We start from the raw sequence: 115,343 nt of genomic DNA, 5'->3' as shown, positions 1-115,343 counted from the left end.
CCGGTACGTTATATTTCTAACCACAGTACCGGAAAAATGGGCTTTGCTTTGGCTGCTGCCTGTTATGCAGCCGGTGCCAAAGTCACTCTGATTGCTGGTCCTGTGAGTCTGGATACGCCAAATGGGGTACGCCGTATTAATGTCTCATCTGCGGTTAAAATGCTTGAGATCAGCATGCAAATGCTGGATGAAGGTTGCGATATCTTTATTGCGACAGCAGCGGTTGCGGACTACCGAGTGGCCGAAGTTGCCGAACATAAAATTAAAAAAACCGGTGATGAACTAAATATCTCGTTAATTAAAAACCCGGATATTGTCGCGACCATTGCTCAGCAACAAAAGCGTCCATTTATGGTGGGATTCGCAGCTGAAACCCGCAATGTCGAAGAATATGCAGCCGGTAAGCTAGTGGCGAAAAAACTCGACATGATTGCCTGTAATGATGTATCACGGCCTGATATTGGTTTTGCCTCTGATGAAAATGCCATGATGGTGTTTTTTGCCGAGCAGTATCAGATGCAGAAACGTGAGTTGGAAAAAGCCTCAAAACAGGAAATTGCACAGCAGCTAGTGGAAGCGATTCATGATGCCTTGCATCATGAAATAGAGCCGGTCTAAAAAACTGAAGTTATTGATTAAAATGCAACGAATCCGTTGCATTTTTTATGGAATTTACACTATGTTTAATGCTATCTAGGCAAATCTTTAAAACAATTAAACAGCAATAATAATCACAGTTTTAAAATGGAACTTCAAAGGACATCTACATGATTAAAAAAACCTTCACCTCAGTAATGCTTGCATTCGCTTTGTCATTCAGCAGCTTAAGTTTTGCCGGCAAGCTTGAACAGAATATGGATACACTTGCAAAAAACTTTAAAATGTTTAACAAAGCAGAGAATCAAAGTGATGCGCTAAAAGCGCTAGATCATATGAAAGCTGCAGCTTTAGATGCAAAACAAATGAAGTTAAAAAACAATGATGTAAAAGCGCCGACCTCAGATGCTTTATATGATCAATTGCTGACAGAGATTGATAAAACCCGGTTGTTGGTTCAAGCGGGTCAATTAGAGCAAGCCAAAGCAGAAGGTAAAAAAATTGCTGCGGTTAAAGATCGGGGGCATGCTGTTTATAATCAGCACTAATTTTACGGACCTTCACCGTTCAAAGACATGAATGGTGAAAATTTAGATTAAGCCCGCAGTTTTTCACTAATTGTCATAGCAAGCTGTGTCAGATGTCTTTCTTAGTCAGCAGAATATAAAGACAGCGGAAAAATCAAATTCAAAAAAATGCCAGTCCACTTCAAGTGGGCTGGCATTGCTGATCATGATTGAACATGTTAATTAGCTTGAAGCTAAAGAGTCCTGATGTTCTCTCACATATTCTTCAGTACGCTGCATCGCTTCCTGAATATTAATTAAAGCTGTTTCTACATCTTTCAGGGTCTTGGCATTACCGCCACTTAAAGCCTGACGCCATTTTCGCGCACCCGGCAGGTTTTGGAATAAACCTAGAATGTGACGGGTGATAATGGAAAGCGGTGCACCTTCTTGCATACGTTTAGCAATATACGGCATCATCTGCGCCATAATATCGAAACGGTCAGGGGCTTCAAGGTTCCACACTTGTCCCAGTTCAGCCAAAAGATAAGGGTTGTGATAGGCTTCACGACCAATCATCACGCCATCAACATGTTTTAAATGTGCTTGGGTTTCTGCCAGGGTTTTGACACCGCCGTTAATTTCAATCAGCAGGTTTGGACGTTCCTGTTTTAAACGGTAAACGTCTGCATAACGTAAAGGTGGAACATCGCGGTTTTCTTTAGGCGATAAGCCTTGCAGCAGGGCAATACGTGCATGCACAATAAAGTTGTCACAGCCGGTTTTAGACACAGTATCGACAAAATGCAGCATTTCTTCATAGGACTGCATGTCATCAATCCCAATCCGGTGTTTTACGGTAACAGGAATATCCACGGCATTACGCATTTCAGCAATACAGTCCGCGACCAAGTCCGGTTCTGCCATTAAACATGCGCCAATTTTATTGTTTTGTACGCGGTCACTTGGGCAGCCGACATTCAGGTTGACTTCATCGTAGCCCCAGTCTTGCGCCATTTTAGTACAGGTTGCCAGGTCTTTCGGATTCGAGCCACCAAGTTGCAACACAATCGGGTGTTCTTCGTTGTTGTAGTCCAAATGACGCGCCGCATCGCCAAATAGAATGGCACCAGTGGTTACCATTTCAGTGTACATAATAATATTTGGATTAAAAAGGCGGGCAAAAAAACGGTAGTCACGGGTGGTCCAATCCATCATCGGCGCGACCGAAATGCGAGGCTGTAAAGATCGGAGAGCAGTCATGGCATGAACCTGTAACGAAGAAAAAACCGAAGCGCGGATTATACGTGCTTTCTGATCAAAGCAACAACACTGGATCGGGAGCTAAAAATAATCAACATTTTAGGCTATTGATTGTTCGATAAAAAATGACTGTATAAGCAATTCTTTATATTGTAAATATTATAAAATTGAGTATGTTTAATGAGAAGAATAATAAAGTATGAGAATCTAAAATGATGCTTTTGGAAGAAATCTTTAAAAGTAAAAAAGCCGAGCATTCTGATTACTTCAATCTCAGAATTCATCGTGGCTTAAGTTGGTTCAAAAAATCTGTCGAACTCGATAGTGATCTTGACCTTAAATTTATAAGCCTCTGGATCGCGTTCAATGCCATTTATGCGCAGGATGTCACCATTACCCAGGACAAGCAATCATTACGACATTTTTTGTATCTCATTTGCCAAAAAGATCAGGAATCTAAAATTTATAATATTCTTTGGGATAAGTTTAGTCAGCCGATTCGGCTGCTATTAGAGAATCCTTATGGGTATCAAGGATTTTGGGATTTTCAAAATCAAAAAATTAGTCAAGTCACCTGGAAAGAAGATTTTGAGCAGGAAAAGAAGAAGGTGCATAGAGCATTACAAGAAAAAGCTTCGGTCGATATTTTATTCGTAATTTTTAATCGTCTGTACACCTTGCGCAATCAAATGATCCATGGCGGAGTGACTTATAATAGTTCTGTGAACCGTAAACAACTTCAAGATGCCTGTAATATTTTGGCGGCATTTTTACCGGTATTTATATTGGTCTTGCTGGAAAATGCCCAAACCTTAGATTTAGGCAAACCGTTTTATCCTATGGTGCAAGTTTCTTGATGGAAAGTCTAATTCACAATGAAGTCAAACCGCTTCTTCAGTTAGAGGCTTTTTAGTTAGAGCACCTGTGTTCTAGCGTGATAATGCATATCAAGTAAAGCAAACAGGGCGGAACCGATTACCAAACCCAGTCCTGCGATACAGGTCATGCTCCATCCACCATGATGCCATGTATAAACACCGAGCGCAGAACCACAGGCACCGCCAATAAAATACAAAGTCATATAAAGGGAATTGACCCGGGATTTAGCATCCGGGCGTAAGCGGAAAATCACATTCTGATTACAGCTATGCGTGATTGCCAAGCCCAAATTAATCAGCCCGTAGCCTAGAATATAACTGAGTAAAGATACCGCACCAAAATAAAGAAATAGCCAGCTACCGATCAGAATAGAACAGCCGATCCAGCTCAGCGTTTTGATATGACCACGGTCTGCCCATTTACCAATTATCTGCGTAGAAAGCGCGCCAAACACCCCGACCAGCGTGACCAGACCGACCATGACATCAGAAAGCTGAAAGGGTTTTTGGGTGAGCAGCAGGGCAATGGTAGAGAACAGCATACTCATAGCGGCAAAAGCACAGGCTCCTGTAAGCGAGCGCAACACCAAGCGTGGTTCCTGTTTTAATAATATCGCCATGGATTTAAAAATCGCCGCATAGCTTATTTTCAAACGCGGCAGACTCGGTAATTTACCTTTTAAATAGAAACTTAAGCCCAGCATGGCAATGCCACTGACGACATAGATCATTTTCCAGTGAAACAGGTCGGACAATAATCCTGCAATACTGGTCGAGAGCAGAATACCGACCAGCAAACCACTCATCAGGAAGCCGACTACTTCTCCGGTTTTTTCCGGCTTCACCGCCATGGTGGCCAAGGGAATCAGGATTTGGGCAGCCACAGAAAAAAGTCCCGCAATAATGGTTCCAATCCAGAGCATTGGCAGATTCACAGCACTGGCACAAATAAATAAGCCTACGGCTGCACCCAGCATAAGAAAGGGAATAAGTTTGCTTTTATTGAGCATGTCGCCCAAAGGTACAATAAACAGTAAACCCAATGCATAGGAAATCTGGGCAAAGGTGACAGTCAGTGCCACTTGAGATTCAGGAACCTGATAATACTGCTGGATGGAGGAAATCAAAGGCTGGCAGTAATAGTTTGCCCCCGCACATAAACCACAAGCAATAGCCATCAACCATAGCAAAGATTTATCTTGGCTAATGTCGAGAGAAGTGTTCATAAAAATCCTTTGCTTAATGTTTTACCGACGGTTCGCGGTTGCTCCTTTTCAGTGAGCCGAACCAGTATAGCAAGACCTGAGACAGGAATTAGCAGACAAAAAGGTAAAGACGGATATTTGCCTGGCTATTCATTTACTGAATTCAAAATTGTTATTTTGGGGAGAGACTATAAATATCTCCCTAGAAATTCTTAAAATTGCCCTATTCACAGTATTTTGATGAAGAGGTTTAATGGGCGAGTTTCTTTTTCGATAAGGTAATCATCATTACACCGACAATATTCAAGGCACAGCCGAACCACTGAATCGCATTCATTTTTTCACCCAAGAAAAGAGTTGCCAAAATAATGGTCAGAATAGGACCAATAGATGCAATCATGGCAGATTGTGAAGCACCTAAGCGCTCAATACTCTGCATCAATAATACAGTAGGTAAAACCGTGACCATAAAGCCTAGCCCAACGCCATACCAAATTACGGCACTGGGTAACTGCGTGAGGAGGCCAATTGGATTAGGAATGGCAATTACATAATGGGTGAGGGTGCCAATACAGGCAATGCTCAGTGCAAGGCCGGTAAAGTTCCATGAACCGAATTTCTGAATCAGGCGCGGTGTTAATAATAAATAGCTTGCGAATGCCACAGCACTGGCAAACACTAAACTTGCACCTAGCCAGAAATTGCTTTGATGCGGAACATTACTTTGTTCTTGTAGCATCACGATGACTGTCCCACCATAGCTGAGCAAAATCGCAAAAAGACTTTTAAAGCTTAAGCGTTGTTTATAGATGATGCTTGAAGCCAGAACCGTCATCGTGGGATATAAAAATAAAATAATCCGTTCCAGTGAGGCACTGATATACATCAGCCCGACAAAATCCAGCCAGCTAGCAAGGTAATAACCGATCAAGCCTGCAAGGATCAATAAACCCCAGTCTTTACTGCTCAGGTTTTTACTCTGATGTCGACTTAACCAGCAAATCAGAAGGAAGAAAGGCAGTGCACTGGCCATTCTGAGAGCCATGAGAACCGTACCATCGACCAGCGGGGAGAGTGCATAGGTCTGTTTAATAAAAATAGCTTTGGTGCTAAATAAAAAAGCAGCACAAACAGCGAACAAGGAACCTAATTGTGTTCTTGTTAGACTTAGTTTCATTTTACCTACTTGGGAAGTGCTTTAAGTATGAAAGAGAAAGTGTAGAACCGTGAATTATAAAGTTTTTGCTAAGCAAGGTGAAATGCAAAAATATGATGGCTAAGATTCTAATTTGGAATGAATCCTTTTTTATTGGGTTTAATTTATTTCAACAAAGGAGCGATAAAATAAAAGCTGAACTTAGTTCCATGAATCTCTTTTTCAACGATCAGATGAATAGGTTAAATGTACCGTAGAAAAATCATAAAATGCTAAAGTTGATGATTTTAATCAGTAAAAATAGCAATATAGGGATGAATATTTGTTGCTTGCCCCAAAATAGTGCACAAAATAGTCATTTATGTAAAAATACGATTAAATCATCATCAAGCGAAATGGTGCGCAAAAAAAATTCAACTATTTTTTTGATCTTATTAGACTTATGGCAAGTAAGACTAGATTGATAAAAATAACAATTGAAATTGAAAACAATAGAGATGAGATACGATTTAGTTTGCAGCTTATTTTTAGAAATGATCTTTTAAAAACAGGCAGATTTTCTGCTCAATCAGTCTGTATATCATGTCACTTTAGCCAACCTTATTAAAAGTAGCGCTGAAATAGGCTGTTTTATCCCAAAATAAGAGCATCTTTAAGGTAGCGTTTTATTTATCATAAAAGCTTAAATTGTCAGAATCATCAATGCATATTTTTTAAGCAAGCCTAAAAAATCATAATCCGCATTTAAATATAAGAATTAAGAAAGTATTGCAATGGCAATTCGGTGGATAAAAGAAATTTTTAATCAAGGCGGAACCAAGAAATGCGATATCGTATAATTATTTTTATGAATTACCAGTTCAAAATATGGGTATTTATTAAATAAATATTGGGTGGTAATTTAAAAAAGTTCAATTAGAATCCAAAAATTCAACAAAAATGCATCTAGGGGGAAACATTGCTAACTGCAATGTTTACTTAAGAAAAATTAGCTTGAGGAAGGCTCATGCAGATCGGAATCCCAACCGAAACTGTTATCGGTGAAAGTCGTGTGGCTGCAACACCAGAAACAGTAAAGAAGTTGATCAGTGCTGGTCATACAGTGGTCATTGAACGTAGAGCGGGTGTTAAAGCCGCTTATATTGACAGTGCATATGAACAAGTCGGTGCCAAAATTACGGATAATGCTTATACCGGCAGTCAAATTATTTTGAAAGTTCGTGCTCCTAAAGGTAACGAAATTCAAAAACTTGCTCCAAATACCGCAGTTATTGCGATGTTTGACCCATACCGCAATACTGAACTTGACCAATTTGCATCGGCGCAGGTGTCTGCATTTGCATTAGAGCTTTTACCTCGTACGCTTTCCCGCGCACAAAACATGGATGTATTGTCTTCGCAAGCCAACCTGGCCGGTTATAAATCGGTACTTTTGGCGGCTGCTGAATACCAGCGCATGTTCCCAATGTTGATGACTGCTGCAGGTACGGTTAAACCTGCCCGTGTAGTCATCATGGGGGTAGGTGTTGCCGGTCTACAAGCAATTGCAACTGCAAAGCGCTTAGGTGCTGTGGTTGAAGCAACAGATTTACGTCCAACAGCTCGCGATCAGGTGGAGTCTTTAGGCGGTAAATGGTTAGACGTGCCAATGTCTGACGAAGAAAAGCAGAAAGCTGCGGATGCGGCTAAAAATGGTTATGGCTGGATGCCGGGTGAGAAATACATCAAAGACCAAGCCGCAATTGTCGACAAAGCCGTTTCTAATGCGGATATCGTGATTACCACTGCACTGTTACCAGGCCGTGATGCACCGCGTTTAATCAAATCTGAAACGGTTGCCAAAATGAAACCGGGTTCAATCATTCTGGATATGGCAGTGGAATCGGGCGGTAACGTTGAAGGTTCTAAGTGCGGTGAAAATGTCGTAACCGATAATGGCGTGACCATTTTGGGTATTCCAAATATCCCGGCAACAGTTGCGACTGAAGCTTCAGCACTTTATGCACGCAATGTCTTTAATTTCCTGGAAACTCTTTTTGATCAAGACAAAAACTTTGTCATTAATCCAGAAGAAGAAATTCAAAAAGCGCTACTCGTCGCTCATGGCGGCCAAGTGCTGTTAAAGCGTGGTTAAGGAGATAGATCATGGTTGAAACGATTACAATTTTCGTCCTTGCCATCTTCGTAGGTTACTACGTAGTTTGGGGCGTGACACCCGCTTTACACACGCCACTTATGGCTGTCACCAATGCACTGTCTTCCATTATTGTGGTCGGTGCGATGATCCAGACTGTGGGTTTGCCGGTGATCGGCGTAGACGCAAACGTGGCTTTCCAGAGCGTGAACATTGTCAGCATTTTGGGTGCGATCGCTGTGTTCTTGGCAAGTATCAATATTTTCGGTGGCTTTGCCGTGACTGCACGTATGCTTGAGATGTTTAAGCCGAAGCAAAAGAAAAAAGAGGGTTCATAAATGGAATTTATTCGAGACTATGCGGATTGGTTCTACTTGGTAGGCGCCGTTCTTTTTATCTTAACACTTCGTGGTTTGTCTGGCCCGAAAACGGCTATTCAGGGTAACCGTTACGGCATGATCGCGATGGCGATTGCTGTAATCACGACATTCTTTGTTGCCGAGCATCCGGTGGTCTGGATGATTATCGGTGCAATGGTACTGGGTGGTGTAGTGGGTATTGCACGTGCACGTACTGTCCCGATGACACAGATGCCTGAAACTGTTGCGCTGATGCACTCCTTGGTTGGTTTGGCTGCAGTTTTAATTGCGATTGCTGCCATTCTGCATAATAACCAGCTGACAGCATTGTTTGCTCAAAATCAGACTGCTTTAGAGGCAGCTGGTGTTCAGCATGTACACATGAGCAAAGTTCATTTATTTGAATTGTTTGTGGGTTGCTTTGTGGGCGCGATTACCTTTACAGCCTCTGTATTTGCCTATGGTAAATTGGCTGCGAAAAAATGGGCAAAAACCATTTCAGGTGCATGGGTTAAACCGGTACAAGCGCTTATTTTCCTAGCGATGTTAGCGTCTGGCTTTGTGTTCTTCTCAACAGGCAACATGCAGGCGTTCTGGGCGATGACTGCTCTGGCGCTGGTGTTCGGTTGGGTATGGATTGCCCCGGTCGGTGGCGGTGATATGCCAGTTGTGGTATCGCTGTTGAACTCATTCTCGGGTTGGGCGGCAGCAGGTATTGGTTTCACTTTAGAGAACAATATGCTGATCGTTGCAGGTTCGCTTGTCGGTTCATCTGGTGCGATTCTGTCTTACATTATGTGTAAAGCGATGAACCGTTCGATCATCAACGTTTTGTTTGGTGGTGCAATGGGCGGTACAGCAGTTGCAGCAGTAGACAATGGTGAAAAAGTTCAGCGTAATCACCGTTCAGGTTCAGCAGATGATGCCGGCTTCTTGATGTCGAATGCCGACAGCGTTGTGATTGTACCAGGGTATGGTATGGCGCAAGGTCGTGCACAGAATGCTGTGAAAGAACTGTGTGAAATCCTGAAAGAACAAGGCGTAAAAGTCCGTTTTGCGATTCACCCGGTAGCGGGTCGTATGCCGGGTCATATGAACGTCCTTCTTGCAGAAGCTGATGTTGCCTATGATGACATCTTGGAAATGGACGAAATCAACACTGATTTCCCTGCAACGGATGTGGTTCTGGTAATTGGAGCAAATGACGTGGTTAATCCTGCAGCAAAAGATGATCCAACTTCACCAATTTACGGTATGCCAATTTTGGAAGCGCATAAGGCGCGTACCATTATGGTGATCAAGCGTTCTATGGCAACGGGTTATGCAGGTCTGGACAATGACTTGTTCTATAACGAGAAGACCATGATGATTTTCGGTGATGCCAAGAAAGTGGTAGAAGACATGACCAAAGCAATTAATGGTGGCGGTCACTAAATAGATGCTTAAAAAGTCTCTCTTTCATAAAGAGGGATTGAGCGAGATTAAAACCACCTTTGGGTGGTTTTTTATTTTTTAAATGGAGAATTTTTAAAGCTATAAAGTAAATGAGAATAATGAGAGACTTCTTTAGGAATCGGTTAATTTTTCATCTTATTTGGTGCGCTATTACAGAAAGACATAGCTAAAATGCGTCATAAGATGGCAGTTAATTCTCTATTGTTATTTCTGATTTAAATATAAAGGTTTAATTGGCTTCTTAACAAGAAACTCATACAGCTTTAAGAGATGCATGTTTCTGAATATTTAAAAATAAAAAATATATCCCTTAAATTTGGCATTTCTTTTGCTATTTCATGAATAGGTTTTAGGGGGATTGTTCATGAAAATAATAAAGTATCTTGTGTGGCTATTATCGGTATTTTCATTGCCTGTATTTGCCAGTGAATCTGCGACAAACACGGCCAATCTTCAAGAAATACGTTTGTCACTCGACAGTGTGTGGGTAGTGATGGGCGGAATCTTGGTCTTCTTTATGCAGGCCGGTTTTGCAATGGTGGAAAGTGGCTCTGTACGCAGTAAAAATACCGTCAATGTACTCATGAAAAATTATATGGACGCTTGTTTTGGCGGATTGGTGTTCTGGTTATTGGGATTTGGTTTGATGTTTGGGATCAATGCTTCAGGCTGGATCGGAACCAGTCATTTTGCACCCAATGTCATGGATGATTGGCATTGGAATTTATTGTTCTTCCAAATGATGTTTGCTGCCACAGCGACGACCATTGCCAGTGGGGCCATGGCTGAACGTATTCACTTTGTGGCGTATGTGGTCAGTGCAGCGGTAGTCAGCGGATTGATTTACCCGGTGTTTGGCAGCTGGGCATGGGGCAGTATCTTTGAGGGTTCGGGCTGGTTGAAAGCTTTGGGCTTTATCGACTTTGCCGGTTCAACCGTGGTGCATTCAATCGGTGGATGGGTAGCATTGGCAGGCATCATTGTATTGGGTCCTCGCTTGGGACGTTTTGGACGTCATGGACAAATTCACCATCTGGCAGGACATAATCTACCTTTGGTTGCCTTAGGTGGTTTTATTCTATGGCTGGCATGGTTTGGTTTTAATGCCGCATCCACAGTCAATGCCAGTGTGAGTATAGGGCGAATTGCCTTGAATACCCATTTGGCGGCCTGTGCCGGAGCAGTCGCTTATATGCTGTATGCTTTAATTGGGGGCAAAGCGATCCTGATGAAGACAACTATCAATGCATCCTTGGGTGGTTTGGTAGGAATTACCGCAGGCTGTGCAACTATGTCTCCCGTCTTTGCAGTCGTGACTGGTGCAGTTGCAGGTTTGCTGGTGAGTACCTTGCCGACCTTAATGGAAAAATTAAAACTTGATGATGTGGTCGATGCAGTTACTGTACATGGTTTTTGTGGGGCATGGGGAACAGTCGCTGCAGGCTTGTTTTTTGAAGCCGATATGTTTAATTCACATATTATTTTAATTCAGGCTTTAGGGGTGATGGTCGCATTTGCCTGGGGCTTTGGAATTGCATTAGTTGTATTTAAATTACTGGATAAACTATTGGGCGGCTTACGCGTCAGCACGCAACATGAGCAACGTGGTCTGGATTATACCGAACATGCAGAATTATCTTATCCCGAATTTCAGCGTGATGTGACTTTTGAAACAGATGATATTACCAAACGCCACTAAGGAGTTTAGCCATGCCGAATGAATTACTCAGTGTGATGCAAAAGAAACAAGCGATTGAACGTGGCTTAAGTCCTTATATGCAAGGTGCGGTACTGGAACGTGTATTACATTATTGGGAACAAGAATATGGGGATAAACCTTCTTTTGTACTTAATCGCTTCTTGAGTGAAATTTGTGATACCGAGGAATTGCGCTTTTATCGCAAGGATATGCTGAAGCAGGTTTTGTGTGAAATGTCGGCTGTTGAAAAGCACGTTTTATTAGAGTTAAAACCCAAAGCAGAATCGGTAAACTTGATTTCAACTCATCTTTCGGATGCTTTCTTTGACTTAATTAACAGTGTGATGATGACCGTTATAGAAACTGATCTTAATGATTTTAATGAGGAAGTTAAAAAACGACTACAATTGATAGGTTTAGCCATAATGACTTCTACAAAAATTAATGAAACTGCTTTTGTAGAATTTTTATCGCTGACCAGTTATGCCGAGGTCATTACTACAATCTATGAATGTTATTGCGAGTTTTATGGACCAGTGAAAGCAGATCAGGTCTATGCACGTGTGAAAGTGAACATCAAGGCAAAATATCCTGATGTAGATTTACATCAATTGTTATAAATAGGGTTGATCTTAAAAGTGTAAAGATTCAGTTTTATATAGGAGCTGGGGCTAAAATAGGACATCTAAAATGAAAAAAGCGACCTTATGGTCGCTTTTTCTTGCTTTAAGCAGATTCTGGAGTAGCACGCCATAAGCTTTCAAGGTCGTAAAATTTACGCGCTGTTGGAAGCATCACGTGGACAACCACAAAACCGAGATCGATTAAGATCCATTCCGCATCACGTTCACCTTCAACGCCGATCGGGCGGAAACCCGCTTTACGTGCTTCTTCAGCAACGTTATCTGCGAGGGCTTTAATGTGACGGGATGATGTACCGCTAGCAATGACCATATAGTCTGCTACATTGCTAATAGCGCCAACATTAAGTTCAATAATATCTTTTGCTTTTACATCTAATAGGGCTTCATGTACAACTTTCAAGCAAGCTTGTACATCTTTAGCTTGAGAATTCATTGCGAGATCGAGAGAATTAGAAGCGCTGGGCGATGGTTCTAAATTCATAAAGGGTTTTATTTCCGGACAATAACTCATCGTGTAATATAGCGGTTTTAGTGCCGAATTTCAAATCCGTTCATGATTTAACTTTGCGGATGTTTTACAAAATATTTATCTTTCCATGCAAAAGAATGCTGTGAGTGTACCTGAGGTCGATATTCCGCAGCGGTGTAGCCCATATAGCTGCTTTGATTAAGCCATTGAAAAATTTCTGCGAAATTAATTTGAGCAGTATCGGGTTCGTGACGTCCCGGACAGTCTGCAAATTGAATATGACCAATATCGTGAATATTTTCTTTTAATGCTTCAAATACATCTTCACCCATCATTGCCATGTGATAACAGTCATATTGCATTTTTAGGGCAGGATTTTGTACGGCTTCAAGCATTTCTTGCGCTTGAGCGATGTTCTGAACTAGAAAGCGTGGCATATCTGTGCCATTAATCATTTCAAATACCGGCTGAATCTGATATTCGCCTAGCATAGAGCAGGCAAGTTTCAAATTTTTTGCCAAAGTATTTAAGCAAGGCAGTAGATCTGCATCGAGTGGTTGCTTGCCCGCTAAAATGTTTACACTCGGGACATTCAGTGCTGTGGCATATTGAATTGCTTGTTCTAAACCGCGATGAAACTCAAGTTCCATACCCGGAACACCGGCAAGACCATTGCCACCTTGCATTAAATCACCGGCAGGCACATTGATCAGGCAAAGGCTTAAGTCATGAAGGGTCAGCTGGGTTTGAATTTGTTCAATGCTGAGTTCATAAGGAAACTGAATTTCCACATGCTGAAAACCCTGTGCGTGAGCCAGAGCAAAGCGCTCAATCAAAGGCACTTCAGTAAAAATCATCGATAAATTTACTGCTAGCTTAATCATGCCTTGCTCCTACGCGTTAGAAAATAAGTTGCTTCAAGATTCAACCAGTTGAATCACTGTAGCAAGATCTGCTTCAGCATAACCTTTAGTTTGATGGGTTTTCAATTGTGATAGTGCCTGTTTTGCAACAGGAATATTTAAACTGAATTGTTCAGCAAGCTGCACAGCATTATTTAAGTCCTTGGATAAGGTTTGAACTTTCCATTGCACCGGCTCAAAAGTATGCGTCGCCATACGTGGAGTTAAAATCTGAAAAGGCTTCGAGTCGGCAAAACCACCGGCAAGTGCAGGGGCAAGTAAAGTGGTATCGACACCGGCTTTCGCCGCTAAAGCTACCGCTTCAGCAATTAAGGTGCTGTTGGCTGCAACAATCAGTTGATTACAAATTTTGGTAGCTTGCCCGGTTCCAGTTTCGCCCATACGGGTGACACGCTGGGAAAGTACATTATAAATCAGCGATAAGTTCTGGATAGTTTGTAGGTCACCTCCGGCAAAAATAACCAAGGTTCCCTGTTCAGCACCCGCGGTCCCACCCGAGACAGGGGAATCAATCCACTGGACTTGGCGAATTTGGGCCTGCTTCGCCAAAGTCTTGGTTTGATCCACAGACAAACTTGAGAAGTCTACAATCACTTGTCCAGCAGATAACAGGTTCTGAATCTGATCATAGACGGCTTGCACTGCTACATCATCGGCTAAGCAGGTCAAAATAACAGGATATTGTCTGATGTCTTGCAGTTCTAAGGCGGTGGCGCCCATATCAATCAGCACATCACAGGCGGATGCTGTGCGGTTCCAGACAGCGACTTCAAAACCGGCTTGAATCAGTCGGGTGGCCATACGGCTGCCCATCAGTCCCATGCCCAAGAATGCAATTTTTGTATTACGATCAAAACTCATATGTTTTTCTCTGCAAAATCCTGTTATTTGAATATTTTACTTATATTGGCGCGGTAAAAACTGAACTTCAGGGTTTTTGTCTTTTTTACGGGCCAATTTACTGTTTTTACCCAGCAGTAATTTCAATTGCCAGATTTTCTCTAGGCGTAGAGATTTTTTCGGTGCATGTTCCATGGCATCGAGTACGCGTTTGGCTGCAGTCAATGCATCAGGAGAACGTTGCAACATTTCTTCTGCAAGGGCCTGGGCTTTGCTGATTGGCGATTCATCCAAATGCGTTACCAGACCAATTTCCTTGGCATAATTTGCATCGAAAATACGTCCAGTCAAAGTCAACTCTTTGGCTAGGTCAACATTAATAATGCCTTTAATGGATCGGGTCAGTCCCATGTCTGGCACCAGTCCCCAACGGCTTTCCATAATCGACATTTTGGTATTTGGATGGGCAATCCGGATATCCGCAGCCAGTGCCAATTGCATCCCGGCACCGAGGCAATAACCCTCAAGTGCTGCAATGACTGGAACAGGCAGTTCCTGCCAAATTAGAAAAGCTTTCTGGAATAGACTTTGCCCCGGTTTGATCAGTTCCCAAGCCGCATAAGCGGTATTTTTAGGGGCGTTCAAATCGGCAAGGTCAATCCCGGCACTAAATACATGAGCTTCACCGGTTAAAATGACACAGCGAATTGAGCGATCTTTTTTAATTTGATTGGCAGCAGTTACCAGTTCACGTAACAAAGCAAAGCTCATGGCATTGCGTTTTTCTGGACGGTTTAAAGAAACAGTTGCGATACCATTATTTTTTTCGATGCGAAGTAACGCCATGGGTATAGACCTGATTTTTTCGGTTGTTTTGAGCATACCACGGGCATTTCTCTGATACATGTCACGATACATGACACAAGAGTCACATCTACAGATAGACATGACTTTTGAAATGCCGCCCAGCCTGCGTTAAGTATTTTGTTTGTTCAAAATTTGCTGCGATGCTTGTTCGACTTGCTGAATGACCGACTGTAATTCATCAAAGCGTTTTAAGGTTTCCTGAATAAAAGTTTCATCAGCTTTACGGCGTTCTTTACGTAACGAGGAAACAAATTGCTCAAATTTTCCGGTTGCTTCTTGCAGATCAGGTGCACCGACATAACGGGTGGCTCCATATAACCGATGCAGCACGTGTTCAAGTTGCGGGAAGTCTTCCATTTCAATCAACTGCTGCATTTCACTCAGTTCTGTAGGGAAGCTGTCGACCAGCATTTGAAGTAAATCGACTGCCAGATCTTCTTTATTGGCTGCCAGCTGTAAGCTTTGTTGCCAATCTAAAATGTTTGGATCAAGGGCTTCAATCAGGATAGCTTTATCGACAGTTTTGGGCTTTTTAAAATTTTCTGAAGTCAATTGGGTCAAAATTTGAATGATCTGATCCATTTGAATCGGTTTGGTGACGTAATCATCCATTCCTACCTGCAACAATTTGTGTTTCTCATCGGCTAGGGCATGTGCTGTCAGGGCAATAATTGGTAGACGTTTATGGTTTTCTAAAGTCGATTCCAGCGAACGGATGGCACGCGTTGTATCTATTCCGGACATTACGGGCATCTGGATATCCATAAATATGACATCAAATGCAGGCAGATTTTTTTCTATTCGATCCTGAATGATTTCCAGTGCTTCCTGGCCGCTTAAGGCCTTGGTGGTCTTGACGTTGAGCTCACCCAATAGGGCTTCTAAAACAATCAGGTTCGGCAAGTGATCATCAACAGCGAGGACATGCAGACCTTGACCATTAAATTCTTCATGCACCTCCTGATCGAAAATCGGTTGATTGCTTAACAGCTGGATTAAGGCACTACGGCTTAAAGGCTGATACAGCGGCCGCGCGCGATATTCATTCAGCATGTTCGGATCCAGCGACATCTGATAACCGTACACCGCAATATTGCCGTGGTAACGATTACGAATTTCTTTCAACAAGGCTTCGCCATCACCACTATGATCGACAATCAGCCAGGTATTTTCATCACTTTCCGAGAACTGATTGAGCTGGCTGAACAGATCCAGAATCGAGCTGGTTTCAACATGATGCACCTCATAATTTTCCAGATAATGACGCAGAATATTGGCAGTCGCGGGATGGGCCAAATAAGACACCACCTGCATGTTCTTAAAGTGCGGATGAACAATGTCAATGTCGTCATTTACAGCAAACATGGCGCTAAACCAGAATGTGGAACCTTTTTCAGTCGGTGCACGTTCCTGGTTGTCCTCAAAGCCAATTTGACCTTGCATTAAATGCACCAGCTGTTTGGAAATGGCCAAACCGAGCCCCGTGCCGCCAAATTGACGGGTCACCGAAGCATCACCTTGCGAGAAGGATTCAAACAGTTTTTTACGGTCAGTACCACTGAGGCCAATCCCGCTGTCCTGCACGCTAAAGTGCAACAGGCATTGTCCAATATCGTCGTGCTCCATACGGGCACGGACAATGATTTCACCGTCCGGGGTAAATTTAATCGCGTTGGAAATTAGGTTGGTGAGAATCTGTTTAAAGCGTAATGCATCGCCAATCACTTGCGTTGGAATATTATCGGCATAATAAAAAGCCATATCGATATGCTTTTGAGCCGCGAGTGGGGACAACATATCCATCACATCAAAAATGGCTTCTTCCAGATCAAAAGGCGCGGTTTCCAGTTCCAGCTTACCGGCATCAATTTTCGAGAAATCTAGTACGTCATTAATCAGGGCCAGAAGATGGGCAGATGATTTACGAATGGTTTGCAGATACAGGTTTTGTTCATTGCTCAAGTTGCCTTGACGCAGCAATAAATGAATAAAGCCATCAATACTGTTTAATGGAGTGCGCAATTCATGACTGATATTGGCCAGGAATACCGATTTGGACTGGTTAGCTGAAATCGCCTGGTCACGGGCCTGACGATAAGTAATGTTCTGAACTTCTAAGGTATCTAAGGTACGGCGTAAATCATCTTCCGTTTGTTCGGTATGTTCTTTAAGTTCTAAAAAGCTAAAGTGCAGCCGTTTGACCACATTGGCAATATCGCGCTGCAACAGACGCAATTCACCGGTACTGTTAATCACCATGTGTTGATCAAGGGTATCGGCATTTAGACGTTGCAATTGCATGCGAATTTCGTACATCGGTGCAATCCAGCGACGCGAATAGAAATTCAGACACAATAAAAGTAGTAATAAAGTCAATAAGCCTGTCGCAATCAGCACCACCATGACCCGATAACGCGCAATTTCAAGAGGTTGGTTGTCCAGTTCAATAACCAACCGTGCAGGCGCTTGAGTATGCTCATTAATTTTTAGTGAATAAATATTATTATCATGGTGCAGAATAGGGCCGACGAAAGAGGCTTTAGAGTTAATCTTCGGCCAAGGCTCCTGATCCTGAAAACCGATGCTTAAGCGGTTTCTGCCTTTATTATCAATAATAGCTGCGCGAATTAAATATTTTTCATTTAGCATGACCTGCATGGCATTACGTGCTTGATCATACTGCCATGGATAATTACTTAATAAGTCGATTGCTGCTTCGGAGGTGAGCTGATAACGGGTCATAATAGCAATTGCCATTTGGCGTTGCTGTGCACGCGATGCATTGGAGGTCTCAGACAAAACCAGCACAGCCCCGACACATGCCAAAATCATAATCGGCACAAAAATCAGTGCAATGAGTTGTCCATAAGCATGATTTAAGTGTAGACGTTTAAATAACTTTTTATTGATATTTGACATGGTTAAAGCAGTTTATTTTCTATGCACGGAATATTAGCACGCTTTATTTAAAACTGACTGTGCTTTAATCACTTTCAATAAAAAGCCTGTTAAATGGGTGCAGCGCGGAGCATTTTTTCATACAATAGACTCACCTCGATATAGGTGCAAATAATGAGTAATACCACCCCTGATTTTCAAGCAGACGAATTTTTGTTAGACCACTACGTAGGAAAAACCCCTCTGGTGCGTTTGCAACGTCTAGCAAGTCACACTCAAGCAACAGTATTGGCTAAACTTGAAGGAAATAATCCTGCAGGTTCGGTAAAAGACCGTCCAGCGTATAACATGATTATGCAAGCTGAAAAACGTGGTCAAATTAAACCGGGTGATACACTGATTGAGGCGACAAGCGGAAATACAGGTATTGCCTTGGCTATGGTTGCTGCAATGCGTGGCTATAAAATGAAACTCATTATGCCAACAGGTTCAAGTCAGGAACGCAAAGATGCGATGCGTGCTTATGGCGCTGAACTGATTGAATCTTCAAGCATGGAAGAGGCGCGTGATATGGCGCTGCAAATGGAAAAAGATGGTAGGGGATTGGTATTGAACCAGTTTGGTAACCCGGACAATGTCGAAGCACATTACCTCACCACCGGTCCAGAAATCTGGCAACAGACAGGCGGTAAAATTACCCATTTCGTCAGTTCCATGGGAACCACCGGGACGATTATGGGGATTTCCAAATATCTAAAAGAACAAAATCAGGATATTCAAATTGTCGGTTTACAACCTTCTGAAGGTTCAAATATTGCAGGTATTCGTCGTTGGCCACAAGAATATCTTCCCACCATTTTTGATCCGAAACGCGTTGACCGGATTATGGATATTCCGCAAATTGAAGCGGAAAAAATGGCACGGCAATTGGCGCGCAAAGAAGGCATCAGTGCCGGAACTTCATCAGGTGGTGCAGTTTGGGCCTCAATCAAGCTGGCTGAAGAAAATCCGGGCGCGGTGATTGTATGTATCATCTGTGACCGTGGTGACCGTTATCTTTCTACAGGTTTATTCTCTGTAAAAGATCCTGAATAAATCTCAATTTTTGTGAGTTAAGATGCGCTTACCTGTTTTAATTTTCGATATAGAAACCTTGACCGATTTAAAATCGGGAGCGCATTTGTATGGTCTGGATTTGCCAGAAGCAGATCTGGAACAGGCGTTGATTAAATTGCGGCGCCAAGAGTCGGGCATGGATTTTCAGCGTTTGGCCTTGCATGAGATTGTCTGTATTTCTGGTCTATGGATTGATGCGCAAGGTGGCATCAAAATGTTCTCGTTTAGTCGAGAGCAGCATACTGAAGCAGAAATTTTAAAGAAATTCCTCTCGATTTTTGACAAGCGTCATCCCACCTTAGTTAGTTGGAATGGCTCACAATTTGATTTGCCGGTGATCCTGTTTCGGGCCATGTATCATGGCTTGTCTGCGCCTGCTTTATTCGATCAGGGCGAAATTAATCAGCAAAAGCGCTATAATAACTACCAGAATCGTTATCATCATCGTCATGTCGATTTGATGGATGTGATTGCGATGTTCAATGGTCGTCAATTTCAAAAGTTAGATGATGTGGCACATTTACTGGGGTATCCAGGAAAGCGTGGTGATGGCGCCTATCATGTACCTGAATATGTACGACAGCAAGAATGGCAAAAGCTCACCAGTTATTGCGAAGGTGACGTGCTGAATACCTGGCTGATTTATCTGCGCTGGTCCTTGTTAAAAGGTCAGCTTTCGCTCAATGATTATCGTGAGGCAGTTCAGCGCACCATCGAATTTTTATCGACTCAACCGCAACATGCAGATTTTTTAGCAGTATGGCGTGAAACCTCACAGCGTACTGAATTTACAGCTGCAGACTTTTTATCTCCCACACTCTAGGTATTCATGAAACATAGAACCAAGCCACGTCCAGCTCAACATCCGATTTACACTTTTCAGGTTGAGTCACTTTCACACGAAGGACGGGGGATAGCGCACTATGGAACACATCCGGATCACCCAAGTGACAAACAGGGTAAAAAGGTATTTATCAGCTACGCTTTACCTGGTGAAACTGTTAAAGCACAAATTACCAATGTGGTAAAACGTTTAGAAGAAGCGGACAGCATTGAGCTGTTAAGCGCACCTGCTGCCATACGTATTGAACCGAAATGTCCCCACTTTACCGTGTGTGGCGGTTGCAATATGCAGCACATTCAGCAAGATGAACAAATTCGCTTAAAACAGGATGTTTTAAAGTCACATTTAGAACATTTTGCCGGAATCCAGCCTGAACAATGGTTAGAGCCATTACGTTCACAACGTGAAGACTACCGTCGTAAAGCCCGGATTGGAGTACGTTATATTCCAAGTAAAGACAAACTGGTGGTGGGGTTCCGTGAGCGTCAAAGTAATAAACTGATTTCGATTGACCGCTGTCTGGTGCTGGATCGTGAATTTGGCTCTATTCGTGACTTAAGAAAGTTACTCGAAAGTCTAACAGCCAAAGCAGCCATTGGTCATATAGAATTGGCCATGGGTGATGAAGATATTGCACTGGTGGTTCGTCATACTGAAAAATTATCAACAGATGATGTCAACCAATTAAAACAGTTTACGTTAAACAAGCAGTGGCAATTGTATTTACAACCCGCCAGTTCAGACAGTTTACAGCGTGTGGATGATCCGAACGCGGCGATGCGTTTGCATTATGCACTGGATGAATTTGATGTGAAATTTGATTTCAATCCGCTCGATTTTACTCAGGTGAATTCAACCATTAATCCGCAAATGGTGAAGCTGGCATGTGATTTGCTTCAATTGCAGCAAGGTGAGCGTGTTCTAGACTTATTTTGTGGTCTAGGTAATTTCTCATTACCGCTGGCTCGTTGTGTCGGTGAAACAGGTCAAGTCATAGCTGTCGAAGGAAGTGAAGAAATGGTTCAACGTGGTGCAGAAAATGCCAAAAATAATGCGATCAGTCACGTACATTTTCATTCACAAGATTTAACAAAAGATTTTTCACATCATTCTTGGGCAAAACAGGGATTTGATGCATTATTGATAGACCCTCCGCGTTCTGGTGCAGAGGAAATAATGCATTATGTACCTAAATTTGATGCAAAAAGAATCGTTTATGTGTCATGTAATCCTGCAACCTTGGCACGTGATGCCGGTGTGTTGGTGAAACATGGCTATCGATTAAAAAAGGCGGGGGTGATGGATATGTTTACTCATACGGGACATGTCGAATCTATTGCCTTATTCGAAAAAGATAAAGAAATAAACGATTTAGAATATGATAAGTAAAGAGGTAGGAGAAGGGTATGGTCACAGTACGTGAACAACTTCCTGGACGTCTCAATGAGCTGTCCGAGGAAGCGACTGTAGAGCATGCCGAACAAGCTCGACATGATTTGGCTGAATGGCTAGATCGGGTTCGTGGCATATTAGATGATGCAGCGCTTAAACAACTCGAAGAAGTTGCTCATCTAACTTTACATAAAGAGTTGCAAACCACTGTTAATCATCGCTCCAATACCTTTTATACCGGTATTGAGATGGCGGATATTTTGGCGCATTTACATGTGGATGAAGACACTTTGTCCGCCGCAATGCTGTACCGAAGTGTGCGTGAAGGTGTCATGACGCTTGAAGAAGTTCGGGAACATTTTGGCGAGCAAGTGCATAGTCTGGTCCAAGGGACCTTGGCGATGGGTAAGCTTTCTGAACTGATTGAAAAGAACAAACGTCTAGAAGACCATTTTAATAACAATCAAAGAGAGCATTTAAGCGGCATTTATAAAATGCTGATTTCTGTGACCGAAGATGTTCGGGTGGTATTGATCAAACTCGCAGAGCGTACCTATGCTTTGCGAGAACTGACTCAAGCATCACGTGAACGTCAAGAGCGTGTTGCGCGAGAAATTCTGACCATTTACTCACCTTTGGCGCATCGTTTAGGGATTGCCCAACTTAAATGGGAACTTGAAGATTTAGCGTTTCGTTATTTGGCCCCAGAGCGCTATAAAGAAATTGCAACCTTACTGAATGAAAAACGTTTAGAGCGTGAGCAATATATTCAGTTTGTCATTGATAAACTGAAAAATGAACTGGCAAGCTATGATATCGAAGCAGATATTACCGGAAGGGTGAAACACATTTATTCGATTTATCGAAAAATGAAAAGTAAAAACCTGAGTTTCGATCAGCTTTATGATATTCGAGCGGTTCGGGTATTGGTCAAAAACGTACCTGAGTGCTATCACTCCTTGGGGATTGTGCATCAAATCTGGCGTCATATTCCGCACCAGTTTGATGATTACATTACCAATCCAAAAGCCAATGGCTATCGTTCATTACACACTGCAGTCATTGCAGAGAACAAGTCACTTGAAGTGCAAATCCGTACCAAAGATATGCATAACGAGGCAGAGCTTGGGGTTTGTTCGCACTTCAATTATAAAGAAGGTGCAAAAAATACCGACCACTCTTTTAACCATCGCTTACATTCCTTGCGTGCAGTACTTGAGCATTATCAAGAACGTAATGATGCCAGCGCACATAAATCAGATGATGATTCCGAAAGTTTCGAACAAGTTCAAGATTTCGAAGGTTTTGAAAAGATTTATGTATTTAGCCGTGATGGGGACATTAAAGAGTTACCGCGCGGTTCAACCGTTTTAGACTTCGCCTATCATGTTCACACCGAGGTGGGGAACAAGTGTTATGCAGCGCGGGTAAACCAGCGCTATGTACCTTTAACCTATACCTTGAAAACTGGTGAACAGGTTGAAATCTTAACCAAAAAAGATCGTGATCCGAATCGTGACTGGTTGGTAAACTCGCTGGGTTATATCAAGACGTCCCGGGCGCGAGATAAATTGCGGCATTGGTTTAGACAGCAAGATCGCAGTAAAAACCTGGAAGTTGGCCGTGAAATTCTGAATAAAGAACTTGTACGTTTAGCGATTCACCCAAAAAGTATTGATTTAAGTGATTATTGCAATCACTTTAATGTCAAGCTGGGTGAAGATATTCTGATTGGTTTGGTCAATGGCGATATTAGTCTGCATGCCTTGATCAATCAGGTCAACCGCCATATGCACATCGGTCAAGATGAACCTGAATTGGTACTCAAGCCGACATTGAATCCACGTGCCAGTCATACTTTGTCTGCACATGGCATTTTAATTGACGGTTTGGACAACGTAGAACTGCATATTGCACAATGCTGCCAACCCGTACATGGGGAATCAATTGGTGGATATATCACGTTGAACCGTGGGGTAAGCATTCATAAAGTTGCATGCTCTGATTATATCCGGATGATTTCTCAAGAACCTGAACGTGCGGTTGAAGCCGATTGGGAAATGCAACCGACCCGGGGTCAAAGCGTACAGATTGTAGTGGAGGCCTACGACCGTCGTGGTCTGCTAAAAGACTTAACTCAAGTGATTTTTTCGGATCAAATTAATATTCGTCAGGTGAATACCATTTCAGAAACAGATGGTATTGCCAATATGAAGTTGTTAATTGAAGTGAAAGGTCTGGCACAGTTATCACGTTTGTTGGCACGTTTAGAACAACAACCGGGAATTATTAGCGCACGACGTTTGGTACAGGGTAATTAAACCCAACATTTAAGCTTTTAGTGAAAAACCAGCAACTTTTGTCGCTGGTTTTTTTATGCACGCCATAATGACTGTACAAGTTAGATCTAAAACATATAATTAAATCAATGTAATAGGCTTATATTGTTGAAAGTATACAGGATATTTTTTGTGTAATTTTTATGACAAATGCTATAATCCCGCGAATAAAATAGCCTCGAGCTAAACTACATTCTAGGGTATGGAAAATTTCGGCAATGATTCAAATAAATGTATCCCCCCTATATATGAGTCGTGCCGACGAAACCGTTCCCGCCTTAGCACAGATTCCTGCCATGCAGCGTAGACGCTTATCCGGAATTGCAAAATTGGCTTTAAATAGCGCGATTCAATCGTTGAATGCAGAATCGGTGGACTATATTGTCTGGGCATCGCAATATGGTGATGAACATAAAACTTTGAAAATTCTGGCCGATGTGCTGCAAGATCAAACGCCATCTCCAACGCAGTTTTCAACTTCGGTGCATAATGCGATTGCCGGCTTGTATTCGATTTTATGTCAGGATGCCACGCCGTCGACCAGTCTGGCGGCATCTTGGAGCGAAGCCCTGATTGAAGCCTATGCCTGGTTAAAAACCACCGGTTACCCCAATGCACGAGTACTGGTGGTGTATTATGATGAAGCTTTACCGGCGATTTATAAAGAATTTCAGCCCTTTAATGGCTTTGCCATGTCGGCAGTGATTAGTTTAGAGGCGCCAAACCTACAACTGGATATCAAAGCCTTAACATATCATCGGCATAAATATCTGGATGCGCAAAATTTTTATGATTTTTGGCAGCAATCTGAACAGAGTCTTGAGCATTCTCAAACTCAGGCATGGCAAAAATGTTAAAAGCAGATCAAATTAAGCAAAAAGCCAATTATTTATGGCGTATTGGCGCAACCGGTTTTAGTTTCGCCAGTTTTGGAATTGGTGGTGTGGCGATTGGTGGAGTTGTTGCACCGTTGGTCAATCTGTCGACCCAGAATCCGAGCTTGCGTCAGCAACGTACGCAAAAAGTGATTAAACATAGTTTCAAGGGCTTTACCGAAATGATGGTAAAACTTGGAATTATGACCTATGACATTGAAGGGCTGAAAAAATTACAGCACAGTAAGCAGGAACTGGTGATTGCCAACCATCCAACTTTGGTGGATGTCGTGGTGCTGATTGGTTTAATGGAACAGGCCAATTGTGTGGTGAAACATACACTATGGTCCAATCCGTTTACCAAAGGTCCGGTGCAAAATGCCGGCTATATTTTAAATGCCGGTTCTGAACAGTTTATTCATGACTGTGTGGAAAAATTACAGCAGGATCAGTCAGCTTCGTTACTGATTTTTCCGGAAGGGACACGTACCGCAAAAGGTGAACTGTTAAATGAGTTTCAGCGCGGTGCGGCGAACATTGCGATTCGTGCCAATGTGCCGATTCGTCCGGTGCTGATTACCTGTACACCTTCAACTTTAACCAAAAATGAAAAATGGTATCACGTTCCTTCACAGCCGTTTCATATTCATGTGAAGGTTCTGGATGCCATTCAAGTCGATGATCTACTCGATGATGTAACGGTGAATCCGAAAAATGTACGTCATCTGAATCATCAATTACACCAAATTTTTAACCAAGAGTTATCTAAAAAATGAGCAATCTTGCTGATGAATTAAAGCAAATGATTATTGATGTTGTGGCCCTTGAGGACATCAGCATAGAAGATATTGAAACTGAATCACCTTTATTTGGTGATGGCTTAGGTCTAGATTCCATTGATGCCTTGGAACTTGGTTTGGCGCTGAAAAAACGTTACAACATTCACTTGAATGCCGAATCAGCAGAAACCAAGCAACATTTTAAATCAATTCAAAGCCTGGTGGCTTTGGTTGAAGCACAGCAAAAGGCGTAAGAGGTTGTAATGTTAACTCAGGAACAAGTACTTGAAAAATTAAGAGAATGGATGGAAGATCTGTTCGAAATTACACCTGAAGATGTTCAGCTGGATGCGAATTTGGCGAATGATTTGGATGTAGACAGTATTGATGCGATTGATCTAGTGGTCAAAATTAAAGAATTGACCGGCAAACAGGTCAATCCAGAAGATTTTAAAAATGTTCGCACGGTTCAAGACGTGGTGACTGTTATTCAGAATATGTCTGCTGCATGAAATTGATCTTGAAAGGGATAGTGGCAGTCGGACTGATTCTCTATCCCTTTTTAGTGGGCTATAGTTTAGCGCATGGTCAATATATCTGGGTCAGCAGTCTGCTGATTATCCTAGGATTATTGCGTCTGTTCAGCAAGGGCAATGCCTTACTGTGGCCTTTAACCGGATTTGCGATTTTATGTGGCAGCTTAAGCCTGATTTTAAAAGACCATGCCTGGCTGAAATTGTATCCAGTGTTTATGAGTGTCGGGGCGTGTATGATTTTTGCCTCGACTTTAGTTAAACCGCCTTCCATGATTGAGCGTTTTGCCCGTCTGGCAGAACCGGACTTACCTGAAACCGGGGTGATCTGGACCCGTAAAGTCACCATCGTCTGGTGCATTTTTTTTGTGCTGAATGCCCTTGTTGCCTTGGCGACCGTCCTGTTTGCTCCAATGCAGATTTGGGTGCTGTATAACGGTTTTATTTCCTATCTACTGATGGGGTTATTATTACTGGGCGAATTTATCTTGCGTAAGCGACAGCAGCGCTTAAACCAAATTCAGGAATAAAAACGGATTGTTATGTTGTGTCATTTTCAGAGTCATCTTCATTCACTGAAAGCGCTGTGTATTCAGCCTGATTTAAACCAAATCCGTTTTCAGGATTTCTGGCAGGACGTGATCCAACAAAGTCATGCAATTGAGTCACTTTCACAGCAAAGTTGGGCTTTGTGGGAACCTGACAGTTATCAGTTCCTAGTGCTGCTGTTTGCTGCACTGTTGGCCAAAAAACAGGTACTTTTGCCCCCCAATCGGGTCAGTGATTTAGAGAAAGAACTCGCGGAACAGAACATTTATTTCTTGCAACGTCAGTCAGTATCATTAGCACAAAATCAAAATATTGAACTGAATCTGGATGATGCCTTTTTGCATCAAGCGAAAATCTATTTTTATACTTCCGGCTCTACCGGTCAGCCGAAGAAAATCCCGCGTACCTTGCGTCAATTACTTAATGAAGTGCAGGGACTGGATGCCAGTTTTCATTTGCCTGAGCAGTCGATTGCGATTGCTACCGTCAGTCATCAGCATATTTATGGCTTGCTGTTTAAGTTGTTATGGCCACTGGCAAGCGGTCGCTGTTTTTATCAGACCCAGCTGGCTTTTCCTGAAGATGTCGCGGACATCCAAAAAAAATTAACCGCCTTAAAGCTTCAGAATTATGTGATTTCCAGTCCGGCCTTATTAAAACGCTGGACTCTGGATGTCTTGTTGCAAGATTGTCTGACGGTTTATTCCTCAGGTGGAAAATTAGAGTCGGGAATACGTCCTTATGTGAGCCGGCCGATTACCGAAGTGTTTGGCAGCTCCGAAACTGGCGGGATTGCACATCGACAGCAGGATGATGCTTTATGGACACCGTTTGCCAATGTCGATATTCAGGCCGGCGAGCAACAGGAACTGCAAGTTAGAAGCAATCATGCTTTTAGTAAAGACTGGATTTTCACTGGCGATAAAGTTGAAGTGATTGATGCGGTAAATCCCAAAAGTCCATTTCATTTGTTGGGACGACTAGACCGTATTGTAAAACTGGAAGAAAAACGCTTAAGTCTGGATGCCATTGAACAGAAAATTGTCGAGCTAGATGAGATTGTCCAGTGCCATGTGTTGATTCTGGAACGGGAACATCGTCAGATTTTAGTCTGTGTGGCGATTTTATCTGAGCAGGCCAGACAACAGCTGCAAAGCAGCAACAAAGCACAATGTGTAGCCGCAATTAAAGTGCAGTTAAATTCAAAGCTGGAAAGCATTGCCATTCCAAGACAATGGCGATTTTTGACACAATTACCGCAAAATGCCCAATCTAAGCTGAATAAACAATACATGAAATCCTTATTTCAGCCTATGTTATTGCCTATTGTGTTGGAGCAACAGAATGAACCAGATCAGGTGCTCTATCGCCTCGAGTTTTCTCCAGAACTGGAATGCTTTAAAGGGCACTTTCCAGATTATCCAATTTTTCCGGGTGTAGGACAGATTGGATTTATTCAACATTTTGCCCGTCAGACTTGGGCAGAGCTTGAATGGTGCAACGGTTTTGAACAGCTCAAATTTCAGGATTTAATTCAACCTTATATGGTGCTGCAACTGAAATTGTCGAGAAAACTGCATAAAGTCAGTTTTGTATTAAGTCATGCAGAGCAGACCTTGGCCTCTGGACGCTTGTTATTTCATACACAAAACGATCCGATTTAAAGGTAAATGTAGATGCAGCAATGTTTTGTCATTCCGGTTTATAACCATCCTCATCATATTGAAGCTTTGGTAATCCATTTGGATCAGTTTCAGATGCCTATTATTCTGGTGAATGATGGCAGTGATGCCGCGTGTACAGCACTTTTACATGAGATTGCAGCACAACACTCATTGGTAGAATTGGTTGAACATAGTCATAATCAGGGTAAAGGGCAGGCTGTGATTACAGGGTTGCGCCATGCACATACTCTGGGTTTTAGTCATGCCTTACAGCTCGATTCTGACGGTCAGCATGACTGGCAGGATGTGGCAAAATTCCTGCAAATCTCTCAGCAACATCCGGATGCAATGGTCATCGGTCAGCCTATATTTGATGAATCGGTTCCGAAAAAACGCCTTTATGGCCGTTATGCTACCCATATCTGGGTATGGATTAATAGCCTGTCTTTTGAGATTAAGGACAGCATGTGCGGCTTCCGGGTTTATCCGCTGGCTAGTACCATTCAGGTGCTGGATTCTGCAAAATTTCAGCCGCGTATGGGTTTTGACAGTGAAATTTTGGTGCGTTTAAAATGGGCAGAGGTGCCTTTTATCAACGTGCCGACCAAAGTGGTTTACCCCGAAGATGGCATTTCGCATTTCAAGGTATGGCGTGACAATATTGGTATAAGTCAGGCACATTTGCACTTGTTTGGCGGCATGCTGCTGCGTCTGCCTAAATTGCTGTCAAAGAAAGTAAAAGGTTGATGGCGTGACTGAGCTGAAGCAAATCCAGTGGAATGAGATTAAAGAACGTGGCGGCATGACCTCTTTGAGTCTGATGCTGGTGTTTTACCGTCTGGGTGGCCGTTGGTTATGCCGGGTATTGATGTATTTTATTATTTTGTGGTACTGGCTGTTTGCGACTGTCGCACGTCAGGCTTCGCTGCAATATTTGACTCGGTTACACCATTTTGCAGGCAGTCATTCGCCGTTTCTGCATACGCCCAGTCTGGCGCAGAGCTATCAGCATTTCATGCAGTTTGGTGAATGTATTCTGGATAAAATTGAGGGCTGGCTGGGTAAAATCCCCGAGCAGCAACTGGTTTTACATGGACATGAACATTTCCGCGAGCATTATCAAAAAGGCGCGGTAATTGTGGTGTCGCATTTCGGCAATATTGAATTGCTGCGTGCCATTAAGTCGGAACATCCACAAAAAATTAATGTCTTGGTCTATCAAAAGCATGCCACCAAATTTAATCAGTTTCTAAAAAAACTGAATGATCATGCCGATGTCAATCTGGTTTCGGTGGATGAGCTGGGTATTGAAACCGCAATGATCCTACAAGAAAAACTCGATCAGGGGGAGTGGGTCATTGTCGCGGCAGATCGTGTGCCGGTGCAGTCAGATCGGGTACAGCCGATTTCATTTTTAGGTGAAGAAGCCAACTGGCCGCAAGGCGCGTGGATTCTCGCCAGTTTGCTAAAAGTTCCGGTACTGGCGGTGTTTTGTTATCGTGTGGCCGACAGCTTTGAAGTGCATATTCACTCGATTGCCGAGCAACTAAATTTCCCGCGAAACCACCGTCAGCAAGCAATACAAAGTATCACCCGACAATATGTGGCATTACTTGAGCAGCACTGTATTCGTGCGCCATATCAATGGTTTAATTTTTATAATTTCTGGAACAAACAATAATGCAAGTGTTAGTTGTTGGGGGAATGCCACTTTCAATTGAAGATGTGGTGGCGGTTGCACGTCAGGAAAAATCAGTGGCTTTGCCTACATCTGCTGAATGGCGTGAGTTAATTCAGCGCGGTGCCGATTTTCTGGATCAGCTGTTGCAGGATGAAGGCGTGATTTATGGTGTGACCACCGGTTATGGCGATTCATGTCTGGTCGAGATTCCTGCGCATCAGGTCAATGAACTGCCTTTGCATTTATCTCGTTTTCATGGCTGTGGGTTAGGTCAGAATCTGGATTTAATCACGGCACGTGCAGTGGTGGTAACCCGTCTGTGTTCATTAGCTCGTGGTTATTCAGGTGTTTCGCATGCGCTGCTAGAACGTCTGGTCTGGATGCTGAATGAAAATGTGATTCCGGTAATTCCATCGGAAGGCTCAGTCGGGGCCAGTGGTGATTTAACGCCATTGTCCTATATCGCGGGGGCTTTGGTCGGTGAGCGTGATGTTTACTTTCAAGGTCAGATTGTTCCGATCAGTCGCGTTTATGCTGAAAAAAATATGCAGGCTTTGGTGCTACGTCCTAAAGAAGGTCTGGCACTGATGAATGGTACTGCGGTGATGACCGCAATTGCCTGCCTCAACTATAAAAAAGCGGAACAGATCAGTTTGGCCAGTACTTGTATTACCGCGCTGAATGTTTTGGCTTTGGAAGGTAATCCAAGTCATTTCGATGAAGTACTATTTGCACAAAAACCACATCCGGGTCAGCAAAATATTGCCGCACAACTGCGTGACTGGCTGAATAGTGAGGTGCAAACCGAACATCAGAGTTCACGTTTGCAAGACCGTTATTCACTACGCTGTGCGCCGCATATTATTGGCGTGTTTGAAGATTCCAAACCCTGGTTACGCCAGTTTATTGAAAATGAACTGAATTCTAGTAATGACAATCCGCTGATTGATCCGGTGAATTTACGCGTATTGCATGGTGGACATTTCTATGGCGGGCATATTGCTCAAGCCATGGATAGCCTGAAAATCATGATTGCCAATATTGCCGATTTAATGGATCGTCAATTTGCGCAACTGGTGGACTATAAAATGAATAACGGTTTGCCGCGTAATTTGACCGGAGCGACCGCAGAACGTTTACCACTGAATCATGGTTTTAAGGCCGTACAGATTGGCGTGTCGGCATGGACGGCAGAGGCATTGAAACAGACGCTTTCGGCTTCAATTTTCTCGCGCTCGACCGAATGCCATAATCAGGACAAAGTGAGTATGGGCACCATTGCTGCGCGTGATGCCAGTCGGGTGATTGTGCTGACTGAACAGGTGATTGCCGCATTGTGCTGTGCCAGTGTACAAGCCATATATTTGAAAGCTTTGGATAGCCAATTGTCCGAAGTGCTCGGCACATTTAAGGCTTGGGTATTACAAACTTTTGATTACGTGATAGAAGACCGACCATTACAGCATGAATTGCAACAGCTGGTGGATCGTCTGGAAAATTTAGAATTATTAAGCACTGAACTTATTCGCTAAACCTGATAGGAAACAGACTATGCATGCCGATGTAATCATTGAAGTGCCATTTCATGATGTGGATACCATGGACGTGGTTTGGCATGGACATTATTTAAAATATTTTGAAATTGCACGCTGCAAATTGCTGGACCAGTTTGATTATAACTATAAGCAGATGCGTGATTCCGGCTATGCATGGCCTGTGATTGAAAGTCATGTGCGTTATGCGCATGGCATCCTGTTTCAACAGAAAATTCGGGTGCGTGCGATTTTAAAAGAATGGGAAAATCGTCTGAAAATTGAATATCAGATTTTTGATGCCCAAAGTGGTAAAAGACTGACCAAAGGCTATACCACTCAAGTGGCGGTATATATTGAAAACCGTGAAATGTGTTTCCAGTCACCACAAATTTTATTGCAGCGTTTAAACGCTTGGTCTGAGTTTAAACCGGAGTAAAGCAGATGACATTGATCAATCTACAACGTGCAGTATGGCTATTTTTAGCGAGTTTGCTGTGTCTCACATTCATGTTGCCGCAAGCGGTGCATGCGCAAAATCCGCAGCTCAGACAAATCTTTGGACAGCTTTCCGCGACTCCTACCGTGCGTGCCAATTTTGAACAGCAAAAAAAATTGGCTTCAATGAATAAAACCTTTGTTTCCAAAGGCACGGTACTATTTTCCAAATCAGAAGGGGTGATCTGGAAAATTCACACCCCAGTCAAAGCCGACCTGATTGTGACCCCGCGTAAACTGGTGCAAAAAACCCAGCGCACCTATAGTCAGATTGAAATTGATAAATCACCTTATGGTTCGGTTGCGACCATGTTCTTGCAGCTGATGTCGGGTAATGAAACGGCTTTAGCCAAGAACTTCAATATTGTTTCGGCAAGTTATACTCCGTCGCAGTGGAATGTGACTTTAACCCCGAAAAGCAGTTTATTTAAAAAATTATTTGTCCGTGTCGATGCACAAGGGCAGCGTTATGTCGATCGTATTGTGCTGCAGGAAAAAGGCAACAACAGCACCACCATTCGCTTTAGCCAGCAAACCACTCAACCCCAAAATTTAACGGCTGAGGAAAATGCACTTTTCCAACTGGCAAAATAAATTTACGGCGCTGTGGCTGATTGTGCTCAGCGTGATCGCGATTGCGCTGGGTACAGCTTGGCTGAAAAAAGATATTCACATTCAAACCAATATCTTTGCACTATTGCCGGAAGCCCATCATGATCCGCAGCTGGAACGGGCGCAGCAATATGTCAGTCAGCAGCTGAATGACAAAGTATTTGTGGTACTGAATACCAAAGACGATGCAGCTCTAACAAAAGCTACCCGCACCTTTAAACAAAGCGTGGCGACAACGGATTTATGGCAACCGCTACATGCACAGCTGGATAGTGAAAAGTTTGCTCAGGTGTTATATCGGCATCGGGCTGGTTTAGTCACACTGGCTGATCAAAAGCTGCTTGAACAACAAGATTATACCTCCCTGACTGAACAGGGCCTATTGCAAATTATGAGTCCGGGCATACCAGTCACAGCAGAACTATTACAACAAGATCCACTGCTGTTATTTCCACGCTATGCCATGGGCTTATCCAGTTTGCAGAGCAATTCGGATATTACTTTGGAAGATGGCTTTGCCACCCTCCGGGATGAGCAGGGCATTTCACGACTTGTGGTGCTGGAACTCAAAAACAGCCCTTACAATATTGATTATCAGCAAAAAACATCCGCATGGATTGAGCAGTTAAATTTAAAACTAAAACCGATACAGGTTGAACCGCATTGGAGTGGTACTTTGCTGTTTGCCCAATTCGGTACCACCTCGGCGGAAAAAGAAATTTCGACTATTGGGGTAGGTTCTACCATCGGGATTTTCCTTTTGGTACTGTTTGGCTTCCGTTCGGTCCGTCCAATGCTGACTGAAATGATTGCCGTAGGAACTGGGTGTCTGGTGGCATTTACCATTACCCATTGGGTGTTTGGTGAAATTCACCTGATGACTTTGGTGTTTGGTGCCAGCCTAGTCGGGGTCTGCGTCGATTTTTCTTTTTACTTTATGGCGATGCAATCGCAGCATCGACAGATCAACGGTTTTGCGGTACTCAAACCGTTGTTACCCAGTCTGTTTATGGGCTTGATGACCACCTTGGTCGCGTATATCTTCTTGAGCTTTACCCCATTTCCGGGCTTTAAACAGATTGCTGTTTTCTCGATGGTCGGTCTGACTGCGGCATGGGTCACCAGTGTTTTATTGCTGCCACGCTTGCCACCTTTAAATGCGGAACCTGCAATTCGAACCCTCAGTTTTATTGGCAAAGCACGTGCGGTCATCCAGAGCAAAAAAGGTCTGCGTTACGGCTTAATTGCAGTGATTGCTGTAGTCACCGGCAGCAGCTTAATGTGGCTGCAAAGCAATGACGATATCCGTAACTTGCAAAGTATGGATCAAAAACTGAAGCAGGAAGATCAGTACGTCCGTGAACGTTTTATGCAGCAACAAAGCAGCGAATATTTTGTGGTGCATGGCAAAACGACCGCAGAGCTTGAACAAAATGAACAGCAATTGCTGCAAAAACTGCAACTGTTGCAAAGTGAAAAGGCCCTGGATACTTTTCAGGCTTTAGGTCAATGGTTGCCATCACTTGCACAGCAACAGCACAATATCCAATTATTGCAGGGTATTCCAGCCAGTGCTTTAAAGGATTATGCCGCGGCGATGCAACTGAATCCGGCAGAGGTCTTGGCTTGGCAAAAACAACTTGTCCAGCAGCCATTACTCAGTCCTGTTGAAATGAAGCAGCATCCTTTGGCATTTTTACAAATGAGTCCTACCGAGCGACTGGTGCTGCTGCAAAATGTGCACGATGTGAAGGCTTTAGAGCAACTAAGTGGCCCACAAGTACAATTATTGAGTCCAGTCGATCAGATGTCTGAACTGTTTCAACAGCATCGTATCCAGGCACAGTGGTTACTGGTGTCCGCCTTAATCACCTTGGCGATCAGCTTGGGTGTGATTTATGGCATCAAGTCGATTTTACCTTTGGTATTGCCGGTGAGTCTGGCGTTGATGACTACCTTTGCGATTCAGGCCTGGCTGGGTGTAGAAATTAATTTATTCAGCATTATGGGCACCTTCCTGATTATCGGGATTGGGGTGGACTATGCCATTTTCTACCGCCACGGACATGATCATCCGCAAGTAGTAGGCATGGCGCTATTCCTTTGTATGATGTCAACTTTATTGGGTTTCGGGTTATTATCCTTTAGCCAGACTTATGCCATTCACTGCTTTGGTTTGACGGTATTACTTGGGGTGATTTTTTCATTTATTTACGCAACCTTGTTTACATCTTCCGATGCCAAACATGTGGTGCTTCAACAATATCAGCCAAAGAGCTGAGAAACTATAAGGTACAGTGCAATGAGCACCATGCAACACACAGATGTATTGATTATCGGCGCGGGACCATCGGGCAGTTCGGCAGCAGCATTGCTGCGCCAGAAGGGCTATCAGGTGACCCTGATTGAAAAACAGTATTTCCCGCGATTTTCAATTGGTGAATCATTGTTACCGCAATGCATGGTTTTTCTGGAAGAAGCCGGGCTACTGGATACGGTACGTGAGCATGTAGGCGAGTTTGCATTTCAGTTTAAAAACGGCGCGGCATTTTTAAGGGGCAAGCAGCGCAGTTTTTATGACTTTACCCAAAAATTTACGGATGGTCCGGGCACGACCTGGCAAGTACGCCGTGCCAACTTTGACCATTTACTGGCACAGCAGGCGGAAAAATACGGCGCAGAAATCCGCTTTGGTCATGAAGTGATTGATGTTGATGTTGCGTCAGAACATCCGGTACTAACTGTAAAAGACCAGCAGGAAAATGTGTATCAGATTCAGGCGAAGTTTTTACTCGATGCCAGTGGTTTTGGCCGGATCTTGCCGAAGTTCTTAGATTTGGAAAGTCCATCCAATTTTCCGGTACGTCGTGCCGTGTTTACCCATATTGAAGATGGCATTTTGGATGATCCCGATTTTGATCGCGAAAAAATCCTGATTACGGTACATGCCAAAGATCATCGCGCCTGGTACTGGTTGATTCCATTTGCCGATGGCCGTTCATCTTTTGGTGTGGTGGCAGAGCAGAACTTCTTTGAACACTATGGCTTTGATGGCAGCGCTGATTATGATGTCGAGGCCTTGTTGAAACGTATTCTGGCAGATGACGAAAGCCTGTCACAGGTATTACGCAATGCCAAGTTTGACACGCCAGTACGCACCTTGGTGGGCTATTCTGCCAATGTAAAACATCTGGCTGAGCGTAACTATGCCTTGCTGGGCAATGCTGGTGAATTCCTTGATCCGGTGTTTTCTTCAGGCGTCACCATTGCGCTGAAATCTTCAAGCCTGGCGATTCCTCTGGTAGATCAGGTGCTGCAAGGCCAGCCAGTGAACTGGATGGAACAATATGAAAAACCGCTGCGTGAAGGGATTCAAGTGTTCCGTGCCTATGTGGAATCCTGGTATAGCGGTGAATTTCAGGATGTGGTGTTCTCGACTCAGCAAGATGAAAAAATTCGTCGGATGGTTTCCTCCTTGCTTGCCGGTTATGCATGGGATACCACCAATCCGATTCATAAAAATGCCAAAAAGCGTTTAAGTACTTTGGCGGAATATTGCCGTGATCCGCAGCAAACTGAAACCCTCAGTAATGGTGTCTAATATGCAGCTAAAATGGTCAGGAATGTTCATGAGTGTAGTGCTGCTGTGTAGTGGCTGCCAATCCATGCTACCCAAAGCACAAGGTTTAAGCACTACAACTTGGGCTGCACAAAATTACCAGCGTCAGGATCAGTTAGAAATCCAGTGGAAAGAGCAGAGTTTTAGCTTTTTGCTGTATCAGCAGCAGAAAGGACAAAAGCTGGAGATGCTGGCGTTGACCCTGACCGGACAGCAACTGTTTAAGCTCAGTTTTGATGGTCAGAAGGTGCATATCGAACAGCGCATCGAGCAAATGAAACTGTTGCCATTTGAATTTGTGGTGCGCGATATTCTCTATGCAACTTATCCGAATTTTGCCCGCTTACAGCAACAGAATGTCCGGATTGAAACTTCAGCTCAGGTCCAAAAAGTACTCATCAACCAGCAGCATGTACTGAATATTCAGCAGCAGGATGATGTGATTGAGCTGAATAATGTGCAGGTGCCGTATCAAATGGTGATTAGTCGCATCAACGATGGCTTAGCAAATACAGATGTGGACAGCACTGAATAAGAGGCATGATCATGGGTGATAAAATCACGACACAGCATCCTGCAGTGGGTATCCAGTTGAGTGTGGGTTTATCTGCACTCGGCAATACAGCTGAACAGATCAAACAGGCACTGACCACACCGCAAAATACCTTGAGTTTGGTTTCAGGATTTCTGCCTGAAAAACAGGTCTGGGTAGGCGCTTATCAGCAGCCTTTAATCAAAACTGTTCCAGATTTTTTACAGGATGTAGATTCACGCAATCTACGTTTTGCCTTGACGGCTTTAAAGTCAATTGAAGCGGATGTGAAAGCATATACAGCACAGTTTGAGCGCAAACGTCTGGCAATTATTTTGGGCACATCGACCTCAGGTATTGCCGATAATGAAAAGCTGCTGAAACAATATTTTGTCAATCAGGCAGATGTAGACGTTCAGCATTACAAACAGGAAATGGACAGTCTGGCCAAAGCCTTACAACTGTATTTGGGCTGGGAAGGGCCGGCTTATACTATTTCCACCGCCTGTTCTTCTAGCGCCAAAGCTATGGCAGCAGGACAGCGTTTGATTAATGCCGGTTTAGCCGATGCAGTGCTGGTCGGGGGGGTCGATACCTTGTGTCAGCTGACCTTAAATGGTTTTGATAGTCTAGAAAGCCTGTCCAGTGGTCTTTGTCAGCCCTGTGGTGCCCAGCGTGATGGCATCAATATTGGTGAAGCGGCAGGCCTGTTTTTGTTGTCCAAAGAAACTGCACCGGTAATGCTGATGTCAGCCGGTGAGTCGATGGATGCCTGGCATATTTCCGCACCGCATCCGGAAGGCAAAGGCGCTGCTGAAGCTATGCAAAAAGCTTTGAATATGGCTGGGATTACCGCAAACGATATTGGTTACCTCAATATGCACGGCACCGCGACCCCGCAAAATGATGCTATGGAAATTAAAGCGGTTCAGACGGTATTCCAGCAATATGATGTGCCAGTTAGCAGTACCAAACATAAGACCGGACATTGTCTGGGTGCAGCCGGCGCCATTGAAGCGGTGATTTGTCAGCAGGTGTTAGCTGATCAATCATGGTTGCCTTTGCATCACTCCGGCAATATCGATCCAGAGCTAGATGAAGCCAATTATGTGCTGAGTGCAGCACTGCAACAGCCCATCCAGTATGTGATGAGTAATTCATTTGCTTTTGGCGGCAGCAATATTGGTTTGATTTTTGGAACAAAACTGAAATGATGGATGCAGTACAGTTTATCCCGCATGAAAAGCCGATGGTGTTTGTAGATCATCTCATCGAAGCGAATGAACATTTTGCCATCGCAAAACTGGTGATTCGCCCTGAACTGATGTTTTGTGAAGCTGAGGGCCTACCGACCTGGACCAGTATTGAACTGATGGCGCAGACGATCAGTGCCTATGCCGGACATAAAGGAAAAGTGTCAGGCTTGCCACCGAAAATCGGTTTTTTACTGGGTACCCGCAAAATGCAGTTGCCCGTGCCTTATTTTTTTTTAGGGGAAACCGTGCGGATTAAAGCGGAACAAAGCTATTTGCATGAGGGGTTGGGGCAGTTTCAATGTGAAATTGAATACCGAGAACATCGTTTTAGTGCCATGTTGAGTGTATTTGAGCCGCCAGAAATGAAAGAAACTAGCAGGAAGTCAAAGTGAGTAGAAGAATTTTAGTAACCGGCTCAAGCCGTGGGATTGGTAAAGCGATTGCCTTGCAATTGGCGCAGTCGGGTTTTGATGTCACGGTGCATGCGCGTTCAAGACAGCAACAAGCCGAACAGGTAGTACAAGAAATTCAGGCCTTGGGACAATCCAGCAATGCGCTTTTATTTGACGTAAATGACCGTGAAAACGTCATGCAATTGCTTGAGCAGGACGTTGCAGAACATGGTGCATTTTACGGTGTAGTGTTAAACGCTGGTTTAACCCGTGATGCTGCATTTCCGGCTTTAACCGACAATGACTGGGATGAAGTGGTTTCGACTTCTTTAGGCGGTTTTTATAATGTGCTCAAACCTTTAGTGATGCCGATGATTCGCCTGAAACAGGGTGGACGCATTGTAACCATGTCTTCTGTGTCAGGTTTAATGGGCAATCGCGGTCAGGTCAATTACAGTGCAGCCAAAGCGGGTTTGATTGGCGCGACCAAAGCATTGGCACTGGAACTGGCGAAACGAAAAATTACCGTCAACTGTGTGGCACCAGGTTTAATTGAAACCGAAATGGTCACCGAAGAAGTCAAAGAACATGCTTTAAAGATGATTCCACTACAACGCATGGGACAGGTGGATGAAGTGGCGAAAGTAGTGAAATTTTTATGCAGCGATGATGCCAGTTATATCACCCGACAGGTGATTTCAGTCAATGGGGGATTGATTTGATGAAACGTGTTGTGGTCACGGGCATGGCGGGAATCACTTCTTTAGGTGAAACGGCGGATCAGATTTTTGCTCAATTTGAACAGGGTAACAGCGGTATTCGCTATATGCCGGACTGGGAAGTCTACACTGACTTGCGCAGCAAATTGGGCGGTCCGGTAGAGTCTTTTACCATTCCCAAGCATTTTAACCGTAAAGTGACACGTGGCATGGGGCGAGTGGCCTTAATGTCAACCATATGTGCGGAAAAAGCGCTGGAAGATGCAGCTTTGTTAAATGATCCAATCTTGAACAGTGGTCAAGCCGGTGTAGCATTTGGTTCATCTGCGGGCAGTGTCGACGCGATTGGCGAGTTTGGCAGCATGTTGCTTGATAACAACATGAATAAGCTCAATGCCACCACCTATATCCGCATGATGTCGCATACCAGTGCGGTCAACATGACCGTTTATTTTGGTTTGAAAGGCTTAACTCTGCCGACTTCAAGCGCCTGTACTTCAGGTTCCATGGCGATTGGCCAGGCCTATGAAGCGATTAAGTACGGCAAGCAAACCGTGATGCTGGCAGGGGGAGCAGAAGAACTGAGTGCCGCAGGTTCAGCGGTGTTTGATGTATTACTGGCCACCAGCGGTCAAAATGAACATCCGGAAAAAACCCCACGTCCATTTGATGCCCAGCGTGATGGCCTAGTGGTGGGTGAAGGTGCGGGCTGTTTAATTTTAGAAGAATATGAACATGCCAAAGCCCGTGGTACGCAAATCTATGCAGAAATTATCGGTTATGGCAGCAATACCGATGGTCAGCATGTCACACGTCCGGATTCAGACATGATGGGACGCTGTATGCAAATGGCATTAGCTGATGCGCAAATTCAGGCAGACCAAATTGACTATGTCAATGCGCACGGTACATCCACCGATCAGGGCGATATTGCAGAAACTCAGGCCACTGCAAGAATTTTAGGTAACAAACCGATCAGCTCTTTAAAAAGCTATTTTGGGCATACTCTGGGAGCATGTGGCGCGATAGAAGCTTGGCTGAGTATTGAGATGATGCAACGTAGTCAATTTATTGCGACATTAAATTTAGAACAAATAGATCAAGCCTGTGGCGATCTGGATTACATCGTGAATGATTCTAGAAATATGCATGCTGATATTATTATGAGCAATAACTTTGCTTTTGGAGGAATTAATACCTCCCTTATTTTTAAACGGGTTTAACAACAACAAGAGGGTAAAAATCATGTTAATAAAAAAATTAACACTTATAGCAGCTTTGTGTTTCGGTGGGCTTGTTTCAGCTCAGGCTGCTGATACTGCGCATAATCTGGATTTCAAAAGTGCAGTTGAGCGTGCTGTTGCAGATGGAACTTTGGATGGTTCCGTGAAGTTTTATCTGGCAGGAACCAAGTCTGGCGGTAAAGTGATACAAAAAGATGCGGTGACCAACAAAAAAACCAATGGTTTCGCCAAATCTGCAGAAACAGCTTGTGATCATGTTTTACGTTCTGCATTGATTCAATTACAAAATACGGCAAAAGCGCAAGGGGCAAATGCAGTCACCAATATTGTCAGCTATTTCAAATCGAATGAAAGCAAAAGCACAACCACCTATCAGTGCTTTAAAGGGATGGCCGTTGCCAGCGTTGCTTTAAAAGGTAATCTGGTTAAGTTCTAAATCTAAGCCAAAGCATACAACCAAGATGAATTTATTTTCGAGACAATTTTGGTTGAATATAAAAAAGCCCATCTCAAGATGGGCTTTGTATGTCAATTTAAAGCTGATTTGGCTTCAAAGAAAAAACTATCTAGGAATTTCTTCTTCTTCTTCAAATTCAGGCTTAATCTGAACAATGAAGTCCTGACGGTTCAGACCACGCCAAAGAGCGAAGGCTGTACCAATGTAAATTGAAGAATAGGTACCGACAAATACCCCAATAAACATCGCGACAGAGAACCAGTGTAAACCATCACCACCCAGGAACATCATTGCAAGAACCACCAGCAATAAAGTGGCAGAGGTATGAATGGTACGACGTAAGGTTTCAGTCAAAGAAATATCGATAACTTCCCGCGGGCTTGCGCCACGGATCTTGCGGAAATTTTCACGAATACGATCCGATACCACAATGTTATCGTTTAGCGAGAAGCCTAAAAGTGCCAGAATGGCAGCCAGTACGGTCAAGTCAAACGGCCATTGCATCAGGGCAAAAATACCCACTGTTACAATGACGTCATGGAATAACGAAAGCACCGCACCTAAAGCCAGCTTGAATTCGAAACGAATGGTGACGTAAACCAGCATTAATAACATTGCCAATCCAACTGCACCTGCAGATCGAATATATAGCTCATTTCCGACTTGGCCACCGACAGAGTCCACTTTATGGACTTCAGCAGCATTGTTTGGTAATTGCGCGGCTTTGGCAATTGCGTTACTCAAGTCTTCTACTTCAAGGTCTTGAGGAGGCATACGCACCAAAAGGTCTTTATTGCTGCCGAGGGTCTGCACCACTGCATCTTTAAAACCGGCTTGATCTAAAGCTTTAACCACTTCAGCCTGGTTGGCAGGCTGTGCATAGTTTAATTCTGCAGAAACACCACCGGTAAAGTCTAAACCGAGGTTTAGACCTTTGGTCACAATAAAGAACAGGCTTGCAATCGTCAGGATGATGGAAAAAATTGCCGCTGGTTTGGCAATTTTCATAAACGGAATTATCCGTTCATCATCAGGACGACCGTATTTTTTTGAATCAGGTTGAGTCATATCAGTCATCATAGATCTCCTTAAATGCTCAACTTCTTCAAGTTACGTTTTTTACCATAAATGAGCTGTACGATTGCACGGGTTACTGTAATTGCAGTAAACATCGAGCAAATAATACCGATCATTAATGTCACAGCAAAGCCCTTAATCGGGCCAGTACCGATGGCAAAAAGAATAAACGCAACCAGGAATGTGGTTAAGTTGGAGTCAAAAATGGTGTTATAGGCTCGATCATAACCCGCGACAATCGCCTGTTTGGGCGAGGCTCCCCATTTCATCTCTTCCCTTATTCGCTCACAGATCAGTACGTTGGCATCGACTGCCATACCAATAGTGATCACGATACCGGCAATACCCGGAAGGGTCAGCGAAGCACCAATCCATGACATGACAGTCAGGATCATTGCTAAGTTGGCAAGCAGGGCAAAGTTGGCGATCACACCGAACAGGCGGAAGAACACCACCATCCAGATTGCAACCAGAATGAAACCGATTTGGGTCGATAACACCCCTTTGTCAATATTTTCTTGACCCAGGCTCGGACCGACTACCCGTTCTTCAACAAAGTACATTGGCGCAGCCAAAGCACCTGCACGAAGCATCAGCGCAAGTTCAGCCGCTTCTTGTGGCGAATCCAGACCGGTAATACGGAATTGTGAACCTAATACGGCCTGAATGGTTGCCGCATTAATCACGACAGATTCTGCATAAGAGGTACGCACTTCAGTTTGTGCACCGGTTACAGGATCGGGTACATAACTGATTTTTTGCTTGTTCTCAATGAACAATACAGCCATGCGTTTACCCACTGCAGTACGTGTTGCATCTGACATCAGCTTGCCGCCAGCACTGTCTAAAGTAATATTTACTTCAGCGCCACCGCTATCTTGGCTAAAGCCACTCGATGCATTTTGGACACGTTCACCAGTCAGAATACGGTTACGGTTGAGCAGTAATTCGCGCCCACTATCCAGTGATTCATAAGCAAAGGTTTCTGTACCTGGAGGTAATGCCTGACCATTCGATTTACCAGTATACGGATCGATATATTGGTCATTCAAATCAGAAACCAGACGGAATTCCAGATTTGCTGTACGACCCAGAACACGTTTTGCTTCAGCAGTGTCCTGAACACCCGGAAGTTCAACCACAATACGGTTGCTACCCTGGGTTTGAACCAATGCTTCCGCTACACCTAACTCGTTAATACGGTTACGCAAGGTGGTTAAGTTTTGATTTACCGCATACGACTGAATTTCTTGCTTGCGTACATCGGTATAGTTCAGGCGTAAAGTTGAACCCGAGGTTGATGCAATCGCTTGCTGAGTAAATTCATTGCCATTACGACGCAAGAAGTCCATCACCGCATCACGATCACTGTTATTGGCAAACTGCACAGTAATGGTGTTGTTATTCAAAGCCAGGCTATTGAATTTCAGTTTGTTGTCACGCAGTTGACGACGTAAATCAGTTGCAGATGTTTCCATACGCTGACTGATGGCTTTATCCATATCCACTTCTAATAAGAAGTGCACACCACCACGTAAATCCAGACCCAATTTCATTGGTTTAGCACCAATTTTTTGCAGCCATTCAGGAGTGGTTGGAGCCAGGTTTAATGCAACAACATAATTGTCACCCAGTCCACGACGCAATACTTCTTTGGCTTTTAATTGGGCTTCTGAAGAATCGAGACGCAAAAGGGCAGCATTATTGCTAAAGCTATTGTCATGGCTTGGAATTTTTTCACTTTCTAATAATTGCTCTGCTTTTTGTACGATGCTTTGGTCAATTTGGGTACCGGCTTTGGCACCCGAAATTTGAACAGCAGGTTCATCGGGATACAAACTAGGCAGGGCATATAATGTACTAATCATCAAAACTACGACGATCAGCAGATATTTCCATGCTGGGTAACGCATTTGTTTTCTTCTTAAAATGAAAAAGTCGTGCTAGGGCACGACTATTTTTGATTAGAGATTATTTAATGTGCCTTCAGGAAGAACTGAAATCACACTTGCACGCTGAATTTTTACTTCTACGCCACGACTTAATTCAACCACTGCAAAATCGCCTTCAAGTTTAGTGATTTTGCCCATTAAACCACCGGCAAAAACCACTTCACTACCTACACCCAGGCTTTCAACTAGCGTACGGTGTTCTTTAGCACGTTTTGCTTGAGGACGCCAAATAAGGAAATAGAAAATTGCGACAAATACTGCAATCATCAAAAGGTTAGTAACCAAACTTGGCTGGGTTGCAGCTTCACCCGCTGCGTGAGCAGTAGAAATAAAAAGGCTCATTTCATTTTCCTAAAATAAAAAACTGTATATCAACAATATGATGATAAATAAAATAACTTGTTCAGCAATTTACCCTGTCTTTTTCTTCAGCGCAAATACTGAAAGATTAATCTTCAGGGCAAGGAGGAACTTCTAAACCGCGACAGGCATAAAATTCTTGGACATATTCATCAAAAGTACCATTATCCAACGCATCACGAATGTCTTGTGTAAATCTTTGGTAATAACGTAGGTTATGAATTGTACCGAGCATAGAACCGAGCATTTCACCGCATTTTTCCAAATGGAATAAGTACGAGCGAGTAAAATTCTGACAGGTGTAACAGTCGCATTGTGGATCAAGCGGACTTTGGTCATGACGATATTTGGCATTACGGATACGCACCAGACCGTTCGTCACAAAATAATGACCGTTACGTGCATTACGGGTTGGCATCACGCAGTCAAACATGTCGACACCGCGGCGGATTGCTTCCACGATATCTTCCGGTTTACCCACGCCCATTAAGTAACGCGGTTTGTCTTCCGGCATTTTAGCAGGAAGATAATCCAGTACCTTGATCATTTCCTCTTTCGGTTCACCAACAGAAAGACCGCCAATGGCAAAACCGTCAAAATCAATTTCTTTTAACCCATTGAGTGACTCATTACGAAGGTCTTCGTACATGCCACCCTGAATAATACCGAACAGGGCATTTTTATTTTTAAGCACATCATGATGTTGCATTTTACAGCGTTTTGCCCAGCGTAATGACAGCTGCAATGATTTTTGCGCTTCTTCATGTGTTGCTGGATAAGGCGTACATTCATCAAAAATCATCACGATATCTGAATTCAAGGTATGTTGAATATCCATTGAAATTTCAGGTGATAAGAAGACTTTAGAGCCATCAATTGGCGAACGGAAAGTCACACCATCTTCTTTGATCTTGCGCATTGCGCCCAAACTGAACACCTGGAAGCCGCCTGAATCGGTTAAAATCGGTTTATTCCATTTCATGAACTCGTGTAAGCCACCATGTTCACGAATTACGTCTAAACCTGGACGCAAGTAAAGATGGAAGGTATTACCCAAAATAATTTGAGCTTTGATATCTTCAATATCGCGCGGGAGCATGCCTTTTACTGTACCGTAAGTACCGACAGGCATAAACACAGGCGTTTCAATCACGCCGTGTTCAAGCGTTAACCGACCACGACGGGCACGACCCGACTGACCTAGTTTTTCAAACTTCATACACTATCCTGAACAAGAGCAAAGCACTGCGTACAGTGCAAGAGCGAATAAACAGTTCGCCGCTAAAAGTTGGCTATTTTCCTAGATTACGCACATAAACGCCAGTGTTGTCTAATTTTAACTTGATACTTTCCTTATAAAGCAATATTGGAAGACTGAGGCTGATCCAGCAAAGTTTAGGTGGGCTGGCTGTTAGAACTGTTCAATACCTTCTAATCTTTCATTTTTTTAAGCCACAGCTATTATTTATCCTACAATCCCTTGTCGCAATCGTGTGAATCAGTTTCTGAATATAAAAATTATGATCAATGGAAAGCTGGTTCTAAAGTGAGCAATAGGCTGGTATCCAAACTAGATGAGTGGACAAAAACTTCCTTGGTCTGTGTAAAGGCGCTTATCAACCCATCTAAGTTATTTTGGGTATTGCCGCACTTTTGCCCTCAGTATTGGGTTGTTAAAGGAATGGGTTTTTTAAAATAATCCGCCAAGATTATTTTAAATGTTGCAAAGCTATTTTACTTGGATACATCAGAACGAGAGCGCCATTTTTTTACCTTTCATTTGTCCTATTCTGACAGATAGTGAGTCGGGTTTTCATGCTCTGCGCATCAACCCCCTGTAGTTGATACGGCTAAATCATCCCTCCGTAAATACTCATTGAAGTATAGAGTTGGTTTTCATTCTACTGATCGTATAAAGGGTAAAGCGCTTCAATCAATGCATATTTGAGAAGGGCATAAGTTCGAACATTATGTGAAGCTCGTGTTTTTTAATTCATGTTTTTTTAGTTATAGTTTGGGACTTCTTGTCGTTATTGATAAATGCTGAATACAAGAAGTCCCGAGCTATTAAAAATTAGGTCGATAGTCAAAATTTTGGGTGACCGCTTGATCTCGAAAGGGACGAATGGCTTTTTTACCCATGGTCATGGTATTGACGATGTTATTGGGAAAAATCTGAATATGGTTGTTAAACAGCTCTACATTACGGTTAAAAATAGTAATCGCTGCACCGACATTTTCATTTTGCTCTTCAATTTCATTCATCATTTTTAGATAAATTTCATTGGCTTTCAGTTCGGGATAGTTTTCAACCACTACATTTAGACTGCGCATTAATTCTTTATTCAAGCTTTCGATGCGTTGTAATTGCGAGACATCGGTATTATTTACATTCAAATTTAAAATATTCTGACGCAGTTCAGTCACTTTTTCTAAAGTGCCTTTTTCAAAACTTGAATATTGCTCGACTAAGGGTTGTAAACCATCAAGAATTTTAATTTTCTGACGTTCATAGCTGGCCACATCTGACCAGGCACGGATAGAAGCATTGTGATGACGCACAATATTATTGCGAATCATGATACATGCAACAACCACGGCAATGATCAATAGCAAAAAAATTAACAACCCCATGTATATGTCCCCAAAACATTCATTATTGCTATTTTAAAAAGTGCGTTAAATCACGCTGTAAGCTTTCTAAATAAGGTAATTTAAAAGTACGTAAGTGTCCACGTAATACGGAAATATCTTGAATATTTTTAGCTTGGCTCGATATTTTAAATAAATCGGCAGAACCTAAAAAACATAAAGTGTGACTGGTCGGATGAAACATTAAATCGCCCTGACGCTGGGCAAAAAAATCAGCCAGTTTCAATACAAATGCCGGTGAAAGTAATTTTGCAGTTTGCATTTCATTACTGCCAAAAATATTTAATTTTTGATTGGTCTGAATATCACTGGTATGCCAGGGAAAGCTATAAGGATAATAAAAATTCTTACGTGCCGTGGTAATTGCAAGTCCCTGGATTTCTACATCAAAAACGAACACCCCCCATAAATCCTTGTGTACTTCTTTGACTTTGACATCACTGCCATCTTTATCACGAACGCGAACTTCATTAACATAATGGTATTGAAAGACCATGACCTGATGCTGTTTACCTTCTTCATCTGACCATACCGTACTGGCGTAATAGGGAATATCGTTAGAGAGGGTGCCCTGATTAAACACCGGAAACAGCTGTTTTAAATGCGCAATGAATAATACCGGTTGCAGCGGAACAGAAATATGTTGCGGTTGTTGCCGGAAGGCGAGCTGGTATTTTTTAGCAATGGTCTGTTGCTCTAAATATTCAATGACATCCTCAATGGGCTTTTTATCTTCGTAGCTGATATAAGCCCAGAACATCATAAATAGACCGCTCACCAGACAAAGCTGTAGCCAGATATTGGTGGGGCCTATAAAGATCAGCAGCATAAAAAAAAGTCCTAGTGCAGCTAAAAGCAGCGGTAGGATATTTTCAAATTTGAGCACAATCGGCGCATTCCACGGATGCAAACGATCTAAGATATCTTGCTGGGTTTGAGCCTGACGACCAATCTCCCAAAGCCGCGCGATATTCTGAAAAACCCGTTCATTTTTTTTACGTCGAATATGAATCGAATGTTGAACAGTATCGAGCGGCATGGTGTGCTTCTTTTATCGGTAAATATTAAGGCGTAATTTTATCAATCAGCATGGCATCGCCATAACTAAAGAAGCGGTATTTTTCTTCTACAGCATGCTGATAGGCATTTAAAATATTATCACGATTGGATAATGCTGAAACGAGCATTAATAAGGTAGATTCAGGTAAATGGAAGTTGGTAATTAAACGATCCACCACTTTAAAGTCATAGCCTGGATAGATGAAAATTTGTGTATCACCTGTCCATGCATTTAATGTGCCGCCATGCGCTTGAGCCGCACTTTCAACGGCACGGGTTGCTGTGGTTCCGACCGAAATGACTTTATTGCCCCGGGCTTTGGCTTGACGAATCAGTTCAACCGTATGTTCTGGAACATCACACCATTCGCTATGCATAATGTGGTTTTGAATATCATCTGTACGTACCGGCAAGAATGTACCTGCACCCACATGCAATGTCACAAAAGCTTTTTGAATACCTTTGGCTTCAAGTTTTTCCAATAAGTCTTGGTCGAAGTGCAGGCTGGCTGTTGGTGCTGCGACACTTGCCAGTTTAGTCGGGTCATTAAATACCGTTTGATAACGTTCGGTATCAATCGCTTCGGCTTCACGATTAAAATAAGGCGGAATAGGCAAAGCACCGTATTGATCCAGGACATCTAAAATCGGTTGTGAAAACTCGACAATAAACAAGTTCTCGTGGCGACCTTGCACTGTTACTTTTACCGCATCTTCACCGATAAAAAGTTCAGCACCGGCTTTAGGCGAGTTGCTGGCTTTAATGTGGCAGTGTGCAATAAATTTGTCCTGCATTCGTTCCACCAGAACTTCAACCGCCCCCCCAGAAGCACGTTTACCTTTTAAACGTGCTTTCATCACTTTGGTGTCATTTAAAATCAGTAAGTCATCAGAATCGAGTAAATCCAGAATGTCGGTAAAATGACAATCGTGATATTGCCCTTGATGATCTAAGTGCAAAAGACGTGAAGCACTACGCATCTCTAAAGGGTAGCGGGCAATGAGTTCGTCAGGGAGATCAAAGTTAAAGTCAGAAAGTTGCATCTTCAATGTATAAAAATAAGAAAAACGTCCGCATTATAGTCCTGAAAAGAGCAAACGAGATGATATCTGATGCTTTTTAAAACAAAGTTTTTGTTTTTGCTATAAAAGTGATCAATTGAATGAATTAGATAATTGACAATTCAGAGTTTAATAGTAATATAGCCACCACAAGCTAATGCGCTTGTAGCCCCTTTCCCGAGGTGGTGAAATTGGTAGACGCGGCGGACTCAAAATCCGCTGTCAGAGATGACGTGTCGGTTCGAGTCCGACCCTCGGGACCAAATTCAAAAGACCCCAAGCCCGTACTAAAAGCTTGGGGTTTTTTATGTTCTAAAGAAAATTTTTGCTTACATTTTGAGTATTAGGTTAGAAGAGTAGGGTCAATAAATACAGCAAATCTGCTTGAAATTGTCACATTTTCTCCCTTTATGTCTTTTTCCATTGTGCTTGTTATGGAAATTTGTTAAAAAGTTAAAGGTAATAATCATTTTTTTACAATAACAATAGTGATTGGATGAATCAGATATGAAAATGCAGTTACTTGAAATAGGCTCGGAAACTGAGCAGCTTAGCGCATGTAAGCTTTCACTATTGTTAGGTGTTTTTACATCAATCAATCAGGTTGAACGTTTTTTAAGGTTTTCACGCAAGATGCTGGGTGCACAGCAGGCTGTGCTGGCTTTCCATAATGAGCCTTATATCTGGTATTCCTCAAACCATGGTTTCAAGGCATTCTGCTCCCCAGGTGAAACCTGTTTAAGTCCTTATTTTGAAGGGCGAGCTTTTATTGATCATCAGCATGCTCAATATCCGAATCTGGTTCAGCATGTGAGTCATTTTGGTGTAGAGGCCAAGCGCTATCTGGCTTTTGATCTGCGTATGAGTGATGGTGTTTCGCTTGGTCAGGTGCTGTTTTTCGATTTACATCAAGAATGTTTTAATCCGGAAGATATTGCCACCGTGCAAGAATTCACCAATAGTTTGACCCATATTATTGAGTTGAAAGCAGATCATGCTGAACTCAAAGAAATGTATGAGCAACAAGCTGCACTCAACTATAGTAAAACCAAATTTTTCCAGATTATTGCGCATGACTTAAGAGCGCCTTTTCACGGCTTACTGGGTTTTTCGGAGGTGTTAGCGCAAGAGCGTGAAACACTTGATGAATCGAGTGTGCAAAGTATTTCTGAATATTTGTACGATACGGCACAATCGACTTATAACCTGCTAGAAAGTCTGCTCAATTGGGCGATGGCGGAAGGTGGGCGTTTTATTTATCATCCAATTAACTTTGAACTGAAACAGTCGACCAAGATTGTCTGTGATGTATTAAATAGTCTGGCAGTGAAGAAAAACATTCAGTTAATTGACCAGATTGAAGAAGGCGTTAAAGTCTGTGCTGACATCAACATGATCACTTCAGTGATCCAGAATCTGGTCTCTAATGCCTTAAAGTTCACCCCGACAGATGGCACGGGGCGAGTCATTATCAGCGCAAACCAGTCTGAGGCAGGCGTGCATATTTCTGTTCGCGACACGGGCTTGGGTATGAGTCAAGCGCAAATAGACCAGCTGTTTCAGCAGTCAGTGACTGCCAGTATTAAAGGTACTGCAGGAGAGAAAGGTACGGGACTGGGATTGGTCTTGTGCAAACGGTTCATTGATCTGAACCATGGTGAAATTTTTGTAGACTCTAGAGAAGGCGAAGGCACGATTTTTAATGTGATTTTACCGGTGGCTACCAGCACTCATCAGGCTTTAACCCAAGATCAGATCAAAACTGAAAAATTAAAAGTATAGAAAATAAATTTTTCTTTTCCTCTATTTCCCTTCAGCTGATATAACTAGAAAAAAACTCGGCTGAAGGTTTGAAAATGAATGCGGAACAATTGCACAAAACATTACGTGCGAGCCAATACGCAGAACAAGTATTGGGAAATCATGCAGTATTACTTGAACAAGATTATGCAATTGACCAATTTCTCGTTCCTTTAAGCGCCACGCAAATTCAGGACTGTGTTGATAGCACTTTAAACAATATCACCGATGAAACCACATGGATGCGTGCGCTTCGTGTGCTGCGCGCCCGTTTGATGTTTCGCTGGATTTGGCAGGATGCCAATCAACTCACCGATGTTGTTGCTTTAACCCGTGAGCTTTCAGACTTTGCCGATGCATCCATTCGTGCAGCCAAAGATTTCGCACGGGTTCCTCTTGTTGCAAAGCACGGCGAACCGATCAGTTATAACGGTACAGTGCAAGATTTAATTGTAGTCGCCATGGGGAAGCTCGGCGCTCAAGAACTGAATCTTTCAAGTGATATAGATCTTATTTTTGCCTTTGATGAGCAAGGTGAAACCAATGGTCGTAAATGCATTGATGTACAGCAGTTCTGTATTCTGTGGGGGCAAAAACTGATTTATCTGCTGGATCATATGACTGCAGATGGTTTCGTGTTCCGTGTAGATATGCGTTTGCGTCCATGGGGGGATGGTTCAGCTCTTGCCATTAGTCATGTTGCGCTGGAAAAATACTTAAGTCAGCACGGACGTGAATGGGAGCGTTATGCCTGGATTAAGGCGCGTATTGTGACCGGTGGAAAAGAAGGCGATGAACTGCTGGATATGACCCGACCATTCGTGTTCCGCAAGTATGTTGATTACACTGCCTTTGAAGCCATGCGTGAAATGAAGGCAATGATTGAACGTGAAGTACTGCGCCGTAATATTGAAGATGATATTAAACTTGGTGCGGGCGGTATCCGTGAAGTCGAATTTATTGTGCAGGTTTTTCAGCTGATTTACGGTGGCTCTAAACTTGAGTTGCAAGATCGCCAATGTTTAGTCAGCCTGCATCATTTGGGTGAGGTGGGGTTGCTTGAAATGCAGGCCGTGGCTGAACTGGAGGATGCTTATTTATTCTTGCGCCGTGTTGAACATGCCATCCAGGCCTTGAATGACCAACAAACGCAGTCCTTGCCAAGTGAGCCGGATTTACGTCAGCGTATGATTGAAACTTTAGGTTTTGCTGATTGGGACGTTTTCATTGAATATCTGAATCAAAAACGCGCCAAAGTTATTTTTCAGTTTGAACATCTGATTAAAGAAAAAGAACCCGATCCTTTGGTTGAAAGTTTTAGCTTGCTGGAAAAGCGGCTGAATGAGGTGTTGGATGAGAATGCAAAAAATCTTATTCATGAATTTTGGTATGGACATGCGCTAAAAAAATTGCCAGCAAAGGCAGTACAGCGTTTAAAAACCTTTTGGCCACATTTAATTGAAGCAATTTTGCAATCAGATAAGCCGCAAGTCGCACTCTTGCGTTTAATGCCCTTGGTCGAATCGGTGATGCGCCGTACCGTATATCTAGTGATGCTGATTGAAAGTAAAGGTGCATTGCAGCGTCTGGTTAAAATGTCTACCGTGAGTCCATGGATTTGTGAGGAACTTACCCACTATCCAGTTTTACTCGATGAATTCTTGTCGATGGATTTTGAATTACCCAAACGTCAAGATTTGGAAGATTCCCTCCGTCAGCAACTGCTGCGCATTGAAATTGACCAAGTAGAAGACCAGATGCGGGTGCTGCGATTATTTAAAAAATCCAATGTGCTGGCTGTTGCTGCCAGTGATGTTCTGGCTGAAAGCCCGCTAATGAAAGTATCCGATGCACTTACCGATATTGCAGAAGTCTCGGTCAATGCAACCTTACATTTGGCATATCAAATGACTGCGAAAAAACATGGCTATCCGCTGGATGCAGAAGGACAGCGTTGTTCGCTCGATCATATGGCATTTGTGGTTGCCGGTTATGGCAAAGTGGGTGGAATTGAACTGGGTTACGGTTCGGATTTAGATCTGGTGTTTATTCACTATATGCGTGAGCAGGGCGATACCGATGGAACCAAGCAAATTAGCGGCTTTGAATTTGCCATGCGTGTCGCACAAAAATTTATGTCATTGATGACCACGCAAACTCTGGATGGACGGGTCTATGAAATTGATACCCGTTTGCGTCCATCTGGTGAAGCAGGTTTATTGGTGACCAGCTTAAAAGCCTTTGAGCAATATCAATTGAAAAGTGCATGGTTGTGGGAACATCAGGCTTTGGTTCGTGCACGTTCCATTGCGGGTGAAAAAAGTTTACGTGAAATATTTGAAGCATTACGTTGCCGTATCCTGACTCAACCGCGAGACGAAACCAAAGTTCGTGAAGAAGTTTTGAAGATGCGTCAGAAAATGAAAGACCATTTGGGCTCATCTAAAGAACAGCAAAAAGATGGAATTTTTCATTTAAAACAGGACTCAGGTGGTATCGTTGATATCGAATTTATGGCACAGTATGCGGTGTTAGCCTGGAGTGGGTCGAATCCCGATCTCGCCCATTACTCCGACAATGTACGAATCCTTGAAGATGCCGCAAAAGCAGGTTGCTTATCCAGCGACGACGCGACAGCATTGATTCAAGCTTATCTCAGTGAACGAGCCGAGAGCCACCGTTTAGCCCTTGCGAATCAATCCATGCAAGTGAATGCTGCGGACTGGCACGATACCCGCGTGATCGTTTGCAAGTTATGGCAAAGATTAATTGATCCAACTGCAAATATTTGCATTGGATAAAGATGACTGTGTATAAAAATTTGGAGAGTGCGCCATGAACTTGGCTGATCGTGATGGTTTTATTTGGCAAGATGGACAAATGGTTGATTGGCGTGAGGCAAAAATCCACGTCTTAACACATACCTTACATTACAGTATGGGGGTGTTTGAAGGTGTCCGTGCTTATGAGACCCCTAACGGAACTGCAATTTTCCGTCTTCAGGATCATACAAAACGTTTGCTCAACTCTGCAAAGATTTATCAAATGAAAGTTCCATTTGATCAAAAAACTTTAGAGCAAGCTCAAATTGATGTCGTACGTGAAAATAAATTAGCGTCTTGCTATTTGCGTCCAATTATCTTTATCGGTTCTGAAAAACTCGGTATCGCTGCAACGGATAATACCATTCATGCCACGGTTGCTGCATGGAGCTGGGGTGCTTACCTGGGTGATGAAGCGATGGCGAAAGGTATTCGGGTGAAGACTTCATCCTTTACCCATCACCATCCTAACGTGACCATGTGTAAGGCAAAAGCATCGGGCAACTATACTTTGTCGATTCTTGCACACCAGGAAGTGGCACATTCGGGTTATGACGAAGCTATGTTGATGGACCCACAAGGCTATGTATGTCAGGGTTCAGGTGAAAACGTATTCCTGGTTAAAGATGGCGTACTTCATACCCCAGATATTGCTGGCGGTGCATTGGACGGTATTACGCGTCAAACCATTATTACTATTGCTAAAGACTTGGGCTATGAAGTGGTTGAACGTCGTATTACCCGTGATGAGTTCTACATTGGTGATGAAGCATTCTTTACCGGTACTGCGGCTGAAGTAACCCCAATTCGTGAATATGATGATCGCGAAATTGGTTGTGGTTCACGTGGTCCAATCACCACACAAATTCAAAAAGCATTCTTTGATGCAGTTCAGGGTAAAGACCCTAAATACGCACATTGGTTGACTTACGTAAAATAAGTCGATCAGGTAAGATCAAAAGGCGAAAACTCGGTTTTCGCCTTTTTTATTGATTAAGCTTTGAGTTTATTTTTTAAGGATACCTTTTATGCATATTGTCTATGTCAGTGATGGCAAAGCAGGACATCGCTCACAAGCAGTCGGCTTATATAAAGCCATGCAAAGGCAAAGTGCAGATGAAGTTACCTTTGAAGAAGTATCAATAGACCAATTGCCAGTTTTTAGTTTATTTTTAGCAATTTTTAAAAAGAGCATTGTCGCGCTAAAGCAGCCGCCCGATTATATTTTTGGGGTAGGCAGTCATACCCAGTTTCGCGCTTTACTGCTTGGTCAGATTTATCCTGAAGCGAAAACGATTATTTTAATGAAGCCTAATTTTCCGGTGACTTGGTTTGATTATGCCATTATTCCTGAACATGATAGTGTTGAGGCATCGGAGCATGTGATCACTACACAAGGTGCACTAAATCCAATTGTGAATGAACAGAGACATCAGCCAAACAGATTTTTAATTGCACTCGGTGGATCATCGAAACGCCATCAATGGAATGAAGCAAAAGTTTTAGATGCAATTCAACAAATCGTTAATCTGCATCCTCAAGCTGAGATTATTCTGACCACTTCACGACGTACACCGAAAGAGTTTTTGGCTCATTTAAATGAAAAATCATTTAAAAGTCAGCTGAAAATATTTCCAGTTGAAAAGACGCCACAAGGCTGGATTTTTGAAGAAATGCAAAAGGCCGAAGCAGTTTGGGTGACTGAAGATAGTGTTTCCATGATTTTTGAGGCACTGACAGCAGGATGTCAGGTGGGTATCATTGAAATAGACCGGTTGAAATCTGATAGAATTACCCAACTGTTAGATCAGCTTTTAACCCAGGCGTTACTGGGTGAGAATAAAGTTAAATTGTTAAATCTACAATTGGATGAAGCGACTCGAGTCGCTCATATTTTATTGAAAACATAGAGATGTTTTTTACATGAAAATTTTACATATTGCGAATTTTGGTTTTAATAAGCAAGGCGCACATTTTTATTGCACAGATCGTAAAATTTCTGCAGGTCTGATTGAAAATGGTCACTTTGTTTATGACTTTAGTTTTCGTGATATGGCCCGAATGGGTACAGTATTTAAAACTAAAAAACTGGGTGCAAGTTGGGCCAATAAAGAAATTTTAAAAATTGTGGATAATATTGAGCCAGATTTAGTTTTAATTGGTCATAGTGATTTGATGAGTCCTGATGTGCTCAAAGAAATCAAACAGCGTTATCCGCAAACTAAAATTGCCTTTTGGTATGTTGATCCATTGTATTTAGAACATAAACTCGGGTTTGTACGTGAATTTTCACCTTATTTAGATGCAGTTTTTTGTACCACCGGTGGTGAATATCTTGAAAAACTCAAACAACCGCATTTAAAAGTGGCTTATATGCCGAATGTGGGACATCGTAATGTTGAACAATTAAAACAGTTTGAATCAAACAATATTGATAAAGAATTTATTTTCTGTGGTGTGGTGTATAAAGAACCTGAACGTGAAAAATTCCTAAAAGATTTAGCTGAGACTCTAAAAAACAATCATGTGCAATATCAATATTATGGTTGTTTTGAACAGCCAGGCGTTTATGGTAAAGGTTATTACAAGGTGCTATCCCAATCCCGTATGGGCTTAAACTATTCACGTAAAAACGATGTAACTTTATATAGTTCAGACCGAATTGTGCAGCTTACAGGAAATGGACTGCTGACTTTTAGTCCACGCATTCCGGGTTTCGATAAACTCTATACCGAACAAGAAGTAGTTTATTTTGATGATCAGTTCGACTTAGCTGAAAAAATTCAGTTTTATGCTACCCATCCAGAAGAGGCGAAGCGTATTGCTGAAGCAGGTTGGAATAAAACACGTGCAAGTTTTAATGGCAAACGGATTACACAGTTCATGCTTGAGGTGACTTTTGATCAACCTTTGTCTGAAGCCTATGAATGGGCAAATGAGGTTTATGCATGATGTGGCTGCTTTATATGGTGATTGGCATAATGGCTCTGGCTGCGATGCTCTATCTCTTAGGTAACTATACTTTCTGGTTACCTTTTCGTGGTGCGAAGTTACCTAGAATTGTGATGCTGCATCAAGTTACACCCCATGAAGCCGCCTCGGGGATGAATATGCCCCCACAAAAGTTTGAACAGTTACTGCAATATCTGGCTAAAAAAGAAACTCATTTTTGTTTTGTCTCTGAACTAGATCAGTATCGGGGGCAAAAAAATGTTGTAGCGTTATCTTTTGATGATGGATTTTTAGATAACTATCAATACGCCTATCCATTAATAAAAAAGTATAAGGCTAAAGCCACGATATATCTTGCGACACAAATTGAAGGAATTGATAAATTAAATGCTCAGCAGATTCATGAAATGTCTGATTCTGGTGTAATTGAATTTGGCGCGCATACGCAACATCATGTGAATTTACTTAAACTCGATGATGAAGAAGCCTATCAAGAAATACAAAACTCTAAACGTGATGTTGAGGCATTAGTCGGACGTTGTCCAAGTTTTGCTTACCCTTTTGGGCGTTTTAATGAAAAACATCAGCAAATGGCAAAAGAAATTGGCTTTAAAAATGCAGTATCCACACGTAAGAAAGTGGAAGCCTACACCGAATTAAATCAATTTAATATTCCCCGAGTCAGTACGCATGGGGCAATGAATGCTTTACAAATGCGTATTGCCTTAGCCAAAGGACGTTATAAATTATGAGTATTCCATGTAGTGTTTATATCGTCACTTTGAACTGTGGTGCATGGTTGGAAGATACCTTGAACAGTGTCGCTGATTTTTCGGAAGTGATTATTTTAGATTCGGGCAGTACCGATCGTACTTATGAAATTGCGCAAAGCTTTCCCAATACACGAATTTCTCATCAGGACTGGCTGGGTTATGCAGCACAAAAAAGTCTTGCTTTAGCCCAGTGTCAAAACGACTGGGTGCTCAATTTAGATGGCGACGAAGTGCTATCTGATGAATTAAAACAAGAAATAGCCAAAACTATTCAAGCCAATCAAATTGATGCTTTAATTACCCCAATTAATGATGTTTTTTTAGGGGTGCCCAACAGTAAACATACTAAAAAACATGCCAAAGTCCGTTTTTTCCGTAAAAATAAAGGCCAATATGACCTTGAAAATAAAGTCCATGAAAATGTGATTGTTGACGGTGAAAGTATCCGTGCCGAAGGTGATATTTACCATTATGGTGAGTCGAGTATTTTTGTCAAAGTCGAAAAAAATAATCAATATTCAAACTTGAAGGCAGCTGAAAAATTTCAAAAAGGTAAAAAACCAAGCATATTGAAATTAACTTTGGTAATGCCTGTCACCTTTTTAAAGTCGTATTTTATTCGCCGTAGTTGTTTAAATGGTTGGCGCGGTTTTGTAAACAGTATGATCAATTCTTTTTATGCTTTTCTAAAAGAAGCCAAGCTTTTCGAGCAGCATTTGCAGGCAAAAAAGAACAAGCGGGATGATGCATGAAGATTGTTCAAGTCCTCGCGACCAGTGGCGGTATTGGCGGTTTAGAGCAGCATACCTTTAATTTGGCCAATCAGCTGGCCTTGTCTAACGATGTGCACGTGATTGCACATCCCTGCTATGCCGAAAAGTTTAATGAAAATGTTCAATTTCATGCGGTCGATTTTTCTAGAAGCCGCTGGAATATTGGGTTGCTTTGGCAGCTAAAGACCCTGATCGCTCAAATCCAGCCCCAGATTGTACATGCCCAAGCAGGTAAAGCATCTGAACTGATTGCCAGGATTCGTCCATTTTTAGCAGACATTAAAATTGTGACGACGGTACATGGAACCAAAAAGAATAAGTCTGCTTATTTAGTTGGAAATGCGGTGATCGCTGTCAGCAAAGCACTGACCCTCGGTATTCCAGAAGCGAAAGCACATATTGTTTATAATGGGGTTTATCCGCAAACAGCATTGGCTGTAGAGGCAAAGCAGCGCTTAAAACACAGCATTGACCAACAATTTCCACGTTTGGATTCAAGCAAGAAAATAGTGATGTGCATTGGTCGCTTAGAACCGGTGAAGAATATTGCTTTACTGATCCAGGCAATGCGGGGGATTGATGCAAACTTGTGGATTATCGGCGATGGTTCGTTGCGACAATCTCTAGAAGCACAAGTCAAACAACAAAATATGCAAGACCAGGTGGCATTTCTAGGTTTCAGAACGGATGCTCGTGATTTAGTCCAGCTTGCAGATGTTGTTACTTTATCTTCAGATCGTGAAGGTTTTCCTCTGGTGATGGTTGAAGCTTTGCAGGCAGATAAAGTCATGGCATCCACCAAAGTGAATGGCGTAATTGAATGGTTGCCAGAAGCCTATCTTGCAGAAATTGGTGATATTGCAGCATTGCGGCAAGCACTCAAAAATGGATTGGAAAGTGCAGCATTTGCTGATTTTGAAGAGCTATTTACGCGTGCTAAAAATGAGTTGACTGTGGATGCTATGGCGCAGCAAACGCTGCAAATATATGAGCGTTTGCTAAATAAATAATTAATTATGCTTTGGGTGATAGTCGAATAGCGTCAAGAACCACAAAGTCATGTTCAGCATTAATGGTATGACAGCCATCATCCTGATTATTCCAATGGGGTAAAATCACTTCTAAAAATTGTTCCTGATATTCTGTTGGGCTTAATTGGATAATTTCTTTAAGCTCAATATTGCCGCCATAGCGTTTCAACGAGTCCTGGCTTGGGCGAACCAGTTTACCGTTATAGATGAATGGCTTGCCAGCCATGCGGAATTGTTGATGTCCTTTACATACTGGGTTTTGAGGATGTTCTTTCCACTTAGGTTGTAAAATATCTTCGGTATAAAATAAATCTAGGCGATCACCAAATTTTTTACAGTTACGACGGGTGGAGGTAAATAAATACCACATGCTTTCATGGTAAAAAGGCGTTGTATCAACAGCTTCAATGTCTTCTAAAAGGTTGGAAAGTTTTTCCCATTTCAAAGGGAACTCAGTGCATTTCCATAGTTCAACAGTTTTATTGGCGCTGGTTTCAGGAATCATGTACCAGTCATTCTCTATTTTAAATACACAGGGATAAGACAGATGGTAATCCAGTTTTAAAATCGTCTGTGGTTCTGTATAGGTGCCATCTTTAAATATTTCTAAAACAGATAAAAAACCAACCGGATGTTGGTCATCGACTTCTTCAAAAAAAATAAAGTAACGTCCATTGTCTTCTACATAAAAACAATCGGCAAAAGTAAACTTTTTAGGAGAATGGATTTCAAATAGGTCTTTTAATTGGTCTTGGTTATTCAATGGTTTATTGAGCCAACCAAAACGAATATACCAATGTGAGTCAAACTTTTTGGCCTGTTGATTTTGTTGGTATTTGTACCATTTTTTGAGAACTGTACGAGATAAAGACATGATGGCTTGCTCAAATCAAAGGTTTAAATATAGGGACTTATAATTCTTCAAAAGCCTTTGCCATTTCTGTAATATTCAGGCGTTGTATGTCTTGCTCTTGAATCGCATAAGGCTGAGTGACCACTTGGCGAAGCCTTTTAGATAAGGCTTCAATATCGTTTAAAGGGACCAAACCTTGAGAAAGCTCTCCAGACGAGAGTTGGTATGCCACGCCTTCACAGCAATTAAAAGCAACCACAGGAACATGCAAAATAATGGCTTCTGCAACAATAAGAGGGGAGCCTTCAGTACGCGAAGGTAAGATCAAGCAATAACTTTGTTGAATAAAATGGTTGGGTTGGTCTTGCCAGCCAAAGAAATCAATACGCTCAGTCAGCCCAAATTGTTCTGTAAGAGTCACTAGTTCATCTAACAACGGGCCGTCACCGACAATTGCCATACGCCCCGTTAAACCACTTTTAGCAAAAGCTTTAATCGCTATATCAGGTTGTTTTTCTTCAGATAAACGACCTACAAAAATGGTATCCCATTTTTTATTAATATTAATTTCTTCATTTACCAAGTTGCTTTTGAGCCGTTTAAAATCAATCCCGTTATGGATGACTTTTACTGTTATATCTTTAACATGTTTATGAAGAAGTGTCGCAATATCTTGGTTAACAACAATCAGTTGTTTGCCTTTAAAAAGATAGTTACAGGCTTTTTTACATTGCATAAACTTTTTAACGGCTTCTAGGTATTTAAAGAAACCTAAATTTTGTTTTAGCACCAAACCTAATGAGTCGCCATGTACCCAAAACCAGATATTGCCCGTCAGAATCGATGATAACCAAAAAGCATGTGAATGACCCGCAATAATAGTATCTGGTGCTAAGTCATTAATGATTTGCGTCAGTTCAGCTTGTTGCTCTAAAGGAACACTTTTTAACTTATTTTTTTTGATACTGCCTTGCATGAAAGCCGGTGCTATATCGAATTTGATTAGATTCAAGTCTTCAGGATAGGCTGTGCGTATATTATTTGAATCTAATAACAATACAGTCACATCATGACCTTTTTCTTTAAGCGCAACAGCAGTATCAATACATATTTGTTCTGCACCGCCACCATATAAATGATCTTGAATAAAAAGGTATTTTTTCATTTTAATGATCACTCTTATTATTTTCTGGTGTATTTAAGCTGTTTTTATGTGCTGCGATAAAAGCAGAAAGACGAATAATTTTTTTAAATAAAAATAAAGAAATAATACGAGAAACGAGGTCATTACGAATCTTTCGATAATTTTTCTTAAAACGATTTGGCTTTTTCATAAAAATTTTACGGTCACCAGCAATATTACTTTGCATTTCATCATCATGTTCAAAACAATAGTAATAAGGGATGGTGGTTGATGACTTAAGTAAATAGGTCCAATCATCCAAGTAGGTTAATTTCTTAATTTGTTTTTCGATAAAAAACTGTGCTTTTTCTGGGGTGAGGGAATAGGCATATGCCCCAGTGTAAAGATCTTTCGGTCCAGTCAGATTGAAATATAGATTATCTTCACTGTTAAAACCGCGAATACGCCGACGAGAAGGTTCTGTATTGCCACTTAGAAAGGCAAAATCAGGATTGAGGGTGATTAAGGAAGTTAGCTTTTCTGTAATATGATTAAGATTGACGATGACATCATCTTCTAAAATGATAACGCGGTCATATTCGACATAATCACCTTGTGCTAAACGTTGCCATAACGTCATGTGACTTAAAAAGCAGCCGAATTCGCTAGGTCCTAATGCATGTTCACATTGTCCTGAAATTTTTCTTCTGAGATCTAAAAAAACGATGTATTCAGGCGGAAGTTCTTTTCCATACACTCCTTCAAAAAACTGAAAATCAATTTGAATATCGGATACAGCTTGTTTGAGGGCTTGTATTTGATGAGATATGTTGTCTTGTCTTGCTTTGCTATCTTTTAAAGATATGCATAAGATTAAGATTTTCTTCATGTAGATATTCAAAAAATAATTATAGCTGCCGCTATTCTATAAGTTTTGCCACTAAAATTAAACTAAATAGCTGCTAACTAAAGTCTTGATTTTATTTATTCAATCTTTGATTACTCTCCATTATATTCTTGTATATCTCTAATTTTTTTCACTAAAAAAACGAAGCAATTAAATTAACGATGTTGTTAAAATTTATATCTATCGTAGAGTTATCTTCTACAATAAAGTAGGAACCAAGAATAAAAAGTAATAGAATGCGGTTCTTAGCTTTAAACAAATATGCTTTTTATCAATATTAAGGTCACTAAAGCACTATGAAGTATTTAATCACTGGCGGCGCAGGCTTTATTGGTTCTGCGGTTATTCGATATATTATTCAAAATACTCGAAATGAAGTACTTAATATTGATAAATTGACCTATGCAGGTAATTTGGAATCTTTATCTGAAGTTGAGCAAAGTCCACGCTATTACTTTAATCAAGTCGATATTTGTGATGTGGTTGCTTTGGATGATGCAATAACAGATTTTCAACCCGATGTGATAATGCATTTAGCGGCTGAATCTCATGTAGATCGATCGATCGATGGTCCGGCAGCATTTATTCAAACCAATATTGTGGGAACCTATACCCTTTTAGAAGCAACCCGAAAATATTGGTTAGCCTTAGATGAAGAAAAAAAGCAGAGTTTCCGCTTTCATCATATCTCTACCGATGAGGTTTATGGTGATTTAGAAGGAACCACGGATTTATTTACCGAAAAAACCTCCTACCAACCAAGTTCACCTTATTCTGCAAGTAAAGCCAGTTCAGACCATCTGGTTCGGGCATGGTATAGAACCTATGGTCTACCGACGATCGTGACCAATTGTTCAAATAATTATGGCCCCTACCATTTTCCAGAAAAACTGATTCCTCTGGTAATTTTGAACGCTTTAGAAGGTAAAGCATTGCCGATTTATGGAAATGGCCAACAAGTACGCGATTGGTTGTTTGTTGAAGATCATGCGCGTGCCTTATATACGGTAGCTACCCAAGGTCAAGTCGGGGAAACTTATAATATTGGTGGTCATAATGAAAAGCAAAATATTGAAGTAGTCAGAACCATTTGCCAAATATTAGATGAGCTTCAGCCACGAAGTGATGAACAGTCATATGCATCTTTAATTACCTTTGTTCAAGATCGTCCAGGTCATGATCATCGTTATGCGATTGATGCAAGTAAAATAAAAAATGAACTGGGATGGGTACCGCAAGAATCTTTTGAAACAGGCATTCGTCAAACGGTAGAATGGTATTTGAGTCATTTAGACTGGTGTCGTAGAGTTCAAGATGGTAGCTATCAGCGTGAGAGACTAGGGGTGCATAAATAATGAATACGAAAGGAATTATTCTCGCTGGTGGTTCAGGTACACGCTTGTACCCCATTACTAAAGGCGTATCAAAGCAGTTGTTGCCAATTTATGATAAGCCGATGATTTATTATCCTTTGTCAGTGTTGATGCTGGCTGGTATTCGTGAAATTCTTATTATTACTACACCCGAAGATGTGGAAAGTTTTAAGCGCTTACTGGGAGATGGCTCACTTTTTGGTATTGAGCTAAGTTATGCGGTACAGCCAAGTCCAGATGGTTTGGCACAGGCATTTATTATTGGTGAAGAGTTTATTGGTCAGAGCAATGTATGTTTAGTGCTTGGCGATAATATTTTTTATGGTCAAGGCTTTACACCAATGTTGAGACAAGCGATTGCACGTGAAAAAGGTGCAACGGTATTTGGTTATCAAGTCAAAGACCCTGAACGTTTTGGTGTGGTTGAGTTTGATCAAAATAAGTGTGCGATTTCCCTTGAAGAAAAGCCAAAACATCCGAAGTCTAATTTTGCGGTGACTGGCTTATATTTTTATGATAATGACGTTATTCAAATTGCCAAACAGGTGAAGCCATCTGATCGTGGTGAGTTAGAAATTACTACTGTAAATCAGATGTATCTTGAACGTGGTGATTTAAATGTAGAGTTATTGGGTCGTGGTTTTGCATGGCTAGATACGGGTACGCATGAAAGTTTATTAGAAGCAGCACACTTTGTTGAAACCATTGAAAAACGTCAGGGTTATAAGGTTGCGTGTTTGGAAGAAATTGCATTTAACAATGGCTGGCTGACTGCGATACAAGTTTTAGAAATTGGTCAAAGCATGAGTAAAAATGACTACGGTCAATATTTAATTTCGTTGGTAAGTGAATAAAGATGAGTTTAGTTCAGTTAATCGACTTGCCAGATTTAAGTGACCATCGTGGTGGCTTGATTGCACTGGAGTCGAGTCAATCCATTCCATTTGAATTAAAACGTATCTATTACATTTTTAAGACTATTGATAACCAGGCTCGTGGTTTCCATGCACATAAAAATTTAAAACAAGTGGCGATCTGCCTACATGGAAGCTGCAAGTTTATTTTGGATAATGGTTATCAAAAAGAAGAAGTGGTTCTGTCTTCACCTGCACAAGGCTTATTGATTGAAAGCTTGATGTGGCGTGAAATGCATGATTTTTCAGATGATTGTGTATTACTTGTGCTTGCAAGTGAACACTATGATGAATCGGATTATATTCGTGATTATGCTGATTTTATCAAAGTGGCCCATAAACCCTTTATCCACCCTTTGGCTGATGTGCAAAGTTCTCAAATAGGTGAAGATAGTCGTGTTTGGCAATATAGCGTGATCCTAGCACAAGCCACCATTGGGAAAAACTGTAATATTTGCGCCCATACACTTATCGAGAATGATGTGGTTATTGGTGACAATGTAACTGTGAAATCGGGTGTCTTTATTTGGGATGGGATTACCGTTCAGGATAATGTATTTATTGGTCCCAATGTTACATTTACTAATGATAAGCATCCACGTTCTAAACAATATCCTGATGAATTTTTAAGAACAATCATTGAGGAAGGGGCGAGTATTGGTGCAAATGCCACTATCCTGCCCGGTATTAGAATTGGAAAAAATGCCATGGTTGGCGCAGGCGCGGTTGTGACAAAAGATGTGCCTGAAAATGCAATTGTTGTAGGTAATCCCGCTACTGTAAAAGGTTTTATAGAAGAATGATCCCATTTTTAGACTTAAAAAAAGTAAATCAACAATATCAAGATGAATTAAAAGCAGCATGTAATCGTGTGATTGATTCGGGTTGGTATATTGGTGGTCAAGAACTTGGAACATTTGAACAAAATTTTGCAACTTATTGCGGTACAAAGTTTGCGATTGGCGTTGCAAATGGACTAGATGCACTTATTTTGATACTTCGTGCATGGAAAGAGTTAGGCAAGTTACAAGACGGGGATGAGGTCATTGTTCCTGCGAATACTTATATAGCAAGTATTTTGGCTATTACCGCAAATAATTTAAAAGCTGTATTGGTTGAACCTGACAGCAAGAGTTTAAATATTTCTGTAGAAGCGCTTGAGCAAGCTATTACACTGAAGACGAAAGCGATCCTAGCCGTACATTTGTATGGACAGCTAGCAGATATGCCAAAAATTATGCAGATTGCTAAACAATACAATTTATTGGTAATAGAAGATTCAGCACAAGCTCATGGTGCTGAAATAGAGGGTATTCGTGCTGGGAATTGGGGTGATGCTTCTGGTTTTAGCTTCTATCCAGGGAAAAACCTGGGTGCCTTAGGGGATGCTGGGGCAGTAACAACCAATGATATTGAATTGGCAAATATGTTGAAAGCCTTGAGAAATTATGGTTCGCATGAAAAATATAAAAATTTGGTTCCTGGAGTAAATAGCCGTTTAGATGAAATACAGGCCGCAATGCTGGATGTAAAATTGACCTATCTGGATCAAGAAACAACTCATCGTCGTCAGATTGCCAGTTTATATTTATCTAAAATAAAAAATTCATATATCACATTGCCTTTGAGTCAGACTGAAGTACGCGAATATAAGCAACACGTATGGCATTTATTCGTGCTTCAAACTAAATATCGAGATGAACTACAACAGTATTTACTTGAAAATGGCGTGCAAACCTTAATTCATTATCCAATTCCTCCCCATAAGCAACAAGCTTATAAAGAATGGAACGATTTGAGTTTCCCTTTGACTGAAAAAATCCATCAGCAAGTTTTAAGTTTGCCAATGGGGCCGACTCAGACTTTAGAAGAAACAGAAAAGGTTGTTGAGCTATGTAATAGTTTCATACCTCAAGGACTAGATTAATGCGGCCATTGGTTTCTGTAATTATTCCTTGTTATAACCATGAAGCTTATATTCAAGATAGTATTCAAAGTATTATTGACCAAACTTATGCCAATATCGAATTAATTGTGATTGATGATGGTTCTAAAGACCAATCAGTTGCTAAAATTAAGGAGATATTAGAGCAGTGTCAAACTCGTTTTGTACGTGTTTATTTTAATACACGGGCGAATAAAGGTTTATGTTCGACATTAAATGAAGCATTAACACATTGTCAGGGAAAATATGTCAGTATCATTGCCTCTGATGATATGATGCTACCGCAGAAAACTCAGATACAAGTAGACTACCTAGAATTAAATCCCAATATAACGGGAGTCTTTGGCGGTATAGAGTTAATTGATAAAAATAATCAAATTACGGAACAGCGCGTATCTGAAAAAACAGAATATAGTTTTAATGATATTATTTTAAATCATCATGATTTACCAACTTTAACTCAGATGTTTCATTTAGATGTAATTCAGGAAGTGGGGGGCTATGATGAAAATATTAAAGTTGAAGATTGGTATATGTTGTTAAAATTGACCAAGAATCAAAAAAAATTAATTTATATCCCCACTGTCTTGTGTCAATACCGTATTCATGAAGAAAGTTTTTCGCAAGATGGCTTGAAAATGGCACTTGAGATGAAAAAAGTGATCGCACCGTATAAGAATGAAAAAGTATATCTTGATGCGGAGTTTAAGATTAATCGATTAATTCTAAAATATTATTATAAGAAAAAAAGCGTCTTTATTTATTATCCTGTTAAATACTATACATTTTTGAAGTATTGGATCAATAAAATAATTCCATAAACTATTTCATGTCATCGTAACTAAATTATACCAAGTTACGATGACTTAAAATTCAGAACTCATAATCTTATATTTGATAAATATTTTCTTGACCTTCAACTTTACGAAAACGCTTATAAGACCAGATATACTGCTCAGGTGCGACATTAATCATAATTTCAAGATCTTGGTTCAAGCTATCTACAGAAGTCTGCAGATCTTTCGATAAAATACCATCCGATAAAGGCACGCAATGTACATTAAATCCTGATATTTCATCACGGATACAACTGAGCCCAATGACATTGCATTGAGTTTTACTGGCTAGTTTCGAGACCAATGTGGTTGATAATGTGTTTTGCCCAAAAAACTCTGAATAAATACCTCCTGATTCTTTAGGGAGATGATCAGGTAATATCACGGTCAAGCCACCTTGCTTTAAATGTTTAAAGATCGCACGTACACCATTTTCATCCGTTGGGACCAGAGTCGCATTCACGCGTTGTCTTGCTTCCAAGATAAAACGGTCTATCGCTTTATTTTTATGGGGCTTATACATAATCATGGGGGAGCTATACTGATTAAGCCATGCATTTAGAAGTTCCCAACAGCCAAAATGTGCAACCACAACAATGACGCCTCTTTTATTGGTTAAGGCTTCAGTAAAGTAGTGTTCACCATAAATATTTTTTAACAAAGTTAAATTGTATTCGGGCGACATACCCCAGCATTTGATGGACTCAATGTAGGTCATACATTGGCTTTTTAAACTGCTTTTGGTTAAAGCTTGAAGTTGCTGAACCGTTAAGTGCGGATAAGCCAATTGCAGATTAATTTCGGTAATCCGTTTCATAGACGAATTATAGCTATTGAGGAGGAGTGCAATGCAAGATGCAATCCATTGCAAGACAAAGAGCGGGAGTAAAGAGACCACTTTAAATAAAAAATACATAGAAACGCACAGCTCTTTATAGCCAAGATAATTATAAAAAGAAAATTTTGGAAAGAGTTTTATTACATCAAAGATGCTGCGCCATTTCCAAACCACAGAAAATGAGGTCAAAAGTCTTGAGAACAAAATAAATAAAAATTAAGATAAAATTTCTAGAAGAATCTTATCAATCTCGTAGGGAGAGAAAAAGGGATTAAGGTTTCTCAGCGTTGCCTTTCAACACCATATAAATCAAACTCACAAAAATGATGAGTGCTCCACCTAAACTACTGACACAAAAATATAAAATACGTTGATTGGTGTCCATATTGAACAAACCATTGGCTAAGATATAACGCATAAACAACCATTGAGCTACAGCGAATATAATTAGCACAAGTGCACGACGACGGACAGCAGGACGCATAGCCATAAGGTTGCTCACCACAAAATAGAAATAGGCAGCTATTATGCCATTCTCAAGTCTTGATCTCAATGCAATAAAAAACCCTGCTTATGCAGGGTTTTTTAACACTGAATTAAAGCGTTAAGCTTCTACTTTTACTTCAGCTTTAGGTTTTTCACGTAAACGAATACCTAGGTCACGCAATTGATTTGGTTCAACTGGCGCAGGTGCTTGAGTCAATGGACATTCAGCAGTCTTGGTTTTAGGGAATGCAATCACATCACGAATTGAAGTCGCACCAGTCATTAACATCACTAAACGGTCCAGACCGAATGCCAAACCACCATGCGGAGGTGCACCGTAACGTAAGGCATTCAACAAGAAGCTGAATTTTTCTTCGGCTTCTTCTTCAGAAATGCCCAATGCGGCAAAAATAGCTTGTTGCATTTCTAAGTTGAAGATACGTAGTGAACCACCACCGACTTCAGTACCATTCAATACCATGTCATAAGCAACTGAAAGTGCCGCACCTGGATTATTTTTCACTTCTTCAACGCTAGATTTTGGTAGCGTGAATGGGTGATGCACAGAGGTCCATTTGCCATCATCAGTTTCTTCAAACATTGGGAAGTCAACGACCCAAAGCGGCGCCCACTCGCAAGTCGCAAGTTTCATGTCGTGACCGACTTTGATACGTAAAGCGCCCATGGCATCGTTCACAACTTTGGCTTTATCTGCGCCAAAGAATACGATGTCGCCATTTTCAGCGCCAACACGTTTCAACAAGTCAAGCACGATTGGCTCGATGAATTTAACGATTGGAGATTGAAGACCTTCAATGCCTTTTTCAAGTTCGTTGACTTTGATATAAGCCAAACCTTTCGCGCCGTAAATGCCCACGAATTTAGTATATTCATCAATTTGGCTACGTGGAAGTGAACCTGCACCGGGTACGCGAAGCGCAACAATACGGCCTTTAGGATCTTTAGCAGGACCTGCGAATACTTTGAACTCAACGTCCTGCATCATGTCTGCAACGTCAACCAGTTTCAAAGGAATACGCATATCTGGTTTGTCAGATGCATAGTCACGCATAGCGTCTGCATAAGTCATACGCGGGAATTTGTCGAATTCAACGTTTAGAAGTTCTTTGAACATCTTGATCGTTAAAGTTTCCATCAAATCCATAATGTCATCGTCACTCATGAACGATGTTTCAACGTCGATCTGGGTGAATTCTGGCTGACGGTCGGCACGTAGGTCTTCATCACGGAAACATTTTGCGATTTGGTAGTAACGATCGATACCGCCCACCATCAACAACTGTTTGAACAGCTGTGGTGATTGTGGAAGCGCGTAGAAGCTACCGTTAGAAACACGGCTTGGAACTAAATAGTCACGCGCACCTTCTGGAGTCGCACGTGTCAAGATTGGCGTTTCAACGTCCAAGAAACCATTTTCTTCGAAGTAGTTGCGAATAAGGTTGGTAAGTTTAGAACGGAAACGTAAGCGATCTAGCATTTCAGGACGACGGATATCCAAGAAACGGTATTTCAAACGAATTTCTTCAGAAATATTGGTATTTTCGTCATTCAATGGGAATGGCGGAGTTTCAGAGGCTGCAAGAACTTCGATGTCTTTTGCTAGAACTTCGATTTGACCACTCACCATGTTGGCATTTTCTGTGCCTTCATAACGACGACGTACACGACCTGTAATTTTTAATACGAATTCAGAACGTGCCTTGTCAGCAGTTGAGAAAGCTTCGGGAGTATCTGGGTCAATCACGACTTGAACAAGACCGTCACGGTCACGCATGTCAAGGAAGATTACACCACCATGGTCACGGCGACGGTGTACCCAACCGCATAATGTTACGGTTTGGTCAATTTGGGCTTCGGTTAAAGTACCGCAGTAATGAGTTCGCATCATAGCGTAAAAAATCCAACTATATGGGTTAAGGTCAGCGTATACGTAAACAGCGCACCGCTTTTGAATAGTGAATTATGCCTCTTTGAGGATTTTGTCACAAGAACAAGATCAAGAATCATCACAATTTCAATGCTGAGATTGCTTGATCTGGATAATATTCTTTAACTTCTCATCGTTTATTTATCTAGATGGTGGTTTCTGTCTAAAAATAGAAAGAGCACACAACCTAAGCTAAAAGTAATTAAAAATACGCTTGAAAATTGATTTACCGAGCGACCGATAAATGAATAGAGGTCGGTTGACCAAGGATTTGATCCCAGTGTCTTTAAAAATTGCAGATAATAAAAACCAGCAGCGAGCAATGAGGTCAGCAGAATAAAGAAGCTAGAGATCTTGATTTTAGTTCCAACAAAATCCGCCTGTTTATGTTTTAGATAATAATGCCTGCCCATCCATGCCATAAACGGTAAAGCCAGGATGGAGGTGCCAATCTGCAACACACGATGCATTGGATAGATATGATCAAACAATGAAACCGGTCGATTTAAAAATTGATCAAAAGCAAAGGTCCTAAAGTCTGAATGGGTCAGACCATCCCAAATTAAATGGCTAGAAATTCCAACGAGCAAAGCAAGGATGACACAGAGAATAAATCCCGTCATTTTATCGAAGGAACCATAATCGATTGGCTTGACTAGCCCAATCCATCGAAAAATCACCGGTCGATAAAGACCATACCACAGCAAGCAAAAACTTAAACCAATCAATAGATTTGGAACTATTAAGCCTTGCCATTGGTGTGATATATCGTAAGTTTCTGAAGTAAACAGGCGGTAAAGGTCAGGCGTCATAGTGCCAATGGCAAGTGCCGAGATGGGCAAACGATAGCCTGTGAGTTTGGCAAGGGGAGGGGCTAAAACAGCATGTGAGATCGTAAAGGGCATCTAAAAACTTTAAAATTTACTTATCTGTGAGCAAAACTGAAATCCAGTCTATCTGAAGATAGAGAAAGGAAATGTTTTTTATTGCAAAAATAATGAAATGTTATATTATAACATTATTCAAAAATCAAAGCCTTGAGCCAGTTCCATGTCTTTTCATAAAAATTTAATTCCCCTCTCTATTTTTGCCGTTATTGCACCTGCTGTCTTTGCAGAGAACCCGAGCCAAGACCAACAATTAGAAACGATTAAATTGCAGGCTCATCCCTTGGTGCAGTCGGCAGCCGATTTTGCAGTTGCAGATCAGGTGATTGATCATAAAAAGCTTGCACAAGGTGGCGTCACCATTGGGGATGCATTGGCGGGTGAGCTTGGCGTATCTTCAAACCAGTATGGTGCAGGCTCAAGCCGTCCAGTGATTCGTGGGCAAGATGGGCCACGTGTTAAAGTTTTACAACATGCTTCTGAAACTGCTGATGTCTCAACACTTTCACCAGACCATGCAGTAACAGTTGATCCTATTTTAGCCAAACAAGTTGAAATTATTCGTGGTCCATCGACCTTGCTGTATAGCGCAGGTACAGTGGGCGGATTGGTCAATGTTACCGACAATAAAATTCCGACCCAAATGCCGGAAAAAGGTTATGAAGGGCAAGTCGGCTTACGCTACAACTCGGGCAGTGATGAAAAATTAGCCAGTGCAGGGGCGACCGTTGCTTTAACTGATCAGGTGGCTTTACGTGTTGAAGGTTCGAAACGTGATGCCAACAGCTATATTGCGCCTGATTATGTTCATGAAGGTGAAAAAGAGCGTCGTGTAGACAATACCTTTGCAAAAGGCGAAACGGTAAATGTCGGTTTATCCTGGATTCACGACCGAGGCTTCAGCGGTATTTCATATAGTAATCGTCAAGATCAGTATGGTTTACCCGGACATAGCCATGAATATGAAGACTGTCATCCGCATGACAATGAACTTTTTTGTGGCGATCATACAGGTCATGCGTTGAACCATGATGGACATGATCATGATGAAGAGCATGATCACGTTGCTGGGCCGTGGGTCGATTTAAAATCAGAGCGCTATGATTTCCGTACCGAACTCAGCGATCCTTTTTCTGGTTTTCAAAAGCTGCGTGCTCATGCCAGTTATACTGACTATAAGCATGATGAAATTGAAGAAAATTCAGTCATGACCAATTTTAAAAGTCAGGGTTATGATGCACGCTTGGAATTGGTTCATAACCCTGTTGCGAATTGGGAAGGGGTAATCGGTGCTCAATATAACCAGCAAAAGCTGAATATTACGGGCGAAGAATCTTTATTGGATCCGACCAAAACACAAAAGTGGAGCCTGTTTGCTTTAGAACATAAACAGTTTAATGATGTTCATGTTGAACTGGGCGCACGTTTAGATCAGCAGAAAATTCAGATTGATTCCAATAAAAAAGATTTTGATGATTACGGTTTTTCCTATTCTGGCGCTGTGAACTGGGCATTTGCACCGAGTTATAAATTATCGCTGGTTGGCTCTCATCAAGAACGTTTACCTTTGGCGCAAGAACTATATGCCAATGGTAAACATTTCGCGACCAATACTTATGAACGCGGAAATGAAAATTTAAGCGCAGAAAAATCCAATAATCTGGAGCTTGGCTTGCATTATGAAAATGGCCCACTGGACTATCATGTGCATGTCTATCACAACTGGTTTGACAACTACATTTATGCGGCAACGACAGATCGCTATGAAAACTTTCGTCTGGTCGATTACACCCAAGATAAAGCCAAGTTTTATGGTACAGAAGCACAAGTCTCTTATGCTTTAAACGATACTTATAAAGTGGGGCTATTTGGTGATTATGTACGTGGCAAGATTGAGGGTGAAAATGCACCCCGTGTCCCAGCCGGTCGTTTAGGAACCAAAGTGGATGCAAGTTTTGATGACCATTGGTCAGGTCTGGCCGAATATTACCATGTGTTTAATCAGGACAAAATCACAAGTTATGAGCAGGAAACTGATGGTTATAACATGCTGAATGTTGGTGTCTCTTATGCTGGAAAATATGCCAAGAATAATGATTATCGGGTGTATTTTAAAGCCAATAACTTGCTGGATGAACAGGTTTATTCACATGCTTCATTCCTGTCGAATATTCCGCAAGTCGGACGTAATTTTAGTGTCGGTTTAGAATTCGGTTTCTAGGCAAAAGTTGGATTAGATGAATTTGTTCAGGATAGAGTCACAGAAATCCTCTTGAAAAATAAAGCAAAAAAACCTAGTCTGATGCCATTGGACTAGGTTTTTTGTTATGCGTATTTTTCAACGAATTCATCAGAAATTGAATTGGTCACGCCGTCGTTATGTGGGCGTGATGATCAGTTTATTGGCTTTGGGATATCTCTCATCTGCAATTTATCACACTTATAAACCCCTGCCGGAGGGTTTGTATTTCACAGGTAAGTTGCGTCATGCCGAGGTGAAGTTTTTAGCAGATCAAACCTATATTGATGCCAGTGGCAAACAACAACAAAATCAGGTCATTTTTAATGAAATGTTAAAAATGATTGATGAGGCACAAACGACCATTGTGCTGGATATGTTTTTATTCAATAAGGAAGTGGGGGAATCGACCTTAGCGCATCGTCCACTCGCGCAACAGTTAACCGATGCCTTAATTGCAAAACGTGGCGTTCAGCCAAATATTGATATTAAAGTCATTACTGACCCGATTAATTCAGTCTATGGCGGTGTTGCACCCGAACATTATCGCCAGCTACGTTCAGCCGGTATTGATGTCATTGAAACCGATTTAAGACCGTTACGCGCATCCAATCCTTTATGGTCAGGCCTTTGGTATATCTGTTGTCAGGATGCAGGCAATAATCCTGAAAGAGGCTGGCTTTCTAATCCATTTGGTCATGAAAAAATCACCCTGCGTAGTTATTTCAGCCTGTTTAATTTCAAAGCCAATCACCGTAAAACTTTGGTGGTCGATACGGCTCAGGGTTGGAAAGCTTTAGTCACTTCTGCAAATCCTCATGATGGCAGCTCACGTCATTCCAACGTGGCATTGGTCGTTTCAGGCAATACCGCAGTCGATGTGTTAAAAACCGAACAGGCTGTGGGACGAATGTCCAAAGGTGATATTCCGATGGTGATTGTCGGTGAGTTTGAAGGGGAAAAGTCTTTACCTCAAGTGCAGGTACTGACTGAAAAAGCCATTTTTGATGAAACATTAAAATTAATTGAAACTGCAAAACCGCAAGAGCAGATTGATCTGGCGATGTTCTATTTGTCTGAACGGCATATTGTGAAGGCCTTAATTGCCGCGCATGAACGTGGGGTAAGACTTCGTGTATTGCTTGATCCAAATAAAGATGCTTTTGGTCGCCAGAAGAATGGTATTCCCAATCGTCAAGTGGCCTCTGAATTGAATGCTGGGGGTGTGCCTGTGCGCTGGTGCAATACCCAAGGGGAGCAGTGTCACAGCAAGATGATTGTGAAACGTAATACACAGAACTCGGAATTGATTTTAGGTTCTGCGAATTTCACTGCACGTAATATTAAAAATTATAATTTGGAAACCAATTTACGCGTGGTGGGTGCATCACAGGCTCAAGTCTTTACAGAGGCCAATCAATATTTTGATACCGCCTGGTCAAACCTGGATGGCAAAAATATGAGTGTGGGTTACAGTCAATATGCAGATGAATCGAAACTCAAATATGGCATTTACCGCTTTATGGAATGGAGTGGGTTGTCTACCTTCTAATGCTCCTCCCTTTTTTAAAGGGTGAGAAACATTGTTTCGCAAGGGAGGTATTTATCTCTTCCTAACAGAGTAGTGCTTCTCATCTCTTTGCGTGTTAGGGAAATTAAATCTGTTAAAGATAAAAAAGCGCATAATGCGCTTTTTTTGACTCAAGATATTATTGTGGATTCGGCGGAACTAATTTATCCAGATCGGCATCTTTCATTTTATCCAGTTCTTTTAAATCGGTTTTAATTGTCCACTGGCTTTCATCTTCAACCGGTTGCGGTAAACGCGCTTCTAACCAGTCGCAAACCACATCGGGTGAGAAGTCAGGATGATTGCATTGAATCACCCAAGCCAAAAATTCTTTCGCTTCACCATTCATATAGGGCGGTGGTGAAACAGGTAAGAACTGGGTTGGAAGACGTTCATTTTTGGAAATGTAATTCAGTACATGACCCAATTCCTGAACGGTTTGCCATGCCAGAGGGTGTTCGACATTAATTTGAAATTTAAACCACCATGCATGTTGACCATCTGAACCATAAGCATCAATCAATGCTTCTTGTACGCTCGGTACTTTACAAAAAAATTGATGTAGGCGGTCAAAACTTAAATCAGTCACTCTGTTTGATCCAGTAACAAAAAAGAATATCTTAGCATAAACATAACAACTGCCTAGATGCACTAAAGCATCAAATTAACCGGCTATTTAATTTACAAAACATTGCATTAGATGGTTTTTTATTCATTTTTTAGCCTAAACTAGGGACTAAAATAGGCTTTATAAACTATATACGATGAATGTCGTTCGGAGGCTCTGATGAAAGTGGCAGTTATTTGTACTCTGGGTGGCATGGTGCTTTTGGGAGCTGCTGCAACTACGCAAGCAGAAAACAAGTGGTCTAATTATCGTGGGGTAGATACCAGCAAGTATCAGCATCGGCCTAGTTACCCTCAAACTGGCTATCCACAAAATAATTATCCACAGCAGCATCCTGGCTATTCACAAAATAACCATCCATATAATCGTTATCCGCAAAATAATTACCCGCAAAATCACCCCCATTACCAGCATTATCCATCACGTCCGCCACATGGCGGATATCCGCCGATACAAAATGGCATTAGTATTCAATATCAGGCACCAACGACCATTACCCAGAATTCACAAAGTTATAGTTGGGTAAATGGCGATCCAAATACAGTAAGAATTGAAAGTTCAAACTATACCTTAATCACCGATTGGCGCCGCGTAGGTTTGCCTGCACCGCCGAATGGAACGTACTGGATCTTTGAAAATGGGCGCTATGTGTTAGTACCGAATCGTTAGAATAAAGATTAAAAAAGCAGGCATAGGCCTGCTTTTATTTTGCCTTTATATTCAAATTGGAATTTGGCCTCTCCCGGCTGAAGCATAGATATATTCAGAAAATCCGCATTTCATGGAAGCAGGGTGAATAAAGAATATTAAGCCAACTCATCATCTTGCGGACGTGGCGTTTTACCTTCTGGCAAGGAGTTTTCACTATGTTTGTCACGAATGACAGAAGGATAAGTCCAGGAGGCATAACGCACCACCAAGATTGCAAAAGCTAAAATCAAAATCGAACCAGTAATAATCACTAAGTCCATATCTGCTTTATGGTCATGTTGAATGTCAGATATAAGCAGGCGGGTCAGGGCAGTGATGGCAATATAAATTAGAAAGCGCACCGGCATATGATTGGTCTTGAAATAAATGCCCACCATCGCACCCAGTTCAAGATAGATAAATAACAGCAGAATATCATCAATGGTGGCGAATTGTTTCACGGTAAGAATGTGAAATACGGTATGACCCGCAGACCAGATCACCATACAGCCAATAATAAATAGCGCAATATAATGAAAACTTTCTACGGCAAGATTTCCAAAACGGTCGAGGAGGGTTTCAATTTTTTCAACTTTGGCATCAGGTTTTGGCATGTTTTTCCTCCTTGTATATTAGATGAGTATTTGCATGAAACTGGTATTAAAAACTATGCAAGTTTCATGCACATTAACACTCAAGACAGTTGAATGTTATAAATAATTCAATGGGCTGTATTTTTTTTATACTGAATTGATATATTGTGTAGGTGGTTATTTCATTAATCAAGGAAACGAAAATGTTAGAAACAATTCAAACAAAAATTAATAGTTTACAAAATGGTAAAAAACTCATTTTAGGTTCGGGTATTAAAGGTGATGAAATGCAGAAGCTGATTGCCTTATGTGAAAATTTACAATCTGAAGGGATAATTAAGATTTTGAAACATCAGCAAGATGCCCAAAGCAGTAAAAAAATCTCAGATTCTATTATTATTGAAAAGATTTAATTAATTCTAGATGAAAAAAACGCCTGACAATGCAGGCGTTTTTTAAATTTGATTTAAATTAAGATTGGCTGGTAAAGTAATCTGCACTAAAGTTCATGATCACTTCAGAACCTGCTTTTACTTTGGTGATACGCAGTGCAAGTTCAGGCAAAATGCGTTGCACGAAGTATTGAGCCAGTGCCAATTTGTTTTGATAGAACTCGCCATCTTTCGCTTTCGCCGCATTGGCAATTTTTGCGAACATGTAAGAGAAGCTTAAAAGACCGACAGCATGCAGGTAATCTACCGCAGCAGAGTTCGAAAATTCAACATTTTCACGTGCAGCTTCAATCACGTATTGAGTCACAGATTCAACTTCAGTAGCTGCATCTAGGGTTGCATCTTTAATGAAGTTAAGATCAGCATCTAAATTGTTGGCAAAGTCACGAATTTCCTGAATATATTCAGCAATAAACTCGCCGTTACATTTAATGGTTTTACGACCAATCAAATCTTGAGATTGAACACCGTTAGTGCCTTCATAAATTTGTGCAATACGTAAGTCACGTACGCACTGTTCCATACCCCATTCACGAATGAAGCCATGTCCACCAAACACCATTTGCGCATCAATCACTGCATCAAAAGCAGTATCTGTTAAATATGCTTTCGCAACTGGAGTGAGCAGTGCCACGCGATTATTGGCTGCTTTTACAGCTTCAGGATCGGTAGAGAACTTGGTAATATCCAGTTGTTGCCCCACGTAAACTGCAAATGCGCGCGAAGCTTCGTTATTTGCACGTGCATTGAGTAGCATACGACGTACATCACCATGTACCAAAATGCTGTCCGCAGCTTTGGCAGGCGATTGAATGCCAGAAGCGCTACGTCCTTGAATACGGTCAGTCGCATATTGCGCCGCATTTTGATAAGCAAATTCAGATGCACCCAAGCCTTGTAGACCCATGGATAAACGTTCGTAATTCATCATCACAAACATGGCTGCAAGACCTTCGTTTTCTTTGCCCACCAGATAACCTTTGGCACCGTCGAAGTTCATCACGCAAGTTGCAGAGGCTTTAATCCCCATTTTATGTTCAATTGAACCTGGGCCTGCGGCATTACGTTCACCTACAGTACCATCTTCATTCACCACGAATTTAGGCACGATGAATAATGAAATACCCCGTGAACCTGCCGGTGCATCTGGGGTTTTAGCTAAAACTAAATGGATGATATTTTCTGCTAAGTCGTGGTCACCGCCAGTAATAAAGATTTTAGTACCAGTAATATCATAGGTACCATCTTCATTGCGTTCAGCTTTGGTTTTAATAATACCTAAGTCTGTACCTGCATGTGGCTCAGTTAAGCACATGGTACCTGACCATTCGCCAGAGTAAATTTTAGGTAAATACGTTTCTTTTTGCTCTTGAGATGCGTAACTGTTTAACGCCATACCCGCACCTACAGAAAGCAACGGATAAAGCAGGAATGATGGATTGGTGGCGAATAGCATTTCATCCGCAAGTACCGTAAGCATTTTTGGCATGCCTTGACCGCCCCATTCCTCGTCTGCACCTAAACCAATCCAGCCGCCATCTGCATATTGTTTGAAGGCTTCTTTGAAGCCAGCAGGTGTAGTTACCTTGCCATTTTCATACTTTGCGCCTTCTTCATCACCCGTGCGGTTGAGCGGATGCGTAACGTTTTGCGCAAATTTTGCCATTTCTTCGAGAATGGCTTCTGCAGTTGCAGCATCAACGTGGGCAAGATTTTCATTGGCTTGCCAGAATTGCTCGGCATTAAAAACATCATTCAGGATGAATTTCATATCTGCAAGTGGGGCATTATAAATTGGCATGTTCGTTCACCTGTTTATTGTTTGAATCTCTGTAGACTTAGGGCAGCTTAATTACCAACAAAGAATGTTGTCAGATGACCCAAGCGAAATAACGCTCTATTTATAAAGAAAAAGGACTGTCAAAGCTATGACCGTCCTTTCTCTATTTCTGTACTCAGGAGTACAACTTTTCAAATATCGAATTAGATATTCAGCTTAGAATGCAAAGTGCTCTGCATCTAATGCCAGTAACGGTTCTACGCCGCCGGCAATCACGTCTACGTGTGAACGTACGCGTGGCAGGATTTTTTTAAAGTAGAAACGTGCAGTCGTTACTTTGGCATTGTAGAAATCAACGTCAGTCGTACCGGCAGCCAATGTTTCTTGAGCGAGAAGCGCCATACGTGCCCATAAGTAAGCAAGAGTGACATAACCAGAGAAGTAGAGGTAGTCAACCGCAGCTGCACCGACTTCATCCGGGTTTTGCATTGCACGCATACCAATCTGCATCGTTAAATCACCCCACTCTTTATTCAGAGCAGCAAGCGGTTCAACGAACTCTTTCATTGCAGCATTGTCTTTGTTTGCTTCAGTAAATTTGTGAATGATCTTGGTGAAGTCTTTCAACATTGCACCTTGAGTACCCAAAACTTTACGGCCTAACAAGTCAAGTGCCTGAATTTCAGTGGTTCCTTCGTACAAGCAAGCAATACGTGTATCACGAACAATCTGTTCCATACCATGTTCAGAAATGAAGCCATGACCACCGAACACCTGAACACCATGTTTCGCAGATTCAGAACCGGTTTCAGTCAAGAATGCTTTTGCGATAGGGGTAAGAAGAGACAACATGTTGTCCGCAGATTTGCGTTCTTCTTCAGTTGTAGCGTGTTCAACTACATCGGCGTATTGAGCCAATAAGTAAACTAGTGCACGACCACTTTCTGCATATGCTTTTTGAGTTAAAAGCATGTTACGTACAGCAGGATGAACAATAATCGGATCAGCTTCTTTTTCTGGCGCTTTAACACCTGAAAGAGAACGCATCGCTAAACGATCTTTGGCATAGGCAAGTGCACCTTGGAAAGACGCTTCAGAAGCTGCAAGACCTTGTACAGCGGTACCAATACGTGCAGTATTCATGAATGTGAACATGCAGTTTAGACCACGGTTTTCAGGACCAATCAAGAAACCTTGTGCTTTATCAAAGTTGATTACACACGTTGCGTTACCATGGATCCCCATTTTGTGTTCAATTGAACCACAACGTACTGCATTACGTTCACCCACTGAACCGTCAGCATTGACATTGAATTTAGGGACAATGAATAACGAGATGCCTTTAGTGCCTTTTGGTGCGCCAGGAAGACGAGCAAGAACGATATGGATGATGTTATCCGCCATGTCGTGTTCACCAGCAGAGATAAAGATTTTCTCGCCAGAGATTGCATAGCTGCCATCAGCATTTGGTTCAGCTTTGGTACGGATAATGCCCAAGTCAGAACCTGCATGAGATTCAGTCAAGCACATGGTGCCTGTCCATTCACCTGAAACAAGTTTAGGCAGGTAAGTGTCTTTTTGTTCTTGAGAACCGTGGTGTTCCAAAGTACGTACCGCACCATGAGAAAGACCCGGATACATACCCCAAGACCAGTTTGCAGTACCGACCATTTCAGAAATGGTAATGCCTAAAGAATTTGGTAAAGCTTGACCGCCATATTGTTCTTCAGCAGAAAGAGACGGGAAGCCCAGTTCGATATATTTTTTGTATGCTTCTTTAAAGCCAGTTGGTGTTGTTACTATACCGTCATTCCAAGTACAACCTTCACGGTCGCCGACTTGGTTAAGAGGAGAAAGTTCATTTTCACAGAAGTCAGCAGCGGCTTCCAAATATTGATCAACCAACTCACGGCTTACGGTTTCTTGAAATGCAGGGAGTTTTGCATAATGTTCTTCAGCATTTAATAACTCATGTAGAACGAATTGCATATCACGTAAGGGCGCTTTGTATTGTGGCATATCGTTTTCCTCAATACTGGTTTAACCAGCTTATAATCCTAATAAACATTGAAACGTGCCTTTTATGACACATATTTCTATGGCTTAATCCTGCAACATCTTCTTGCTGGGTACAAGCGTTTACATGCTTTTTCTTGGTGACTGTAAAGTCAAAGATTTCTGGCTTGAAATTGCTAAGTGTCTTGAGTGTAAATACTTTTAGAGTTTATTTGATGTCATAAATAGTCAAATGGGTCATTTGTTATAATCCATAAAAAAGGCGCCCGAAAGCGCCTTTTTTGAATTTGCAACAGGGTTTTATACCGCAGATTTTACCGGTGGAGTCATAGTAACTGGCGCTTTAGGCTGGAAGCGAATTTCACACTTGCCATCGATACTTTGAGCACCAACTTTAAGCTGAACCGCCTTACCATGGGCTTGACCTTGGCAGGCTTTTAACATGGCTTGCTGCTTGGCTTGACGTTCAGCCAGGCGTTGATCGAATTGTCTGGTCAATTCTGCACGTTTGACATCTGTCAGCAGTTCACCGTGTTGCATATGCATGCCTTTCATTTCACCACGCAGTGGGCGATGTTCACCTTTCATTTGCTGCTGTTCAGCACGCATTTTTTTCATTGCTTGATGGTCAGCTTTAAAGGTCATGACGCAAGTACCATCAATGGTTTTATCGTTTGCCTTAATTTGCACTGCTGTACCGGCCGCTTTGCTATCACACGCTTTTTGAATTTGTTCAACCAGTTGTTTACGTTCAGTACGTGCTTGCTGGAACTGCTGACGTTGTTCTGGTGTCATTTTACGCTCATGCTTTTGATGATGGCCGTGCATCATGCGAGCTTGGTCGTTATCTTTATCTTTTACTGTATTGTTCGATTGACAGGCGCTCAATGCACCCATGCTCAGAATACTTGCACTTACTAAAGCTATTTTTGCCATGGAATTCATTGTTGTTATCTCCAATGAAAAATAATATAAATTTGATGGTTTAAGAATAAATAATAATGATGAAGAAACAATGGAGAGTTTTTTGAGACAGTGTTGGTTACAATCATAAATTGAGAAGAAAATATTGAGACTTTGCTTTTGAATATTCGCCGCGTTCCGATCGCCTTACGCTTATTTTTGACCGTATTACTCACGACTTTAGTGATTACGACTGTCAGCCTGGGTGTTTTGCACTGGACCATGCAAAAGAATTTTGCCAGATATGTGGCGGATGTCGAAATGCAGAAACTCGATCATGTCATCAGCAATTTGGCAGGGGTATATACGGTTTATCATGACTGGGGCAACGCGATTCAGGCGCAAATTTTGCAGATTGAGGGCAAGGCCGATCCCGATGATTATGACAAGTTGTCACGCTGGTGGTTACGTCGTCAGTATGACATTGCCTTGCAACAGCGCTATTTTCAGGAAAATACCTTAATCAATACTTCATCCAGTTTAGAAAAACCGGGGCAAAGCAAACCGATTATAGATGAAGAAGAACTACGCATGATGGAACAGAATTTACCTTCTGAATATCAGCCTTTTGAAGGGCTTAAATTTCCCCTGAGTTCTAATCAAAATATATTTCGCACGGATAAAAAGAAAGAAGAGGCACAGACAGATTCAAGCCAAAATCAAACCAAGAAAAAGCAGTTTATTTCAATGCCCGACCGTTTGGGTTTAAGTTCCCGATTATCCTTATATGATGCCAACAAACAGTTTGTGGTCGGTGAACCCTCTGATATTCCTGTTTCATATCGCCCGATTATGGTAAATGATAAAGTTGTCGGCTATTTGGGTTTGAAACCGGTGCTGGATCAGGATGATGCTTTAAGTATCAATTTCTTTAGTAATCAAAAACGCTATTTATTACTGGTGTATGGCTTAACTTTCCTGAGCAGTTTAATTGCCGCTTTATTATTGGCAACCTATTTTAAAAAGCCGATTCAACGCTTGCTCAATGCAACCCGTGAATTGACCAAAGGACATTACCAGCATCAGGTGAAAATCAACCGCAATGACGAGTTGGGTGATTTATCGAATGAGATTAACCAATTGGCGGTGATTTTAGATCAGCATGAACAGTCGCGCCGTCAGTGGGTGGCAGATACTTCACATGAATTAAAAACACCATTGGCGGTACTGCAAGCGCAAATTGAGGCGATGCAGGACGGGATTCGTAAACCGACGCCGGAACATTTTGAATCCATGCTTCGCCAGGTTAACAGCTTGAAAAAACTGACTCAGGATCTAGCCGATTTGGCTCAAGCTGAAGCACAGCAGCTAACCTGCTATATGGCTGAGGTGAACCCTTGGCATGTAGTACTGCAAGAAGTTGAAAACTTCAAACCTAAATTTGCCCAAGCTGATCTGTCTATTTCGGTACAAGGTGAAGGGGCGAATTTACAATTAGATATAGATCGTTTTAAACAAATTATGGTCAACTTACTCGGCAACAGTATTCGCTATACTGAAGCTGGTGGTGAAGTTCGTGTGCATACTGAACAATCGGCGACGCATTGGAGCGTGATTGTGGATGACAGCCCGCTTGGATTAAATGATGAACAATTGGCACGTTTGGGTGAGCGGTTTTATCGTGTTGATGATTCGCGTACCCGTAGTACTGGCGGTACAGGTTTAGGTTTGGCATTATCTGGTAAAATTGCGCAGGCATTGGGTGGGAAGTTGAGTTTTGAACATTCTCCATTAGGTGGGTTGCGTTGCAAATTAACTTTTCCAAAACAGTTAAATAAATAAAGGATGAGATTCATGAAACATGTCATGCTGGTTGAAGATGAAGTTGAACTTGCACAACTGGTGCGAGACTATCTGGAAGCGGCTGGTTTTGAAGTCAGTATGTTTCATGATGGGCAAGAAGCGTATGACAGCTTTACTCAGCGTAAACCAAGTTTGATGATTTTGGACTTGATGGTTCCACGCATGGATGGTTTGACCATTTGCCGTAAAGTACGTGAACAGTCTGATTTGCCGATTATTATGGTGACTGCACGAACCGAAGAAATCGACCGTGTTCTGGGTTTAAACATGGGCGCAGATGACTATATTTGTAAACCTTTTAGTCCGAAAGAACTGGTGGCTCGTGTACAAGCAGTGTTGCGTCGTTTGGAGCGTCATGCAGAACCTGAACAGAACAGCTTGTTCCGTATGGATAAAGCACAGCAAAGAATCTGGTATCAACAAAAAACCTTGAACTTGACGCCTACTGAATTCCGTTTGTTGGAGTTATTTTTGGAGCATGTAGGACAGGTTTACTCACGTGCGCAATTACTCGATCATATTAACCCTGACAGTTTTGATGTAGCAGACCGCGTGATTGACAGCCATATTAAAAACCTGCGCCGTAAGATTTCGGATGCTGCTGAAACGGGTAACCGTCATGAGTGGATTCAAGCGGTGTATGGGATAGGATACCGTTTTGAATATCCTGAAGATTAACTTGGGTAGAAGCAAAAAAGCGAATCAGAGATGGTTCGCTTTTTCATATGCTAAAAACAATAAATTAAAAAATAAATTTTAATCTAAATTAATCAAAAGCTTATATGTTTATTTAAGTATAAGCAGAAAAATACTTTAAATAAAAGCGTATGGATTTAATTCGGCAGGCTAGGTCATAGCGCACGAAGCATTTACAATTCAGTTTTTATTGATGATGAGAGTGTGTTTTGGACAGCGAGACGCCTAAACTTCAGCGCCGTTTAAAGAATCGTCATATCCAATTGATCGCTATGGGCGGGGCAATTGGTACAGGATTATTCTTGGGTTCAGCACATATTATTCAATCAGCAGGCCCATCGATTATTTTGGGCTACCTGATTGGTGGTTTGATTGCGTTCCTGATTATGCGCCAATTGGGTGAGATGATTGTGCATGAACCTGTAACAGGGTCATTCAGTTATTTTGCCTTTAAATATTGGGGTAAATTTCCAGGATTTTTAACTGGTTGGAATTATTGGATTTTATATATTTTAGTGGCGATGACTGAGCTGACCGCCATTGGAAAATATGTGAATTATTGGTGGCCAGACATTCCAGCATGGGTTTCGGTTTTATTCTTCTTTGTTCTTGTCACTGTCATGAATCTTGCCAATGTGAAGATTTATGGTGAATCTGAATTTTGGCTGTCGATGATTAAAGTCCTTGCAATTATCGCAATGATCATCTTTGGCGTGTATTTGCTGTTTACCGCAGATGCAGCTTCTACGGTATCCATCAGCAACTTGTGGATGCATGGTGGATTTTTCCCACATGGATTTGAAGGCCTATTTTATATGTTAGCCTTTATGATGTTTGCGTTTGGTGGGATTGAGCTGATCAGTATGGCGGCGGCTGAAACTGAAGATCCGGAAAAGAATATACCTAAAGCGGTGAATCAGACAGTTATTCGCATATTTCTGTTCTATATCTGTTCTTTAGCCATCCTTTTGTCTTTGGTGCCTTGGAATCAACTAGATTTGGGTGGGCTGGATAAAAGCCCTTTTGTGATTATTTTTAAACAAATCGGCATAGATTGGGCGGCACATTTACTGAATTTTATTATTCTGACAGCATCATTATCTGTTTGTAATAGCGGGATGTATGCCAATAGTCGAATGTTGTTGGGGCTAGCAGAGCAGGGTAATGCACCGAAAGTATTTCAACAGGTCAATCAACACGGGATTCCAGTTCCTGCAGTGCTGTTTTCTGCTTTACTAATTTTTAGCTGTGTCTTGCTGAACTACTTCGTGCCTGAAAAAGCTCTGAGTTATCTGATTTATATTGTGGTCAGTGCAGCGGTATTAAATTGGATGATGATCAGTCTGATTCATCTAAAATTTAAGAAAGCCATGAGAAAAGAAGGCATTCATACTAAGTTTCCGGCTTTATTTGCACCGTTTACGAATTATTTTGTTTTAGCGTTTATGTTGATAATCCTGTATGTGATGTGGAATCAAGGCCTTATGTTATCCGTATTGATGCTTCCAGTGTGGATTGCGGTGCTGTTCGGATTGTTTAAAATGCTGCATAAAAAGAATGTATAAAATTTGAAATGGACTCGAGAGAGTCCATTTTTTGTATAAATCTTTAGTGGAATTAGTCATGTCCGAGAGGCTTATTTCACGACTTTAAGCAGCTCAATCCGTTGCTGTTGCAGTTTATTTAATTTACCTACCACTAATTGATAAGAATTCTTTATCAAATCCTGAACCAAGGATTCATCCAAATTTTCATCTTCAAACACCGAAATCCAGTGCTGTTTATTCATATGCCAGCCGGCACGGATATAGGAATAAATATCCCGTAACATTGCACCATCATCCGGGATAACTTTTAAGTTAATAGCTGCTTTACCTTCTAAATGAAAACTTAACATAAAGACTTTATCTATGACTTTAAATACATCACAGCCATCGCCAAAAGGCTGGGTACAGGTCACTTCAGGCAATTGAAGGGCAGTTTGGCTGGCAAGACGATGTAAGGACATAGTCGATCTCTTGATTTTATAATTTTATTTTTAAATAACACTGTGGATAATGCTGAAATTATCCACAGTTCGCAAGTCATCTGTTGATCAATCTTAAGATGAACAACTCACCATCACTTCCGGCACGTCACTAGGTAACGGTGCTAAATCTTCAGGTTTTTCTATGTCTGTTTGCTTGGTATAAGGCTGACTGAGTAATTTAAATAGGCGATCTACTTCGGAAAAATCATCCCTTTCCGCCAACTCAATCGCTTTTTGTGCCATGTGATTACGTAAAATATATTGAGGATTGGCTTTGGCCATTTCAGCATCCAATTCATCAGTATTTTGATATGCCCGAATATTTTCATATTGAGTCAAGAAGCTTTCAAACTGACGACGGTCTAAGCAATCATCTTTAATCACTTCAAATTCTTTGTTCTGAAGTCGAATAAAGCTTTGGGTGTAGTCGAGCTGTTCGCTTTGCAGAACTCGAAGGAAAGCCATACCGCAATCAAAACCATCTTTATGAAAACTTGGCAAGCCCATTTTCTGGTTTAAACCATGTTTATAGTGCTCTAAGAATGTTGGCTCATAGTGCTCTAAACATGCTACCAAATCCTGTTTCCATTGCTCTTTACCATAGTCTGTAGGGCAGAGCGGAACCAGGTTATTCAGCCAGTTCCATAAATTCCAATGACCAATACTCGGTTGCTGCTGATAGGTATAACGTCCTTGATAATCCGAGTGGTTGTTAATCCAGTTCGGACGGAAACGCTCCATAAAACCATAAGGGCCGAAGTCCAAAGTTGAACCGGTGATATTCAGATTATCCGTATTCATCACACCATGGGCAAATCCGACCAGTTGCCATTTTGCGATCATTACCGCAGTACGTTGGATAACTTGGGTAGCAAAAGCCAAAACAGGCTGTTCAGCCTCGAGACATTCTGGATAATGCCACTCGATACATTTCTGTACAAAGTCGGGTAAAAGCTCAGGCTGATACTGGTTGATCCATTCAAAATGACCAAAACGGATATGGCAGTCTGAAGTACGCAACATCATGGCACCAGGTTCCATTGTTTCGCGCTGTATGCCTTGCGTTGAGGAAGTAAACCCAACAGCATTACTTGAAGTAATACCCAAAGCATTAAGTGCATGACCTGCCAGATATTCACGAATCACGGAGCGTAAAACTGCACGACCATCACCCATACGGGAGTAAGGTGTTGAACCTGCACCCTTTAAATGCAGGTCAATGGTTTGATTTGTTTTATCTAAAATTTGTGCAATCAGTAAACCGCGCCCATCACCCAATTGTCCTGCCCATTGTCCAAACTGATGTCCTGCATAAACCATCGCCAGAGGTTCAAATTCAGCAAAAGTTTTTTGCCCACTACAGATTTCAACCCATTGAGCTTTATCTTCATCTGACCATTGTAAGTCATTAGCGAGTGCTTCGTTAAAATGACCCGCTTTTGCTCCTTTTAATGGAACAGGCATTTGATGGTGAAAAAGCTTGGGATTGAGCGAGGGATAACGCGGATTAAATTGCATAGGACAATCTAAATAATGGGGAGAGATGATATCACTATAGCAAATTTAAACGACCAAAATAAATAAAGCCCCAAGAATGGGGCTTTATATTGAATCCGATTTTACTCGGAAATAGTGTTCTTTTTAATATTCCGCATCAGAATTTTTAAGGTATTGCGATGATGGGAAAGACGCTGTTCAACCAATTGAAAATCAACTTTAAGTTTGCTGTCGATTTGGTGAATCTTTTCAGCTACGGAGGCTTTTTTTGTTTGAATCTCTTGTTCTTTCAGTTTTGCCCAGTCATTTAATGTGTGGGTAAACGCTTCATACTCCTGTGCAATACGGAGTTTTGCAGTCGCCATATCTTCGTTGACATTATGGCCATAAACTGCCAAATCCTGTTCAGCATATTTAAAGCGCATAGCCAATTCTGCTTTTTTAATATTAAAGCTTGGAATACGACGCAAGTTCTTGGCTAAACCAAGTTTTGAACATGACCAGATCAGCCATTTCGTTGGATCATACTGCCACCATTTCACGCCATTTCGGTAGTCATACTGGAAAATGTGATGATAGTTATGATAACCCTCACCCCAAGTTGCAATCGCTAAAATGAAATTGTCACGTGCAGTGTTTTCGTCAGTATACGGACGTTTGCCCCACATGTGGCAGAGTGAGTTAATGAAGAAAGTGACGTGATGGCTCAAGATCAGGCGAAGTAAACCACCCAATAACAATACGCCCCACATATCACCCACTGCCCAACCTACCGTAGTAAGGATCACGGCATGTACAGCAATAACCAGAGGAATGTAATACTTGTCCTGAAACATCACCACTTTGTCATTTAACAAATCCGGTGCATTTTTATAGTTTGCTTCTGCTGCTGGATAGTTGCGAAGCATCCATCCAATATGCGCATACCAAAAGCCGTTATTAATTGAGTATGGGTCTTGTTCGATATCATCAACATGACGGTGATGGGTACGGTGACCTGAAGCCCAGAACAAAATACTATTTTGAACCGCAAAAGTACCCATAAGCATTAAAATAATTTTTAATGGCAAGGTTGCTTCATAAGCACGATGTGCCCATAAGCGGTGATAACCCGCAGTAATCCCTAAACTACTCACACCGAGCAGTACAAATAAGCTGATCCATGCGCCTAAGCTAAAATCATGATGATAAGCATATAAAGGGATAGCGATTACAGCCACAATGGGTAAAAGTACCAGTGCGAACACTGCAATCCAGTTAATTGGGGCTTTGGGTAAGGGAGCATTCATCTCCAACAGCACTCCTAGAACCTTTTAAAAGGTAAAGGTAAGGTATAAATGAATCCTTATTCAATACAATTTATAAGGATTAAGACGTTATCAATATTAGCATGAGCGAACAAATCTTCACTAGCATTATTCTACATGTGTATTGTACTAAACAGTAACAGAATACTTGGTAGTCTTTATTGATTTTATCGAAGGCTTGGACATCTTATTTATATATGGACGATAGGACTTAAAAAAACATATTTAAACAATAGAATAAGGGTTTGTTCTGACCAAAATTATTAAATTTATTCATTCTTTTTAGCCTATTAAATGACGCCATATCTCAATATTTTTTATATGATCAGGATAAGTGTTGAAGCATCATTTTAGGAAAATCAGTAATCAATCCGTCAATGCCTAAGCTTTGCAGATGCTTCGCTCGTTCAATCTCATTCACTGTCCAGACACTGATTTCTAAATGGGCTTGTTGTGTTGCACGAATGATTTCATCTGTTGCCAGTGAGTTCATCCAGCCTATTTGGCAACAACCGAGTTCTAAAGCCTGTTCAATCGCTTTATGTTGAATGTCATCTTCAACCAGTAAGCCGCGTTTAAAGATCGAGTACTGCTGTTTTAAGGCCTGATGGATTTTTAAATCGAAACTGGTGATCACGGCGGTTTGTTCAAAACTGTGTAATTGTTTTTGTAATTCTAAAACCAGTTTTTCAGCTTCAGCCATGGTTGCAACAGCTTTGACTTCAACTTCAATATGCTCAAAGTCCTGCATAATTTTAAGAGATTGTTGAAGGGTAGGGGTAATTTCAAAGTTTTTCCAGTCTAGCCAAATGGAAGCCTGGTTATAGGACTGTAATTCAGAACGAGAACATTGGTAAATATTTTTGCCCTGACCCGTGGTACGCAGGAAATTGTCATCGTGCATGATGACGAGTTCGCCATCTTTAAGTTGGCGAACGTCGAATTCAACTGCTCGAATGCCTAAGTGATGAATGTATTGAAAGCCACCAAGTGTATTTTCGGGAGCTTCACCACGTGCGCCACGATGTCCGATGATTCTCATTTCATATTCTCGATATACTTTAATTTAACCAAAGATATTACAACGGAGTCTTACTGTTTGTAATAGTAGGGAGGGAGCTCATATGTTACTTTTCTTTTGGGAAAAGTAACCAAAACCATTGTCATCCGCAAAACTCGACAACTACTGTCATTTATTACAATCATCGCAGAAACAATTACTTTTTAATGAAGTCTTGCCTCAAACACTTGCGGATGACATTTTCGCGTATCAAATCTCGCTCTAATTCCTATTTCTGAATATCAATTTGTCATCAAATCGTTTCATTAATATTCTTTTGCCAAAGTACCTCAGATCCACCTTCAGCACGTTGCAAGGTACGAGATGCCACAAATAGCCAGTCGGAAAGGCGGTTGAGGAGTTGCAGTGAAGGAGCTTGAATATTTTGATCTCGAGTATGCACCGACATTAAGCTGCGCTCAGCACGGCGGCATACTGAACGGGCTTGATGTGCATAACTGCAAGCTAAAGTTCCGGCAGGTAAAATGAAGTCTTTTAGCATCGGCAGTGCTTCATTCATACGGTCAATTTCATTCTCCAAAAATTCAACTGAAACAGGTAAGACCATATTGTAGTTCGGAATGCAGACTTCACCGCCTAAGTCGAATAACCAATGCTGAATTAAGCTAAGCGATTTATCCCAATGAGCTTTTTCTTCTATTGAGCTAATTGCAATTTGTGAACGTAAAATACCGATACAAGAGTTCAGTTCATCAACATCGCCTAAAGCGGCAATACGTAAATCATCTTTGGCTACACGTGAACCATCACCAAGACCAGTTGTGCCTGAGTCGCCTGTGCGGGTATAAATTTTACTTAAACGGTGGCCCATTTGAATTCCTTAAATTTTTGATCTCTAAATATAAAAAGGATAATGCCATAGGCATGACATTATCCTCAAAAGTATTTACTTGAACTTGGTTGAAATTAGTATTTGAATGTCACGCCAGCAGAAGCTAAACGGCCGCCATTCACATAGTAGTAGCTTCGGTCTTGGTATGCAGTCTCGTATTCAACATCACCAATGTTTTGAATGTTGGTAAAGAGTTTAACATTTGGGTTTACATTCCAGAATGCATTTACATCTACAGTCGCATAGCCCGGAGTTTTGTAGTTGGCATCCCATTCTTTGGATTTGGATTTAGCTATTAAAGATGCACTAATACCATATATTTCATTTTGCAAACCAGTTGTTAAGGTAAAACCTTGACGGGGGCGACGGCTTAAATCCTGATGGGTTTCATTATTTTCAGATTTCACATAGCTATAAGCTGTTTTGGCAAATAAATCATTTTGTTGCCAAGCCAGATATAACTCTCCGCCTTTATAAGTGGCTTTATCAATATTGCTCAACTGACTGAAGTTTTGTGATCCAATCAGGTCTTCAACTTCAGTGTAATAGGCAGATAGGCCAGTTTTAAAGCCTAAAGGCAAAATCTGATCAATCCCTGCTTCATAGGAAATACTCTCTTCTGGCGCAAGTTCAGGATTGCCGTTCCAGGCATTGTAAAGCTCATTCAAGGTAGGCGATTTAAATGCTGTTCCAATATTGGTGTAAATACTGGTAGCAGGCAGAATCTGGTAACGCGCTGCGACTTGCCCTACCGTATGCGTGCCATATTTTTCATTGTCTTCTACGCGGATACCGGCCTGGGTATTGAGCTTTTCACCTTTAAATTGATGCTGTACATAGTAGCCGGTGGAATCGATATCTTCCTGATAAGGTGCACCGTAGGACAAAATGTCTGCATCAAGATTACGCTGAGTTACACCTGCAAGAATGCTGTGCTGAGGCAAGAAGTTCCATTTGCCGTAAAGTTCAGCTTCTTGGGTTTTGCTATGCACAAAATCAGTCGAATCTTTTTGCTCGACCTGATCTTTAAATTGAGATAAACGTCCATTCAGCTCAATGTTTTCCGTAACCTTAGCGCGGCCTCTTAAATTAACGATTTCGTTTTCAAAATCCTGTTTGAGCAAGCTGCCATCAAACGCATAGGCATCATATAAATTTTTACCTTCATTGCGGCTGTAATCTAGAGATGCGGCAATTTTTTGTTTTTCTACGCCTAGTTTGGCGCTATAACCTTTTTGATCAAATGCAGCGGTTTCTGAGCGATCAGTTTTCTGATTAGTGACTTGAGTGGCGTTAGACTCTAGACGTTGGCCACGAATCTGAGCATAGAAACCGTCTTCCGCTAAATCTGCGCCAAGGACAGATTTATAGGTTTGATGTTCGCCGATTTCACCGGTGATAAATGCGCTTGTTTTTTCCGGGGTTTTGGAAACCAATTGAACTACACCGCCAATTGCATCCGTACCATAGAGTACAGATGCAGGGCCTTTTAAAATCTCAATTTGCTTAATATCTGTGGTATCAATAAAAGCAAGGCTTGCTGTACCTGAAGATGCATTATTCAGCCGTACACCATCACGTAAAATCAAAGTATGGTCAGATTCAGTGCCACGTAAATAAATATCGGCAAGTTGCCCCATACCGCCACTTTGAACCATGTTGATAGCAGCATCGTGTTTGAGCAGATCGGGAAAAGAGGCAATAGGAGATTGTTCGAGAATATCGGATTCGATAATTGATATCCGCGCAGGCACATTTTCGATTTTTTCTTCAGAACGAGTAGCGGTAATAACTAAAGTTTCTAAAGATGAGTTTACTGCAGCTTTTTCAGGTGTTTCATTTGCAGAAACATTGGTTGAAAAACCCATCGTAATAGTGATTGCGCCCACTAAAGCTGTAGGTTGAAAAAGAGTAGACATGTTTTTAAGCTCCATACATTCACCCCCCGTGAATGATTGAGTTAAAGGAGCAACAAGCAGGTTTCCGGACTCAAATGCGACATATAGAATGTACTGTAACTTCACCTTCCCACATCAGTCTGCAGTGGTGTAAATCAATTGATTTATAAAAGTTACTTTTCATTTTTACCGTTGCGGGGGCAGTGTCGGAGTTGCACCAACTTCCCTAAAGCATATTGCTATGACTTATTGCATTTGCGCGCAGTATAAGGTTTGTGTATGCATTAGACAATCTATGTCAATATTATTCCGGATGAACTTTACTCAAGCTTTTAAAATTGCATTACAATGATTCGCCCCCATATTTATAGACTGACTATAAATCGGGCAAAGATTAAGCCAAAAATTAGAGCGAAGTGTATGCGAACCCGTGCCAAAATTTGCGGAATCACACGAATAGAAGATATACATTCAGTTGTGAATGCCGGAGCAGATGCAATTGGTTTTGTATTTTTCTCACCGAGTCCACGCAGTGTTACCCAAGAGCAAGCGAAAGAACTGATTCAGCATGTACCTGCCTATGTGCAGACTGTGGGTTTGTTTGTGAATGCATCGCTTGATGAAATTGCGCAAATTTTAAAACACGCACCAGTCGATATTTTGCAGTTCCATGGTGATGAAACACCTGAACAATGTCAGCACATTTCGAATCAGGTCGGTCGCCGCTGGTATAAAGCAATACAAGTGAAACCTGAGCTAGATGTCATTAATACTATAAAAAGCTACCAAAATGTAGGCGCAAGCGCAGTATTATTGGATGCTTGGCATCCTGAACTGAAGGGCGGAACAGGGCACAGCTTTGACTGGTCAAAATTCCCCAAACTCGATATTCCTTTAATTTTGGCGGGCGGCTTAAAGCCTGACAATATTGAAGACGCTATAAAGACGACCAATGCTTATGCAGTCGATGTCAGCGGAGGCGTAGAGTCCGCAAAAGGTATAAAAGACCAACAACTCATTGAACAGTTTATGCAAGGAGTCCAACGTGGATCAGCAAAATAAAGGTCATAACAGTCAAGTTGACTATACCCAATTCCCCGACGAACGCGGGCATTTCGGTATTCATGGCGGACGTTTTGTCTCAGAAACACTGATGGCGGCTTTAGAAGACTTGGAAAAGCTCTATTTCCGCATGAAAGATGATAAACAGTTTCTGGCAGAATTCGACCGTGATTTAGCCTACTATGTAGGTCGTCCGAGTCCACTTTATCATGCTGAACGATGGTCAAAAGAGTTGGGTGGTGCGCAAATTTACTTAAAACGTGAAGACTTGAATCACACCGGTTCGCACAAAGTCAACAACACTATTGGCCAGGCACTACTTGCTAAACTTTCAGGTAAAAAACGGATTATTGCAGAAACTGGCGCAGGTCAGCATGGCGTAGCAACAGCTACGATCGCTGCACGTTTAGGACTTGAATGTGTGGTGTTCATGGGTGCAGACGATGTTAAACGTCAAGCCATGAATGTATACCGTATGCGTTTACTCGGTGCTACAGTTGTACCGGTAGAAAGCGGTTCAAAAACATTGAAAGATGCCATGAACGAAGCGATGCGTGACTGGGTAACTAATGTTGATTCAACTTATTACGTGATTGGGACAGTTGCAGGTCCGCACCCATATCCGCAACTGGTTCGTGACTTCCAGTCGATTATTGGTCGTGAAGCACGTAAACAGATTCAGGAGCAGGCAGGGCGTTTACCTGATGCCCTGGTTGCATGTGTCGGCGGTGGTTCAAATGCGATGGGCTTATTCTATCCGTTCCTGAATGATGAAGATGTGAAAATGTACGGTGTTGAAGCAGCAGGTCATGGTATTGAGACTGGTAAGCACTCCGCGCCGCTAAACGCAGGTCATGTTGGTGTACTGCATGGTAACCGTACTTATTTGATGTCGGATGAGCAAGGCCAAATCATTGAAACGCATTCAATTTCTGCCGGTCTGGATTATCCGGGGGTAGGTCCTGAACACAGTTTCTTAAAAGATATGGATCGCGTCAAATATGTGCCAATCAATGATCAGGAAGCGCTGCAAGGCTTCCGCGATTTAACCCAGATTGAAGGGATTATTCCCGCGCTTGAAAGTGCACATGCCATGGCTTATGTGACCAAACTTGCGCCAACGATGTCTAAAGATCAAATTATTATTGCCACTGTTTCAGGTCGTGGTGATAAGGACTTGATGACGGTTGCCCGTATTGATGGCGTAGAAATGGTTGAGATGTAATTTCGCTCTTAAGCCTGTCCCTCTGGGAGAGGTTTGGAGAGGGTGGATATTGAAAAAGATCGTGCCGAAGCAATTCAGCACGATTTTTTTATTACTTAAATCGGTGCTAAATTTAGAATACTTGCTTTAATTTGCAGTTCGGGAAGGCGACATAGATGTAATGTCTGCTCAACAAGATGGTTTTGTTAATTTTTCCGAAACAAAAGTAAGATATTTCCTAACAATGAAAACTCTAGTCAAATTCAATTTTGTGGTTATGAAGATATCTACATTTTGACGGAGTCTTATGGTTTATAACTCAAATGTAAAGAACTCGTAATGTTACTTTAAATAAGCTCAAAGTAATCAAAGGCATTGTCATTCGCAAAACTCGTCTTATACTTTCATGTGATTAATATAGTTGCAAAAACGTCTCTATCGAAATGTGGTCTGCCTCGAACAATTGCGAATGACGTTTCCGTGAATCGCATGATTGCTGTAAAAAATGTGTCAAAAAAGGAAATAGAATGCCCAGTCTTTTTATGGTCATGCTCGGTGGTCGTCATGTACGTGCCAATACAGAAGTTCATGATGTAGTACTTGCAGTGGGAGATTCATTAGAAGAGACCTATCCTCAACTAAAAAATGCCTGGTTTGGTGAACAGAAAGGCTTGCATGTTGATGCTTGGGCACAAATTAATGGCGTGGAATTTGAGGGTGAAAAATATCAAATCCAATTTAGTAACGCCCAGCCGAATTCATCCGAACAAAAGCTATTTTTAATTAATTTGGGTGGTTATGATGCTCGTGAATTTGGTGAATTGCATCGCTATATTTTAGTGGTGGCACAAAATGCTATGCTGGCAAAACAAAGTGGTAAAGCTTACTTTGCACAACATTGGCAAAAACAGCATACCGACCGTGTGTTAGAGGTAGATGATTGTATTGCGATCGATCAGGTACATGGTCGTTATGTGCAATTGGTGAAAGGTGAATTTAGCGAAAATAACTGGGAAAATACTTATTTGCTGCTCTCTGGAAACTGATTTATATCTCTTTGATTAATAAATTATATTTATTAAATAACAAACATCTGGGAATAATATACTTTTTTGTATATTTTCGATGAAAAGATGCTTTTTGATACTTTTAAGTTAGATTTATATGGGCATAATAAGATTAAGGATTTGTGATCTCTTAGCTAGATGGAATTTGATAAATGGATTTGATTCAATCAAATGGACAACCGCATTATGGACGTTTTAGTACTCTCCCAAAGACCATCGATTTAAATAAGTACCAGTATAAAACACCTTATGGAAAGGTTTTAACGGGTTGGCGCAAGCGATTAAAATATAAAAAATTTAAATTTTGCTGCATTCAACATGAACATTACACCATTGGTCTGGCAATCGCAGATATTGCATGGGCAGGGCATGGTTTTTTCTATATCTATAATCATCAGCGTGCTGAAGTTTTAGAATGGAACGCAATTAATTTTTTGTCACGCCATACCACTGTTGATGAGCAACCACTTTATAACCAGAGTTTTTTCTCAAAATCACCTTTTCAAATTGATATTCAGCATGCCAATGGCGTGCGTTATATCCATGTGACTAAACATGGTGAAATCAAGCTGAGTGCACGCATCTTTTGTGCCGGCACAGATCCACTCAGTATGTGTAGCCCGACGGGAATTAATGGCTGGACCTATACCCAGAAGCTCACGACTTTGGGTTGTGAAGGTTTCTTTATTAATAAACAGGGTCAAACCATACAGTTTCATGAAAAAACCTTTGCTTCACTTGACGATACCTGTGGTTTTTTACGTCCAGAAACAGCCTGGTTCTGGTTATCCTGTAATTTTTGGGATTCGCATAATAATCGAATAGGTTTGAATTTGGCATCCGGCGTGAATGAGAGTTTTGGCAACGAAAACTGTTTGTGGGTGAATGGAGTTTTATATCCAGTAAGTGATGTTTTATTCCAGCATCAGGGTGAAGATCATTGGACCATTCGATCGCTAGATGAAAAACTTCATTTGGATGTCAAAACGGGCTGGCGACGCTATGAAAATCTGAATTTAAGATTGGTCGGCAGTCAGTTCAGTCAATGGCAAGCCAAAATTAGCGGCACCATTCAGCAAGATGACCAGGAAATTGTTTTGTTAAACGAATATGGTTTGTTGGAACAGCACTATGCCAAATGGTAATACATACCGAGCAGAAATAATAAAACCAAGTTCAGATTGATCTGAACTTGGTGAGTCTGAACTGAATAGATATTTAATATTTAGTCTTTCGCTGCCCGCCAAAAAGCCTCTCCAGCCTGAATTGGATCACCTGTATCTTCTAAAGTTTTTACCCACACATCATATTGGGCAATTACCGGATGTTGGCTAGGGTGAAAGTCTTTGTTAAACCAGTCACGATATTGCTTGCTCATTTTGCTCAGCTTGCCGTTTTTACCAAAAAACCAGGGTAAGCCGCGAATGTTCATTTGCAGACGCTGCAAAGGCGTAAAACCATCATATTTTAACATTATGTTGGCGCGGTAAAGGGTAAAACCAAACATTAATGTGGTGGTCCATGCCAGGGTGAATTTGCGTGTGGTTTCAGGCACATTACCCACCTGTTTCATGACATCAAATGCCACATCACGATGTTCCATTTCCTCAATCGCATGCCATGCCAACAGAGCACGAACATAGGGATGTGCATCACGCAAGGTTTCTTGATGACTGTAAAAAGTTTCTGCCATCAGCGCAGTTAAATGCTCAGCTGCCGCCGTCATGGCAATGTTGTATTGAGGTGAGCGTTTTTCCAGTTCGAATTTAAAAATTTTATTTAAACGCTGAATAAATTTCTCCACCGGCATGCCTTGTGCTTTTATAACCTGGTTCATTTTTTCATGCGCGATGCCGTGCTGGGCTTCTTGACGGATAAAGTCTGCGACCCGAAGCTTTAAATCTGGATCGGTAATTTGATCGCGAAACAGACGCACAGACTGAATAAAGTAACGTTCTCCATCGGGGAAAGTCAGGCTGAGAGCATCAAATACCCGAGTGATAAAGGGATCACCTCCAAACCAGAAACGCGGTACTTCATGCAGTTTAAAATCAAGATTGCTGCGAACCACAGGTTCGACTTGGTATTGGGCAATAGTATTCATTTTATTTTACTTAAATCGCCTTGGATAACTACAGTATGTCGGGCTTTTTTAATTTTGTTTTGACAGGACTTGCCATTTTTTATACATTTTACGCCAAAGTGAAAATTTAAAATGTCAAAAAAGTAAGGATAAATTGTGCAAGACCTGCAGATTCCCAATGGTTATTTTCAGCTGCTAAATATGTATTTGCTGCAACAAGGGATGGATATTTTTGCCTTACCATTTCTGGCGCAGCATCAAACCCAATTGCGTCATGTCTTGTCCTTGCCGATTGATTCGCAATCGACCTATTCATTTTTTTTAGAGGTGATAGAACTTACCCGTCAACATTTACATTGCCCAGAACTGGTTCTGGAAATGGCTCGGTTGATTCGTCCTGAACATTTTGGTGTGTTGGGCTATATGGCCTCGCGGAGTAATAGCGTGGCCGAAGCCTTGCACAACATTATTCGTTTTAGCCGTCTGGTGATTGATGGCGCAGCAGTTATTCCGATGCAAATGCTGCATCAGGATAAAAAGATTTATCTCTCATGGCCGTTACATGATGCACGATATGCAATGATTAATGAGCTGACTTCAGCATGTATGGCACATTTGGCCAAGCAAATTTTCCCCGCATCTTTGCAATTGCTGAGTATGCAGTTTGCACATATACCTCAGATGGCGCGCTATCATTATGAAAAGTTTTTTGGCTGTGAAGTTGGCTTTGGTCATGCCCAATATTCTTTTGTAATTAGTTCGGACAGCCTGGATTTAAAATCGGAACTGGCTGACCCTTCTTTAATGCAACTTTTACTGCGCCAGGCAGAAGAAGCCATTGCTTCCAAACCCCGATATGAAAATTTAGATCAGCACATTCATATGAGAGTAGCGGAGTATTTACGTGTGCAAAAGAGTGTGCCCAAAATTGAGCAGATTGCCAATGAATTGCATGTCTCTGCGCGGACATTGCAACGGCAATTGAATGACCTCAACTCCTCTTTTAAGAAGATTGTTGAGATGGAGCGTATGAAGCGCTGTGAACAGTTGCTGCAGCAGGACATACCACTGACCGATATTGCCATGCAATTGGGCTATTCGGATCAGTCTGCCTTGGCACGGGCCTATAAAGCCTATAGCGGACAAACCTTATTGCGCAGAAAGCAACAGTTGAAAGCATCAGCGGAGCCATAAAAAAAGCGACCTGCTTAGGCCGCTTTTAAAATGTCTATTGAAATTAAGCAGGTTTGAATCGGGGGAAGCGAAATGCGATGGCCAAGATCGCCACAATTGCCAATACCCAGCAATAGTAAATGTGCCCGATCAACTCGATAGGTGACAGTTTTGCAATAGAGCAGGCCAGCAGTAATTGCGCACCATATGGAATTATGCCTTGAACCACACAGGAAAAAATATCCAGTAATGCTGCGGCGCGTTTAGGATCTACGCCGTATTCTTTCGCCACTTCACGTGCCATGTCACCAGATAAAATAATCGCAACGGTATTGTTGGCAACGAACAGATTGGCGAATACCACCAGAAAACTCACCCCCAGTTCACCGGCACGCTGGCGTCCAACTTTAAATAACTGGGTAATGCTATAAATACGTTGGATAAGCCATTGCAGTCCGCCTTCTTTTTGCATAATGGCAGATAAACCGCCTAGGAACATCGAAAGAAGCGCAACCTCAAACATGCCGACAAAACCGTCGTAGATTGCAGTATTTAACTTTAATACGCCAAAATCAGGGTCGACCATAATGCCAGTCAAGCCTGAAAGCAGAACGCCAATAGTTAGAACTGCCAGTACATGTAAACGTGAGAATGCCAAAAAGAATACCGCCACATAAGGCAAAATCAGCCACAGGTCATAAGTTTTATATGCAATGGTTTGTGAATCATGGCTAACAAATGTATAAATCAGAATAGCCAGCACAGCGGCAGGAACCGCAATCCAGACATTGATTTTGAATTTATCGCGTAGCTGAACTTTTTGACTGCTGGTTGCGGCAATGGTGGTGTCTGAAATCATGGATAAGTTGTCGCCAAACATGGCACCCCCCACCACTGCACCGATGGCATAGACTGCTTCAATATTGGTAACTTGGGAAAACCCAAAAGCAATCGGGGCACAGGCAGCAATGGTGCCCATGGAAGTCCCCATCGCTGTTGCAATAAATGCCGAAATAATAAACAGCATCGGAAGCACAAATGACGGTGGGATAATCGAAAGCCCCAGTTGCACCGTCGCATCAACACTGCCAATGGCACTTGTGGTACTGGCAAATGCCCCGGCCAGCATAAACACCATAAACATCAGAATTAAATTGGGATGACTGGCACCTTTTAAAAATTCATCAATGGCGGTATTTAATTTTCCACGGTAAATCAGCACGGCAAGAATAATGGCCGGCAGAGCCGCCACCGGTGCTTTAACCTGATAAAAAGCAAACTCGGTACCAATGATGGAATGATAGAGACCACTGCCTAAAAAAATGGCTAAAAATACAATAAGAGGGAGCAGTGCCAGCGCGCGAGCGTGCACTTCACCTTGGGAGTCGGAAGTCATATAAAATAGGAAAAAGAAAAATCGTGCGTAGTATAGAGCAGGTTTTGCTATTAGATAAAACATTAAACGTAAAAGCTAACTCAATTATTTTTATCAATTTTTTACTAATAAAAATAAGTTTATCTTAACGTTGGATATTTTTTTAAATAGCAAAATTAGGCATCTTTGATCATTGAGAAAAAATCGTAAATATCAGTAAATGGTGTTCTCGGATTGTTCTGAAAAAATGAGATTGTCAGTCTAATGTATCGCGAAATGTTTGGACTCTGTTCAATGGGTAAAAAATAGCGTTACAATGCGTTGTCTTGTATTTCTACAAAGCCAACTCCTCAGTTTTTTAATAATTCAAGGAAAGCATAGCCTTATGTCACGTTTAGCCACTCGTTTTGGACAGCTTAAATCTCAGCAGCGTAAAGCGCTGGTTTCTTATGTAATGGCTGGTGACCCTCATCCAGAAGTAACTGTTCCATTGTTACATCAAATGGTTGAGGCAGGGGTAGATGTGATTGAACTTGGTCTTCCGTTTTCAGACCCTATGGCAGATGGTCCGGTGATTGCCCTTGCAGCAGAACGTGCATTGGCAGGCGGAACCAATACCCTAGACGCTTTGAACATGGTCAAAGAGTTCCGTCAGAAAGATACAGAAACACCAGTGGTTTTGATGGGGTATTTAAACCCGGTCGAAGTGATTGGTTATGAAAAGTTTGTTTCAGTTGCGAATGAATGTGGTGTAGATGGTGTACTGCTGGTGGATTTGCCACCAGAAGAAGCAAAAAATTTAGATGATGTGTTGAAAAAATTCGACATGGATCAAATTTTCTTGCTTGCGCCTACCTCTACTGATCAACGTATTCAGCATGTGGCGAAACAAGCCAGTGGCTTTATCTACTATGTGTCCTTGAAAGGGGTAACCGGTGCAGCAACTTTAGATGTATCTGAAGCTGCAGCCCGTATCCAGAAAATTAAAGCTGTGACTGACGTTCCTGTAGGTGTCGGTTTTGGTATTAGTGATGCTGCCTCTGCTAAAGCCATGGGTGTAGCGGCTGATGCAGTCATTGTCGGCAGTGCTTTTGTTAAACAATTTGCCAACTTAGCGCCAGAACAAGCTGTTTTTGAAACGGTTAATAAAGTCAAGGAGCTTCGAGCCGCGCTCGATGAGTTAGTATGAATCAAGAAGTGAAAATAGGCAAAATTCTAAGCCCAGCGACGCCGTGGACGGAACGTCATGTTCCGGGTATTCACACTCCGGATGAGCAAACAGCCCTTAAGGCAACTTTTACAGAGCCAACCATTGAGTGCCCTGAATGTCACGCACTGGTTACTCGTACAGCCATGTCATTTAACGCTTATGTTTGCCCACAATGCGACGAACATTTGCGTATGAAGGCACGTGATCGCCTAAACTGGTTCTTTGATCAGGTTCAAAATGAACTGGGTCAGGAATTTGTGGCCAAAGACCCACTCAAATTTGTCGACAGCAAGGCATATCCAGACCGTATGTCTGAAGCACAAAAGAAAACCGGGGAAACTGAAGCCTTAGTGGTGATGCAAGGTTTACTGAAAGGCATTCCTTTAATCGCATGTGCATTTGAATTCGACTTTATGGGCGGTTCAATGGGTACTGTGGTCGGTGACCGTTTTGTGCAAGCGGCTGAACGTGCAATTAAAGAGAAACAACCTTTAATCTGCTTCGCGGCATCGGGTGGTGCACGTATGCAGGAAGGCATGTTGTCGCTTATGCAAATGGCGCGTACTTCAGCAGCGATTCAACGCATGAAAGATGCAGGTTTACCGTATTTAGTGGTATTAACCCATCCAGTATATGGTGGTGTAACCGCTTCACTTGCAATGTTGGGTGATGTGCATATCGCTGAACCTAAAGCCATGATTGGTTTTGCAGGTAAGCGTGTAATTGAGCAAACTGTACGTGAAAAACTGGAAGAACCGTTCCAACGTGCCGAATATTTGCTTGATCATGGTGTAGTCGATCAAATTGTTCATCGTCACGCATTACGTGATACAGTCTCTCGTATTGTCGCGAAACTGATGAATTTGCCTTGAACACAGCACCACTTGCAACAGACTCTTTAAACACATGGCTCGATTATTGGAGCCATGTTCACGTTACGGGGATTGATTTAGGTCTGGAACGCGTCATTCCAGTGGCTGAAAAGTTGGGTGTGACATGTCCACAGGCGAAAGTTATAACCGTAGCGGGTACCAATGGTAAAGGCTCCACCACCACCACTTTAGCTGCCATTTTAAATGCGCAGGGCTATCAAGTGGGATTATATCAATCACCGCATATTTACCGTTTTAACGAGCGGGTGAAATTGTCGGGTATTGAAGTGGATGACCAGACGTTAGTAGATGCGTTTGTGCAAGTGGATCACGCCCGTCGAGCATGTGATTTAAGCCTTTCTTTCTTTGAAGCCACCACACTTGCCGCTTTTGTTATTTTCAAAGCTAAACAATGTGATGTCTGGGTACTTGAAGTCGGACTGGGTGGCCGCTTAGACGTGGTCAATGTGATTGAGCCAGATGTCGCAGTGATTACCAATATTGGCTTAGATCATACCGATTGGCTGGGCGACACAATTGAAAAAATTGCTTTTGAAAAAGCCGGAATTATTCGCCCGAATATTCCTGTAATTTTTGCTGGTGCGCAACACCTTCCACACGCTATCCAAAATAAAGTTAATGAATGTCAGGCCCAATTATTTGCAGTCAATCGTGATTATTTCTACCAATATACGGATGATGGTCAAGCCTGGATGTTTGCTTCTTCAGGTACGACTTTAAAATTACCGACAGGCTCTTTGGCGTTAGAAAATATTTCCACAGCAGTTGCAGCGATTTTGATCAGTGGCCTAAAAGTGACTCAAGATGCCATTGCACAAGGCATTCAAAATGCAAAATTGCCAGGTCGCTTTGAAATTCGCCAGATTCAGGGCAAAACGGTAATCTTTGATGCCGGCCATAACCCGCACGGCGTAGATTTTTTGTTAAATCAGTTGCGAAAATTCCTGGAATACAATAAACAGTACACAGAAGTGATCAGTGTTTTTTCCATGTTGGCAGATAAAGACATCAATTCTGTCACAGAGTTGTTGAAAGATACTGTTTTAACATGGAAAATTGCTCCATTAGCAGTTCCGCGAGCAGCAGCAGTCGAACAGCTCGATGAAGCGCTACAGGGCGAAACAGTACAGCATTTCGAAAGTGTTCAATTGGCTTTTAAATCAGCGCTGAATGAAACTAAAAATAATCAGCTGATCTTGGTATGTGGTTCATTTCATACCTTAGAAGCGGTATGGGAGTATTTGGAAGAATGTCAATGAATAGCAAACAACGCTGGATGGGTGGCGTTGTTTTATTAGGTGGTGGTGTTTTATTGGCAGCATTGCTCCTGAAAGGCAAAGAAGAAATATATCAAAACGAACTGAACACCCCTGAGCTTGCAGCTCAAGTCACGCAGCAAAAGCCTGCTCCAGAAGGCGAAATGGTTCAGCTACAGGCTTTGACGGTCGATGTTGAAACAGAAAAGCGTTTGCTTGAAGAGCAACGTCGCGGCCGTGAAAAAGCAGTCGCAGAACAAGAAGCACGTGCTGCTGAATTTTTAGTGATGCAGCAACAGGCTGAAGCAGATGCTGCACGTAAAGCGGCAGAAGAATATGCGGCTTTAAATGCCCATCGTACGGGTGCACAGCAGAGTTCAGACAATATTCCTCCTGAACTGATTGAGGATGAAAAGGTTAAACAAAAGCGTTTAGCTGAAGAAAAGGTGCTTGCGCAAAAAAAGTTAGATCAGCAGAAAGCTCAACAACAGAGAACTGATGCTGATAAAAAAGCACTTGAAGATCACCGTAAAGTCGAAGCGGATAAAAAATTAGCAGATATCAAAGCGGCTGAAAAGAAAGCGGCAGAGAAAAAAGCAGCTGATGAGAAAGCCAAACAGGCTGCTGAAGTAAAACGTAAGGCAGCTGAAAAGCAGGAAGCAGAGAAGAAAGCCGAGGCTGAACAGAAAGCGCTAGCAGAAAAGAAAAAAGCAGAAGAAAAACGTGAGGCGGATGCCAAGAAAAAGGCAGAGGCTGAAAAAGCACGTGATCTGTTGGAAAATGGCGATAAACAATGGATGGTACAAGTAGCTTTGGCTGCAAATGAAGCCAATGCAGATGCCGTGGCATCTAAGCTACGAGCTAAGGGCTACAAAGTCACCAAAAGCCCAACATCGAAAGGGATTCGCATTATGGTCGGACCCTCTAAAGACCGAGATTCTGCAGATGCTGCACGCAAGAAAATCAACAATGATGCCAGCTTGGGAATGAAGTCTGCATGGGTGATTGAATGGGTGCCTTTAGACAAGCGCTAAATCGAGCCTAAGCTAAAAATTAAGATGGATTCGACAGTTGCTGTTGAATCCATCTTACATTTTCAGGGCTAAATATTTTTTCGATATGCATCCAAACGGGATGAAAGCCATAGCCGCCATATTTCATCTCACTCAGGGCATCTTCAATTTTCCAGTTTTCAAAAATAATCCGATACATTGCAATGCTCGCACCGGTGCGGTCTGAACCATGATAACAATGAATCAATACCTTTTGATCGAGTGCTTTGGCTTGCTGGACCTGTCGCATGACTTGCAATAAGTCTTCACGCGACATGGCCCAAGTATGAATGGGTAAATGAACCAATTTAAAACCGGAAGATGCCAATACATCCAGATCAGCATTTCTGGATCTTAAATTAATCACCACATTAATGTGATGTGCTTTTAATTGCGGAATCAGTTCAGCCGTGGGCTGTTCACTACGAAACACATGCTCGCTAATTTGATAAAAATTATCTGTTGGATTAAGTACTGTTCCCCAGTGTTGAGGACGCTGTTCCGGTGAAAGTGTGGGCGAAGTCATACATCCCACCAAACTTGAGCTACTCAGTAAAATGGCAACCACTGTTCTTTTAATCATGATAAATAACGCGCCAATTCAACAGGATCATGAGCACAAATGATTTCAATATTTTTTTCCGTTTGTGCCAGCTGTTGAATTTTATGCAAGTTGTCTACGCGCATCTGATTATTTTCAGCAAAGAAGCGTTCCAGCTTATCTAGCGTTCGCAGCTTATTTTTCGGGTCGAGTTGCAGGTGGGAGTAATAGGCATCCCCACAGAAGAACAGCCAACCCTCTTTTTGCTTAATGGCAATCCCGCAATGCCCCTGAGTATGACCCAAGAGCGGAATCAATAAAATTTCATCTTGAAATAACTGGAAGCCTTGCACTTGATACAAGTTAAACCAAGCCTCACCTTGTTCGTGTTCGATGAAGTTCCAGTAACGATGCTGTTTAAATTGTTGAGTTTTATAGCGTGCTTTATTTTTCAGTGAGAATAAGTTTTGCGTTGCATTATATTCACTGGAGAGCACATGTACGGTGGCATGAGGGAAATCTGAAATACCTCCGGCATGGTCAAAATCCAGATGTGAAACTAATATATGTCGAACATCTTGAGGGCTAAAACCTAAGCGCTGGATTTGTGCGATCGCAGTCAGCTCTAAATTGTTTTCGATGCGACCCAGCCGTGAAACCAGAGATCCTAAACGCTGTTTGGTGTGCAGATAATCTTGTACGCCTAAACCGGTATCGATCAGTACCAAACCTTGATCAGTTTCAACAAGCAGACAATGACAAACCACTTTGGCATGTAAACCTTTTTGCCCAAATAGAGGGCCACAAACAGGGCACATAGTGCCGCAGTGCAAATGATGAATATTATAAATCACAATATTTATTCTTAAGATGATTAGGCGTATTTATAAACCGCCTGTGAAATAAACACCAACTTGATTTTGTAATCCAACTCTTTAGCGGAATAAAAAAAGCCTGTCATAAGACAGGCGTTTGCAGGATCAGGATCTGGTTCGTTATTCTAGTCCTGATTAAGCAGCATTGTGGTTCATCTGAGGTTTGAAGCAAGTATCGCTCGATGATTTCCTCGCACTCGAAGCATAGCTTCTAATCTTTTTGCAGAATATATTCCTCAGGGTGGAACCGTGCTCTAATTCTGAAACTACGCACTTCGTTTGTCTTGAGACAAAATAAAATAGTGCTTTAGTTTTAACTCGAAGCATAGCTTTTTGTCTTCTTGCGGAAGATATTCCTCAGGGCAGAGCAGTGCTCCGCTGATCCTCACTCAGGATGTGGCGTTAATCGCAAATAAGGTTTAACCGCTGTATATCCTTTAGGGAAACGCTGTTTGATTTCGTCTTCATCTTGAAGAGAGGGCACAATCACCACATCTTCACCTTGTTGCCAGTTGGCAGGCGTAGCAACTTTATGCTTGTCCGTCAGTTGTAACGAGTCTACGACACGTAAAATTTCATTGAAATTACGGCCTGTAGAAGCAGGATAAGTAATAATTAAACGTACCTTTTTGTTTGGATCAATAATGACCAAAGAACGAACGGTTAAGGTTTCACTGGCATTGGGGTGAATGAAATCATAAAGCGTAGAGACTTTACGATCTTTATCGGCAATGATCGGGAAATTGACCGTCGTATTTTGAGTTTCATTAATGTCGTTAATCCAACCTTTATGTGATTCGACATCATCAACTGATAGGGCAATCGCTTTTACACCGCGTTTGCTAAACTCATCTTTCAGCTTTGCGGTATAGCCAAGTTCAGTTGTACATACTGGAGTGTAGTCCGCAGGATGGGAAAATAAAATTCCCCAACTATCTCCCAGATAATCGTAGAAATTAATTGTGCCTTCACTTGAGTCCTGCTGGAAATTCGGTGCAGTGTCGCCTAAACGTAATGTCATTTTTGTCGCCTCATATTCTTTGTTATAAACTTTGATGAGATCTAATATGGCGCAATTTTTTTTCCAAGGAAAATAGCGTTTTTGTATTTCTTTATGAGTAAATGGAATATACGTGAGTGGTTTGATTTGTAAAATCTGGATAAATGACGGATTTTATGACTATATTGGCTGTTTAAAATTTGTTACATTAATTTTCCTTAGCGGTCATGTGCTAGAACGAATGATCAGAATTTTTTTATCGGTTTTGTGCAAAACCCTTGTACTTCAAATTTCTAGCACCATAATAACGACTGAGAAAAAATTTATTCATTCGACAAGCAAGATTTAGAGAGTCTATTCATGTTGGCAAGTCTGATCGGAGGCATCTTCGGTACCAAAAATGAGCGCGAACTCAAACGCATGCGTAAAATCGTAGATAAGATTAATGCGCTCGAGCCGACGATATCTGCACTAAGCGATGCAGACTTATCTGCAAAAACTGAAGAATTCAAACAACGATATAACAAGGGCGACAGCCTGGATAAATTATTGCCTGAAGCATTTGCAGTTTGTCGTGAAGCGGCAAAACGAATTATGGGGATGCGTCATTACGATGTACAGCTGATTGGTGGTATTACACTTCACGAAGGTAAAATTGCAGAAATGCGTACTGGTGAAGGTAAAACCTTGATGGGTACCTTGGCATGTTATCTCAATGCCATTAGTGGACAGGGTGTGCATGTCATCACCGTGAACGATTATTTGGCACAACGTGATGCCGAATTAAACCGTCCATTATTTGAATTTTTGGGTTTAAGCATTGGTATTATTTATTCAATGCAAAATCCGACCGAAAAAGCAGAAGCTTATCGTGCGGATATTACGTACGGTACCAACAACGAATTCGGTTTTGACTATCTTCGTGACAACATGGTGTTCTCACTGGCTGAGAAAAAACAGCGTGGTTTAACTTATGCCATTATCGATGAGGTCGATTCGATCTTGATCGATGAAGCACGTACACCATTGATCATTTCTGGTCAAAGCGATGACTCTTCACAATTGTATGCTGCAATCAATAGCATTCCACCGAAACTGACCCCGCAAAAAGAAGAAAAAGTAGCCGATGGTGGGCACTTCTGGATTGATGAAAAACAACGCTCTGTCGAAATGACAGAAATTGGTTATGAAACAGTAGAAGATGAACTGATTCGTATGGGCTTGCTTGCAGAAGGCGAGAGCTTGTATTCATCGGCTAACTTGAACTTGGTTCATCATGTTTCAGCTGCCATTCGTGCGCATTATCTTTATCAACGTAACGTTCAGTACATCATCAATGATGGTGAAGTGATTATTGTGGATGAAAATACCGGTCGTACCATGCCGGGTCGTCGCTGGTCAGAAGGTTTGCATCAGGCAGTTGAAGCAAAAGAAGGTCTGGAAATTCAACCGGAAAACCAAACCCTTGCAACAACCACTTTCCAGAACTATTTCCGTTTATACAAAAAACTTTCAGGTATGACCGGTACTGCTGATACTGAAGCGGCGGAAATGAAAGAAATTTATGGTCTAGATGTGGTGCTGATTCCAACCCACCGTCCAATGATTCGTAATGATCAAAATGATTTAATTTATTTAAACCGTAATGGTAAATACAACGCAATTATTCAGGAAATTCAAAATATTCATGAAGCAGGCGTTGCACCTATCCTGATTGGTACAGCAACCATTGAAGCTTCAGAAATTCTTTCTGATAAATTGAAAGAAGCCGGTATTGCCCATGAAGTCTTGAATGCCAAACAACATGAACGCGAAGCGGACATTATTGCGCAAGCCGGTTCACCAAATGCGGTGACTATTGCCACCAATATGGCCGGCCGAGGTACCGATATTTTGCTCGGTGGTAACTGGAAAGCCAAACTTGCGAAAATTGAAAACCATACCGCTGAAGATGAAGCACGTTTAAAAGCCGAATGGGAACAAAACCATGAAATGGTCTTAAGTTCTGGAGGCTTGCATATTATTGGTTCAGAACGTCACGAATCGCGTCGTATCGACAACCAGTTGCGTGGTCGTGCCGGTCGTCAAGGTGACCCGGGTGTTTCACGTTTCTACTTGTCGCTTGAAGATGATTTGATGCGGATTTTTGCGGGTGACCGTGTTGTCGGCATGATGCGTGCGATGGGCTTGCAAGAAGATGAAGCCATTGAACACAAAATGGTGTCACGTTCGATCGAAAATGCACAACGTAAAGTAGAAGCTCGTAACTTCGATATTCGTAAGAACTTGTTGAAATATGATGACGTTAATAACGAACAACGTAAGATCATTTATTCTCAGCGTGATGAAGTTCTGACTGAAAGTACCTTGCAAGAATACATCGAAGAAATGCATCATGAAGTGATTAAAGGTGTGATTGCAAATTATATTCCACCTGAATCCATTCATGATCAATGGGATATTGATGGTTTAGAGCGCGCATTAAGTGATGATTTGGGTATTAATTTACCGGTTAATCAATGGCTGGAACAAGATCGCCGTTTGGATGAAGAAGCTTTGGTTGAGCGTATTTCTGATGAAATCGTGAATCGTTACCGTGATCGCCGTGAACAAATGGGTGATGAGTCTGCAGCAATGTTAGAGCGTCACTTTATGCTCAGTGCTTTGGATCGTCATTGGAAAGAGCATTTGGCAGCGATGGATTACTTGCGTCAAGGCATTCACTTGCGTGGTTATGCACAAAAGAATCCAGAGCAAGAGTATAAGAAAGAAGCATTTAACTTATTCGTAAATATGCTGGCGGTGATTAAGTCGGATGTAATTACTGATCTTTCACGCGTTCATGTACCTACAGCTGAAGAGTTAGCTGAAATGGAAGCACAGAAACAGGCTCAAGCTGAAGCGATGCAGCTGAATCTTTCTCATGCGGAAGTAGATGGTCTAACGGGTGATCTGACTGAAGATAGCGATTCACAATATACCCCGGTCGATGAGCAAAATATTATTCCACCTGCGAATCGTAATGCTCCTTGTCCATGTGGTTCAGGTTTAAAATATAAACAATGCCACGGTAAAATTTAATTTTACCCAGACTGCCAAGCCACTTTGAAAATTCCTCTTATTTGTGAAGATGGGTATTTAAAGTGGCTTTTTTAATTCCTTTTAAATAGAGTATTTAGTTTTTTAAAAGGTGAATACGTTTGCAGAGAACTAAATTAAGTGTTATTTAGTTGCATATCGAACACTGAAAAGCGGAAAGGACAATGAAAAAAGTATTACAACCATTGATGATTGCAGCTTTAGCTCTTCCTACTTTAACTTTTGCAAATAATGCAGCCCAAACAACAACCATAGATAAAGTTCAAGCTGCTCGTGGTGCAACTACAGCTCCTGCCGTTGCTCAAGACGGTAACATTACAGTTGCCAGCCCACGCACTGGTATTCGTTATACTTTTGCTAATCCGAATCAACGCCCGGTTGTATTGAAAACTGCAGCGGTGACAGCTGCCAATGCTGCCAATGTGAATCGTATTGTGGCTTCAAATCCAGCTTTATCAAGTGCAAGTCAAGAAAAAGCCAAACAGGCATTATTGTCGGAAGCTAGCCAGTTAGCCTCTAATTAAACCAATGCTGTAATTTAAACCAGTCTGCGGACTGGTTTTTTATGCCTGAAAATATCAATTAAATAAAAAATAAATCAAACCAAGTGTTCTGCTCGATTTTTTAGTTAATTTCTACTAAGCTGTCTTTTTATCACGAACTTATTTGGAAGTTTAAAAATGGCAGTCGGCGACGTAACAATGCCACAGATGCATGTGGTTAAAGGTGTAAAAATTGGTTCAGCTGAAGCATATGTGCGCTATCCGAACCGACGCGACCTGGTCATTTTTGAATTTGCTGAAGGTTCCAATGCAGCCGGCGTATTTACTCAAAATGCATTCTGTGCAGCACCTGTACATATTTGCAAAGCACATCTTCAAGTCAGTAATCCACGCTATTTAGTGATTAATACCGGCAATGCCAATGCGGGTACCGGTAAAACTGGCATGGCGAACGCTGAAGCGACCTGTGCGAAATTGGCACAACTTGCCGGTGTTTCTGCGAATGAAATTTTACCCTTTTCAACCGGTGTGATTGGCGAACAGTTGCCTATTGAGCGTTTGATGAATGGTTTGCAACCTGCATTAAATACCTTGAAAGAAGATGCGTGGTTGGATGCAGCAACGGGCATTATGACCACAGACACTTTGCCAAAAGGGGCATCTGAACAGTTTGAACTGGATGGTGTGCTGTACACTATGACCGGTATTTCTAAAGGTGCAGGCATGATTCGTCCAAATATGGCGACCATGCTGAGCTATGTCGCTACAGATGCACCGATCAGCCGTGAATTGGTACAGCAGCTGTTAAAAACCACAGTTGACGTTTCATTTAACCGTATTACGGTGGATGGTGACACCTCAACCAATGACTCATGTATTTTTGTGGCGACCGGTCAAGCAGGCGGTGCAGAAATTACATCGACTGATGATGCACGTTATGTTGCGGTTTTAGAGGTTTTAACCCGCGTGATGAAGCGTTTGGCACAGCTGATTGTTCGCGATGGTGAGGGTGCAACCAAATTTATTACAGTTGCAGTAGAAGGTGGTGCAGATATCCAAGAATGTTGCGATATTGCTTATAGCATTGCCCATTCACCACTGGTTAAAACTGCAATTTTTGCATCCGATCCAAACTGGGGGCGTATCCTTGCAGCCATCGGTTATGCAGGGATAAGAAATTTAGATGTTGAAAAAATCCAGGTTTGGTTAGATGATGTACAAATCTGCAAAGATGGTGGCGCGGCAGCAGACTATACGGAGGAAGCTGGCGCGCGCGTTATGTCTCAAGCTGAAATGACGATTCGCGTAGATCTTGGGCGCGGCGAAGCCAAAGACACGGTTTATACCTGTGATCTGTCTTATGACTATGTCAAGATTAATGCAGATTACCGTTCTTAAGTTAAGTTGAATGAAAAAGCCTCCGTAGTGAGGCTTTTTTATAATGGAAAGTTTTTAATGACTGGTCAAAAAAGCATGATGCCATTCTGATCAGTGAATTGAGTGTACGGCTTGTAGTTTTACAAGCACTAAGGATAGAGAAGACGTTTATGAGTAATGCGACCAATTTAATTGCCAATGAGGCTAAATCGATTGTGCAGGCGCATTTAGATCGTTTAGGTGAACCTAAAGATATTCATTTGAGTGATGAGGTCAAACAGGAAAAGTTTGCGCAAATTCTAGCAGAACTCAAAAAACGCGATGCTGTCCTTGTGGCTCATTATTATTGCGATCCCGAAGTTCAAGAGATTGCGGAGCTCTCAGGCGGTTGTGTTTCAGACTCATTAGAAATGGCCCGTTTTGGTCGTGACCATCCAGCTTCAACCCTGGTTGTGGCGGGTGTGAAATTTATGGGCGAAACAGCGAAAATTCTTTCTCCTGAAAAAACAGTGTTGATGCCAACCTTAGAAGCGACTTGTTCTTTAGATTTGGGTTGTCCTGTCGATGAGTTTACTGCGTTCTGTGATGCACATCCTGATCATACCGTTGTGGTGTATGCCAATACTTCTGCGGCAGTCAAAGCGAGAGCTGATTGGGTGGTGACATCAAGTTGTGCAGTTGAAATTATTGAACATCTAGATAGTCTGGGTGAAAAGATTATTTGGGCACCGGATCAGCATCTTGGTCGTTATATCCAGAAAAAAACTGGTGCAGAGATGTTGCTTTGGGATGGTGCTTGCATTGTACATGAAGAATTTCGTGCACGTGGTATTGCCAACATGAAAGCATTGTATCCAGATGCGGCTGTTTTGGTACATCCAGAATCACCAGAATCTGTTGTGGATATTGCAGATGCGGTAGGAAGTACCTCGCAACTGATTAAAGCGGCACAAACGCTACCAAATGAACGTTTGATTGTAGCGACGGATCGCGGCATCTTTTATAAAATGCAACAAGCAGTGCCAAATAAGATTCTGATTGAAGCCCCGACAGCGGGTGAGGGTGCAACGTGTCGCTCTTGTGCGCATTGTCCATGGATGGCCATGAATGAGTTGGATGGAATTTTAGCGGTTTTACAAAAGGGTGATCAAGAAATACAGGTCGATCCAGCGCTTGCGGAACGGGCAAAATTACCTCTTGATCGTATGTTGAACTTCAGTGCGAATTTAAAACGCTGATAATTGTATATAAAATGGCTAAAATGCTTGATAAATATACATTTGAAGCTGTTTTTTAATTTTTTTTGAATATAGGTGTTGACGTTATTCAACGTCACGCCTAGAATGCACACCGTACCGCATGAAGTGCAGTATGAAGCTAAGATGAATCGGAGCATGGCGCAGCTTGGTAGCGCACCTGGTTTGGGACCAGGGGGTCGTAGGTTCGAATCCTACTGCTCCGACCAATTCTTCAAGGCAAAGGTTTCATGGTATTTGATATCATAGGTCATGCGCCTGTAGCTCAGTAGGATAGAGCATCCGCCTTCTAAGCGGATGGTCACAGGTTCGAATCCTGTCAGGCGCACCATTTATGGTAGCTTGATATTTAGAATCTGAAAATGTTGTAACGGTGGATGTAGCTCAGTTGGTAGAGCCCCGGATTGTGATTCCGGTTGTCGTGGGTTCGAGCCCCATCATTCACCCCAATTCGGAGCATGGCGCAGCTTGGTAGCGCACCTGGTTTGGGACCAGGGGGTCGTAGGTTCGAATCCTACTGCTCCGACCATCTTTCTAAAAGATGATATAAATAATCCGCTTAAATGCGGTTTTTTTATGCCTGAAATTTAATAATAACATTCAACATTCAACATTCAACATTCAACATTCAACATTCAACATTCAACATTCAACATGGTTTGAGTAATCTCTTCAATAAGCGCAGTTCAATATTAGAAGCAATTTGATCGCCACCAATAGGGCATATAAAACCTGTTGAAGATAGAGGGCTGAGTTGGTTGAAAAAATCAATGAATTGTTTGAGTAAGATATAAATTAAGAAAACAAAAAAATGATTTCTTATGTTGATTTAATTGAAAGTGATTTCGTTTTAAATCTAGCTACTTTTCTTTGTCTTTATATTCTGCTGGTTGGTATTTAGATAGGAGAGCTATTATGAGGGCTTGACGAGAACATAAAATATAAAAAAGGGAGAATGGGAGTGCTTAAAATGGTCAGGGTAGGGATTGTATTTGACTTGTTTATAGGTTTTAAGCTGAAAAATTTTGCGAATTAAAGCCTAAAAATAAGAAAACCCCGTCATTTTGCAGAATAAATAAGCGGTCATTAGGTTTTTGCTGAATTATTTGAAAAAGGGGGTTGCAACCCCTCTGAAATACTGTAGAATGCACATCCATCGGCGGTGATGTTGATTAAAACTTGTTGAGAAACAAGGATTTAGCCTAAAGGGTTTAAATCTGGAAGTCTTGAAGAAGTTGAAAATTAATCAATAAAACCTGTTGACTTTCTTTAGATAGAGAGTAATATAGCCGACC

The 115,343-nt window shown here is 41.7% G+C and carries 102 protein-coding genes, 5 tRNA genes and 1 riboswitch (1 of these 108 running past the window's edge); of the genes, 69 read left to right on the top strand and 38 right to left on the bottom strand.

Features of this window, described 5'->3' with window-relative positions:
* Together coaBC and E0H89_RS10355 are read left to right on the top strand one after the other, a co-directional pair.
* Positions 1-618 carry the 3' end of a bifunctional phosphopantothenoylcysteine decarboxylase/phosphopantothenate--cysteine ligase CoaBC gene (gene coaBC, locus E0H89_RS10360; protein WP_131216772.1) on the top strand. The gene continues 648 nt to the left of window position 1, outside the view, so only the last 618 of its 1,266 coding nucleotides appear in the window; the start codon falls outside the window, past its left edge; its stop codon occupies positions 616-618.
* A 149-nt stretch (positions 619-767) separates the two neighbouring features.
* Positions 768-1,145 (top strand): cytochrome b562, encoded by a 378-nt coding sequence (locus E0H89_RS10355; RefSeq protein WP_131216770.1) that lies wholly within the window; start codon positions 768-770, stop codon positions 1,143-1,145.
* 201 nt (positions 1,146-1,346) lie between these two features.
* Here E0H89_RS10355 and dusA read toward each other — a convergent pair whose 3' ends face one another.
* Positions 1,347-2,366 (bottom strand): tRNA dihydrouridine(20/20a) synthase DusA, encoded by a 1,020-nt coding sequence (gene dusA, locus E0H89_RS10350; RefSeq protein WP_131216768.1) that lies wholly within the window; start codon positions 2,364-2,366, stop codon positions 1,347-1,349.
* A 212-nt stretch (positions 2,367-2,578) separates the two neighbouring features.
* On the opposite strand from dusA, the gene E0H89_RS10345 reads away from it, so the two are divergent.
* Entirely contained in the window at positions 2,579-3,223 is a 645-nt protein-coding gene (locus E0H89_RS10345; protein ID WP_131216766.1) for a HEPN domain-containing protein, read from the top strand.
* A gap of 56 nt (positions 3,224-3,279) precedes the next feature.
* Here E0H89_RS10345 and E0H89_RS10340 read toward each other — a convergent pair whose 3' ends face one another.
* Together E0H89_RS10340 and E0H89_RS10335 are read right to left on the bottom strand one after the other, a co-directional pair.
* Positions 3,280-4,470, bottom strand: a complete 1,191-nt coding sequence (locus E0H89_RS10340) for an MFS transporter (protein WP_131216764.1) — start codon at positions 4,468-4,470, stop codon at positions 3,280-3,282.
* 229 nt (positions 4,471-4,699) lie between these two features.
* Positions 4,700-5,626 carry a DMT family transporter gene (locus tag E0H89_RS10335; protein ID WP_131216762.1) on the bottom strand — a complete coding sequence of 309 codons (927 nt, stop codon included), beginning with the start codon at positions 5,624-5,626 and terminating at the stop codon, positions 4,700-4,702.
* A 985-nt stretch (positions 5,627-6,611) separates the two neighbouring features.
* On the opposite strand from E0H89_RS10335, the gene E0H89_RS10325 reads away from it, so the two are divergent.
* The 5 genes from E0H89_RS10325 to E0H89_RS10305 all read left to right on the top strand — a co-directional run bounded on the left by E0H89_RS10325 (position 6,612) and on the right by E0H89_RS10305 (position 11,872).
* Positions 6,612-7,739 (top strand): Re/Si-specific NAD(P)(+) transhydrogenase subunit alpha, encoded by a 1,128-nt coding sequence (locus tag E0H89_RS10325; RefSeq protein ID WP_131216760.1) that lies wholly within the window; start codon positions 6,612-6,614, stop codon positions 7,737-7,739.
* 11 nt (positions 7,740-7,750) lie between these two features.
* Complete coding sequence (locus E0H89_RS10320) at positions 7,751-8,077, top strand: proton-translocating transhydrogenase family protein (protein ID WP_131216758.1); 327 nt, start codon at positions 7,751-7,753, stop codon at positions 8,075-8,077.
* Complete coding sequence (locus tag E0H89_RS10315; RefSeq protein ID WP_131216756.1) at positions 8,078-9,532, top strand: NAD(P)(+) transhydrogenase (Re/Si-specific) subunit beta; 1,455 nt, start codon at positions 8,078-8,080, stop codon at positions 9,530-9,532. It abuts the gene before it with no gap.
* 385 nt (positions 9,533-9,917) lie between these two features.
* Positions 9,918-11,252, top strand: coding sequence for an ammonium transporter (locus E0H89_RS10310; protein WP_131216754.1), 1,335 nt, complete (start codon positions 9,918-9,920; stop codon positions 11,250-11,252).
* Between the two features lie 11 nt (positions 11,253-11,263).
* On the top strand, positions 11,264-11,872 hold the full coding sequence (locus tag E0H89_RS10305) for a hypothetical protein (RefSeq protein ID WP_131216752.1): 609 nt from the start codon (positions 11,264-11,266) through the stop codon (positions 11,870-11,872).
* A 106-nt stretch (positions 11,873-11,978) separates the two neighbouring features.
* Here E0H89_RS10305 and rsfS read toward each other — a convergent pair whose 3' ends face one another.
* The 5 genes from rsfS to E0H89_RS10280 all read right to left on the bottom strand — a co-directional run bounded on the left by rsfS (position 11,979) and on the right by E0H89_RS10280 (position 17,914).
* Entirely contained in the window at positions 11,979-12,377 is a 399-nt protein-coding gene (gene rsfS / locus E0H89_RS10300; RefSeq protein ID WP_131216751.1) for a ribosome silencing factor, read from the bottom strand.
* Positions 12,378-12,454: 77 nt separating this feature from the next.
* A complete protein-coding gene (locus E0H89_RS10295; protein ID WP_131216749.1) occupies positions 12,455-13,249 on the bottom strand; it encodes a hydroxypyruvate isomerase family protein in 795 nt (264 codons plus the stop codon).
* Positions 13,250-13,282: 33 nt separating this feature from the next.
* Positions 13,283-14,149, bottom strand: coding sequence for an NAD(P)-dependent oxidoreductase (locus E0H89_RS10290; protein ID WP_131216747.1), 867 nt, complete (start codon positions 14,147-14,149; stop codon positions 13,283-13,285).
* A gap of 36 nt (positions 14,150-14,185) precedes the next feature.
* A complete protein-coding gene (locus tag E0H89_RS10285; protein ID WP_131216745.1) occupies positions 14,186-14,974 on the bottom strand; it encodes a crotonase/enoyl-CoA hydratase family protein in 789 nt (262 codons plus the stop codon).
* Between the two features lie 129 nt (positions 14,975-15,103).
* Positions 15,104-17,914: a GacS-like sensor histidine kinase gene (locus E0H89_RS10280; protein WP_131216743.1), complete on the bottom strand. Its 2,811-nt coding sequence runs from the start codon at positions 17,912-17,914 to the stop codon at positions 15,104-15,106.
* A gap of 153 nt (positions 17,915-18,067) precedes the next feature.
* On the opposite strand from E0H89_RS10280, the gene cysM reads away from it, so the two are divergent.
* From cysM to E0H89_RS10165, 23 genes are all read left to right on the top strand, one after another.
* A complete protein-coding gene (gene cysM / locus E0H89_RS10275; RefSeq protein WP_131216741.1) occupies positions 18,068-18,988 on the top strand; it encodes a cysteine synthase CysM in 921 nt (306 codons plus the stop codon).
* Positions 18,989-19,010: 22 nt separating this feature from the next.
* On the top strand, positions 19,011-19,832 hold the full coding sequence (locus E0H89_RS10270; RefSeq protein ID WP_131216738.1) for a 3'-5' exonuclease: 822 nt from the start codon (positions 19,011-19,013) through the stop codon (positions 19,830-19,832).
* A 6-nt stretch (positions 19,833-19,838) separates the two neighbouring features.
* Positions 19,839-21,242 carry a 23S rRNA (uracil(1939)-C(5))-methyltransferase RlmD gene (gene rlmD, locus E0H89_RS10265; RefSeq protein WP_131216736.1) on the top strand — a complete coding sequence of 468 codons (1,404 nt, stop codon included), beginning with the start codon at positions 19,839-19,841 and terminating at the stop codon, positions 21,240-21,242.
* A 17-nt stretch (positions 21,243-21,259) separates the two neighbouring features.
* Complete coding sequence (locus tag E0H89_RS10260) at positions 21,260-23,566, top strand: RelA/SpoT family protein (RefSeq protein WP_131216734.1); 2,307 nt, start codon at positions 21,260-21,262, stop codon at positions 23,564-23,566.
* A 236-nt stretch (positions 23,567-23,802) separates the two neighbouring features.
* Complete coding sequence (locus E0H89_RS10255) at positions 23,803-24,441, top strand: beta-ketoacyl synthase chain length factor (protein WP_131216732.1); 639 nt, start codon at positions 23,803-23,805, stop codon at positions 24,439-24,441.
* Complete coding sequence (locus E0H89_RS10250; RefSeq protein ID WP_131216729.1) at positions 24,435-25,235, top strand: lysophospholipid acyltransferase family protein; 801 nt, start codon at positions 24,435-24,437, stop codon at positions 25,233-25,235. The genes E0H89_RS10255 and E0H89_RS10250 overlap by 7 nt, the downstream gene beginning before the upstream one ends.
* Positions 25,232-25,492, top strand: coding sequence for a phosphopantetheine-binding protein (locus E0H89_RS10245; protein WP_131216727.1), 261 nt, complete (start codon positions 25,232-25,234; stop codon positions 25,490-25,492). The genes E0H89_RS10250 and E0H89_RS10245 overlap by 4 nt, the downstream gene beginning before the upstream one ends.
* 9 nt (positions 25,493-25,501) lie before the next feature.
* Entirely contained in the window at positions 25,502-25,750 is a 249-nt protein-coding gene (locus E0H89_RS10240) for an acyl carrier protein (RefSeq protein ID WP_131216725.1), read from the top strand.
* Positions 25,747-26,301, top strand: coding sequence for a COG4648 family protein (locus E0H89_RS10235; protein ID WP_131216723.1), 555 nt, complete (start codon positions 25,747-25,749; stop codon positions 26,299-26,301). The genes E0H89_RS10240 and E0H89_RS10235 overlap by 4 nt, the downstream gene beginning before the upstream one ends.
* Before the next feature lie 12 nt (positions 26,302-26,313).
* Complete coding sequence (locus E0H89_RS10230) at positions 26,314-27,984, top strand: ApeI family dehydratase (protein WP_131216721.1); 1,671 nt, start codon at positions 26,314-26,316, stop codon at positions 27,982-27,984.
* A gap of 12 nt (positions 27,985-27,996) precedes the next feature.
* Complete coding sequence (locus tag E0H89_RS10225; RefSeq protein WP_131216719.1) at positions 27,997-28,731, top strand: glycosyltransferase family 2 protein; 735 nt, start codon at positions 27,997-27,999, stop codon at positions 28,729-28,731.
* A gap of 55 nt (positions 28,732-28,786) precedes the next feature.
* The gene (locus E0H89_RS10220) at positions 28,787-29,665 is read left to right on the top strand and encodes a lysophospholipid acyltransferase family protein (RefSeq protein WP_131216786.1); all 879 of its coding nucleotides are present in this window, start codon (positions 28,787-28,789) and stop codon (positions 29,663-29,665) included.
* Complete coding sequence (locus E0H89_RS10215) at positions 29,665-31,197, top strand: HAL/PAL/TAL family ammonia-lyase (protein WP_131216717.1); 1,533 nt, start codon at positions 29,665-29,667, stop codon at positions 31,195-31,197. Before E0H89_RS10220 ends, E0H89_RS10215 begins: the two co-directional genes overlap by 1 nt.
* Positions 31,198-31,216: 19 nt before the next feature.
* A complete protein-coding gene (locus E0H89_RS10210; RefSeq protein WP_131216715.1) occupies positions 31,217-31,636 on the top strand; it encodes an acyl-CoA thioesterase in 420 nt (139 codons plus the stop codon).
* A 71-nt stretch (positions 31,637-31,707) separates the two neighbouring features.
* Entirely contained in the window at positions 31,708-32,289 is a 582-nt protein-coding gene (locus tag E0H89_RS10205; protein ID WP_250697856.1) for a LolA family protein, read from the top strand.
* Positions 32,264-34,588 carry an MMPL family transporter gene (locus E0H89_RS10200; RefSeq protein WP_131216712.1) on the top strand — a complete coding sequence of 775 codons (2,325 nt, stop codon included), beginning with the start codon at positions 32,264-32,266 and terminating at the stop codon, positions 34,586-34,588. The genes E0H89_RS10205 and E0H89_RS10200 overlap by 26 nt, the downstream gene beginning before the upstream one ends.
* 21 nt (positions 34,589-34,609) lie before the next feature.
* Entirely contained in the window at positions 34,610-35,908 is a 1,299-nt protein-coding gene (locus E0H89_RS10195) for an NAD(P)/FAD-dependent oxidoreductase (protein WP_131216710.1), read from the top strand.
* Position 35,909: 1 nt separating this feature from the next.
* Complete coding sequence (locus E0H89_RS10190; RefSeq protein ID WP_165494043.1) at positions 35,910-36,461, top strand: DUF3261 domain-containing protein; 552 nt, start codon at positions 35,910-35,912, stop codon at positions 36,459-36,461.
* Positions 36,462-36,472: 11 nt separating this feature from the next.
* Positions 36,473-37,672 (top strand): beta-ketoacyl-[acyl-carrier-protein] synthase family protein, encoded by a 1,200-nt coding sequence (locus tag E0H89_RS10185; RefSeq protein ID WP_131216708.1) that lies wholly within the window; start codon positions 36,473-36,475, stop codon positions 37,670-37,672.
* Entirely contained in the window at positions 37,669-38,106 is a 438-nt protein-coding gene (locus tag E0H89_RS10180) for a hotdog family protein (protein WP_131216706.1), read from the top strand. Before E0H89_RS10185 ends, E0H89_RS10180 begins: the two co-directional genes overlap by 4 nt.
* A complete protein-coding gene (locus tag E0H89_RS10175) occupies positions 38,103-38,828 on the top strand; it encodes a 3-ketoacyl-ACP reductase FabG2 (protein WP_131216704.1) in 726 nt (241 codons plus the stop codon). The genes E0H89_RS10180 and E0H89_RS10175 overlap by 4 nt, the downstream gene beginning before the upstream one ends.
* The gene (locus E0H89_RS10170) at positions 38,828-40,048 is read left to right on the top strand and encodes a beta-ketoacyl-ACP synthase (protein WP_131216703.1); all 1,221 of its coding nucleotides are present in this window, start codon (positions 38,828-38,830) and stop codon (positions 40,046-40,048) included. Before E0H89_RS10175 ends, E0H89_RS10170 begins: the two co-directional genes overlap by 1 nt.
* 22 nt (positions 40,049-40,070) lie before the next feature.
* On the top strand, positions 40,071-40,505 hold the full coding sequence (locus E0H89_RS10165) for an excinuclease (protein ID WP_131216701.1): 435 nt from the start codon (positions 40,071-40,073) through the stop codon (positions 40,503-40,505).
* A gap of 126 nt (positions 40,506-40,631) precedes the next feature.
* On the opposite strand, the gene secF is transcribed toward E0H89_RS10165, so the two are convergent.
* From secF to queA, 7 genes are all read right to left on the bottom strand, one after another.
* Positions 40,632-41,606, bottom strand: a complete 975-nt coding sequence (secF, locus tag E0H89_RS10160; RefSeq protein WP_131216699.1) for a protein translocase subunit SecF — start codon at positions 41,604-41,606, stop codon at positions 40,632-40,634.
* A gap of 8 nt (positions 41,607-41,614) precedes the next feature.
* Entirely contained in the window at positions 41,615-43,516 is a 1,902-nt protein-coding gene (gene secD / locus E0H89_RS10155) for a protein translocase subunit SecD (RefSeq protein WP_131216697.1), read from the bottom strand.
* A 51-nt stretch (positions 43,517-43,567) separates the two neighbouring features.
* Entirely contained in the window at positions 43,568-43,897 is a 330-nt protein-coding gene (yajC, locus tag E0H89_RS10150) for a preprotein translocase subunit YajC (RefSeq protein WP_067870533.1), read from the bottom strand.
* A gap of 106 nt (positions 43,898-44,003) precedes the next feature.
* A complete protein-coding gene (tgt, locus tag E0H89_RS10145) occupies positions 44,004-45,134 on the bottom strand; it encodes a tRNA guanosine(34) transglycosylase Tgt (RefSeq protein WP_131216695.1) in 1,131 nt (376 codons plus the stop codon).
* A gap of 848 nt (positions 45,135-45,982) precedes the next feature.
* Positions 45,983-46,549: a LemA family protein gene (locus E0H89_RS10140; protein ID WP_131216693.1), complete on the bottom strand. Its 567-nt coding sequence runs from the start codon at positions 46,547-46,549 to the stop codon at positions 45,983-45,985.
* Positions 46,550-46,577: 28 nt separating this feature from the next.
* Positions 46,578-47,606 (bottom strand): hypothetical protein, encoded by a 1,029-nt coding sequence (locus tag E0H89_RS10135; protein WP_131216691.1) that lies wholly within the window; start codon positions 47,604-47,606, stop codon positions 46,578-46,580.
* A 25-nt stretch (positions 47,607-47,631) separates the two neighbouring features.
* Entirely contained in the window at positions 47,632-48,669 is a 1,038-nt protein-coding gene (gene queA, locus E0H89_RS10130) for a tRNA preQ1(34) S-adenosylmethionine ribosyltransferase-isomerase QueA (RefSeq protein WP_131216689.1), read from the bottom strand.
* A 194-nt stretch (positions 48,670-48,863) separates the two neighbouring features.
* Here queA and E0H89_RS10125 point away from each other — a divergent pair.
* The 9 genes from E0H89_RS10125 to E0H89_RS10085 all read left to right on the top strand — a co-directional run bounded on the left by E0H89_RS10125 (position 48,864) and on the right by E0H89_RS10085 (position 58,817).
* Positions 48,864-48,950 (top strand) — tRNA-Leu (locus tag E0H89_RS10125).
* 244 nt (positions 48,951-49,194) lie between these two features.
* Positions 49,195-50,469 carry a sensor histidine kinase gene (locus tag E0H89_RS10120; RefSeq protein ID WP_131216687.1) on the top strand — a complete coding sequence of 425 codons (1,275 nt, stop codon included), beginning with the start codon at positions 49,195-49,197 and terminating at the stop codon, positions 50,467-50,469.
* 74 nt (positions 50,470-50,543) lie between these two features.
* Positions 50,544-53,288: a bifunctional [glutamate--ammonia ligase]-adenylyl-L-tyrosine phosphorylase/[glutamate--ammonia-ligase] adenylyltransferase gene (gene glnE, locus E0H89_RS10115; RefSeq protein ID WP_131216685.1), complete on the top strand. Its 2,745-nt coding sequence runs from the start codon at positions 50,544-50,546 to the stop codon at positions 53,286-53,288.
* 34 nt (positions 53,289-53,322) lie between these two features.
* The gene (locus E0H89_RS10110; RefSeq protein WP_131216683.1) at positions 53,323-54,249 is read left to right on the top strand and encodes a branched-chain amino acid transaminase; all 927 of its coding nucleotides are present in this window, start codon (positions 53,323-53,325) and stop codon (positions 54,247-54,249) included.
* An 88-nt stretch (positions 54,250-54,337) separates the two neighbouring features.
* Complete coding sequence (locus tag E0H89_RS10105) at positions 54,338-55,219, top strand: ELM1/GtrOC1 family putative glycosyltransferase (protein ID WP_131216681.1); 882 nt, start codon at positions 54,338-54,340, stop codon at positions 55,217-55,219.
* A 13-nt stretch (positions 55,220-55,232) separates the two neighbouring features.
* Positions 55,233-56,261, top strand: coding sequence for a glycosyltransferase family protein (locus E0H89_RS10100; protein WP_131216679.1), 1,029 nt, complete (start codon positions 55,233-55,235; stop codon positions 56,259-56,261).
* Entirely contained in the window at positions 56,258-57,013 is a 756-nt protein-coding gene (locus tag E0H89_RS10095) for a polysaccharide deacetylase family protein (RefSeq protein ID WP_165494042.1), read from the top strand. Before E0H89_RS10100 ends, E0H89_RS10095 begins: the two co-directional genes overlap by 4 nt.
* On the top strand, positions 57,007-57,786 hold the full coding sequence (locus E0H89_RS10090; RefSeq protein ID WP_131216677.1) for a glycosyltransferase family 2 protein: 780 nt from the start codon (positions 57,007-57,009) through the stop codon (positions 57,784-57,786). Before E0H89_RS10095 ends, E0H89_RS10090 begins: the two co-directional genes overlap by 7 nt.
* A complete protein-coding gene (locus E0H89_RS10085; protein WP_131216675.1) occupies positions 57,783-58,817 on the top strand; it encodes a glycosyltransferase in 1,035 nt (344 codons plus the stop codon). The genes E0H89_RS10090 and E0H89_RS10085 overlap by 4 nt, the downstream gene beginning before the upstream one ends.
* A 4-nt stretch (positions 58,818-58,821) precedes the next feature.
* On the opposite strand, the gene E0H89_RS10080 is transcribed toward E0H89_RS10085, so the two are convergent.
* The 3 genes from E0H89_RS10080 to E0H89_RS10070 are packed head-to-tail and all read right to left on the bottom strand — an operon-like array spanning position 58,822 to position 61,703.
* Positions 58,822-59,712 carry a glucosamine inositolphosphorylceramide transferase family protein gene (locus E0H89_RS10080; protein ID WP_131216674.1) on the bottom strand — a complete coding sequence of 297 codons (891 nt, stop codon included), beginning with the start codon at positions 59,710-59,712 and terminating at the stop codon, positions 58,822-58,824.
* 37 nt (positions 59,713-59,749) lie between these two features.
* Complete coding sequence (locus tag E0H89_RS10075; RefSeq protein WP_131216672.1) at positions 59,750-60,856, bottom strand: glycosyltransferase; 1,107 nt, start codon at positions 60,854-60,856, stop codon at positions 59,750-59,752.
* Between the two features lies 1 nt (position 60,857).
* Complete coding sequence (locus E0H89_RS10070) at positions 60,858-61,703, bottom strand: glycosyltransferase family 25 protein (RefSeq protein WP_131216670.1); 846 nt, start codon at positions 61,701-61,703, stop codon at positions 60,858-60,860.
* Between the two features lie 314 nt (positions 61,704-62,017).
* On the opposite strand from E0H89_RS10070, the gene rfbB reads away from it, so the two are divergent.
* The 5 genes from rfbB to E0H89_RS10045 are packed head-to-tail and all read left to right on the top strand — an operon-like array spanning position 62,018 to position 66,774.
* Positions 62,018-63,076 (top strand): dTDP-glucose 4,6-dehydratase, encoded by a 1,059-nt coding sequence (gene rfbB, locus E0H89_RS10065; protein WP_131216668.1) that lies wholly within the window; start codon positions 62,018-62,020, stop codon positions 63,074-63,076.
* Positions 63,076-63,948 (top strand): glucose-1-phosphate thymidylyltransferase RfbA, encoded by an 873-nt coding sequence (rfbA, locus tag E0H89_RS10060; RefSeq protein WP_131216666.1) that lies wholly within the window; start codon positions 63,076-63,078, stop codon positions 63,946-63,948. Before rfbB ends, rfbA begins: the two co-directional genes overlap by 1 nt.
* Positions 63,949-63,950: 2 nt before the next feature.
* The gene (locus E0H89_RS10055; RefSeq protein ID WP_131216664.1) at positions 63,951-64,811 is read left to right on the top strand and encodes a WxcM-like domain-containing protein; all 861 of its coding nucleotides are present in this window, start codon (positions 63,951-63,953) and stop codon (positions 64,809-64,811) included.
* Positions 64,808-65,935 (top strand): DegT/DnrJ/EryC1/StrS family aminotransferase, encoded by a 1,128-nt coding sequence (locus E0H89_RS10050; RefSeq protein WP_131216662.1) that lies wholly within the window; start codon positions 64,808-64,810, stop codon positions 65,933-65,935. Before E0H89_RS10055 ends, E0H89_RS10050 begins: the two co-directional genes overlap by 4 nt.
* Entirely contained in the window at positions 65,935-66,774 is an 840-nt protein-coding gene (locus E0H89_RS10045) for a glycosyltransferase family 2 protein (RefSeq protein ID WP_131216660.1), read from the top strand. The genes E0H89_RS10050 and E0H89_RS10045 overlap by 1 nt, the downstream gene beginning before the upstream one ends.
* 67 nt (positions 66,775-66,841) lie before the next feature.
* On the opposite strand, the gene E0H89_RS10040 is transcribed toward E0H89_RS10045, so the two are convergent.
* The 4 genes from E0H89_RS10040 to E0H89_RS10025 all read right to left on the bottom strand — a co-directional run bounded on the left by E0H89_RS10040 (position 66,842) and on the right by E0H89_RS10025 (position 70,966).
* Positions 66,842-67,705, bottom strand: a complete 864-nt coding sequence (locus tag E0H89_RS10040) for a lysophospholipid acyltransferase family protein (RefSeq protein WP_131216658.1) — start codon at positions 67,703-67,705, stop codon at positions 66,842-66,844.
* A 193-nt stretch (positions 67,706-67,898) separates the two neighbouring features.
* The gene (locus tag E0H89_RS10035; protein WP_131216656.1) at positions 67,899-68,117 is read right to left on the bottom strand and encodes a hypothetical protein; all 219 of its coding nucleotides are present in this window, start codon (positions 68,115-68,117) and stop codon (positions 67,899-67,901) included.
* 114 nt (positions 68,118-68,231) lie between these two features.
* Positions 68,232-70,022 carry an aspartate--tRNA ligase gene (gene aspS / locus E0H89_RS10030; RefSeq protein ID WP_131216654.1) on the bottom strand — a complete coding sequence of 597 codons (1,791 nt, stop codon included), beginning with the start codon at positions 70,020-70,022 and terminating at the stop codon, positions 68,232-68,234.
* 176 nt (positions 70,023-70,198) lie between these two features.
* Entirely contained in the window at positions 70,199-70,966 is a 768-nt protein-coding gene (locus E0H89_RS10025) for a DUF4184 family protein (protein WP_131216652.1), read from the bottom strand.
* Between the two features lie 145 nt (positions 70,967-71,111).
* On the opposite strand from E0H89_RS10025, the gene znuD reads away from it, so the two are divergent.
* On the top strand, positions 71,112-73,169 hold the full coding sequence (gene znuD / locus E0H89_RS10020) for a zinc piracy TonB-dependent receptor ZnuD (protein ID WP_131216650.1): 2,058 nt from the start codon (positions 71,112-71,114) through the stop codon (positions 73,167-73,169).
* 106 nt (positions 73,170-73,275) lie between these two features.
* Entirely contained in the window at positions 73,276-74,739 is a 1,464-nt protein-coding gene (locus E0H89_RS10015; protein WP_131216648.1) for a phospholipase D family protein, read from the top strand.
* Between the two features lie 157 nt (positions 74,740-74,896).
* Here E0H89_RS10015 and E0H89_RS10010 read toward each other — a convergent pair whose 3' ends face one another.
* The gene (locus E0H89_RS10010; protein ID WP_131216647.1) at positions 74,897-75,346 is read right to left on the bottom strand and encodes a hypothetical protein; all 450 of its coding nucleotides are present in this window, start codon (positions 75,344-75,346) and stop codon (positions 74,897-74,899) included.
* 198 nt (positions 75,347-75,544) lie between these two features.
* On the opposite strand from E0H89_RS10010, the gene E0H89_RS10005 reads away from it, so the two are divergent.
* On the top strand, positions 75,545-76,054 hold the full coding sequence (locus tag E0H89_RS10005) for an RcnB family protein (protein WP_131216645.1): 510 nt from the start codon (positions 75,545-75,547) through the stop codon (positions 76,052-76,054).
* 137 nt (positions 76,055-76,191) lie between these two features.
* Here the strand turns inward: E0H89_RS10005 and E0H89_RS10000 are convergent, their stop codons facing one another.
* Positions 76,192-76,689 (bottom strand): phosphate-starvation-inducible protein PsiE, encoded by a 498-nt coding sequence (locus E0H89_RS10000; protein WP_131216643.1) that lies wholly within the window; start codon positions 76,687-76,689, stop codon positions 76,192-76,194.
* A gap of 182 nt (positions 76,690-76,871) precedes the next feature.
* Here E0H89_RS10000 and E0H89_RS09995 point away from each other — a divergent pair, with 182 nt between their 5' ends.
* Entirely contained in the window at positions 76,872-77,081 is a 210-nt protein-coding gene (locus E0H89_RS09995) for a hypothetical protein (protein WP_131216641.1), read from the top strand.
* Between the two features lie 58 nt (positions 77,082-77,139).
* Here E0H89_RS09995 and E0H89_RS09990 read toward each other — a convergent pair whose 3' ends face one another.
* The 3 genes from E0H89_RS09990 to E0H89_RS09980 form a co-directional block, all read right to left on the bottom strand.
* Positions 77,140-78,921 (bottom strand): acyl-CoA dehydrogenase C-terminal domain-containing protein, encoded by a 1,782-nt coding sequence (locus E0H89_RS09990; protein ID WP_131216639.1) that lies wholly within the window; start codon positions 78,919-78,921, stop codon positions 77,140-77,142.
* A gap of 195 nt (positions 78,922-79,116) precedes the next feature.
* Positions 79,117-80,919, bottom strand: a complete 1,803-nt coding sequence (locus E0H89_RS09985) for an acyl-CoA dehydrogenase C-terminal domain-containing protein (protein WP_131216637.1) — start codon at positions 80,917-80,919, stop codon at positions 79,117-79,119.
* Positions 80,920-81,216: 297 nt separating this feature from the next.
* A complete protein-coding gene (locus E0H89_RS09980) occupies positions 81,217-81,861 on the bottom strand; it encodes a hypothetical protein (protein WP_131216635.1) in 645 nt (214 codons plus the stop codon).
* Between the two features lie 138 nt (positions 81,862-81,999).
* On the opposite strand from E0H89_RS09980, the gene baeS reads away from it, so the two are divergent.
* The 3 genes from baeS (at position 82,000) to E0H89_RS09965 (ending at position 85,943) form a co-directional block, all read left to right on the top strand.
* Complete coding sequence (gene baeS / locus E0H89_RS09975) at positions 82,000-83,661, top strand: sensor histidine kinase efflux regulator BaeS (RefSeq protein WP_131216633.1); 1,662 nt, start codon at positions 82,000-82,002, stop codon at positions 83,659-83,661.
* A gap of 12 nt (positions 83,662-83,673) precedes the next feature.
* Complete coding sequence (locus tag E0H89_RS09970; RefSeq protein WP_131216632.1) at positions 83,674-84,360, top strand: response regulator; 687 nt, start codon at positions 83,674-83,676, stop codon at positions 84,358-84,360.
* Positions 84,361-84,587: 227 nt separating this feature from the next.
* Positions 84,588-85,943, top strand: coding sequence for an amino acid permease (locus E0H89_RS09965; RefSeq protein ID WP_131216630.1), 1,356 nt, complete (start codon positions 84,588-84,590; stop codon positions 85,941-85,943).
* 71 nt (positions 85,944-86,014) lie between these two features.
* Here the strand turns inward: E0H89_RS09965 and E0H89_RS09960 are convergent, their stop codons facing one another.
* The 6 genes from E0H89_RS09960 to E0H89_RS09935 all read right to left on the bottom strand — a co-directional run bounded on the left by E0H89_RS09960 (position 86,015) and on the right by E0H89_RS09935 (position 93,043).
* The gene (locus E0H89_RS09960) at positions 86,015-86,386 is read right to left on the bottom strand and encodes an MmcQ/YjbR family DNA-binding protein (protein WP_131216629.1); all 372 of its coding nucleotides are present in this window, start codon (positions 86,384-86,386) and stop codon (positions 86,015-86,017) included.
* Positions 86,387-86,479: 93 nt separating this feature from the next.
* Positions 86,480-87,925: a protein adenylyltransferase SelO gene (locus E0H89_RS09955; RefSeq protein WP_131216627.1), complete on the bottom strand. Its 1,446-nt coding sequence runs from the start codon at positions 87,923-87,925 to the stop codon at positions 86,480-86,482.
* Positions 87,926-88,026: 101 nt separating this feature from the next.
* Complete coding sequence (locus E0H89_RS09950) at positions 88,027-89,193, bottom strand: acyl-CoA desaturase (RefSeq protein ID WP_131216626.1); 1,167 nt, start codon at positions 89,191-89,193, stop codon at positions 88,027-88,029.
* 343 nt (positions 89,194-89,536) lie between these two features.
* Positions 89,537-90,253: a glycerophosphodiester phosphodiesterase gene (locus E0H89_RS09945; RefSeq protein ID WP_131216623.1), complete on the bottom strand. Its 717-nt coding sequence runs from the start codon at positions 90,251-90,253 to the stop codon at positions 89,537-89,539.
* Positions 90,254-90,524: 271 nt separating this feature from the next.
* Complete coding sequence (locus E0H89_RS09940; RefSeq protein ID WP_131216621.1) at positions 90,525-91,103, bottom strand: cob(I)yrinic acid a,c-diamide adenosyltransferase; 579 nt, start codon at positions 91,101-91,103, stop codon at positions 90,525-90,527.
* Positions 91,104-91,198: 95 nt separating this feature from the next.
* Positions 91,199-93,043, bottom strand: a complete 1,845-nt coding sequence (locus E0H89_RS09935) for a TonB-dependent receptor plug domain-containing protein (protein WP_131216619.1) — start codon at positions 93,041-93,043, stop codon at positions 91,199-91,201.
* Positions 93,044-93,081: 38 nt separating this feature from the next.
* Positions 93,082-93,287, bottom strand: a riboswitch (cobalamin riboswitch).
* A gap of 155 nt (positions 93,288-93,442) precedes the next feature.
* On the opposite strand from E0H89_RS09935, the gene E0H89_RS09930 reads away from it, so the two are divergent.
* From E0H89_RS09930 to E0H89_RS09915, 4 genes are all read left to right on the top strand, one after another.
* Positions 93,443-94,084, top strand: a complete 642-nt coding sequence (locus tag E0H89_RS09930) for a phosphoribosylanthranilate isomerase (protein ID WP_131216617.1) — start codon at positions 93,443-93,445, stop codon at positions 94,082-94,084.
* Entirely contained in the window at positions 94,068-95,309 is a 1,242-nt protein-coding gene (gene trpB, locus E0H89_RS09925; protein WP_131216615.1) for a tryptophan synthase subunit beta, read from the top strand. The genes E0H89_RS09930 and trpB overlap by 17 nt, the downstream gene beginning before the upstream one ends.
* Positions 95,310-95,815: 506 nt before the next feature.
* Positions 95,816-96,334, top strand: coding sequence for a DUF1543 domain-containing protein (locus E0H89_RS09920; protein WP_131216613.1), 519 nt, complete (start codon positions 95,816-95,818; stop codon positions 96,332-96,334).
* 173 nt (positions 96,335-96,507) lie between these two features.
* Complete coding sequence (locus E0H89_RS09915) at positions 96,508-97,500, top strand: DUF2804 domain-containing protein (RefSeq protein WP_131216611.1); 993 nt, start codon at positions 96,508-96,510, stop codon at positions 97,498-97,500.
* A gap of 80 nt (positions 97,501-97,580) precedes the next feature.
* Here E0H89_RS09915 and E0H89_RS09910 read toward each other — a convergent pair whose 3' ends face one another.
* Entirely contained in the window at positions 97,581-98,459 is an 879-nt protein-coding gene (locus E0H89_RS09910; RefSeq protein ID WP_131216609.1) for a metal-dependent hydrolase, read from the bottom strand.
* A gap of 135 nt (positions 98,460-98,594) precedes the next feature.
* Between E0H89_RS09910 and E0H89_RS09905 the strand changes: the two genes are divergently transcribed.
* Complete coding sequence (locus tag E0H89_RS09905; RefSeq protein ID WP_131216606.1) at positions 98,595-99,632, top strand: AraC family transcriptional regulator; 1,038 nt, start codon at positions 98,595-98,597, stop codon at positions 99,630-99,632.
* Positions 99,633-99,675: 43 nt separating this feature from the next.
* Here the strand turns inward: E0H89_RS09905 and E0H89_RS09900 are convergent, their stop codons facing one another.
* Positions 99,676-101,007 carry a Na+/H+ antiporter NhaC family protein gene (locus tag E0H89_RS09900; RefSeq protein ID WP_131216605.1) on the bottom strand — a complete coding sequence of 444 codons (1,332 nt, stop codon included), beginning with the start codon at positions 101,005-101,007 and terminating at the stop codon, positions 99,676-99,678.
* Between the two features lie 364 nt (positions 101,008-101,371).
* On the opposite strand from E0H89_RS09900, the gene trpA reads away from it, so the two are divergent.
* From trpA to E0H89_RS09880, 4 genes are read left to right on the top strand one after another with little or no spacing between them, the layout of a single operon-like run.
* Positions 101,372-102,175 carry a tryptophan synthase subunit alpha gene (gene trpA, locus E0H89_RS09895; protein ID WP_131216603.1) on the top strand — a complete coding sequence of 268 codons (804 nt, stop codon included), beginning with the start codon at positions 101,372-101,374 and terminating at the stop codon, positions 102,173-102,175.
* A complete protein-coding gene (gene accD / locus E0H89_RS09890; RefSeq protein WP_131216601.1) occupies positions 102,172-103,068 on the top strand; it encodes an acetyl-CoA carboxylase, carboxyltransferase subunit beta in 897 nt (298 codons plus the stop codon). The genes trpA and accD overlap by 4 nt, the downstream gene beginning before the upstream one ends.
* A complete protein-coding gene (folC, locus tag E0H89_RS09885) occupies positions 103,065-104,348 on the top strand; it encodes a bifunctional tetrahydrofolate synthase/dihydrofolate synthase (protein WP_131216600.1) in 1,284 nt (427 codons plus the stop codon). Before accD ends, folC begins: the two co-directional genes overlap by 4 nt.
* Positions 104,339-105,379, top strand: a complete 1,041-nt coding sequence (locus tag E0H89_RS09880) for an SPOR domain-containing protein (protein WP_424619762.1) — start codon at positions 104,339-104,341, stop codon at positions 105,377-105,379. The genes folC and E0H89_RS09880 overlap by 10 nt, the downstream gene beginning before the upstream one ends.
* A gap of 19 nt (positions 105,380-105,398) precedes the next feature.
* Here the strand turns inward: E0H89_RS09880 and E0H89_RS09875 are convergent, their stop codons facing one another.
* The 3 genes from E0H89_RS09875 to E0H89_RS09865 form a co-directional block, all read right to left on the bottom strand.
* The gene (locus tag E0H89_RS09875) at positions 105,399-105,980 is read right to left on the bottom strand and encodes a dual specificity protein phosphatase family protein (protein WP_131216596.1); all 582 of its coding nucleotides are present in this window, start codon (positions 105,978-105,980) and stop codon (positions 105,399-105,401) included.
* Complete coding sequence (locus tag E0H89_RS09870; protein WP_131216594.1) at positions 105,977-106,792, bottom strand: MBL fold metallo-hydrolase; 816 nt, start codon at positions 106,790-106,792, stop codon at positions 105,977-105,979. The genes E0H89_RS09875 and E0H89_RS09870 overlap by 4 nt, the downstream gene beginning before the upstream one ends.
* Positions 106,793-107,198: 406 nt before the next feature.
* Positions 107,199-107,834: a peroxiredoxin gene (locus E0H89_RS09865; RefSeq protein WP_131216592.1), complete on the bottom strand. Its 636-nt coding sequence runs from the start codon at positions 107,832-107,834 to the stop codon at positions 107,199-107,201.
* 339 nt (positions 107,835-108,173) lie between these two features.
* On the opposite strand from E0H89_RS09865, the gene secA reads away from it, so the two are divergent.
* The 8 genes from secA (at position 108,174) to E0H89_RS09825 (ending at position 114,577) form a co-directional block, all read left to right on the top strand.
* Positions 108,174-110,894, top strand: coding sequence for a preprotein translocase subunit SecA (gene secA, locus E0H89_RS09860; protein WP_131216590.1), 2,721 nt, complete (start codon positions 108,174-108,176; stop codon positions 110,892-110,894).
* A 182-nt stretch (positions 110,895-111,076) separates the two neighbouring features.
* Positions 111,077-111,436 carry a hypothetical protein gene (locus E0H89_RS09855; protein ID WP_131216589.1) on the top strand — a complete coding sequence of 120 codons (360 nt, stop codon included), beginning with the start codon at positions 111,077-111,079 and terminating at the stop codon, positions 111,434-111,436.
* 156 nt (positions 111,437-111,592) lie between these two features.
* Positions 111,593-112,813: a bifunctional glutamate N-acetyltransferase/amino-acid acetyltransferase ArgJ gene (argJ, locus tag E0H89_RS09850; protein WP_131216587.1), complete on the top strand. Its 1,221-nt coding sequence runs from the start codon at positions 111,593-111,595 to the stop codon at positions 112,811-112,813.
* 149 nt (positions 112,814-112,962) lie between these two features.
* Positions 112,963-114,030, top strand: coding sequence for a quinolinate synthase NadA (gene nadA, locus E0H89_RS09845; protein WP_131216586.1), 1,068 nt, complete (start codon positions 112,963-112,965; stop codon positions 114,028-114,030).
* 150 nt (positions 114,031-114,180) lie between these two features.
* Positions 114,181-114,257: transfer RNA gene (locus tag E0H89_RS09840), tRNA-Pro, on the top strand.
* Between the two features lie 45 nt (positions 114,258-114,302).
* Positions 114,303-114,379, top strand: a tRNA-Arg gene (locus E0H89_RS09835).
* Between the two features lie 42 nt (positions 114,380-114,421).
* Positions 114,422-114,497, top strand: a tRNA-His gene (locus E0H89_RS09830).
* A gap of 3 nt (positions 114,498-114,500) precedes the next feature.
* Positions 114,501-114,577 (top strand) — tRNA-Pro (locus tag E0H89_RS09825).
* The last annotated feature ends 766 nt before the right edge of the window (positions 114,578-115,343 follow it).

It is taken from the genome of Acinetobacter sp. ANC 3781, from assembly GCF_004331285.1.
GTDB lineage: Bacteria > Pseudomonadota > Gammaproteobacteria > Pseudomonadales > Moraxellaceae > Acinetobacter.
The sequence above is the reverse complement of the archived record's forward strand: the minus strand, read 5'-3'. Positions and strand labels throughout refer to the sequence as shown.

What these genes read in the sequence shown, in the direction of transcription:
- E0H89_RS10355 (WP_131216770.1), top strand. Translation starts at nt 768, where the DNA reads ATGATTAAAAAAACCTTCACCTCAGTAATGCTTGCATTCGCTTTGTCA.
- dusA (WP_131216768.1), bottom strand. Translation starts at nt 2,366, where the DNA reads ATGACTGCTCTCCGATCTTTACAGCCTCGCATTTCGGTCGCGCCGATG.
- E0H89_RS10345 (WP_131216766.1), top strand. Translation starts at nt 2,579, where the DNA reads ATGATGCTTTTGGAAGAAATCTTTAAAAGTAAAAAAGCCGAGCATTCT.
- E0H89_RS10340 (WP_131216764.1), bottom strand. Translation starts at nt 4,470, where the DNA reads ATGAACACTTCTCTCGACATTAGCCAAGATAAATCTTTGCTATGGTTG.
- E0H89_RS10335 (WP_131216762.1), bottom strand. Translation starts at nt 5,626, where the DNA reads ATGAAACTAAGTCTAACAAGAACACAATTAGGTTCCTTGTTCGCTGTT.
- E0H89_RS10325 (WP_131216760.1), top strand. Translation starts at nt 6,612, where the DNA reads ATGCAGATCGGAATCCCAACCGAAACTGTTATCGGTGAAAGTCGTGTG.
- E0H89_RS10320 (WP_131216758.1), top strand. Translation starts at nt 7,751, where the DNA reads ATGGTTGAAACGATTACAATTTTCGTCCTTGCCATCTTCGTAGGTTAC.
- E0H89_RS10315 (WP_131216756.1), top strand. Translation starts at nt 8,078, where the DNA reads ATGGAATTTATTCGAGACTATGCGGATTGGTTCTACTTGGTAGGCGCC.
- E0H89_RS10310 (WP_131216754.1), top strand. Translation starts at nt 9,918, where the DNA reads ATGAAAATAATAAAGTATCTTGTGTGGCTATTATCGGTATTTTCATTG.
- E0H89_RS10305 (WP_131216752.1), top strand. Translation starts at nt 11,264, where the DNA reads ATGCCGAATGAATTACTCAGTGTGATGCAAAAGAAACAAGCGATTGAA.
- rsfS (WP_131216751.1), bottom strand. Translation starts at nt 12,377, where the DNA reads ATGAATTTAGAACCATCGCCCAGCGCTTCTAATTCTCTCGATCTCGCA.
- E0H89_RS10295 (WP_131216749.1), bottom strand. Translation starts at nt 13,249, where the DNA reads ATGATTAAGCTAGCAGTAAATTTATCGATGATTTTTACTGAAGTGCCT.
- E0H89_RS10290 (WP_131216747.1), bottom strand. Translation starts at nt 14,149, where the DNA reads ATGAGTTTTGATCGTAATACAAAAATTGCATTCTTGGGCATGGGACTG.
- E0H89_RS10285 (WP_131216745.1), bottom strand. Translation starts at nt 14,974, where the DNA reads ATGGCGTTACTTCGCATCGAAAAAAATAATGGTATCGCAACTGTTTCT.
- E0H89_RS10280 (WP_131216743.1), bottom strand. Translation starts at nt 17,914, where the DNA reads ATGTCAAATATCAATAAAAAGTTATTTAAACGTCTACACTTAAATCAT.
- cysM (WP_131216741.1), top strand. Translation starts at nt 18,068, where the DNA reads ATGAGTAATACCACCCCTGATTTTCAAGCAGACGAATTTTTGTTAGAC.
- E0H89_RS10270 (WP_131216738.1), top strand. Translation starts at nt 19,011, where the DNA reads ATGCGCTTACCTGTTTTAATTTTCGATATAGAAACCTTGACCGATTTA.
- rlmD (WP_131216736.1), top strand. Translation starts at nt 19,839, where the DNA reads ATGAAACATAGAACCAAGCCACGTCCAGCTCAACATCCGATTTACACT.
- E0H89_RS10260 (WP_131216734.1), top strand. Translation starts at nt 21,260, where the DNA reads ATGGTCACAGTACGTGAACAACTTCCTGGACGTCTCAATGAGCTGTCC.
- E0H89_RS10255 (WP_131216732.1), top strand. Translation starts at nt 23,803, where the DNA reads ATGATTCAAATAAATGTATCCCCCCTATATATGAGTCGTGCCGACGAA.
- E0H89_RS10250 (WP_131216729.1), top strand. Translation starts at nt 24,435, where the DNA reads ATGTTAAAAGCAGATCAAATTAAGCAAAAAGCCAATTATTTATGGCGT.
- E0H89_RS10245 (WP_131216727.1), top strand. Translation starts at nt 25,232, where the DNA reads ATGAGCAATCTTGCTGATGAATTAAAGCAAATGATTATTGATGTTGTG.
- E0H89_RS10240 (WP_131216725.1), top strand. Translation starts at nt 25,502, where the DNA reads ATGTTAACTCAGGAACAAGTACTTGAAAAATTAAGAGAATGGATGGAA.
- E0H89_RS10235 (WP_131216723.1), top strand. Translation starts at nt 25,747, where the DNA reads ATGAAATTGATCTTGAAAGGGATAGTGGCAGTCGGACTGATTCTCTAT.
- E0H89_RS10230 (WP_131216721.1), top strand. Translation starts at nt 26,314, where the DNA reads ATGTTGTGTCATTTTCAGAGTCATCTTCATTCACTGAAAGCGCTGTGT.
- E0H89_RS10225 (WP_131216719.1), top strand. Translation starts at nt 27,997, where the DNA reads ATGCAGCAATGTTTTGTCATTCCGGTTTATAACCATCCTCATCATATT.
- E0H89_RS10220 (WP_131216786.1), top strand. Translation starts at nt 28,787, where the DNA reads ATGACCTCTTTGAGTCTGATGCTGGTGTTTTACCGTCTGGGTGGCCGT.
- E0H89_RS10215 (WP_131216717.1), top strand. Translation starts at nt 29,665, where the DNA reads ATGCAAGTGTTAGTTGTTGGGGGAATGCCACTTTCAATTGAAGATGTG.
- E0H89_RS10210 (WP_131216715.1), top strand. Translation starts at nt 31,217, where the DNA reads ATGCATGCCGATGTAATCATTGAAGTGCCATTTCATGATGTGGATACC.
- E0H89_RS10205 (WP_250697856.1), top strand. Translation starts at nt 31,708, where the DNA reads ATGTTGCCGCAAGCGGTGCATGCGCAAAATCCGCAGCTCAGACAAATC.
- E0H89_RS10200 (WP_131216712.1), top strand. Translation starts at nt 32,264, where the DNA reads ATGCACTTTTCCAACTGGCAAAATAAATTTACGGCGCTGTGGCTGATT.
- E0H89_RS10195 (WP_131216710.1), top strand. Translation starts at nt 34,610, where the DNA reads ATGAGCACCATGCAACACACAGATGTATTGATTATCGGCGCGGGACCA.
- E0H89_RS10190 (WP_165494043.1), top strand. Translation starts at nt 35,910, where the DNA reads ATGCAGCTAAAATGGTCAGGAATGTTCATGAGTGTAGTGCTGCTGTGT.
- E0H89_RS10185 (WP_131216708.1), top strand. Translation starts at nt 36,473, where the DNA reads ATGGGTGATAAAATCACGACACAGCATCCTGCAGTGGGTATCCAGTTG.
- E0H89_RS10180 (WP_131216706.1), top strand. Translation starts at nt 37,669, where the DNA reads ATGATGGATGCAGTACAGTTTATCCCGCATGAAAAGCCGATGGTGTTT.
- E0H89_RS10170 (WP_131216703.1), top strand. Translation starts at nt 38,828, where the DNA reads ATGAAACGTGTTGTGGTCACGGGCATGGCGGGAATCACTTCTTTAGGT.
- E0H89_RS10165 (WP_131216701.1), top strand. Translation starts at nt 40,071, where the DNA reads ATGTTAATAAAAAAATTAACACTTATAGCAGCTTTGTGTTTCGGTGGG.
- secF (WP_131216699.1), bottom strand. Translation starts at nt 41,606, where the DNA reads ATGATGACTGATATGACTCAACCTGATTCAAAAAAATACGGTCGTCCT.
- secD (WP_131216697.1), bottom strand. Translation starts at nt 43,516, where the DNA reads ATGCGTTACCCAGCATGGAAATATCTGCTGATCGTCGTAGTTTTGATG.
- yajC (WP_067870533.1), bottom strand. Translation starts at nt 43,897, where the DNA reads ATGAGCCTTTTTATTTCTACTGCTCACGCAGCGGGTGAAGCTGCAACC.
- tgt (WP_131216695.1), bottom strand. Translation starts at nt 45,134, where the DNA reads ATGAAGTTTGAAAAACTAGGTCAGTCGGGTCGTGCCCGTCGTGGTCGG.
- E0H89_RS10140 (WP_131216693.1), bottom strand. Translation starts at nt 46,549, where the DNA reads ATGGGGTTGTTAATTTTTTTGCTATTGATCATTGCCGTGGTTGTTGCA.
- E0H89_RS10135 (WP_131216691.1), bottom strand. Translation starts at nt 47,606, where the DNA reads ATGCCGCTCGATACTGTTCAACATTCGATTCATATTCGACGTAAAAAA.
- queA (WP_131216689.1), bottom strand. Translation starts at nt 48,669, where the DNA reads ATGCAACTTTCTGACTTTAACTTTGATCTCCCTGACGAACTCATTGCC.
- E0H89_RS10120 (WP_131216687.1), top strand. Translation starts at nt 49,195, where the DNA reads ATGAAAATGCAGTTACTTGAAATAGGCTCGGAAACTGAGCAGCTTAGC.
- glnE (WP_131216685.1), top strand. Translation starts at nt 50,544, where the DNA reads ATGAATGCGGAACAATTGCACAAAACATTACGTGCGAGCCAATACGCA.
- E0H89_RS10110 (WP_131216683.1), top strand. Translation starts at nt 53,323, where the DNA reads ATGAACTTGGCTGATCGTGATGGTTTTATTTGGCAAGATGGACAAATG.
- E0H89_RS10105 (WP_131216681.1), top strand. Translation starts at nt 54,338, where the DNA reads ATGCATATTGTCTATGTCAGTGATGGCAAAGCAGGACATCGCTCACAA.
- E0H89_RS10100 (WP_131216679.1), top strand. Translation starts at nt 55,233, where the DNA reads ATGAAAATTTTACATATTGCGAATTTTGGTTTTAATAAGCAAGGCGCA.
- E0H89_RS10095 (WP_165494042.1), top strand. Translation starts at nt 56,258, where the DNA reads ATGATGTGGCTGCTTTATATGGTGATTGGCATAATGGCTCTGGCTGCG.
- E0H89_RS10085 (WP_131216675.1), top strand. Translation starts at nt 57,783, where the DNA reads ATGAAGATTGTTCAAGTCCTCGCGACCAGTGGCGGTATTGGCGGTTTA.
- E0H89_RS10080 (WP_131216674.1), bottom strand. Translation starts at nt 59,712, where the DNA reads ATGTCTTTATCTCGTACAGTTCTCAAAAAATGGTACAAATACCAACAA.
- E0H89_RS10075 (WP_131216672.1), bottom strand. Translation starts at nt 60,856, where the DNA reads ATGAAAAAATACCTTTTTATTCAAGATCATTTATATGGTGGCGGTGCA.
- E0H89_RS10070 (WP_131216670.1), bottom strand. Translation starts at nt 61,703, where the DNA reads ATGAAGAAAATCTTAATCTTATGCATATCTTTAAAAGATAGCAAAGCA.
- rfbB (WP_131216668.1), top strand. Translation starts at nt 62,018, where the DNA reads ATGAAGTATTTAATCACTGGCGGCGCAGGCTTTATTGGTTCTGCGGTT.
- rfbA (WP_131216666.1), top strand. Translation starts at nt 63,076, where the DNA reads ATGAATACGAAAGGAATTATTCTCGCTGGTGGTTCAGGTACACGCTTG.
- E0H89_RS10055 (WP_131216664.1), top strand. Translation starts at nt 63,951, where the DNA reads ATGAGTTTAGTTCAGTTAATCGACTTGCCAGATTTAAGTGACCATCGT.
- E0H89_RS10050 (WP_131216662.1), top strand. Translation starts at nt 64,808, where the DNA reads ATGATCCCATTTTTAGACTTAAAAAAAGTAAATCAACAATATCAAGAT.
- E0H89_RS10045 (WP_131216660.1), top strand. Translation starts at nt 65,935, where the DNA reads ATGCGGCCATTGGTTTCTGTAATTATTCCTTGTTATAACCATGAAGCT.
- E0H89_RS10040 (WP_131216658.1), bottom strand. Translation starts at nt 67,705, where the DNA reads ATGTATTTTTTATTTAAAGTGGTCTCTTTACTCCCGCTCTTTGTCTTG.
- E0H89_RS10035 (WP_131216656.1), bottom strand. Translation starts at nt 68,117, where the DNA reads ATGGCTATGCGTCCTGCTGTCCGTCGTCGTGCACTTGTGCTAATTATA.
- aspS (WP_131216654.1), bottom strand. Translation starts at nt 70,022, where the DNA reads ATGATGCGAACTCATTACTGCGGTACTTTAACCGAAGCCCAAATTGAC.
- E0H89_RS10025 (WP_131216652.1), bottom strand. Translation starts at nt 70,966, where the DNA reads ATGCCCTTTACGATCTCACATGCTGTTTTAGCCCCTCCCCTTGCCAAA.
- znuD (WP_131216650.1), top strand. Translation starts at nt 71,112, where the DNA reads ATGTCTTTTCATAAAAATTTAATTCCCCTCTCTATTTTTGCCGTTATT.
- E0H89_RS10015 (WP_131216648.1), top strand. Translation starts at nt 73,276, where the DNA reads ATGCGTATTTTTCAACGAATTCATCAGAAATTGAATTGGTCACGCCGT.
- E0H89_RS10005 (WP_131216645.1), top strand. Translation starts at nt 75,545, where the DNA reads ATGAAAGTGGCAGTTATTTGTACTCTGGGTGGCATGGTGCTTTTGGGA.
- E0H89_RS10000 (WP_131216643.1), bottom strand. Translation starts at nt 76,689, where the DNA reads ATGCCAAAACCTGATGCCAAAGTTGAAAAAATTGAAACCCTCCTCGAC.
- E0H89_RS09995 (WP_131216641.1), top strand. Translation starts at nt 76,872, where the DNA reads ATGTTAGAAACAATTCAAACAAAAATTAATAGTTTACAAAATGGTAAA.
- E0H89_RS09990 (WP_131216639.1), bottom strand. Translation starts at nt 78,921, where the DNA reads ATGCCAATTTATAATGCCCCACTTGCAGATATGAAATTCATCCTGAAT.
- E0H89_RS09985 (WP_131216637.1), bottom strand. Translation starts at nt 80,919, where the DNA reads ATGCCACAATACAAAGCGCCCTTACGTGATATGCAATTCGTTCTACAT.
- E0H89_RS09980 (WP_131216635.1), bottom strand. Translation starts at nt 81,861, where the DNA reads ATGAATTCCATGGCAAAAATAGCTTTAGTAAGTGCAAGTATTCTGAGC.
- E0H89_RS09970 (WP_131216632.1), top strand. Translation starts at nt 83,674, where the DNA reads ATGAAACATGTCATGCTGGTTGAAGATGAAGTTGAACTTGCACAACTG.
- E0H89_RS09960 (WP_131216629.1), bottom strand. Translation starts at nt 86,386, where the DNA reads ATGTCCTTACATCGTCTTGCCAGCCAAACTGCCCTTCAATTGCCTGAA.
- E0H89_RS09955 (WP_131216627.1), bottom strand. Translation starts at nt 87,925, where the DNA reads ATGCAATTTAATCCGCGTTATCCCTCGCTCAATCCCAAGCTTTTTCAC.
- E0H89_RS09950 (WP_131216626.1), bottom strand. Translation starts at nt 89,193, where the DNA reads ATGAATGCTCCCTTACCCAAAGCCCCAATTAACTGGATTGCAGTGTTC.
- E0H89_RS09945 (WP_131216623.1), bottom strand. Translation starts at nt 90,253, where the DNA reads ATGAGAATCATCGGACATCGTGGCGCACGTGGTGAAGCTCCCGAAAAT.
- E0H89_RS09940 (WP_131216621.1), bottom strand. Translation starts at nt 91,103, where the DNA reads ATGGGCCACCGTTTAAGTAAAATTTATACCCGCACAGGCGACTCAGGC.
- E0H89_RS09935 (WP_131216619.1), bottom strand. Translation starts at nt 93,043, where the DNA reads ATGTCTACTCTTTTTCAACCTACAGCTTTAGTGGGCGCAATCACTATT.
- E0H89_RS09930 (WP_131216617.1), top strand. Translation starts at nt 93,443, where the DNA reads ATGCGAACCCGTGCCAAAATTTGCGGAATCACACGAATAGAAGATATA.
- E0H89_RS09920 (WP_131216613.1), top strand. Translation starts at nt 95,816, where the DNA reads ATGCCCAGTCTTTTTATGGTCATGCTCGGTGGTCGTCATGTACGTGCC.
- E0H89_RS09915 (WP_131216611.1), top strand. Translation starts at nt 96,508, where the DNA reads ATGGATTTGATTCAATCAAATGGACAACCGCATTATGGACGTTTTAGT.
- E0H89_RS09910 (WP_131216609.1), bottom strand. Translation starts at nt 98,459, where the DNA reads ATGAATACTATTGCCCAATACCAAGTCGAACCTGTGGTTCGCAGCAAT.
- E0H89_RS09900 (WP_131216605.1), bottom strand. Translation starts at nt 101,007, where the DNA reads ATGACTTCCGACTCCCAAGGTGAAGTGCACGCTCGCGCGCTGGCACTG.
- trpA (WP_131216603.1), top strand. Translation starts at nt 101,372, where the DNA reads ATGTCACGTTTAGCCACTCGTTTTGGACAGCTTAAATCTCAGCAGCGT.
- accD (WP_131216601.1), top strand. Translation starts at nt 102,172, where the DNA reads ATGAATCAAGAAGTGAAAATAGGCAAAATTCTAAGCCCAGCGACGCCG.
- E0H89_RS09880 (WP_424619762.1), top strand. Translation starts at nt 104,339, where the DNA reads ATGTCAATGAATAGCAAACAACGCTGGATGGGTGGCGTTGTTTTATTA.
- E0H89_RS09875 (WP_131216596.1), bottom strand. Translation starts at nt 105,980, where the DNA reads ATGATTAAAAGAACAGTGGTTGCCATTTTACTGAGTAGCTCAAGTTTG.
- E0H89_RS09865 (WP_131216592.1), bottom strand. Translation starts at nt 107,834, where the DNA reads ATGACATTACGTTTAGGCGACACTGCACCGAATTTCCAGCAGGACTCA.
- secA (WP_131216590.1), top strand. Translation starts at nt 108,174, where the DNA reads ATGTTGGCAAGTCTGATCGGAGGCATCTTCGGTACCAAAAATGAGCGC.
- E0H89_RS09855 (WP_131216589.1), top strand. Translation starts at nt 111,077, where the DNA reads ATGAAAAAAGTATTACAACCATTGATGATTGCAGCTTTAGCTCTTCCT.
- argJ (WP_131216587.1), top strand. Translation starts at nt 111,593, where the DNA reads ATGGCAGTCGGCGACGTAACAATGCCACAGATGCATGTGGTTAAAGGT.
- nadA (WP_131216586.1), top strand. Translation starts at nt 112,963, where the DNA reads ATGAGTAATGCGACCAATTTAATTGCCAATGAGGCTAAATCGATTGTG.